The following is a 115,343-nucleotide window of genomic DNA, read 5'->3' on the forward strand; positions in this document are numbered from 1 at the left end:
CGAGAGAGGATACTTTGAAAAAAGTACCTCTCTCGGGTTTCTTTGCGATGATACCCGCACAATCGGGCTCCTCGGGTTTTCCGCTGATTGATGGCGGACATGGGGAAAGGACCCAAAGAAGATACAACAGCAAATAGGTAAACAATTCGATGAGATTGTATGGCCAAAATTAGAGCCAGGAATTAAAGCTCAATATGAAAGATATGGTTATACTAGAATCAAAGGACCAGAAGCTCCTAGTCAACCGAATGGGAATTAATCAAGGAGAACATGTAATTTCTTTATTTGGACAAGATGGTAGAGAATACTTGAGACTAGATGTTTTCACTTCCCAATCTAGAACTCATACTCGGTGGCATTATCATACAAAAGATAATTGGCCTGACCATAAAGGTAATGTTGATGTATACCATAATTCACTTCCAAAATGGGGTTCAGAGTAAAATTGGATAAACGACGATTTTTGTTAACGTTTGGTCGTAATTTAGACCACAGTAATATCGACTACTTGGTAAGGAGCCGATTATCAAAATATAAGGGCGGGATCCAAGAGGATTATTTTAACCCCATTCTTCAAAAGAGGGCCGAAGTGATTTTGAACTACCAGATCATCGATACGAACTTTGATCGAATATCATCTAAGTATTATTTGGATGATTATCATATTACGGAAGCTCAGAAGAATGGTTTTTTACTTTCTTTAAAAAAGCTAAAGGGACTCACGTCTGGTGCGATCCGAGAATTCAAGGTCATGCCTTTTGTGTAGTGGATGGTATCGAGTACAATTTTTATGTTTATCGATCACTTGAAGGACAAGATTACCGCTTTCCTCAATATTATTCTGCTAACAGTAATGCTGATCCTATCGTGCATAGTCAACTGCATAAAATGCCTGAAGAAGAGCAGTATTTGCAGATACCAACCGATTTGAGTCCAGAAGCAAAAGATGAAATTACTATTAAATGGATACAGAAACTGATTAAAATGTAGTAAAAGGATAATTGAAGGAGTTAAGACCCTGAACATTATGTGGTCAAGCCCCATTTTATAGACACTGAAAAAAGACCCTAGGCTGTAAGCTGCTTCCGATACTCTATTGGAGGCAGCTTATTTAGTCTTCGTTGTGGCTGATGTTGATTGTAGAATCATAGATACTCTTTTGCTGATTCCATGCCTGTTGGAACGATTGGAGCACCTGCTTATTGTCGTCTCGATGACTTGTCTGGTAAGCAATAATATTTCTTGCCACGCGTCCTTCAGTAGAAGAACAATATTACTGACAACGCCTTCCATCTCACGCTCCTTTATCTGCGTAAACAACCCTTCTCCTGCGCTTTCGATGAATGGTACAACTCTGAGTTTGGCGGACGGCGTCTTTTATTTTTCTCATCCAGACCGCAATTTTTTGAAACGTGAAATATACTCCTTTGCTAATAATAAAAAGAGGAAAAAACACCATATATTCGAATATACTCTAGAAACCATAAGAAGAGAGGGATACGCTGATGAATATGCAGACTCTAGCAGAGAAAACGAGTGCCGGCGTGTTTAACGATATCCTGAAACGTGACTTTTCGCAGGACATGATATCTGAATTGAAACAGATGAGCGTAGACCAATTGGAAAATAAATTGAAAGACATATTAGCAGTACCAATAGATATATCCAAGGAGAGGGTATTCGAATATCTTCAATTGTATTATTCGGCATCTTGGCAGAATCTCTTCAAGGAGCTGAACATGCCCCGTGCTTTAAGTCTTTTGGAAGTCGGTGCAGGCGATGTCATTTACATTCCAAAGGCTGTAGACGCCTATTCCCATGAAGCGGGGTCCTATGTGACGGCCAACCTCAACAGGGACCTGACACGAAATTTCCAGGAGAAAACGAAAGGAATGGACGTCAACATAAGGATTGTTGAGGACGATGCCGCCAATATCGGTTTATATTATCCAGAGTCCTCTTTTGACGTTGTCGCTTTTCATCACGCTATTAACGATATCATCCAGACCATTATCGCTGATCGCGAGGGCATTGATACCGTAAATCAAGATTGGTGGACAATAGAGCCTCTAATGCTGCAAGCTGTTATGGATTATCACCGCAAAGGAATGCTAAAAGATGCAGCGTATCAAGCGTTTATCCAACTCATGGACACAAGCTGTAAACAGTTAAAGAGCGGAGGATACGTGGTATTCGATAACATTACTTATGCCGGATATGATGAAATGGGTTATTCCTCCGAATTTCACAACGACTATATCCAACTAGCTAGAGGTTGGATCAGCGAAGCGAATCTAGGTTTGGAAGAGATTGAAGTCGATTCGTATGATAAACAATGGTGGATGATATGGAGAAAAGTGTGATAAACCGCTCCTGATTGAAAAAGGAAATGTTGCCGGCAATAATAGAAAGGGGCTCCAATTCCAAATCTATATAATTGTCAGGAGTTGATACAGTGGTGAGTAAGCCCGTTATGCAGGTCGCTCTGGTCGTCGGACCGGATTGCGACATGGAGAGCCAAGCTGTAAGGGCGGCTCTGGAGTATTTCGGGGTGCGCGTCTTTACATACTGGATCGGGAGACCGAATGATCTGATCTCCGTCTTGTCAGGCGATGATCTATATGAAGGCACCGATATGATTTTGTTGAACTTTCACGGGGATGAGGGCAGCTTGATCATGCCGGAGCTCGGCGAAGAGGTATACGAGGAGGAGGAGCCGAGGGGCGGCTTCGGGGCCGATGAGATTCGGCGTTATGCGAAGCTGGACGGGAAGACGGTGATCGCGAACGGCTGCTCGCTGGGCGCTCCAGCACTGGCTGAAGCTTTCCTGGAGCGGGGCTGCAAGATGTATATCGGGCCGGATGACTATCCGGACGGCAACGATGCGCTGATGTTCGTTCTGCGGCTGTTCTATGAGATCGTTCAGCAGGGCAGGGACGTAAAGGAAGCCTTTGCCCAAGCAGTAGCGATGAGTGATGAACTATCCATGTATCGGTTGTATGAACGACAGGAATCATAGATAAAAATCCTACACCCCTGCTTATGCCTAGCGGGGGTGTATGTGCAATATAAGTACGATAGAGTACCCTTGGTATCTAGATACCCGTTCTATCCATTCTTCTCCTCGAAATACTCCTGATACTGACTTGGCGTGACGTGGGCGTATTTTTTGAAGATGCTTATAAAATACTTGTAGTCACTAAATCCGATATCCTGCGCGATGGTATAAACTTTGTTATCGCCAGACTTCAGTAATTCAATCGATTTCTGGATGCGATAACGATTGAGAAATTCATTAAACGTATAGCTGGTCTCTGCCTTGAATTTCTGGTTCAGGTAATAGGCGCTTAAGCCGATCTCCTCCACGAGATCATGAATGCTGATCTTCTTGGCATAATTCTCCTGTACATAGGCGATCATTTTGGCCACGTATTTTGAGGTTTTGGTTTCCTTCTCCAGAAATTTGCTGTTCAAAATCTCTTCTTTTTCCTGCGGATGATTCGAAATCACTTCATATTTGCGGATTAAATCCACTTTAGCTTTGGCCGATTCGAGTGCCGCGACCAGCTGCTCGTCCTCTAAGGGCTTTACCAGAAACTCGCTCACGCCTAACTGGAGCGCCTGCTGCGCAAGGTGGAATTCATTATAACCGGAGATAATAATGCTGCTGAAGGTATGCTGCTGCAAGCCTTCCCGAATCATCGTGATGCCATCCATGATCGGCATGGTGATGTCCGTTATGACGATATCCGGCTTGAGCTCGCAGATCTTCTCGTAACCATCCTGTCCATTCAGCCCTTCCTCAATAACGATGCAATCGTATTGAACCCAATCGATGCTGAACCGGATGCCCCTGCGAATCATATCCTCATCTTCGACCAGCAGTACTTTAAACATGATATCCACTCCATTCGTAAGGAATTGTTAGTGCTACGCAGGTGCCTTTTCCTTGCGCGCTGTCAATGTGGATGCCGGATTCTTCACCATATAGAAGAACTAAACGACGGTGAACATTATACAGCCCGATATGCTGCGTCGTGTTCGTCTGGCTTTGCAAAATCTGGTTCACTTCCTGCAGTCTCTCTTTACTCATGCCTTGCCCGTTGTCGCGAACCTCGAGAATGAGCTTGCCGGTGGAGGTGTAAATGTTAATCTCGATCAGCACATCACTTTGATTCTCATAACCATATTTGATAGCGTTTTCGATAATCGGCTGCAGCAGAAGCTTGGGGACGTATACATCCAGTGTTTCCTCCGCTACGGTAATCCGGTATTCCAGCCGATCATTGAACCGAATTTGCTGCAGCTTTAGATAATCCCGTACATAATTCATGTCATTCTTCAGTTGAACATTGCGATCATGTCCGATGCTGTACCTTAGCAAGCGGGATAGAATCAGCACGATGTCCTGGGCCTGATTGGCGTCGATCTTAATGGCATAGCGCAGGGTTTCCAGAACATTAAAAATAAAATGCGGATGAAACTGCGATTGCAGCTGCTTCACCTCAATAATGGTGCGAAGCTCCGACAGCTCTTTATTTTTCTCGATCAATTCCTTCAGCCGATCCAGCATCACATTGTACTCATCGCCCAGAATTTGAAACTCGTCATTTGTCTGAATGTCGACATAGCCATTGAAGTTTCCTTCGCGCAGCTGTGCCAAGGCATGAATTAATTTATCGATCGATTCGGAATTGCGCGTCGACATTTTGTTCGCCAGGAACTGGATCAACACCCACAGCAGCAGGCTGGCCGCAAGGACAAAGAAAGACACCGTATAATAGGTGTATTGCTCCGATTTATAGGAGTTTAGCGTAATGACTTGAATCGGCGTATCAGGGATACGTTTGGCATACATATAATACTTGCCTTCGTTCAGCAGAACATGTCCTCTGTTATCGAGCTTGGGGCTGAATTTGTTGAGAACGCCTTTGGTTACATTGCTGGTCGTGGCAATAATGGTGTTATGTTCATCGGTGATCATGGCAATCTCATTATTTTGTTCGAAAATCACCTTCTGAATGTCGGATTCGTACAGCTGATAGATGATATAGCCTATCGTCCGCTTGTCCTTCACGATGGCTTTGCCAAACGTGTAGCTCGTATCGCGGTCATGCGAATAACGAAAGCTGTTCATTTCGGTAAGTATGTCGCCGGGCCGCTGATCGATCCGATGAAGGAGATTGCCGAAGGCAAAATTGGAATACAGTGCATCCGCCGGGGCGGAGCTTGCCAGGAAGACCCCGTCCGTATTGACGATATGAAAAATACTCTTTACCTTCTGCCTGTTGTTGAAATCATAGAAAGCAGAATACACTTGTTCGCTGCCCAGATGCGAGCTTACATAATTGATCACGGTAGGAGAAACGGCCATCCGGTGAATCTCCTCGTAGTACTGCTGATACACGCCGGAAATGGATTGACTGATGGACTGGGCGGCTTCGGTCGTTTTTTGGGTTAGGTTCATTCTGCCATTAATAATCGTGAACGCCAAAAACAATACGATTAAGATGGAGAACGGGATCATCGTATAGATGCGAAATAAATGACGGGTTGATTCCTTGAAATTACGATAATGTGTTGGTTTCATGCTGCCCTCCATCTGCGATAAGGCCCTCGATCCTATTATACTGACTCGCGGTAACCGCAGATAATCCAAATACATCCAAGCCGCCCTTCATGCTGCAGGTGTCGACTTGGATGTAGTCTTTCGTTATGAATTCTTCACATTACATGGAAACTTCCTTCTGTCCGGAGAGCTTCAGGAAGACGAGCAGCGACACGACCGTAATGACGGTAAGAATGGTTGACAGCGCTGCCGCCACGCCGTAGTTCCCGCGGATGACCTCGGTGTAGATGGCAACCGTTACGGTCTTGGTCTTGCCTGTATAAAGAATGATCGAGGTGCTTAGTTCGGTTATGATGGTAATCCAGCTTAAGATCGCGCCGGAGACGACGCCTGCCAGCATCATCGGAAGCGTGATTTTGAAGAACGTCTTCATCTGGGAAGCTCCCAAACTGATCGCCGCTTCCTCGATCCCATCGTTAATCTGATGCAGAATGGCCGCGCTGGATCGAATCGTATAAGGCAGCCGCCGGATGACAAACGAAATGATCATGATGACGGCTGTTCCGCTTAGCGCCAGCGGCTTATTGTTGAACGTGATCAATAGAGCAATCCCGAGTATGGAGCCCGGAACGATATACGGGAACATTGTGAAGATATCCAGCGTATTTGTTAATGCATTCTTTCTTCGAACGGTTACGTAAGCAATCAGTATCGCTAGCAGAATGATGGCGACCAGCGACACGATGGCCAGAAAGAACGTGTTCAGAATGACGCCGCCAATATTACTGAAAGCATCTTGATAGCTTTGGAGCGAAAATCCCTTTACAAAAATTCTACCATTGGATTTCAGGAACGATGTATAGATGACATAGAGCTGCGGCAGCAGTGCGATTAACGTATACAGATAGATAACGGCATGAGCCGCGATGTTGCCGATGCCCTTTTTCTTTTTGGCTTCGATCGGATGAAGTGCACTCATCGTAAAGGATTTACGATTAGCTACGAATTTTTGCAGCAGGAATATCGTAGTTGCGAACAGAACGACGATGACACTGATCGCCGCCGCAAAACCGTCATCGCCGCCGACCTCACTGATGAACTCGTTAAAGATCAGCACAGGCACGGTCTTGTATCCCTCACCGATCAGCATCGGCGTACCAAAATCGGCAAGCGCGCGCATGAAGACGAGCAGGCCGCCTGCCAGCAAGGTTGGCGTAATGAGCGGGAGGAGCACTTTGCGCATTTTGCCTAAGCCTGTATAACCCATGCTCTCGGCTGCTTCCATCAACGATTGATCCATATTCTTCAGTGCGCCGGACACATACATGAAGATCAGAGGGACCATCTGCAAGGTTAAGACCACTAAGATCCCCGTAAATCCGTAGATATCCGGCATCGTAATGCCGAATGTGCTGCTAACGAATTTCGTAATGACGCCGCTTCTGCCCAGCAGCAGGATCCAGGAGTAAGCGCCAATGAAAGGAGCCGACATCGAGGAGATCAGAATCATGACCCGAATGGCCGAACTGCCTTTAATCTTCACCGTTGCCATGATGTAGGCCAGCGGCGTTGCGATAATGGCGGCAAGCAAGGTTACGCTGACGGTGACTTTCACGCTGTTGAACAGCGCGTTTAAATAATAGGGCTTACTGAAAAACTTCGTGAAATAGGCGAGGGAAAAATCGCCTGTCGTACCGTTGTACACACTCTTGAACAGCATCGTAAACAAAGGCAGAGCGAGAAAAAGAATGTAGAATACAAAGATCAGTAACGAAATGTTGGTCCAGACGTCAAATCGTTTGCGCGTCTCTCTCATAGCCGAGCGCCCCTAGTATAGTTCAGTTCGCCTGCCGCATCATAGACATTGATCTTCTCTTTTTTCACTATGAGATAGATGACTTGGCCAGGCTCGAGGATCTGTGACGTTTTCGATTCCTGCGTGATCTCCATGCGTTGACCGGACGACAAGTCCACAAAATAATGGGTGTTCTGCCCCAAAAATACGCTGTGCACAATCGTTGCTTTCATGCCGGTTTGGTCCTCGGTTAGAATGAACTCTTCCGGCCGAACCGAGATTTGAACGTTAAGTGTATCAGCCTTGGCATCGGATTTCGGAACCTCGATGTTAGACAGCTCTTCCATATAACCGGAGCCGAAGTGCAGGACATAGCTGTCTGCCAATTTGGTTAATGTACCCTCGAGAATGTTGGTACGGCCGATAAAGGTTGCAACGAATACGTTTGCAGGACGCTGGTAAATCTCCTGTGGCGTTCCGAGATGCTGAATCACGCCGGATTTCATGACGGCGATGCGGTCGGATACCGCCATGGCTTCCTCCTGATCGTGCGTAACGTAGACGGTGGTAATCCCGACTTCTCGCTGAATGTCTTTAATGGCGTTACGCATGTCGACCCGAAGCTTGGCATCCAGGTTGGATAGAGGTTCATCCATCAGCAGGACATCCGGGCGGATAACGATCGCTCTGGCTAGCGCAACGCGCTGCTGCTGGCCGCCGGACAGATTCTTCGGCATACGATCTTTATAGGGCTCGATCTGAACGACCTTTAAGATCTCATCCACCTTGGCGTTAATCTCCGCTTTGGATAATTTTCGATTCTCCAGTCCGAACGCGATGTTTCCTTTGACAGTTAAGTGAGGGAAGATCGCATAGCTCTGAAAGACCATCCCGATATTCCGCTTGCCCGGTTCCACCTGGTTAATAACGCGCTCGTTAAAATGAATGGTTCCGCCTTCAATGCTGTTGAAGCCGGCGATCATGCGCAGCAGTGTCGTCTTGCCGCACCCGGAAGGCCCGAGAAGGGTGAAGAATTCACCCTTTTTAATCTCCAGGGACAGCTCGGGAATGACGGTTGTGTCGCCGTATTTTTTGATTAAGTCTTGAATGGTTATGGTTACGCTCATGGTTGTCACCTGATTCTATAGTTTATTTAACGCTAGTGAACAAATCGACATAACGCTCAACGATCTCGGATTTATGCTCGCTGACATAGTCTGTGTCTTCATCAATCATGTGGATCTCTTCATAAGGCTTCATGTGGTCGCCAAGCTTCGTATCCTGGCGGATCGGACGGTTCGTTAATTGCGTGCCGAATGCATCCTGCGCTTCTTGAGACAGAATGAAGTCGATGAATTTCTTGGCGTTGTCCATATGCGGCGCATCTTTGATAATGGCAGATCCCGCATCCAGGAATACCGCGCCTTCTTTTGGATATACGATTTCTACTGGAGCGCCGTTCTTTACATAGGTGCTGGAAGGGTCTTCGTAGGTAAGGCCGACCACATATTCACCGTCTGCCACGCTTTTGTGAACAGCACCGGAACCGCTCGCGATTTTGCCGTCCAGGTTCTCAATCAGTTGACCGACGTAGTTCCAGCCTTGTTCATTCTCATAATCGCCGCCCATCGCTTTCAGCATGTTGGTTAACTGGGCGAAAGCGGAGCTTGAGCTTGCCGGGTCAGCGGAAGCAATCTTCCCTTTGAGCTGTGGGTTTAGCAAATCCGCATAACCTTCGATTTTGATGTCGCCGATCAGATTTTTGTTCACGAGCAGCACGCTGCCATCCGAGATATAAGGGGTAGCGAAGCCCGACGTATTGCGGTGACCCTCCATTAAGTTCTTGTCTTCAGGCGATACGTAAGGCTCGTATAAAGCTTCATTTTCACGGAAACCGGCCATAGAACCACCGAACATCACGTCAGCGTAAGGGTTCTGCTTCTCGGACTGTAAGCGCTTAATAATTTCGCCGGTGCCAGCCGTTACAAGCTCAACCGTAATCCCGGTCTGCTTCTCGAACATCGGAATGATGGTCTTGATGATCTCCTCGCTATTCGGACTGTAGATGACGAGTTTATTAGACGAAGCCGAGTCGGACTCGCTGCTTCCGCAACCGCTTAGCGCCCCAATAATCAACACGCAGGTTAACAGTAAAATCGACAGCTTTTTCATGTATAATCCCCCTTGAACAAAGTTCATTTCGTAATTGCATGTTCATTGTAGCAAGCTTGGTACCGTTTACATAATCCCATAATCCGCAAACATCGTCTAAAATACGCAACCTATTTTGGAGTAGAAAGAGATCTGGGTCGATATCCTTTTAAAGAATGCTTTCAGATCTGTTAGGGCAAGATATGGTTTGGAACAACGTCTGGCAAGATGAGCTGTTCCTGTCACAAATTTCGAAGGAGTGAGATGGATGGCTAATAAAAACGATCGTAATCAAAAGGTTGATTCTGACCGCGACACGACCAACATGGATATTGAAGCTGGAGAAGCTTTAGGAACAGCTGGCGGCGGCGTCGTGGGTGCTGCTGTAGGTTCCGTTCTGGGTCCAATCGGCACGATTGCCGGCGGTATCGCAGGCGCAGCATTGGGAAACAAAGCCGGCGACGCTGTAGACAATGACGACAACAATTCAAAATAAACGGCGTTAACACTACCATCTGTACGAGTGAAGATAAGAGGCCCCGCGGAATCCGGTACCTTCCATTATTCGTAGCTGTATGGTTAGATAAAGAACCGCGCTCCCGCGCGGTTCTTTCATTTTTACATATAAGTTCTATGTAGCAGTAAACTTCAACTCCCTTCGCTTGACATATCACTACGTGGTGTAGTAGGTTATAATCACTACAACGTGTAGTAATAAGCTCGTTATGGACGCATAACGACGTAAAGAGGTGTTCACCGTGAACCAGGTTCAAAAATTATCGGATACTGAAATGGAGCTTATGGAGGTGATATGGGAGTGTACGCCGCCCGTCACATCCACCGAACTGCTCGCTCTGTTTGCCCAGAGAGGAAGAGAGTGGAAGGCACAGACCATCTCCACCTTCCTATCGCGTTTGGTGGACAAAGGGGCACTTACGGCTACGAGGGATGGACGGACAAATAAATATACGCCTCGCATTTCGCCTGAAGATTATAAGCTCATGGAAACGCAGCATGTTCTGGACGGATTATATCAAGGCTCGGTTAAAAATCTAATTTCAGCTTTGTATGACGGCGAAAAGCTTTCAGATGAAGATATTGTTGAGCTGAAGCAATGGTTTTCGCAAAAGTAGGGGGGCTTATGAATACGATTCTTGAAATGCTGTTTACCCTTACCGCTGCTGGAAGTGCCGTCGTAGCCAGCATGCTTGTCCTGCGGATCGTATCCGTCAATGCCTTTCCTACAAAGTGGCGTTATGGAATGAACAAAATGGCAATAGGCTTCTATCTTTTACCCGTAGTTCTTGGTATTCAGTGGATCTCGCCGCTTTTTACATTCAATGCAACAGCAACCGTCCCCATCGTGAACGAGCTGCCTTCAACTGTGCAGCATGCGCTGCCCGGTCCATACTTAGGGATTCATCCGGAGCCGCTCATCCGAGATCAGACCATATCAGCAAACATAGCACTTCCCCTAATTGTCCTATGGGCAGTCGGCGCTATAGCTTTTGCTGCATGGCAGATGTATTGTTATCGCAGATTTTTAAAGAAACTAGAACATACACGTACCACCGTTCCGACAAGCAGCGAAGCAGCTAAACAGCTCTCTTTCATCAAGGAAGCCCTTGGTGTGAAAAGCAACGTCAGGCTTGCCTACAGCTCCCTCATTCGGAGTCCTGTTCTTGTCGGCCTATGGAAACCAACCATTTATCTCCCTATAGAGAATACCGTGAACATGGACATGGTGATCCGACATGAGTTGATCCATCTGAAACGGAAAGATTTATGGGTCAAAGCGTTCACGCTCGGAGCAAGCGCCTTACATTGGTTTAACCCTTTGGTGCACATTCTTCGCAAGGACATTCATATATGGAGCGAGCTGTCATGTGATGAAGAAGTCGTAAAAGAGATGTCCTATGCCGAGCGAAAACGCTATGGGGAGACGATCTTAAGCGTCATGGCAGGATCAAGGAATTTACCCGTGCAATTTTGTGCCTCCTTATCCGGTGACGGCAAACAATTAAAGAGGAGATTAATGATGATGCTGAATGTAAAGAAACAAAAAAAGAAAACGATGTATCTCACGATAACAGCGGTGTTTTTGGTTGCTGCAATTAGCACATCCGCAGCGGCATGGGCTTCTAACCATACGCCCAGAGTCATTGGAAATGAGGAGAGTCATGCAGAAGCTCAACCAAAAGAAGCAGCCCCTAGACCGGTACCTTCTGAAACCGTCGTTGAAAGTGAAGGAAACGATGTTGAAACTCAGCTAGAGGAAGCTCGTCCTGTAGCAGTCGTTGAGAATGAAGGAAACCATGTTGTAGATTATCCCCAAGAAGCTCATCCTGCACCTGCAGCTGAGAATGTAGGAAACAACGTTGTAGTTCCTCTTCAAGAAGCTGCCCCTTCGGAGGCGGTCATTGAGATTGAAGGAGACCAAGATGTAGCTCCTCCAACAGCTCGTCCAGTAGACGATGGTGATAAGAAGTCTCATCCAAACGAGACCCCCCGGATACTTCCATTACGATAAGATCCATGACGCTAGAAGAACTTGCCGAGTATAATTTTGATAAATAAGAAACCGTCATTTTTTTACAAAAAGCACTGTCATTAGGGCAGTGCTTTTTTTGTGGTTTGTACACTACTTATCAATAAGATGGGTTGATAAAACTAAAGAAGAAGGCGATTCCTCTTGTTTGGCTTCATACAGAATGGCTCAGATAGCATCTGTAGTTGTAGCTGTATAAGCCCGCCTATGGTACGATATGAAGGATTCGCAAGCGACCTAGCTAGCAAATCATGCGATCATAGACATGGGATTGGGGATAACATCTTGAAGACGTTTAAGAAAGTTTACATAGAAATCACGAGCATCTGTAATCTGGCCTGCACGTTCTGCCCGCCGACAGAGCGTAAGGCCAACTTCATTAAGGTGGAAGACTTTGCGAGAAGATTGGATGAGATCAAGCCGCATACGAGTTACATTTATCTGCATGTTAAGGGAGAACCGCTGCTTCATCCGAAGATCGATGAGCTGCTGGATATCAGCCATGACAAAGGGTTCAAGGTCAACATTACGACCAACGGCACGTTGATCGCGAAGAACCGGCAGAAGCTGCTGGGCAAGCCGGCTTTGAGACAGATGAACTTCTCGCTTCATAGCTTTGACGGTCACGAGGGCTCCACGAACCGGGAGGGATATTTGCGGGAGATTCTTTCCTTTGTTCGTGCTGCCGAGGAGCATAAGGTCATCTTTTCGTTCCGATTGTGGAATCTGACCCAGGATAACCAAACGAACCTAGAGAAAAGCCGGAACCGCCAGACGCTCGAAATTCTGGAGCAGGAATTCAATCTGGACTACCGGATCGAGGAAAAGGTTGAACCCGGTGGTGGTGTGAAGGTGGCCGACCGTGTTTATCTCAATCAGGATTATGAGTTCCAGTGGCCAAGTCTGACAGCCCCGGAGGATGAAGGCAAAGGCTTCTGCCATGCGCTGCGCAGCCAGGCGGCCATTCTGGTAGACGGGACGGTCGTGCCGTGCTGTCTGGATGGGGAAGGGGTCATCAATTTGGGCAATATCCATCAGAAGTCCTTCTCGGATATTGTTGACGGGGAGCGGGCGAACAATCTTGTGGATGGATTTTCACGGCGGGAAGCTGTTGAGGAGTTATGCAGAAAATGCGGGTATCGGCAGCGGTTTGGAGCATAAACAAGAGGCGGAGAAAAATTCCGCTTCTTTTTTTATACTAATGTATGGTATCGTTATATGTTATGACGTAAAGGAACGGCTTGTGGAGACTCTATATGAGATGCCCCATGTTACGTGATGAGACAATATAGGTATTCACCTTAAAGGAGACCCCATGACATTTCAAGATTTAAATATATCCCCCGTGATTCTCAAGGCTTTAGCGAAGGAGAATTACAAGACGCCAACGCCTATTCAGGCTCAGGCGATCCCGGCTGTGTTGGCCGGCAGAGATTTGCTGGGCTGCGCGCAGACCGGAACAGGGAAGACCGCCGCTTTTTCGGTACCGATGATTCAGCTGTTGAACGAACAACCCCCTAAACCGGGCATGTCGCGCCGTATTCGCGCGTTGGTGTTGTCGCCGACCCGGGAGCTCGCCCTGCAAATTTCGGATAACGTGAAAGCCTACAGTCAGTTCACAAAGCTGCGGTCGACGGCCATTGTTGGCGGCGTTTCGCAAAAAACACAGGAGCGGGCGCTTCAGCAAGGAGCGGACATCCTCATTGCTACGCCAGGCAGACTTCTGGATCTCATGAATCAGAAGCGTGTCGATCTGCAGCATGTGGAGATTCTGGTGCTGGACGAGGCTGACCGGATGCTTGATATGGGCTTTATTCATGACGTAAAACGAATTATCGCCAAAATGCCGAGCAAAAAACAAACGCTGTTCTTCTCGGCCACGATGCCTGCGGAGATCACCCAGCTTGTCAAAACATTATTGCAAAACCCTGTAAAAGTAGAGATTACGCCGGTTTCATCAACGGCCGAACGGATCAAGCAATCGGTGTACCTGCTGGAAACAGGAAATAAGCAGAAGCAATTGAATGAGCTGATGAAGGACCCGGCCATCGTGTCGGCCTTGGTCTTCACACGTACTAAGCGCGGGGCTGACCGGGTTGTGCGCGATCTGACGAAGGTGAACATCTCGGCTCAAGCCATTCACGGGAATAAATCGCAGGTCAGCCGCCAGACGGCACTTAAAAATTTCAAAAGCGGGGAGACCCGGGTACTGGTAGCTACGGATATTGCCGCGCGAGGCATTGATATCGACGATCTGTCGCATGTCATTAACTTTAACCTTCCGAACATTCCGGAAACGTACGTTCACCGGATTGGCCGGACGGGGCGTGCGGGACTGAGCGGAACGGCGATATCGTTCTGCGAAGTGGACGAGGTGCCTTTTCTCCGAGATATCGAGAAGTTAATCGGCAAGTCCATTCCCGAAGTGAAGGATCATGCCTTCCCGATGTCGGGATCATTAAGAGCCGCCAAGGTAGACCGATCGCCTAAATCGGGCTCGGCTAAGCCCGGCAAAGCCCAATCAGCAGCAGTTAGACCTGCTAAACCGAAGGCCGATGCCACCCGCAAGCCGAAGACAGACACGGCTCGTAAACCGAAATCAGACGCGGCTCGCCATTCGAGCACGAATTCGGCACGTAACCCGAAGACGGAAGCTGTTCTTAATCCGTATTCAGAGATGGCACGCAAGTTCAAAGCGGAAGCTGTTCAGAACCCTAAGGACGGTCAAGCCCGTAAACGCAAGTCCGGTGGATTCAATAAGGGAAGCAAGGCCGGCAGACCCCAGTAAGAGGAAATGACGATTGCTGGTGATTTCGCGTAGGCGTTCCCGGCATTTCTGACAATCATCCTAAACTTAAGAAGCACCCTGTTCCACTTGTGATGTGGAAGGGTGCTTTTTTTCGGAATGGAATGGGAGTTACGCGCTCTTTCTCCCCGCCAGAAACAGGAACAGTGGAATTCTGCGCCTGCGCTCATAGGTTTCCTCGTTTATGAAATGTTCTCGCACAGGACTGGATTCCCTAAGCTGCTCCACGATAAAGCCGGCTTCCTGCACCGCTCTGAAATAATCCTCGACGGTTCGATGGTACTTATGAACGGTACCGCCGAGCCATTGCTGCTCCCGGTAGCCTTCGATGAAGTAGTTGTCCACCACCCAATTCGTTCTGATACCGGAAGGCTGAAGCGTGGAGGTAATAACGGGATGCTCAACGGAGAAGACAAACCTGCCGTTCGGCTTCAAGCTCTGATAAATGAATCGAAAGACGCGCTCGATATCCTGCAGATAATGAATGGCGAGCCTGGAGAGTACCAGATCATAGGAATCGCGGGGATATGCAAAGTCCTCGAGCCTCGTGTGCACAACGGTTCCGTTGCAGCCGGCGAGATTGTTCGTAGCGGCTTCAACCATATTACGGGAACCCTCGATCCCTACATACGATGCACATCCTTTTTCCAACAATTCCACGCCAAAGCCGGCATCGCCGCAACCCAGGTCTAATACGAACTGGTCTGAGACATCTCCCAGCAGCTGCCAGATGACGGGCTTCTCCAATGTATCGTTGGCGTTCTCCTGCCCTTGCCGCCGCTGCATGTAGTTCTCGAAATTCGTGTTGTTGTCATAAAAATCGGATCCGTTATAGCTCATAGGCACCTCCTGCTTGGAATCATTCTTACACTCGATACTTCAGAAGATCAGCTAGCCGTGCTAATCCACCTAACACAGCCGTCTGCAAAATCCGGGGCGGTCCCGCGAGGTACCCATCCATTACTCTCCAAGCGGCACCAAGCCATAAAGGGTTCGACGGAATCCCCTTGTTGTTAAGCTTGCCTTCACATTCCAATTTGTGAATAAGCTCAAACATGTTCCAATGTTGTCCTGGAGGGCGAATCTCATGCAGGGCAACCAGACGGTCTGTGCTCACATTCCAGAATTGGTGAATCTGAGTCGGACGGATGCTGGCCATCCCCCCTTGTTCCACGATCGTCTCTTCTCCGTCAATCACAAATCGCATTTGCCCTTCCTGTACAGTGAATTTCCTGGAGAATGGGATGCCAATGCGGGCCGTTCATCGGACCTTGCTTAACAATCGTATTTTGTACCAAGAGATAGTCCCCTTGATCGTCTGTGCCGCTTTCGAGTAAGGTTACGGTTCGACCATCAGGATAAACAAGGGTCTTTCCTGTCATACAACTCACCTCGATCCGTTATTTTGGAAAAGATAGGAGATTTTCGCCTTATGATCTATTATAACGGATCGTTCCTCTTGGAATAATACCCAAGCCATGATTTAAGATATAAAATACCGTTCCGATATGAACCGGGCTATTCCTCCCAAAGGGAATACGCTTTGAGCGAATCTGCGACTCGCTGGTCGCCCTACTCGAAGCGATGTATAATTGGGTACGATTCATAATCAAAAAAATTACAGTTGGCGGGTGTAGAATTGCAAATTCAAAAGATAAAGAATAGAAGCTTCTTGTTTACCAACCATATCCCTGCGGGATGGGATTTAAATGTTCAACTGATTATGGGAGACCGGAATAATTACATTATCGATACGGGTCTGGGCTCATTGAACATCGAGCCTGTCAAAGAATACATAAAGCATGACAGCAAGCCAACCATTGTAATCAATACGCATCATCATTGGGACCATATCTGGGGAAATGGCTCGTTCCGAGACTGTATCATCATATCTCACAAGCTATGCAGGGAAATGATGGAGTCAGGCTGGGAAGGCATGATACAGAAAAACAAGAGGTTTGTTGAGGGCGAGGCAGAATTGGTTCTTCCCAATCTGACATTTGATAACGAATTATATTTTCCGGAAGACAACATACGGCTCATTTATACTCCTGGCCATACCGTGGATTCCATAAGTGTATTGGACGAGTTAGAGCAGGTGATCCATGTAGGCGATAATGTAGGTGACTCCATGGATGAAATTATTCCAAGCATTTATGTTGAACAAGATCTTTATATACAAACGCTTTTGAAATATAAAGAAATGGATTTTGACACGTGTATATCGGGTCATAATGTTACGTTGGATAAGCAGGTCATAGAGCAGATATTGAGCAAGCTTTAGGATCTGGGTAGAGCTATATTGTCGAAAAGCAGATATCCGAGTGCAACGGGAATACCCCCGTTTTCACTCGGTTTTTATTTATCAGCGGATGCATTTACACCTCGGTTATTTCGCCACGCGCGGTCATCCCTCTATTTTCATATGGAGGAGGGGATGATCATCAAGAATCCAACGAGAAAACATGCGCCAGCCAAAGCGTATACGGAAGTTAGTGACGTGGCCTGCTTCAATAGACCGGAGCATCCCATTGTGATCAGCATGGCTCCGGTCATGAGCGGCGTGCGCACGCCGGTAACCCGACCGATATAGGCTTGTTCCGTTTGCTGCATGACCAAGGCGTGGTTCCCGATAAATATAGCCGGCTGCAGCAGCGCAATCAGGAATTGCGAGAGCATGGTCAGCCAGAGGAGCGTCGACAGACCCAGCAGGAGAATGCCTGCGGCGTTTACGATTAACCCCATCATCAGTAACCGTCCGGGAGCGATTTGGGATGCGAGCATAAACGTCATGATTCCACCCAGGATTTCGCCGACACCGTAAGGGATGGTAATCCACTGCAAGTCCTGAGCGGACAAGCCTAAGCGTTCGGTCACCAGAAATACGCTGAGGGGGGAGATCAATCCCACCCCCAGGCCCACAACCATGAAGCAGAGGCTTAGCCGCAAGAGGTCTCTTTTGAATAGGACATAACGAATACCATCAGCCATATCACGAAGAATGGAGGGAGCTGCTGTTGCTGTGTCCATAGATGCCTCTTGGTCGTTAGGTACAAACAGCATGGCTAGGGCAGATAACATGAATAATCCGCTCGTTAACACGAGGGCAGCTGATATGCCCCATTGCTGAAACACCCATGTGCCCAGAATCGGACCGATGATCATGAAGAGAGAGAACAGCGTTTGCAGCAGCGACATGCCAATGGAAGCATCCTCGTCCGGTACATGGATTTTGAACAGCTTCATGCCGGAGGGCTGGGCGAACTGCGACAGAATGGAAGAGCATAAGGTCGCGAAGAATACGGCGCCCCACGAGCCGGATTCCAGCATCAGAAACACGATAAAGACGGAGCAGGCACTGAGTATCTCGCACCAGACGATGGTTGCTTTGGGACGCCAACGGTCGGCGAATACACCCCCTATGAACGCAAACAGAAAGATCGGTCCATATTCGGCTACGGAAATCATGGAAATGGCGAAGGCATCCCCGCCTGTCATCTCCATGACATACAGCAGAACCGCAAAATTTCGGATCCATATTCCGAGCTGGGAGCATACATTGGAAATCAGGATCGCTCGGACGAAGCCGTTGCGTAGTAAACGGATGGAGCTTGGCATGGTGATATTCCTCCTTACAGAATCAATGCTGGAACCTATTTTGCGGTCTCCTGTAAGGTGAGAGTCAACAGGTTAGAAACAATTAAAGTTGCTTAGTTACATTCAGTTTGAACAATGTTGGAATATCTGTGTGAATGGAAGCAGGTTCATCTTGGAAACATCGTACCCCCTTATCAACAACGGTCCGTATCGTGTAAAGTAAGGAAATAGGTTGTTAGAGGAGGGATTTCATGTTTATCGTCAACGTGGAAGGGGCCGTCAGCAAAGACGGGCAGTGGCTGATGATTACGCGCAGCCTGAAGGAAGAGCATGCGGGCGGAACACTCTCGTTACCGGGAGGCAAAGTAGACAGGGAAGGGCATACGCTGGATATTCTGGAGCGCACGGTCAAGCGGGAGCTTTACGAAGAAGTTGGCGTCGAGGTGAAGGAGAAGGTCACGTACGTCTACAGCTCTTCTTTTGTAACGGACGATGACCGTCCTGTCATCAACATGGTGTTTTTGTGCGAGTACGATAAGGGGACGCCTTACAGCAAGAGCCCGGACGAGGTCGAGTGGGTACAGTGGATGACGCTGTCCGAAATCATGAATCATCCGAAGGCACCGCCGTGGACGAAGCAGAGTGTGCAAAGAGCGGAGGAGGCACGGCCCAAGCTAACGTAAGTATTTTTCTATGGAAAGAAGAATCCAACGAATGGTGGTGTGGTAATGAGCAACCTGTTGCAGGTCAGAGTCACTGGAATTTTGATTGAAGACGAATCTATTTTGCTGGTCAAACAGAGCGTTTCGTCAGAACGTGGCTGGTCGCTTCCCGGAGGAAGGGTAGAGCAGGGGGAAACCCTGGAAGAAGCCATGGTTCGGGAAATGGTAGAGGAAACCGGACTGACCACAAAAGTGAAGAAACTCTTATACCTATGTGATAAACCAGATTCATCGCCCTCACTGTTACATATTACTTTTTTGCTGGAACGCATAGAGGGTGAGATCCGACTCCCATCGAACGAGTTCGATTCCAATCCCATAGGTGATGTGGTCTTGGTCCCTATCGCAGATTTAACAAGCTATGGGTTCTCCGAGAAGTTTATGACGATCGTTAAGCGAGGATTTCCGGAGTCCGGAAGCTATCAAGGGCTCAAGAGTAATATTGGATTGTAAAGGAGGGGCTGGTTTCATGAAAAACGTATTTATTGTGCGGCATTGCAAAGCTGAGGGACAAGCTGCCGACGCTCCGTTAACCAGGCAGGGCATTCAGCAGGCGCTTGAACTTGCGGAGTTTCTCTCGGATAAAGGGATTGATCATATTGTTTCGAGCCCTTACCGTAGAGCCTGCGATACAATAAAACCCTTGGCGAATCTCATTGGCGTGGAAGTTGTGATGGATGAGAGATTGACGGAGAGAATTCTATCGGGTCGCAATGAGCCTGCTTGGCGGGAGATGCTTCGCCGAACTTATGATGATTTGGATTTGTGTTATGAAGGCGAGGAATCAAGTCGTACAGCCATGCATCGTGTCGTTCGTGTGGTGGAGGAGATCCAGCAGAGCTCCAGCCAGAATGCTGTCATCGTGTCGCATGGCAACCTGATCTCGCTTCTGCTGAAGCATTACGACAACCGGATTGGATTCAGGGAGTGGGAGGGCTTGTCCAATCCTGATGTATACCGTCTTAGCTTTCTGCAAGATGCACCCGGCATACAACGAATATGGATCTCATGAAGGCTTGAAACAACTTATGTAAAAAAGAATTCATAAGCATTTATCCCCTATATTTGACGACAGATCGTCCCCTATAATGGAGTTGCAGTTGCACAGATATCCAGCTTGCTCGTCCTAAGGATTACAATTCGCATAACAAAGGACAAACGCAAATGAAGACAAGCTGTGTGCATGGGTTCGCAACAACATTAGAGAGATTATGAAATAAAGGGGATACGAAACATGGCCAAAACAAAACGGGGCCGCGCACTCTGGAGTATGCCATCACGTGGCCGAGGCACATGCCCGGTATGCAGCACTTCTCGCATCAAGCTCCTCTACATCGCCAACAAGTCGGACGGCAGGGCGCTGAAGGTATGCAAGAGATGCCAGAATGCCGATCAGTCCAGAGTCGACGCTGCTGTTGTGTAAGACGCGGTTCGTCGATTAACTGCATGTGAATACGAAACTTGAGAAACGAGAGTCATGCAGCAGCCCGCTCCTTTATAACAATGGAGCGGGCTATTTCACGTTCTGTGAGGTTCAGATGTTACTGAGGGTTTACTTTGAATTTCGGATGGGATAATATCTGATTTAACAATACGTAAATTAGATGTTCGTCAAAATTGTGTAGGGAGTGAACATATCCATGCAATTGGATAAGGTGGTTAGTTACCATAAGGCGCTTGCAGATCCGACGCGAATCAAAATGCTGATCCTGTTAGCCGAAGGCGAATTGAACGGACAGGTTCTGGCCGAGAAGATCGGCGTCACGCCGGCAACGATTACGCACCATGCAGCGAAGCTGCGGGAGGCGAGCTTGATCAAAGAGCGCAGGGATAAGAACACGATCTATTTTTCGCTGAATGATTATTTTATCGAAAATAGTGCGAGAGCGACGGAGAATTTGATCTATCAGAGAGTAAGGCACGCAGGCGGTCCGGAGCGCTTGGAGGAAGAAGATCAGCGGACGAGGGACACTGTCGTGAAGAATTTTTTCACTTCCGACGGAAAGCTGAAGAGCATTCCTGCCCAGCTGAAGAAGAAACTCATCGTGCTTACGCATATGGTATCCCGACTTGAGAAGGGACGTAAGTACACCGAGAAGGAAATCAACGAGTTTATTCAGGGTTACCATGAGGACTTTGCGACTCTTCGCCGGGAGTTCATCATGCATCATTTTATGTTCAGGGATAATGGGGTATATGAGCTCAATCCGCAAGAGATGTGGGCACGGTGGGAGGATCTATCCTCATGAAAGAGGATTTGCCGCTCTCCCAACAACGGATAGAGGATGCTAAGGCGGGGGATTTTGGAGCTTATCGGATGATTGTCCATCAGTATTCCAACGCCCTGTTATCCGTTGCGTACAGTGTACTGGGGGACTTCCACGAGGCTCAGGATGCCGTGCAGGAGGCGTTTTTGAAGTGTTACCGTAACCTGCATACGCTGAACGATCCTGCCAAGCTTGGCAGTTGGCTATATGCGATTGCGCACCGGACCAGCCTCGATTTTGCCAAAAGAAGCAGGCGAACGCTCCCGCTGCACGAAACGGCTCCATCATCGGACAATATCACGCCATGGCTGGAACAATATGTGATCCATGATTCCGTCTGGGGAGCCCTGCAGGAATTGGAGGAGAAGAGTAAATCCGTTGTCGTGCTGCATTACTTAAGCGAGTGGTCCATGAAAGAGATCGGACAGTTCCTTAACCTGTCGGTATCTGCGGTTGAAAGCCGTATTCGACGTGCCAGAGAAGTTTTGAAACAGCATCTTGCCCGTGACTTCGAGCATTATTTCCAAACCCATCGTCTGGGGAGGGATTTCGAGCAGCAGGTCTCGGAGCAAGTCCTTAAGCGGGCCGGTCATTTCTATATTCCAGTCACGAATAAGGGGCAGGCCACCGCCTGGTTTATCCTGCATTTTCATCTGGGAACCAGCAGGCACGGCAATCCGGTACTGGAATCCGGACAGGAATTGTATTTGCTCGAATGTCAGCATCACTCACCGGCCAGCATGCCTGTACTCACGTTCGAAGTAGCGAGCGTTGGGCAGTTAGGGCACCAGCTGCATCAACAAGGGGTTAGAAGCGAGCCGATTCGGGAAGATGCTTTATTCGGTAAAATGCTGGAATTCTATGATCCCGACGGCAATAAGTATCATGCGATTGAACCTAATTAATAAAAAAATGGCGCTCCGTGACGGAATCGGTCCGGTTCCATCGTCTATATATTGAAACCACATTGAACAAGAGGTGAATCGAATGACGACAGACAACCAATTAAACGAAGTGCCCAAGCTCCAATCCGTGAACAAGCCGCTGTTAAAGAAGGTTCATTGCAATTATCTCCCGGTAAGGAATCTTCCGCTGGCGGTAAAATGGTACTCTGAGCTATTTGGCCTTACTGTGAGAAAATGCGACGATACGGGCGCCATCTTGATCCTTGGGGACGGACAGTGGCTATTCCTGCTGGAAACGCTGGATAACCGAACAGCCAACTTTGTAACCAACCAATGGGATGGGGAGAACTATGAGATGTTCTCGTTAACCTTCGAGGTCGAGAACATTACCGAGCTGCACAAACGGCTGCGGGAGAACGGGGCAGAGGTCGAGCCGCTGGTTGATCACGGTTCCTGCGGATTGCAGTTCAAATTCAAGGATATGGACGGCAACAAGTTTAATGCTTGGCAGGATGCACCCACGAGCTGACTTGATAGAAGTCGGGAATGGATAGGCAAGCGCTGGCTTTCAAAAGGCAGATGGCTTGCCTTTTTATGTTGTTAACGCGCCGAGCGTATCTTTGCTGCCGGGTCAGGGACGCAGCCTAATGTTATTCATAATCACGGGACAAGCATCGTAATGTAGGTGGTAGTCTAATTCTCCGGCAACGTTTACAATAGGGGATATAGGGATTAAATGCCAAGTGAGGTGATTGGATGGAATTCTACCGCTGCATGAACCATCCCGAGAGGGAGGCCGTTGCCCAGTGTACACGCTGCGGGAAGCCAGTGTGTCAGGAATGCCATAATCCGGAAACAGGCCGCTGTCGCTACCGCTGCGGTGAGATGAACCCCGCTCCCGGCATGCCGGGACGGCAAAGGAACGTATGGGTGACCGTGATCATCTCCATACTGGCCATCTTGGGCGGCCTTGCGCTGCTGCTGCTGACGATTTGCGGCGCAATCTTGTTTTCTTATTAAAATAACACGTGCCTATTTCCGGTTAGATCGCTTTTCCAATTCAAGTTTTGATATCAAGGAGTGGACAGATGGAGTTTCCTGTTTATGTGTACCTGGGTTCCTGGCGGATTCATCCGCACGTGCTGTTTGAATCGCTGGCCTACTTTATCGGCTTCCGCGTGTATTTATGGACCCGCAGGCCGAGCGGCATGACGAAGCTGATGAGCCTGCAGATTCTGGCTGGAATCATTGCCGGCGCGGCCATTGGCTCCAAGCTGCTATTCTGGCTGGAGGATCCGGCCGCCACCTGGGAACAGCTGCGCCAATTCCATCTGCTGTGGGGAGGCAAGACGATTGTAGGCGGTCTTCTGGGCGGATTGATCGGCGTTGAGCTGACGAAGCGCTTGGTGGGATGGAAGCATTCCACGGGCGATGATTTTGTTTACCCGCTGATGCTGGGCCTGGGACTCGGCCGGATCGGCTGTTTTCTGACCGGTCTGGATGACCATACCTATGGTACGCCGACGACCTGGTTCACGGGTGTGGATTTTGGCGACGGGGTTTATCGCCACCCGACTCAGCTGTATGAGATTCTGTTCTTGATCGTGCTGGCCTTACTGCTGCTTCCGCTGTACCGCCAAAGCCGCGGCAGATCCACACGCGAGGGCTACGTGTCCGGGCGGATGTTTCAATGGTTTATGGCCGGGTATCTGCTGTTCCGCCTGGTGATCGACTGGATCAAGCCGACGCCGCATCCTTACCTGGGACTGAACAATATCCAATTAGCCTGCATCGCGGGCCTCATCTATTATGCGTGGCTGATCGGCGGCAGAAATAGGCTTCGCCGATCGATGCCGGGTTCCCATCTTCCAAGCTGACCAAAGGAGTCTTGATTATGCCAAAAAACCGGCCTTATCTGTATCATGAACTGACAAATAGCATATGCACGACCTGTTACCGCAAAGTGGAAGCCAAGATCATCGAGGAGAACGGCATGATCTACATGCTCAAAAGATGCCTCGTTCACGGTCCGGAAAAAGTGCTGATCGCAACCGAGGCCGATTATTATCATCAGACGCGAAAGTTCATCAAGCCGTCGGAAATGCCGCTCGTCTGGAATACGCCGATCCGTTACGGCTGTCCTTACGACTGCGGACTCTGTCCGGACCATGAGCAGCACAGCTGCCTCACGTTGCTGGAGATCACGGACCACTGCAATCTGCAGTGCCCGATCTGCTTCGCGGAATCGTCGCCGCATCGCACGTCCTACAGGTCGCTTGCACAGATCGAATTCATGCTCGACCGGATCGTCGAGAACGAGGGGGAGCCCGACATCGTGCAGATCAGCGGCGGCGAGCCGACGACGCATCCGGATTTTTTTGACATTCTGGACATGTGCAAGAGCCGTCCGATCAAGCATATTATGGTGAACACGAACGGTATCCGCATTGCCCAGGACCGCGATTTTGCGCGGAGGCTCGCCGAATATATGCCTGGCTTCGAAATCTACCTGCAGTTCGACAGCTTTGAGGCGCATGTGCTGAAGGAGCTGAGAGGGGCCGACCTGCGGCGCATCCGCCAGCAGGCCATCGACCATCTGAATGAATTCAACATATCCACGACGCTGGTCGTCACGCTGAAGAAAGGCCTCAATGACGGCGAGATCGGAGACATTATTCAGTACGGACTTCAGCAAAAAGCGGTGCGCGGCGTGACTATTCAGCCGATTCAGGCCGCAGGCCGACTGGAGGGGTATGATCCGGCAACGGACCGGCTGACCGTGAGCGAAGTCCGGCGTATGATCATCGATCAGTCCGAGGTGTTTACGGATGCGGACATTCTGCCGGTGCCTTGCCATCCGGATTGCCTGGCGATGGGCTACGCATTGAAGCTGGGCGGGGAAGTGCTGCCGTTGACGCGGATGATCGACCCGGAAATCCTGCTCGAGGGCGACAGCAACACGATTGTGTCTGAGCAGGATCCGGTGATCCGAAGCAAAATGTTTGAGCTGCTGTCAACGGGCCATTCGCCGCAATCCTCTGCGCTTTCCCTGAAGAGCCTGCTTTGCTGTTTGCCGCTGGCCGCCGTACCGGAGCAGATTACCTATGACAACGTCTTCCGGGTCATTATTATGCAGTTCCTGGATGCCCATAACTTCGATGTCCGCTCCGTCAAGAAATCCTGCGTCCACATCATGCATCCCGACGGACGGATGATCCCGTTTGATACCTACAACATGTTCTACCGGGACGATAAGGAAGAGCTGCTGAAGGAGCTGAAGGCAGAGGTTGCCACAGCCTGGGACCGGTAAGCGGTCCTAAGGTAATGTACTCCATGCCTATGAAACGAAAAATCGATCCGAGCTTGCATAGGGAGGCGATACATTGTGCAGAACAATAGCCCTGAACCTGATAAAGTGTCTCCATTTCAGTTGGATCAGAACATGAAGATCGATAACGCCGGGGCGGACGAACGGTTATGGTATTCCCCATTGGAGGAGCCGTTCCGAGTATCCGGCTTTGCCTGGTTCGACACCGAACGTATCTATCGCAGGCTGCCCGCCGTACCTGAGGTCCTCGTCCGGCCGGAGGTGGATACGCTTGCGAACTGCACATCAGGCGGCCAGATCCGCTTCCGCACGAATTCGCGGAGCGTCTCGGTCCGCGTACGGCTGAACGCAGGATCCGGCATGTATCACATGCCGCCAACGGGGGAGTGCGGCGTGGATGCGTATATCGGCGGGCCGGGCGAGTGGAAACATGCAGGAACTGCCCGTTTCCAGCCAGGTCAGGTAGAGTATGAGAGCAGCCTTTTCACTGTCGTGGACCGCAAAGTACGTTCGTTCCTGCTCAACATGCCTTTATACCAGGGCGTCGAGGAGATATGGGTTGGACTTGAACCAGATGCGGAGGTCTGGGCACCGGAATCCTATGATTCTTCCCAAAAAGTGATTGTATACGGAACCTCCATTACGCAAGGCGGATGCGCTTCGCGGCCCGGCATGTCGTACACGAATATCTTAAGCCGCAGGCTCCATCTGGAGTTTGTCAACCTGGGCTTCTCGGGGAACGGCAAGGGAGAGCCGGAGCTTGCCGAACTGGCCGCTCAAATCTCGGAGCCGGCCTGTCTCGTGATTGATTATGAGGCGAATTGCGGGGGGACTGAAGCTTATCGGCAGACCTTGCCGCAGTATATCGAGACTTACCGGAAATTCCATCCCGAGGTTCCCATCATCCTGGTATCCCGCATCCCTCATGGAGCCGAGTCGTTTATGCCGGAGTTTCGCGAAGGACGGCTCGAGCGGAAAAAGTTTCAGATGGAACTCATTCAGGAACTGATTGAAGCCGGAGACCGTAACCTAACGTTTGTGGATGGATCGGATTGGTTAGGTGACGATCCCGGGGAAACGACCGTTGATGGGGTTCATCCGACGGACCTTGGCTTCAAGCTGATGGCGGATGGGCTTGAGCCTGTGCTAAGGCAAGTGATTGGCGATAGAGCCGCTGCAGCAGGACGATCCGACAGTTAACCGTCCATAGGTTAGCGTATCGGTGTATGTAGGTTTTATGTATGGAGATTCATTATCGCAATGAAACGTAAATAAGGTGAATCATTAGGCTACAAGTCCGTTCCTGGTTGGAACGGGCTTTTGTCTGTGCCCTCGCCTAATTCAAAAAGCTTTGATTGTTTGCCTAATAAATGAAATGTTATGATAACAAATAACTAATAACTAACCGATGATGCTAAAGGATGTGTGCAGCTTATGGCAGGAAAAGTCACGATGCAGCAAATTGCCGATCATCTCGGCCTTTCAAAGTTCGCAGTTTCTAAAGCGCTTTCAGGTAAATCCGGCGTCAGTCTGGAGACAAGGGAGAAAATCGTGAACGTCGCGACCCAACTCGGCTATTTTGCCAACAAGTCGCCGAAGGCCGGAGGCAAAAAGAACGAAACTAACGCCAGCGGCACCCTTGCCGCAAGGGAGACCGTTATCGTGCTCGTTCCGAATGTCCGTTATCAGACGCGCGATTCCCTGTATTGGGGACGAATTATCGATGGAATCACAAATGAGCTTGAGCTGAGGGAGACGGGGATGATCATCGTGACCGACCAATTCAAGGACAGCTTTGCGAACCTGATTAATCCGAGCGGGGTGAGAGGCATCATCGGCGTCGGATTCATCTCGTCGCAGCTGCTCCTCGAAATCCGCAGCCTGGATATCCCCTTCGTATTGATCGATCATGAAGATCCGCTGATTCCGTCAGACTCCCTGTTCATGAACAATGTGGAGTGCATGAGACGGGTAACCAATTACTTAACGGGGTGCGGGCATCGAAAGCTTCAGTTCGTGGGCAACGTCCGGTTTTCGCGCAGCTTCACCGATCGTTATCTAGGGTACCGCTCCGTTCTCGGCGAGCAGGGGATCCCGCTGAATCAGAACGAGGAGCTGCTTAGCTTCGAAGGGGACAACCGCTCCGAAATGACGGAGGCGCTGGAGATGATTATAAGTCGGATGGATGAGCTGCCGACCGCCTTTGTATGCGCGAACGACTCCATTGCCATCTGCATTATGACGGTCCTTGGCAAGCTGGGTACCAAAGTGCCTGCCGATTGCTCGGTTACCGGCTTTGACAACATTGAGGATGCGGCTTTTGCGACCCCGTCTCTGAGCACCATCCATGTCAACAAGGAGGCGTTCGGACGCAGGGCGGTGGAGATGTTGATGAGACGGGTGGAGCAGCCGGATAGTCCGCTGGAAAAAATACTGCTTGCCGGCGACTTCATCCTCCGCGAATCCACGGCTTATGCCAAGAAGGTCGATTGAGATGAATATGCGCGGCTGCATTGCCCGTCTATGGAAGGAGCGGCCGGCCGGGCGTCTGGACCGGAAGCTGTTTGTGATCTTTCTGTTTCTGATCATCCTGCCGATCGGGCTCATCACGTATTTTGCGGCAGAACGCTATACGGCCACCATCGAGAACAATACGGTCGCCTACGTGTCCCAGCTGTCGAGCAAAATGATGGGCAAGCTGGACGATTACGTGACCGATATGATGAAAATTTCGATCATTCCCTCGTACCTCAATGAAATTCAGTCAGGGCTTGAGCTGTCGAATCGGCATTACCAGGCGGAGGGGCAGCCGAAGGAATCGGCGAGCTTGAACGAGAGCGAGCTGAAGCTCCAGATCACGCGCAAGGTCGAGCGGAGCATCTATTTCATGAACAACATAAAGGAAGGCACGAGTAACGTGTATCTGTTCGACCTTTTCGGCAACCCGTACTACGTGGTCAAAAGCGGCGGGAACCGCTCGAATCTGCAGCAGTACTATGACAACTGGCGCAAGCTCGCCACGGCGGCCGGCGGCCGGCCCGTGCTGGTCAGCACGCAGGAGATCGCCGTGTCCGCCGGCAGCAAGCAGTATATGTTCACGGTCGTCCGTGACATTATCGATAAATCGTACCATTCCATCGGCACCATCGTGGTGGATGCCAACATCGGCGTGATCGAAAACATCGTCACCGACCTGGAGGAAACGACGCACGGCACCACCTTCATTCTGGATGACAACGGGACCGTGATCTATGACAGTGAGAAGAAATATTTGTCCCGCAGCATGACCGATAATGAGGCACTTACCCAGGCCACCGGTAACGAAGGGAGCTTTCGGCTTGAGGTTGGCGGGGAGCAGCAGCTTGTCGTTTACCGGAAATCCGAGCAGACCGGCTGGCTGATCCTGATTACGGTGCCGGAGCGGCAGCTGATGCAGGATGCGCTTAAGACCCGCAAAATTACGATCGCTGCGGCTGTCGGGGTTACCAGCTTTGCCCTCATCATTTCCCTGATTCTGATTTATGCTCTGACAAGACCGCTGCGGTCCATCGTCCATCTGATGAAGCAGGTACAGACCGGTAAGCTGGATGTGGTGTTCCCGGTCCGAAGGCGTGACGAAGCATCGCTGATCGGGGTTTCGTTCAACCGGATGATGGCACGCATCAAACAGCTTATTGATGATATTTACACGATCGAGAAGCGGAAGAAGGAGGCGGAGCTGGAGCGTCTTCAGCATCAGATCAATCCGCATTTTATCTACAACACACTGGAGACGATCCGGATGACGGCCGTCCTTCATGATGATCATGAGGTGGGGGATATGGTTCAGCTGTTAGGCCAGCAGCTCCGTTACAGCATTCATGCCGGCAGCGAGGTCGTGGAGGTGAAGCACGAGTGGGAGCATGTCAAAGCCTACATCGAGCTGCTCAATTACCGTTACGGCGAGCGATTCATGCTGACATTGCCGGATGATCCGGCAGCTAATTCCATTAAGGTGATGAAGCTGCTGTTTCAACCGATTATCGAGAATGCCGTCAATCATGGCTTTGACGAGAACAAACCCGTGCTCCATCTGACCATTACCTATGCCATGGATGGCACGGACCATGTTTTTACGGTAACGGATGACGGGTTAGGCATGTCGGCAGAAGCGCTTGACAGGCTGCGCCACGTGCTGGATCAGGTGCAGCCTCAAGGTACGGACGGCCGGGGGATTGGGCTGCGCAATGTGCATGAGAGACTTCAGCTCCGATACGGCAGACCTTACGGCCTTGCCGTAGACAGCGAGGAAGGGCAGGGCACTTCCGTTCGGATTACTTTTCCCGCGGACCATACAGAAGAACCGAGAACAGGAGGACTTGCGAATGCTTAACATTGCAGTGGTGGATGATGAGGAACGGATCAGGTTAGGGCTGGGCAAGCTCATACAGGATGCAGGCGAGCAGTACCGCGTCGTGGGGACGTTCGCAAGCGGTCAGGAGCTGCTGGATCAATGGCATGAGCTGCAGCCCGATCTGGTTATTACCGATATCAAAATGCCGCAAATGAACGGGCTTCAGCTGATGGCGAATATCAAGCAGATGGCCTGCCATACCAAATTCGCCGTGCTGAGCGGTTATAACGATTTCGAATATGCCCGGACCGCCATGCGGCAGGGAGCCCTGGAGTATTTGCTCAAGCCGGTCAACATGAAAGAGCTGCTTCGCATGCTGGAGAACGTTGACGAGCAGGTCAAGGGCGAGCAGAACGAGCGCAAGCTGGAGTCGGACGATCTGGTGAGCTTCCTGTTAGGCGCGGATCAGCGAAAAATGCCGGGGCATTTGTTCGAGGAAGTCTGCGACCGACTGGATCAGCAGGCGCTGTTCCACGGATATTATGCGGTCATCCTACTTCGCACATTCCCGGAAATCGTGGAAGAGAGGCTGCTTGAATGGACATCGGCTTGGGGGGCTGAGCGGAAAATTATCGACTGCGAAGGGGAACGGCAGGCGATCCTGGTGTCCATTGCAGAATCCAGCCATGCGAATATCGTAAGGGAATGGGCTGCGATGCTCCTGCAGCAGCTTCCCGCAGGCACATCGGCGAAGGCAGGCATCAGCGGCGTGTTCAGTGGAAGCCGATGGCTGCCGCAGGCCTATAGGGAAGCCGCGAGCGTGCTGGAGCAGGCTTGGTACAGCGACGAGCGGCGCTGCTGTGGGGGGGAAGGCAGACAGCCGGTTCAGAAGGAAGAGCGCTACCGGCTCGTCCGTTCGCTGGATAAGCTGCTGCTTCCGGCACTGCGTGCCGGCGAGTATGCGCGCTTGCCGGCGGCGCTGCGGGCATGGCTGGATGAGACGGCTTCCCTGCAGCCGGGCTGGGCGGAGCTGAGAGAGGTTTGTTTTGCCCTGGAATCACATGTGGCGGAAGAGATGAAGCAGCGGGGCATTCCGGCAGGGGATGTGGATTGGAACCTGGAGCCGGGGAACAGCGAGAATTGGCGCTCCTTCGCGGGCCGACTGAAGAGCGCTGTTGAGCAGGCTACCGGGCTTCTGGATCAAGGGAAGAGCGAGCACCGGGCCGTGGAGACGATCAAAGCCTATATTCAGCAGCATTATACCGAGGAAATGGAGCTGCAGCACCTAGCCGATCTGGTCTATTTGACCCCGAGTTACTTGAGCAAGCTGTTCAAAACCGAAACGGGGGAGACGATTACCGACTATTGTATCGCCGTGCGGATCGAGCATGCCAAGCGGCTGCTGAAGGAGGATCACGGACTCAAAACATATATGGTCGGCGAACGCGTGGGTTACCCGGACCCGGCTTATTTTAATAAAGTATTCAAAAGAATGACGGGGAAAACACCAAAGGAGTACCGCGATTTTGTTAGGTGACTGTTATCTAAACTGAGGACAATAAAAGCAAACAAAGTCTATTATTTTTCGGGGCGCTGTCTTTTATAATGATTGAAAACGGTACCATTTCATCAAGAAAGCGAGGAAGGGAACGTGTTCAATTTCAGTTATAAAACGCAGCGCTATCTTATTCTGTTCGGTTTCCTTGCCATTCCGGTGCTCTTGTCACTGACCTTCTCTTATTATCCGGCACTATCGCTGTTGTATTACAGCTTGACGGACTGGTCGGGTCTCGGCTGGGATATGAACTTTATCGGCTTTGACAACTACGTCGAAATTTTTACGAAGCCTGAAGTGTTCAGTTCACTCAAGAACAATCTGTATTATCTGGTCGGGGGCCTCATCCAGGTCGTGTTTGCCCTCTATTTTGCCGTCATTCTGACAAGCAAGCTGAAGGGGAGAAACGGCTTCCGGGTTGCTTTGTTCCTGCCGTACGTGCTGCACAGCGTGGCCACGGTCATTATGTTCAAGAACGTATATCACATGGAGTACGGTTCTTTGAATACGCTGCTCGGCGCGCTTGGACTCGAATCCTTGCAGCAGAGCTGGCTGGGCGATAAGGGGATCGTGAATTTTGCCCTGGCGTTCATCTCGATGTGGAAGTACATGGGGCTGAACATGGTTATTTTTATCGGGGCGCTCCAATCGATTCCGGGTGACCTGTACGAGGCAGCCTCGATTGACGGGGCTTCGGGCTGGCAGAAGTTCCGTTACATCACGCTGCCTAGCATCCGGGGCGTGCTGGAGCTGATGCTCATCCTTACCTTGACGGGTGCGCTCGAAGCGTTCGATATTCCGTTTGTGATGCTGCTCGGGGCGAACGATACGTCGACCTTCGTCATCAAGACGGTGGACACGGCGTTCAAGTATCAGAACTTTGGACTGGCTTCGGCGATGGCGGTTGTCCTGCTAATTATCGTGCTGCTGTTCATTGTCATCCAGCGGAAGCTGCTGTTCAGGGAGGAGAAGCAATCATGAGAAGGGAACGCTCGCTTGGCTTTATGATGTTCAACTATTTTACGCTGGTTGTTGCTTTGTTCGTGGTGTTTTTCCCGATTTACTCCATCTTTGTGGGGGCGTTCAAGACCCAGGTGGAGTATTATCAATCAGGCCTTAGTCTACCGGATAATTTCTTTAACTTCGAGAACTTTAAGCGGGTAATCGATATCGGGGATTTGGGACTGGGCTTTCGCAATATCCTGATCGTGCTGGTCATTTCGGTTGTCGGCAATATCCTGTTTGGCACGATGGTCGCTTATGCCGTCGGACGGTTTGAGTTCAAGATGAAAAAAGCCATTATGGGCATGTATCTGGTCGCTCAGGTCATCCCGATGGTCACGACACAAGTGGCTACCTTCAGCGTCATCCAGAGCCTGGGGGCCTACAACACGATGTTTGCGCCGATTCTGCTGTACCTGGGGGCCGACGTGCTCCAGATCGTCATCTATCTGCAATTCGTCAACAGCATCCCGCGGGATCTGGATGAGAGCGCCATGCTGGAGGGGGCGTCCCTGTTCAAAATCTACCGTTCCATCATCTTCCCGCTGCTTGCGCCGGCTACGGCCACCTTGGTTATTCTGAAGAGCATCTCGATTTATAACGATTTTTACACGCCGTACCTGTATATGCCGAGTCAAGACCTGAAGGTGGTGTCCACCGCGATTTATTCCTTCATCGGTCCGAACGCGGCACAGCTGAACGTGATCTCGGCAGGGATTCTCATTATTTTCATTCCGACGGTCGTGTTGTTCTTGTTCATGCAGCGGTACATTTTTGCGGGGGTTACGAACGGAGCGGTCAAATAACGAACACTAGACGATGTAGAAGAGGAGACTCGATATATGAACTCGACGAACACGTGGACGGAAAAAGTATGCGGCATGACCTGGGGGTGGACCGGCGTACGGGGCTCCTGGACGGGACCCGAGGCGGAATTCTCCATGGAACGCATGGCGGACATGAACGTGAATTGGGTGGCCATTGCGCTGTCTGCCGTGCAGGCAACGCCGCAGTCGACGGAAATCCCGTTCCGGGAGGAACCGACGGTGACGGATGATGAGGTGCGATGGGCCATCCGTAAGGCCAAGAGCCTGGGCCTCAAGGTGTGCTTGAAGCCGGTCGTGAACGTCGCGAACGGAACATGGCGGGCCCACATTAACTTCTTCGACGAGGAGGTTCCCGGTGAACCGAGCTGGGCCGAATGGTTCCGCTCCTATGGGGAATTCATTCGCCATTATGCCGAAATCGCGGAGGAAGAGCACTGCGAGATGCTGTGCGTGGGCTGCGAGATGGTGCAGGCCGACAAGCGGGATGCGGAGTGGCGGGCCCTGATCGGGGACGTAAGAAGCGTCTACGGTGGGCTGGTGACGTATAACTGCGATAAATATCAGGAGGAGCGCGTGGACTGGTGGGATGCGGTAGATATCATCTCCTCCAGCGGCTATTATCCGATCGACCAGTGGGAGGAGCAGCTGGACCGGATCGAAGGCACGGTCCGCCGATGGAACAAGCCGTTCTTCTTCATGGAAGCCGGCTGTCCGAGCCGCGAGGGCTCTGCTGCCCGACCGAACGATTGGTCGCTGCCCGGCGGCCCGTCGGAGGAGGAGCAGCGGCGGTATTATGAAGCAATGTTCGCGGCCTGCGTCAAGCGGGATTGGATGCAGGGGTACATGCTGTGGGATTGGCCGGCACGGCTGTACGGCCTGGAGGAAGCGGCCCTGAACGATGATTATTGCATGTACGGCAAGCTGGCCGAGGAGACGGTGAAGACATTTTATGCTGCCGGAATCCGGGTTTAAATTGTTATCGGCTGGACTTACCGGAACCTAACAAGAAAATGATATGTTAGCATAATTTATGACAATAAAAACAAAAACACTTCATTTGTTTTGGGCGTGTTAGCGATTATCATTTGAAATGTAAGCGATATCAGTAAGCGCTTCATGAGCATGCAGGAAGCGTAATACATTCATAGTACAGGGGGAAGACGAAATGAAAAAAAGATTCACGATGGCACTGCTTCTGCTCTTAACCGTATCATCCATTTTGGCCGCCTGCGGAGGAAATAAAACGAATAATGCAGGCACCGAGACGCCGCCGAGCAATAACGCAGGCAGCGAGCCGACCGAGGCATCCGGCAAAGCGGAGCTTGGCGGCAAGCTGAAGGTGCTGACGCACCGAACCGACCTGGTGAATGACGGCACGCTGGACAAATACGTGGAAGCCTTCAAAGCAAAATATCCGAAGGCCGAAATTGAATTCGAAGGATTGACGAACTATGCGACGGATATTCAGGTCCGTCTGACCACGGGAGAAGCCGGCGACGTGCTGATGATTCCGACAGGCCTTGCCACCTCGGAGTACAGCAAGTATTTTGAACCGCTGCCGGATGCGATGTTTGAGGATGTCTATTTTGCGGACAATACTCTCTTCGAAGGGAAACGCTATGGGATCTCCACGGGCGTGAATACGCAAGGGATTGTGTATAACAAGAAAGCATTCGAGGCTGCAGGCGTCGACAAAGTGCCAACCACGCTGGATGAGCTCTACGGGGCTGCGGAGAAGCTGAAAGCGGCGGATATTATTCCGCTGTACATGAACTTCGGGGCTCAATGGACGATGGGCAACTGGGCGGATAACTCCGCATGGTACGTGAACGGGGATCCGCAGTTCGCCTCGAAGCAGGTAGCCGAGGAAGCGCCGTTCCAGGTGGATAATGCTTGGGGAATTCTTGCGAATATTGGACGTACCTTCGTGCAGAACGAATGGGTAGAGAAAGACCTGTACACGAACAACTGGGAGATTTCGAAGGGCGAAGTGGCTTCCGGCAAAGCGGCGATGTACTTCCTGGGCAACTGGGTAATCCCGCAGGTGATCGGCGCAGGAGCAGCTTCGGAGGATATCGGCTTCTTCCCGCTCCCGTATGATAATAGCGGCAAGTACAACGCACCGCTCGGTTCGGATTATTTCATCGCCGTCAGCAAAGATAGCAAGAACAAAGAGCTTGCCACGGCTTGGGTCGATTTCTTCGTGAAGGAATCCGGCTATGTGGAAGATTCCGGCTTCATGCCGATCATCAAGTCGGCAGAGTCCTCCATCTCGCAGCTTGCCGAATTCCAATCGTTCAATCCGACGTTGATCGAAAGTGAAGCAACCGATCCGAAGTTTAACGAGATCGCCAATAAAGCGCAAATCGGTATCGGTACTGGCGATTATGTTCAGGAATATATTGTGGCAGAAGATCTGCAGGCTGCGTTCGACAAGCTGAATGCGAAGTGGAAGGAAGCCAAAACCGCACTGGGCTATTAATCTGGAGGAACCAACAGGTTCAGCCGTAGTGCTGCTCGAGCGGTCTTATCCTGAGGTGATCAGGATAAGGCCGTTTCGTTACGAGTATAGATGGATTGAAGAGGAGGCGGATATATGAAGAGGATATTGTTGCTGGGCGATTCCATCCGGGAGGGATATGAGCCTTACGTTAGAGAAGGGCTGGCAGGCCTTGCAGAAGTCGTGGCACCGGCGGAGAACGGGCGCTTCTCGTTTTATACGCTGTGGGGCGTCAATCTCTGGATGAAAGAGCTGGGGACGCCTGATATCGTCCACTGGAACAATGGGCTGTGGGATGTGCACCGCGAGGCTCCGAGGGATGAATTACTGACGCCGATCACCGATTATGTAAGCAATTTGAAGCGGATTGCCCACGAACTGCAGCGGACAGATGCGCATATCGTATTTGCCACGACGACACCGGTGCATCCGCAATCCGAGGGCAGAAGCAATGAAGAGATTGACGCCTACAATCAGGCAGCGATGGAGGCGCTTGTGCCGATGGGCATTACGATTCATGATCTGAACGCCAAGGTCAAAGAGGATCTGAGCGGTTATTTGTCGGATGACCGCCTTCACTTGAACCAGGAAGGATACCAGATGTGCGCCGACTCGGTGGTGGAGATGCTCGGTCGCTATCTGTGACGTTTGGACCAGGCCAATGAGCCTTAAGGCGCGAATCTATGGAATCTTTACCAAAAATGGCATAAGTCTATTATAGGTTCTAACAAATTTGTTACATCCTACTTGCGTTATGACGATATTATAGAATAATATGAAGGGGCGCGGCTTTCATAGAGGGGACCCGCGCTTTTTTGCTATCTAACTTGCCTGGACACCTTCTTATCGGAAGCCCCCCCTGTAAGAGCGTGTTATGACGCGGAAGGCCGGCATGCCTTAAGGGTCTACAGGCTTGGGATGCGCATTTTCGTATTTTCCATGTATAATAGAAGAAATCATTCAAATAGGAGCTAGGAAATGAAAAAGCTAGGAAGAAACGATCTATGTCACTGCGGAAGCGGGAAAAAGTACAAAAGATGTTGTCTTGAAAGAGATGAACGCACGGTATACGGTAAAGTCATCCAGTTCCCTGGTGCGAGAGCAGCAGAGCCTAAGCTACAGGTCGATCAATTGCGGCAGATGATTAACGACAAGCTGGGATGGATGGACTGGAACGCTGATGAGCATCGTGAGCTTGCAGAGTCTGTGTTTCCTCAAATCTGCCGGGATTACGAATTGCAGGATGATCAGCAGCTGTTTCAAGTGTTCAGCCTTCTGATGGTCTGGAACAGCTTCTCCAGAGAAACCAATCCGAAGTACCGGAAACAGGGCGGATATGCAAGTGCGTTAGAATATATAGTAACTTCATCGCTTAACATTTCAACAACGAAGTCTGATATCGCGAAGAAGCATGAGGTTTCCGTTGCTACATTGACCCGCAACAGCGGTCAGATTCAAGATTTCATGGATGGCGTAGCTGCATCCGGCGACGACGCGAACGTCGAGGATGAGGAATCCGATAGCGAAGTGGACAAGGACTTGTCCTTGGGACGCTAGCACTGCCAAAGTGAAGCTCCATAGTATGAGTGCAGCATTTACGCATTCAGGTTCATAGCTGTGACCGCTCCCACTCAAACGGGGCGGTCATTTTGCGTTTAATGACTAGTCGAATTCAAAGTTGTTTATACAAGCTAATCCTATATGGTGGATTAATCAGTTTGTGATATGATTTAAAAGAGAAACGGTATTCAACGACAATAAGTGGAGGTTGTGGTTATGACAAAGGATAAACAATTAACCAAACTTATTAGGCTGACTGGCGAAAGAGCAAGACTTGAGGCCAAAGTAAACGAATCTTATGTTGTATATAAAGATGATTTTGGCAAACTGGTAAGGGAGTATTCTAATGGGGAGAAGGAATATGTCTCGGGAAAAGACAGCTGAACCAACAACGATGTTTGTTTTTGCCGGTAACAACGGGAGTGGGAAGAGTACGATTCGTAATCTTATCATCGACCGCATTGGGGTAAGTGTAAATATTGATCCCGATGCACTGGCTCGGCGTCTGAGCCCGGAGCTACCTGAATCTGCCCGCGTCTCAGCAGGAAAAGAGGCGATAAAATTAGCTCGAGAATGCCTTCAATTTCAACGGGATTTCTCTATAGAACGACGCTCTCGGGTGGATATGCCATTAGGCTTATGAAGGAAGCAAAAGCAAATGGTTTCCAGATCACCATGTTTTATGTAGGCCTTGGTGATCCAAATCTTAATGTTGAACGAGTAGCCGGCAGAGTTCGTAATGGGGGTCACCACATCCCTGCCAAAGATATCATGCATCGGCATCATTCTTCTATGCAAAATCTTCTCCAATATTTGGGCCTGGTTGATCATCTACTTGTGATAGATAATAGCGCACTAAGTGGAGAAATTGTGCTGGAAGCTGAATTCGGGATAATTAAGCATAGGGAAGTTAATTTGCCAAATTGGGTTTTACCTATCGTTAATCAACTGAAAGCGTTGGGAAATTAAATCTAAAAAAATTGTACTAAACAAATACTGTACGCTCAAGCCGCTCCCATTCAACGGGGCGGTCATTTTGCGTTAATCCATAAAACGGCGTTTTCGTAAGGCTGCTATCCGAAACTAGGCTGAAGCTCCGCGTGAACCCGTCAGCAGCCAGCCCAAAGTTATGCCGTATAACAGATGACCGGCCAGCCAGAATAGGAGGGCAGCGAGGTCAGTTAACTCCGGCGTACGGTTAGACAAAACGGTAGTCGGATACAGGAGAAGTCCTACGGCCAGACAGACCAAGGAAACCCAAGACAAGCTTCTCCCCCGAGGCCAGTTCTTTGACTTCAGAAAGATGGCTAGAAGAATGCTCAGCAGGACGGAGATGACGAGGTGCAGCGCAAACTCGATCAGTTCGGGAAGCTTCAGCTCCTTCAGGACAGGCACGTAATCGACGTTCAGGAGCAGCGTGTAGACCTCCAGCGAGGTGATGTGCTGGGTGATCTTCAGGAACAGCCCGAGAAGAATGCCCGCCGCAATGCCTGCCCAGACCGGCCCGTTGAACCTGAATATACTCCACATGAACAACGCCCCCTTTTTTTGTTCATTGTATAATACCTGTCGATCCGATGTGAAACGAATATTCGCTGTACAGCAATGGGATGAATCGAGCGAGTACGACGGCAGGCGGATAAAGGTGAATCCCCCTTTTCACTCTTCCTGAAGCCGCCTGGCGAGGTGAGAAAGTACTGGCTCTTCTACGGCGAAGGCAGCAAGCCGTGAAGTCTGCCGGCAGATCAGCTATGCAGGAGCCATCTGCTTAGGATGTAATCCAGTCTTGTTTAGAAATTGTATAGTTCGGTCCTATACTCTAGTTCTATAGACTTATACAGCTGGAGTGATAGGATGTAATCCAGTCTTGTTTAGAAATTGTATAGTTCGGTCCTATACTCTAGTTCTATAGACTTATACAGCTGGAGTGATAGGATGACGGACGAGTATTTTGACGAGATGCGCAAGTTCGGCCACGAGGATGAGATGAGGTACCGGATGTTGATGCGAGGGGTAAAGAACCTGCTGGAACAACGGAAACGTGAAAAGTCCAAGCTGTTCAAAGTGCTTCAGTATCGTCAAAGAAAAAAAGACCTGCGTGTAGGCAAATGGTCATGATGTATCGATAACGGAGCAGTCGTGAGCGACGGCAGACAAATCCTATGTTTTAGACTTATTCCAAATACAGTGACTGCCCTGATGGTTAGGGTGGTCTTTCTTTGTGTCGGCATGTTTCCAGAACGAACGTTGTCGGTTGTTGTTTCCAAAATAATGGACGGGTGGCTAGTCGATTCGTTTAACAGATGATTTGCTGCCGTTCCGGCTGCCCGCAGTATCTTGATTAGCGAAGCCGGTTCAGAAGACAGCTCCTTCGGCGAGAAAGCTCGGAAAATAAAAGGCCGACCCCTGGCGCTTGAATGCGAAAAGGAGTCGGCTTTATTGCAATCCGTACTATACCGGTGCCAGTTCAGGGGCGGGTGTCGGCGTTGTTGGTTGTTTTGGTTCCGCTAGCTCTTGCTTGACCTCTGAAGGCCTGCGCATGCCCTTCCCGCGCGGGACGCACATCGGGGTCCCGTACAGCGGGTCCGGAATAATCTCGCACGGCAGTTGGAACACGGTTTGCATCAGCTCGGAATTAATGATTTCTCCCGGTGTGCCCTTGGCCTTGATGCTTCCGTCGCGAATGGCGACGATATGATCGGCATAGCGGCAGGCCAGATTGATATCATGCAGCACCATTACAATGGTCCGCTGCTCTTGAACATTTAATTCATACAGCAGATCCAGCACTTCGATCTGGTGCGTCAAATCCAGATAGGTGGTTGGTTCATCAAGCAGAATGAGCGGCGTCTCTTGTGCAAGCGTCATCGCGATCCAAGCCCGCTGGCGTTGGCCGCCGGATAGCGAGTCAACCGTACGGCCAGCCAGTTCAGTCAAACCTGTGGATGCCAGCGCCGCCGTGACGGCTTCCTCATCCTCGCGTGACCATTGACGAAGCCAGCTCTGGTACGGATAGCGTCCTTGCTTTACCAGCTGCATCACCGTCAATCCTTCCGGGGCCGTAGGTCCTTGGGGTAAAATAGCGAGCTTACGCGCCACGTCCTTCGTGGACAAACTTGCGATGTCTGCTCCGTTCAATACAACCGAGCCGCGCTGCGGTTTCAGCAGTCTGGCCATGGAGCGCAGCAAAGTGGACTTGCCGCAGCCGTTGCTGCCGATAAACACGGTGATTTTACCTATAGGCACGGTTAAATCCAGATTTTCGAATATAAAGTCTCCCCCATAGGACAGACCCAATCCCTTTGCTTCCAGCGTATTCATGACGCCAGCTCCTTTCGGTTCTAGAATCGATTGCGGTTACGATACAGCAAGTAGAGGAAGAACGGCGCGCCGATCGCGGCGGTGAATACACCTGCCGGCACGTCGCGCGGCAGAAATGCCGTCCGTGCTACTAGGTCGGCGACAAGCAGTAGAATCGCACCGATCAGGGCGCTGACCGGTAGTACGCTTCCGAAGTTGGGCCCCACCAGCCTACGAGCCATGTGCGGTGCCATTAGACCGATGAAGGCGATGGCGCCGCCGATCGAGATGGCAGCTCCGGCCAGGGCTACGCTGAGTCCGATTAGGATCAGCCGCTGCTTCTGAACCTGGGCGCCCGTGCTGCTGGCAACGTCGTCTCCTAAGGCTTGAATGTTCACATTGCGGGCCTGCAGCCAAGTAAGCGGTAGAAGCACGGCGATCCAAGGCAGCAGAGTCAAAACGTCCTTATCCCAGGACATGCCGTAAATGCTGCCTGCCATGAAGGTAAGAGAGCGGTCGGCCAGTTGCAGCGGTCCGGATATGATCAGCATATAGGAGATCGATTTGATTGCAGCCGATACCCCGATCCCGATCAAGACGAGCCGCAGCGGCGATACGCCATTCTTCCACGCAAGCACATACAGCAGTCCGGTAATGAAAAAAGCACCGAGGATGGCGAATAGCGGCATCCAATGAATCGATACGGTGCCCGTGAATATGAAGATAAAGAGAACCGCTCCAAGCGATGCTCCCTCTGTTATGCCGATGACATCGGGGGAGGCCAGGGGATTGCGGATGACGCCCTGCAGAATAGCCCCCGCTACCGCGAGAGCAGCGCCGATCAGCACGGCGATAATAATTCGAGGCAGCCTCAGCTGCATGACGATGACCTGCTCCATGGGCGGAGCATTGCTGAACAATGCCCTTATGACATGAAGCGGCGAAACAAACTGGCTTCCCGTTCCTGTGCTAATAATCATGGCGGCGATGCAAAGCACGAATAGGATCAGGCATACCCATAGTGTTCTTCTCTCCAGCATAAACGATACTTTAGCGTTCCTGGAGCGGAATATGCGGTGTTTACTCATTGTGCTCGTTTTCCTTTCCTGGCTATGTACACGAAGAACGGCACGCCGATGATTGCGGTCATCACGCCAACCGGGACTTCCTTCGGCATGGCAATATATCGGGAACCGAGATCGGCCGTCACCAGCAGAAGTGCGCCCAGCACCGCGCTGTAAGGCAGAATCCAGCGATAATCATTTCCTATTAAATATCGGACGATATGCGGGATGATGATTCCGACGAATGCGATGGGTCCCGCAGCGGCAACGGAACCTCCAGCCAGCAAAATAACGGCCGCTGCCGCTAACAGCTTAATAAGGGCTGTTTTTTGCCCAAGACTCTGGGCGATGTCGTCTCCCATGGAGAGGGCATTCAAATGACGGCCCAGCAGGAGTGCAGCCAGCATGCCAACGGTCATGTACGGCCACACAGCTGCAAGTTGGTTCAAATCCCGTCCGGCTACCGAGCCGACCAGCCATACCAGCACCTGATCGAACATTTTGCCGTCGGAGAGCATTAATCCCTGCGTTAAGGAATGGAAGAAGGCGGCTATGGAGGCACCCGCGAGGGTGATTTTTACCGGCGTCATGCCGTCCCTGCCGATGCTGCCCAGGAAAAACACGATACCGCCGCTTACCGCGGCTCCGATCAGCGCGACCCAGGTAAGGGATTGGAGTCCGCTTATGCCCAGCCAGCCCGCAGACATAATAATGAAGAAGGCTGCACCGGAGTTCACGCCCAGCGTGCTGGGCGATGCAATCGGATTGCGCGTGATGACTTGCATGAGCGCACCTGCAACAGCCAGGGATGCTCCTACGGCAAGCGCAATGAGCCCCCGGGGCAGTCTTGCCGTGAGAATGATCAGATGCTCGTTGCTTCCGTTGAAGTGAGTGAACGATTCCCATACCTGATGAAGAGGTATGTTTGTAACTCCGAATGCGATGCTGCCCATAACGGCAGCAGCCAGCGCCAATAGCGATATGAATAGTCCGAATACGCGCATATATACTCACTTTCTTAAGTCCATGAATAATTAAGTTCATATGAATTTTAGGTGAAGGGACGTTATCTGTCAATGATCTTGATAATCATTCTCATAAATATCTTGATATTTTTCATAAAACCCTTTATAGTTTTGAATCAGTGATTGATAATGATTTTCAAGTAGAGGGATATGACACGAGGGGGATTTAGATAGGTATGGGAAAAGGAATGGCAAAAAAATCAACGAGAGGTCTCAAGTTTAGCTTGCTGGCTCTCATCATGATCGTGATTCTTGCCGGGTGCGGAGCAAGCCCAGCGAAAGAAAATGCAAACAACGCGGGCGGCGACACAACGAATACCACAGAGGGCAGCAGCGGAGCAGCAGCCGGCGGCGAATCGTATGAAGTTACGCATGCCATGGGGACGGAAACGATCAAGGGAACGCCTCAAAAGGTTGTCGTCCTTACGAACGAAGGAACCGAGGCGCTTCTCGCATTGGGCGTGAAGCCTGTAGGTGCCGTTAGATCCTGGACAGGCGACCCATGGTACCCGCATATTAAAGACCAGATGGAAGGCGTTACCGTTGTCGGGGAAGAGAGCCAGCCGAACATCGAGCTGATCGCCGGCCTGCAGCCGGATCTGATTATCGGCAACAAGATGCGTCAGGAGAAAGTATATGAGCAATTGAAGGCGATCGCGCCAACTGTTTTTGCCGAGGATCTTCGCGGCGAGTGGCAGACCAATTTTGAGCTGTATGCCAAGGCACTGAACAAGGTATCTGAAGGCGAAGAGCTCCTGGCTGCATACGACAAGCGGATTCAGGATTTCAAAGAGAAGGCCGGAAGCAAGCTGGACGAGACTGTCTCCGTGGTCCGTTTCATGGCAGGCAAGACGCGCGTGTACCATACCAATACGTTCTCGGGCGTCATTTTCGATAAAATCGGCATCGCCCGCAACGACATGACCAAGAACGCCAAGGACGATTTCGTTGACGAGATCACGAAGGAGCGTTTACCTGAGGTGGAAGCCGACAGACTGTTCTACTTCACTTATGAAACCGGAGATGGCGGTGCCAACCAAACTGAGCAGGAATGGATCAACGATCCGCTGTGGAAAAACCTGAACGTCGTCAAGAACGGCCAGGCCCACAAAGTGGACGATGCCATCTGGAATACGGCAGGCGGCATCCTGGCTGCGAATCTGATGATTGACCAGCTGCAGGAATTCTACGGCATTCAGTAATGAATGAAGACGAATGCTGCAGGCTAGTATTATCGTAGAGCGGATAATGCTAGGAAAGTCAAAAAAGGAGGCCTCCCAAAAGATCTTAGATCTTGAAGGAGGCCTCCTTTTTTTGCATTGCAGTGTGTCCAGCACCCCGAATCGGTAGCAATACGCGAAGGCAGTACGACTACGTCGGTAATCGCAGCGTAGCCAACATCGCCGCATTGCAGCGTCGACAGTATCGCCGCGTCGGCAGCATCGCGCGGTAGGCAGTACCACCACGTCGGCAGCATCGCAGCGTCGGCAGCATCGCCGCGTCGAAAGTAACGCAGATGTGTCCAGTATCACTGCGTCGCAGCAACGCAGCGTGTCCAGCATCGCAGTGTCGAAAGTATGCCGCTATGCAACTGCATCCCACATTACTCGCCAGCACTGCTTAACCAACTTCGTTCTTCGTGCCGCTGCCCCTGAACTGTTAACGGACACCAGTTCCCTTATTTACCTGATTCGGGTCCAATTCTTAAATCTAACGGACACAGGATCCCTTATTCCTTCCATAAGGTGCATATTTGTCATCATATTCTATGAATAACGTACCTGGTGTCCGTTAGATCTCGAAAATTACGCCTTTTCAGCTAAATAACGTATCCTCAGTCCTCATTGGGCTTGTGCAGTCGCACCAGGATCAACAGACGCACCAAGACCAGAAGTAGCACCAAGATCAGCAGTCGCACCAAGATCAGTAGTAGCACCAAGATCAGCAATAGCACTGAGATCAGTCGCACTGAGATCAGTAACACCAAGACCAGCAGTCGTACCAAGACCAGCAGTCGCACCGAGATCAGTAGCACCAAGATCAGCAATAGCACTGAGATCAGTCGCACTGAGATCAGTAACACCAAGACCAGCAGTCGTACCAAGACCAGCTGTCGCACCGAGATCAGTAGCACCATGATCAGCAGCAGCATTAATACCAGCAGTCGCACCAAAACAGCAGTAGCACCAATATCAGTAAGTAGCAAAGCAGTAGTCACCTATACCAGCATTAGCACCAAGCCCAGAAGCAGCTCCAATACCAGAAGCAGCTCCAATACCAGAAGCAGTTCCAATACCAGAAGCAGTTCCAATACCAGAAGCAGTTCCAATACCAGCAGTAGCTCAGCTATACACTCTGTATTCCCCCCAGTTTCTACCTATAAACCATAGCTACTCTGAGTTACCAGGTCCCTACATCGATCATAATCGACAGCCATCCAAGCATATCGCTGGGGCAACGAATCCACCCATGTTCTCCCTGAAATAACGCTTTTGCTTCACTTCACCTTGTTATGAAATCTTCACCACGATCTCCGATCCTGCAACATAGGTCATTGCCTTCATGTATTCCGGGTCCTGGGCTCGTCGTTCCATCTCCTCGGGGGTCAGGTCCTCCAATCGCGTCTGAATCCACCATAAGTTGCCGAACGGGTCCCGTACCCGTCCCACCCGGTCGCCGAAGAACAAACTCGTTGGTTCCGTCACCGAGACGGCTCCTGCGGCGAGTGCTTGTTGGTAGGCAGCATCGCAATCCTCAACATATAGACGGAGGTACGCCGGGCTATCCGGCCATTCCGGCTTTGCGTCAAACATCATCACGACGGCATCTCCGATTCGCACCTCGGCATGGCCGATGATACCATCGCCAACATAGACGCGGGCTAACTCTTCGGCTTGAAAAGCCTGCTCCAGGAATTCAATCAGCGCTGCGGAGTTTCTTGAGATAATCCATGGTGTTACGGATGTGTAGCCATCCGGAATGGGTTTAACGGCTTTCGGTTGGTTTGTCATAAATCCGCTCGCTCCTTCAAACTTCATATATTTGAACTGCTCTTATGTACTCATTATGCGGGGGCATATATGACAGCCGAGCGTCAGTGTTTCTGAAACAAGTTTGGGGCAGCCGGCGATTTTATCTCGCAAAAAGACTACTGCCACCGTAGAACATCATGATCACCCGGTCATGAAGAGGTTGCGAGCGCGAAGTTCCGTCCACGAACCGTTAACGTTTGACACCACCCATAAACCTATGTACAGTATTAGACAAAAGAATAGGAAGTCCACTAGGGGAGCCGTTAGCGGCTGAGACAAGAGCGTATCTTGGACCCTTTGAACCTGATCTAGTTCGTACTAGCGTAGGAAAGTGGAGCCTTCGTATATGAGGTCTCGGTGCGTTTTTTGGCGCACTCGGGGCTTGTTGACGAAGCCGCTCCAGTTTTCGGGGCGGCTTTTTAGCGTTGCCTGGAAAGTCGTGTCTTATGGACTTCCTGCTCTTCAATATGTTGGAGGTGGGGACAAAAATGAGTTATACGCAAGAGCTCCGTCAGCAGGCGGGAGGCATTTTTCAAGCAATCTTCGATCATCCCTTCGTAAAAGGCATTGCCGAGGGGAAACTGGCGCGGGAACAGCTGATTCACTATGTGAAGCAGGATTTTGAGTATTTGAATGCCTACATGCGGATTTACGGTATCGCCATATCCAAATCGACCAGCAGGGAAGAGATCGCGACCTTTAACGAACAGATTTCATTTATCCTGCACAGCGAGGTGCACCCGCATCAGAATTTTTGCGCAGCCGCCGGGGTGACCTATGAAGAGCTTCAGGGGTATCCGCTGGCTCCGTCCGCGCATCATTATATCCGTCATATGCTGACGGTGGCGCATGAGGGAAGTCTGGGCGAGATTATGGCGGTACTGCTTCCTTGCCCGTGGACGTACCTGGAGATTGGCCGCAAGCTGCTGGATGAAGTGAAGCCGGATGCATCCCATCCGTTCTATGACTGGATTTATTTCTACGGCAATCGTGGGGAAGACGCGACAGCCAAGTTCTGCAACCGTGTCGATGAATGGGCAGAGCGTGCGACGGCAGCCGAGCGGGAACGGATGAAGGAGCATTTCATGCTGAGCTGCCAGCTGGAGTATATGTTTTGGGACATGGCTTATAAGCAGGAGGAATGGCCGGTGCAGCTGCAGGCTGCGGTTCTGTAAGAAGTCGTCACGAGCACATAAATTCCATTATAGATAAGAGAGGCTGATTCATATGCATGCATGGGAAAAAGAAGTTTCGGCGCTTTTAACGAAGGTACAGCAAATGAGCCCCCTCGTTCACAATATGACGAACGTGGTGGTGACGAATTTTACGGCTAACGGCTTGTACGCGCTGGGCGCGTCGCCGGTCATGGCTTACGCGCCGGAGGAAGTGGCGGATATGGCCGCCATCGCGGGCGCGCTCGTATTGAACATCGGCACGCTGAACCGCGAGCTTGTTGATGCGATGATGATCGCCGGACAATCGGCGAACGCACACGGCGTGCCGGTCCTGCTGGACCCGGTCGGTGCAGGAGCGACCCGTTTTCGAACGGAGTCGGCGCTGCGGATCCTAAGCGAGGTGAAGGTATCGCTCGTGCGCGGAAATGCGGCTGAAGTCGCTCACCTTGTCGGGGAGGCCCGCGAGATCAAAGGCGTAGACGCAGGCAATAGCGCAGGCAGTGATCATGCCGAGCTGGCCGTGCGGGCTGCACGCGAATTAGGCACGATCGTGGCCATTACCGGTGAAGAGGACGTGATTACCGATGGAAACGAGGTACGCCTCATTACCGGCGGGGATGCTCTGCTCACGAAGGTGACCGGCGCAGGGTGCCTGCTGACCTCGGTGCTGGGTGCCTTTGCCGCGGTAGAAGCAAACCTGCTGCTTGCAGGTACGGCGGGACTGGCCTTCTACGGGGCCGCGGCGGCAAAAGCCGCAGAGCGAACCGCGGATCTTGGACCAGGAAGCTTCCAGATCGCTTTCCTGGATGAGCTGGCAAAGCTTCATCCAGACTCGCTGGAAGGATATGCAGCTGTCCGGGAAGCGGAAGCGGCCGCTGCAGGTGGCACACGATGAGCAAGACTCATGTTCCCAGGGCACTGACGATTGCCGGGTCTGATAGCGGCGGAGGTGCCGGCATTCAGGCAGATCTAAAAACCTTCCAGGAGCTCGGCGTATACGGCATGTCGGCGATTACGGCAATCACGGTGCAGAATACCTTGGGGGTTCACGGCGTATATCCGCTGCCTCCCGAAGCAGCTGCGGAACAGATTGAAGCGGTAGGCTCGGACCTCGGAGTCGATGCATTGAAGACCGGCATGCTGTTCAACGCGGAGATCATTCGCCTGGTGGCTGACCGGATTCGGGCATTCGGCTGGAAGAGGGTCGTTGTGGATCCCGTGATGATCGCCAAGGGCGGAGCGGAGCTGCTGCAAAGCGAAGCGGTGCAGGCTTTAAGAGAAGATTTGCTGCCGCTGGCGCTGATTGTCACCCCCAACATACCGGAGGCCGAAGTATTGGCGGGGATGCGTATCCGCACGATGGAAGATCGGAAGGAAGCGGCGAGACGCATTCATGGTCTGGGGCCAAAGATGGTTGTGATCAAAGGCGGGCATGACGAGGGCTTGCTTGGCAGCGGTGAAGATGCGGATCACGAGAGGGATAAGGGACCAGCTATAGCAGCGGGTATGCAGCAGGAAGAGTTGCCTCAGTCCGAAAAGGCGTATGGTCAAACGAGAACTGCCAGTGATAACGGGGAGTTTAATGAGGGACGCTCCCCTATTATCAAGAATGACAGCAGCGGCAGTCCTCCGGTCATGGACCTGGTATACGATGGTACGGCCTTCACAGAATTATATGGCAAACGAATTCATACCGTTCATACCCATGGTACCGGCTGCACTTTCTCTGCGGCCATCACCGCAGGCTTGGCCAAAGGCTTGAGCGTAATCGATGCCATTCAGAGCGGACGCTCATTCATCCAAGCGGCTATTGAGGACGGTTTATACCTGGGGCAGGGACATGGTCCAACGAATCATTGGGCATACAATCGCCGCCGTCAGGAGGTGCTGCGATGACGGGTAGAGTGGCACCCGATATGATGAGGCAGCATCTGCGGATGTACCTCGTACTCGGCAGCGTGAACTGTATCGAAGAGCCAAGCCGAATTGTGCAGAAGGCACTAACTGGAGGCGCAACCATGGTCCAGTTCCGCGAGAAGGGACAGGGCGCTCTTATTGGCGAGCAGATGATCCGACTGGCTCGCCGGATCCAGGAGCAGTGCCGCCAAGCAGGCGTACCCTTCATCGTTAATGACGATGTGGGGCTGGCACTGAAGCTGAACGCCGACGGTGTGCACATCGGCCAGGACGACGAATGCGCGGCTTCCGTACGTGAACGGATCGGTAACCGGATTCTGGGAGTTTCCGCCCACACGGTAGAGGAAGCGAGGCGTGCCATCCTCCACGGTGCCGATTATCTTGGCATCGGACCGATCTATCCGACCCGCTCGAAGGAGGATGCCAAGGCTGTGCAAGGCCCAGCGATTCTCCGTGAACTGCGCTTAGCTGAAATCGATCTGCCGATCGTAGGGATCGGCGGGATTACCGTGGAGCGCGTGGAGGAAGTGATTGGAGCGGGAGCGGATGGCGTCGCGGTGATCTCCGCCGTGACGGGAGCGGAGTCGGCGAGGGAGGCTGTGGAGGCTTTTATCGGAAAGATACGCAGTGCAACCGAACGAATTTTTTAAAATGTAAGAGGATCATGATAAGGATCATGAACAAGGGTGTCGAATTTCTTCGGCACTCTTTTTTGTTTGCGTCAGATTGATCAATTACTGTATATGTTCAGCTTTTCCGTCAACATGCCATTCTTTTGATCCAATCTCGTGTATCATCTCAGATCAGATTGCCATAGAGACCCGGATATGATATACGTAGGACAATGTACCTGCTCCATGATCTGTGAGCTCTCCAAATAAGTTGAATAGGGAGATCGGAATGAATAATAGGCAAAAAGAGATTTTTCGCAATTTGTTAATGGAACCGAACCGGCTGTGGCTCGTTCAGGATCTGGCGGATCAGACCGAGTGCTCGGAGAAGACGATCCGAAACGATCTGAAGGTAATTGAAGAATATATAGTTAAGCACTCTAGTGGCCATCTGGTGAAGAGGCCGGGACTTGGCGTCTATCTGGAGATCGGAGAAGCGGATCAGGCTGATTTATTCCACCGCTTGTATTCAAACGAGAGTACCACCGTGGATGAATCCGATGAGGAAAGGGTGCTACACCTTGCATATCGGCTCTTGATGAACTCGAAGCCCGTAACCCTGCAGAATCTGGCTTCACCGTTTTACGTGAACAAAGCGATTATCCGTCGGGATATGGAAAAGATTGAGGGCTGGCTGCGCAGCTTTGATCTGAGCTTAGTGACGAAGCAGCGTGTAGGCTTCATGATCGAGGGCTCGGAGAAGAACAAACGGATGGCGCTGGCGCGGTTGAACCAATTGATCAACCGCCCGGAGTTGACGGGACAGATGATGCGTAACCAGTTTGAACCGCACGAGATTGCAACCGTATCCAATGAGTTGAAGGCTTTACAAAAGCAGCATCAGCTCCGCTTTACCGATGAAACCTTTGAAAGCCTGATGCTGCATATTCTGCTCATGGTCAAACGGACCAAGCTGGGACAGCCGATTTCGCTCTCCGAGCAGGACATGGCCTTTCTGGAGAACAAAGCGGAATTTGCATGGGCGATAGGCTTTTTGAAGCAGCTGCAAAAGCTGTTCGCTGTACCTTTTTCCAAGGAAGAAACCGCTTATCTAACCCTGCACCTGCTTGGCGGGAAGTTCCGATACACGCAGGAAGATGGAGGCGCTCGGCGGAGCGATCTGGCAGACAGCCACCCCCTGTTGCCCCAATTGGTTGAGCAACTGATTCGGCGGATGTCGGAGCTGAATATGATCCCTTTTTCGAAGGACCAGGTATTATTGAACGGGTTAAAAGTGCATTTGTACACGACCATGAACCGTCTTCATTATGGTCTGGCTGTGTCCAATCCGATGCTGGCTGAGATCAAAAAGATGTATCCCTATATGTTCGATCGGGTCATCATGGCACTGGAAGAGGTAGGGGGAGCGCTCCATCTGTACTTTCCCGAAGAGGAAGCAGCATATTTAACGCTGCATTTTCAGGCGTCTGTAGAACGGCTTCACCAGAACGAGAGCCACCCACAGAAGGTCATTATCGTGTGTCATATGGGCGTTGGGATGTCCCAATTGCTTCTCGCGAAAGTGGAACGGAGATTCCCGTCCGTGCATGTAGAGGCAACGATGTCGAGAGCGGAAGTGCAGGATTATCTGGTTGCTCATGAGGTGGATCTTGTCATTACGACCGTTGAACTGCCCGAGCTAAAATCACCTCATATCCTCGTTTCCCCTCTGCTCGAGGCCAGCGACGAGCGGAAGCTGGAGCAAGCGATCCGGCGGATCGATGAGCCGGACAGCAGGACGGCTGAGGAATCGGTCTTTTTGAAATATACGACACCTTTTCTCGTCTTTCCTCAGCAGGAGGTAGAGCGTCCAGAACAGTTAATAACCAAGTTTGCGCAAATGCTGGAGGACAAGGGGTATGTCGAGTCAGGGTACACGGAAAGTGTGCTGGATCGTGAGAATATGTCTGCTACAACGATTGGGGGTGGCATTGCCATCCCACATGGCAGCTCGGAGTGGATTAAACAGTCCTGCATCGTTGTTGTTACATTGAAGCAGCCGATTACCTGGGGAAACGAGAAGGTAGAGCTTGTGTTCTTGCTTGCGGTCAAGCATGATGAGCGGAAAGAGATGCGGCAGCTGTTCAGGGAATTGTCACGGATCAGTGAGCAGCCGGCTTTGGTCAGCGCGTTGTCTAAGGAGACGGACGTGATGCGATTGCTGAATACGTTAAAAGGGTAAAATTAGTAGTAGAAACTGGGATGATGAAGCAGGACGTATACGTCCTGCTTTTTACATTTTTCGGGGTCCCCGCAAAGTATTTGGAATAAGCATTGTCGCATAGGCTCCACTTTGTGGAGTATTTTATTGCGAAATAAACCTGTTTTTCCGGAAGTTCCGGTAAAAAGTTCATCCGATAACAGCGTTTTCAGCGTGTACACTATAAATGTAAGCGGGAACATGACAGCAAAGGAGAATGAGCATCATGAAAATATTAGCGATTACTTCATGTCCTAACGGAATTGCACATACGTATATGGCCGCTGAGAATCTGCAGAAGGCAGGCGCGAAGCTGGGCGTAGAGTTGAAGGTTGAGACCCAAGGCTCCATTGGCGTGGAGAATCAATTCACGGAGCAGGATATCCGTGAAGCGGATGGCATTATTATCGCAGCGGATAAGACGGTGGTGAAGGACCGGTTTGTCGGTAAAAAACTGCTTGTCGTTGGTGTGCAGGATGGTATCCGTCGTCCAGAAGAGCTGATCCAACGGATGATCAAAGGGGATGTGCCCGTCTATCAGGCACAGTCCAAGTCAGCTGAAGATATGACAGGAGAGAACAAACCTAAACAAAATCCGATCTACCGTCACTTGATGAACGGTGTATCCTATATGGTGCCGTTTATCGTGATCGGTGGGCTGCTCATCGCAATCGCACTGACGATGGGCGGCGTGAAAACGCCGGGTGGTCTGGTTATACCGGAAGGTTCGATCTGGAAAACGATTGAGAGTATCGGCGCGGCTGCATTTACCTTCATGGTTCCGATCCTTGCCGGATTTATCGCAATGAGTATTGCGGACAGGCCGGGTCTTGCACCAGGTATGGTCGGCGGGTTCATTGCTGCGAGCGGCAGCTTTTATGGAAGTGAAGCGGGAGCTGGATTTATCGGTGGGATTATTGCTGGTTTCCTGGCGGGTTATGTTGCACTTGCTATTAAAAGGATCAAGGTCCCTCGTTCATTGCAGCCGATTATGCCCATTATCGTTATCCCGGTACTGGCTTCACTAGTTGTAGGGTTAATCTTCGTCTTTGTGATTGGTGCTCCGGTTGCGGATCTGTTTGAAGCGTTAACCGTCTGGCTCGCGGGCATGCAGGGTACAAGTTCGATTTTGTTGGCGCTTATTCTGGGCGCGATGATTTCTTTTGACATGGGTGGTCCCGTGAATAAGGTTGCGTTCCTGTTCGGCTCGGCCATGATCGGTGAAGGAAATTATGAGATTATGGGCCAAATTGCCGTTGCCATCTGTGTTCCTCCGATTGCAATGGGACTGGCAGCAATGTTGAATAAAAAGAAGTTTACACCTGCGGAACGTGAAGCTGGAAAAGCAACATTTACAATGGGACTGTTCGGTATCACCGAAGGAGCGATTCCATTCGCAGCGCAAGATCCTCTACGCGTCATTCCGAGTATCATGGTCGGTTCGATGACGGGTTCAGTGATTGCCATGTTTGGCAGTGTCGGTGACAGCGTTGCCCATGGCGGTCCGATTGTAGCCGTGCTCGGTGCCGTTGATCATGTGCTGATGTTCTTCCTCGCTGTTATTGTCGGTGCAGCCGTATCGGTTATAATGGTGAGCCTGCTCAAGAAAGACGTATCTGCTGTGACTCCGGCAGTTGTAGGAGCAGGAGCGAAAGAGGATCCTGCCGGAGCAGGTGAGGCGTCGGCATTAGATGCAGCTGAACCCTTGGCTGCGGACTCAGCCGAAGTGGCTCCAACCGTAATGAATAACGGTACAGCAACGGAAGCTTCTGCTATCCGCGTTGAGAAACTGACGGATATTGTATCACCGGATCTCATTAACCTGAATCTGGTCGGAACGACACAGGATGCTGTTATCGACGAAATGATCGCTGTATTGGAGCGGAATGGGGCGGTAAGAGCTGACGGAGATTTTAAACAGGCCATATTAGCCCGGGAACAAGAGAGCTCCACAGGCATCGGCATGAATATTGCGATTCCTCACGGTAAATCGGATGCTGTCCTGAAACCAAGCGTGGTCTTTGGTATCCAGCAGGATGGTGTCGACTGGAAGAGTTTGGACGGCAGCGAAGCCAAACTGATCTTTATGATTGCCGTGCCGCGTAATAGTAAACAAAATGCGCATTTGAAAGTGTTGCAGATGTTGTCCCGTAAGCTGATGGATGATGATTTCAGAGAAGCGCTCTTGGCGGTGACAACGAAGGAAGAGGCCTATCAATTGCTCGATCAGGTACACTAATTCAAGGAGCTAAAGTGACTTCACCTAGCCATTGGTTGAGTGGGTAACAGTAGCCAAAGAGCTTGGCTTATAGCAGAAGGATAATGGTTGATCTGTTGGAGTTAATCCTGCCATTATCTCATCATATTAGGGTATTATGGAACCATTTCAATGAAGCCAGCCCCGCACAGAAATGTGCGGGGCTGGCTTCAATTTTGCGCATGCTCGAACCGGAGTAGGCGTTTCGCCTTTCCATTATTTATTTGGTGTCCATATCTGTCATCTGATCTGTTATGGGTATGTTTAGCTGTCATATTTTGCATAATGACAATGATATCCAGAATATGATAAAGTTTGTTCATTCCGTGCTCAATGGATTTTGTCCGTTTGGAGTGGACAATGAACGAAAATAACGTCTGTGGGTGATGTCAGCATGAACATGAAAAAACTCGGCTTACTGCCGAAAATCCTTATAGCTATTTTGCTCGGCATTGCGATCGGATCATTCTCACCGGAATGGTTGGTTGCCGGATTAGCTACCTTTAGCGGGTTGTTTGGAAACTTCCTTGGTTTTGCCATACCGTTAATTATCATCGGATTCATTGCTCCCGGGATCGGGGAGCTGGGAAGAGGGGCTGGCCGCCTGCTGGGCGTGACCACGGGCCTTGCCTATCTCTCCACCGTTATCGCGGGGTTGTTGGCGTTCTTGGCAGCGACGCTATTGTATCCGTATATGTTGGAGGTTGGCGGTCTGGTTAATTCCTATGCCAATCCGGAAGAGGCGCTGCTGGAGCCTTTTTTCAAAGTGGAGATGCCGCCTGTATTCGGGGTGATGACTGCTCTGCTGCTTGCCTTTACGCTGGGGCTGGGAGCGGCAGTAATCAAGGGGCAAGCCCTGCAGAAGGTCATGGTTGATTTCCGGGAGATTGTTGAGAAGCTGATTGCCTCGATCATCATTCCGCTGCTGCCGTATCATATCCTCTGCGTGTTTGCCAACTTAACCTATGGCGGGCAAGTGACCATGATCCTGTCGGTCTTTGCCAAAGTATTTATTATGATCATTGTCCTGCATGTGCTTTTCCTGATCATACAATACCAGGTTGCTGGTCAAGTCGCGCATAAGAATCCGTTTGCCATGCTGAAGAACATGTTGCCAGCTTATTTTACGGCGATAGGTACGCAGTCTTCTGCCGCTACCATCCCGGTTACGCTGCGCCAAACCAAGCGGAATGGGGTTAGCGGGAAGGTCGCTGATTTTGTCATTCCTTTGTGCGCAACCATCCATCTATCTGGCAGCACGATTACGCTGGTGAGCTGCTCGATGGCCGTCATGCTGCTGACGGGAATGCCGACTTCCCTCGGTATGATGTTCCCATTTATCCTGATGCTGGGCATTACGATGGTTGCCGCTCCCGGAGTTCCCGGAGGCGCCGTCATGGCGGCACTCGGATTGCTGGAGTCCATGCTGGGTTTCGATACGACGCTGACGTCGCTCATGATCGCCCTCTATATTGCGCAAGACAGCTTCGGAACGGCTTGTAATGTAACCGGAGATGGAGCTATCGCCGTGATCACGGACCGCGTGAGCAAATCTGAGGCTGCGTAAACCATGTAAGCGCGGATTGCTACTTTGTATCGCGGACGGTTAGGATTCAGCAATCTATATGAGTACAGGCAGAAGCCTGCCCATTTCCAAAAAGATGGGCAGGCTTCTTATTGATCTTTTCTGTACGATCGTACTAAAATATGACCATGAATACTAAAAATAAAACGAATGACCAGAAGGAAATGTCGTTTATTGAGAAGGCCCGCCGTGCGCAGATCGTGGCATGTGCGATCGAAACCATTGCCGAGGTCGGTTATGCCCAAGCTTCGATAGGTCAAATCGCCAAGCGTGCCAACGTTAGCAAAGGGGTGATTTCCTATCATTTTGCGGGCAAGGATGAGCTCCTGGAGCAGGTGGTGACGGAGTATTATATCGCCTATGAGTCCTTTATGCAGCCGATTCTGCGTAGCGAAGCTTCTCCGAGAAACAGGCTCAAGAAGTATATTGAAGCGAATTTGGAGTTTATCGTGGATCATCGGAAGATGGTTTTTGCCGTTGTGGAAATCGTGACGGGCATGAGGACGAAGGAGGGGAAACCTCTGTTTTCGGCGGATACGGATGAAGGTGTGTTTCAACCGATTGAGGCGATTCTGCATGCAGGGGCGAAAGAAGGAATCTTTCGAGAATTCACCCCGGTATCCTCCCGAGTTATGGCGCTCGCTATCCGGCATGCCATCGATGGATTCAGCCTGGAATTGATGAGAAACCCCGATCTTCACGTAAAGGCTTATGTGCAGGAGCTGATTACGATCTTTGATCACGCCACGCGCAAATAAGAACGCTCCCAAGGAGGTGAAAGCATATTGATTTATTATGAGGTGGAATGCTTTTGCTGCAAGAAGACATTTCGGCTGTACGAAGGAAGCGCGGGATATAAAAATTTCAAGGAAAACCAGAAAGGGAAATATTCCTGCGAGTCATGCAATCACAGCGTACGGCTGGAGGCGATTTTTAATCTCCTTAGGAAATAAGAAGGAAGAAAAACAATAAAAAGATTAAACTCGTGAACTGTTTGGAGGGGGAGAGTTAAACGGTGGCCTACAGTTTGACGTACAGTGCGCAAGACTACCGAGTGTCGGCTGAACCGGCACTCTTTTTTGCATGCTTTTGCAGATCTATGCATCGCTAGGGAATTTTCGACTGAGTCGTTACTCCACATAAAGAGGACCTTGGAACCTTTTCCAGTTATTTGAAATCAAGTAGAATGACTATCTAACAAAATGACGAAGAGGTTGACCTATGTCCAAGATACTTGTACCTCCTGAGGTGCTGCTGGCAGTGTCGGATCAATTCGACAGGGCCTCTGATCAGCTGGAAGCGAACAAAAACACGCTGAATCAACAGATTCAGATGCTGGCGTCGTGTTGGGATGGTACTACATGTTCGAGATTTTATTATGATTTTCAGCAGGCCTATCGCGACATGAAATTGACGATCGAGCACATGCTGGTCACCAGTCAGGAATTGAAGAGAATTGCCTATAAATTCATGCAGGTGGACAATGAGCAGGGCCAGTTAGATCCCAGATGTGCGGCTCCTCAGATCTTAAACCCTGCAGGGACGAGCAATGTCCACTATGGTAAGGCCATTGAGGTAAAGTCGTTTAGTGACCAACTCAAAGATCTGGGTGATGAAGCCAAAGACTTCGCGATAGGTGCGAAATCGGGGGCCGCCGAGATGTGGGGAGCGGTTGAAGATAAGGCAAACGCCTTGGTCGAAGATCCGATCGGAACCGGTAAACAGATGGCTTACGATGTTACAATAGGGACTGCCGAGGAGGTCTTGAATACGACCATATGGGGTGCCAAAATGGCATTTGATGTTGGCGATACCCGCGAGAAATTCGGTGAAAGGATACAGGCCGAGCAAGAGCGAATGAATGAGATGGGGAAATCGGCCTATCTGGGGCAGCAGGGAGCTATGGCTTTAGGCGTTTTTGCTCTTAACTGGATTGGGATAAAGAACATGCCCAATCTCATGAATGATTCGGGGGGGATGGGGGTAAGAGGTCGGGGGATGAGGGGACAGTTAAAGGTGGTACCAAATTAACAGAACCCTCTTTACCTAATGGAGGTAAGCCTAAAGGGAACTATGGAGTGGGAGATTCCCATGGAATAAAGAAACAAAATGAAACCGCTGATCTCTTGGCTGATCAAGGCTATGACATTAAGATGCTGGATGAAATTGATGGTGGAAACGGTTATGGGAAAATAGAAGGATCGAATCCAGATTTTCTAGTTGAAGGGAACGTGTTTGACTGCTATGCACCAAAGCCAGATGGAAAGGTGCAGAGTATAGTAAAAGAAATAGCAGGAAAAACAAAAAAGCAGTCTGGACGAATCGTTCTTAACCTAGATGATTTTCCCGATGAAAAAGTTGCTGAAATCACCGAAACATTTTTAAGAAAAGCAAACCCGAATGGTGATTTGAAAAGACTTGAAGAATTAATTCTAGTTAAGGATGGAAGGATTACAAGAGTATTTGGAGGGTAGAAGCGAGATGGACTGTACATTATTTTTAGTCACAAAATTGGACCAAGAAACACTAAAAAGAACGATCTTTAATATAGTGAGTGAAGCAGTTGAAGATAAAATAACTGACTACGAGGACTTTTCTCGCCTTAGCTGTAAATACTTCACACTTGATATTGAAACAGAAGATATTATTAGTCTAGATTTTTTAAGAGAAGAATATAGGATGGAAATTAATGCAGAGATTGGAATTCAATTATTTGGGAAATCATTCGATAAAGGTTTAGAAGTGTTGTTTAATATATTCGGCAATATGTTGATGGCTTTTAATCCTGATATGGTATTTGTGGAAAATGGTACAGATCAATTATTCAGAAAAGAAAATGGCACTGTAATTATAAATACAAAGTTGGATCAATACCAGCAAAAGTATCTATCAAATAAGATAATTAATTTACTGCGATTTCCACATATTTATCAGGAGTTACTATAATATGCGCAAACACATTCACATTCGAATGTGTTTTTATTTTCTAAAAATAGGGTGGCAACTCTGGTTTATTTACATATTTTTGTGCAATATTTACTCTAGGAGAATATTACCTTAATATTTCCGGTTTAGTATAAAATAGAAACTTATATCGTTTTGCGGATGATATTCTGAAAATGATGATAACTAGGAGGAATCATGGTGAAGAAGCTACTAACAAGTATTATGGCAGCATCTATTGTTTTCAATGTAGGTGCTTTTTCAGGATCAGCTCAAGCAAAACTGGATGAACATCTATTCTCCAAAGATCCAGGTCTTACTTTTGATGTCATCAGTGACATTCAAGGGGATCTCAATGACTTTAAGCATGTACTTAACGATATGAAACAGGTAAACCCTGATTCAAAAGCATTAATTGTGAATGGTGATATTACAGACCGAGGATGGGATTTTGAATATCAAGCCGTACAACAGGTGTTAAATCATAATCCTCATCCAGAACATGTTTGGTACAGCATAGGAAATCATGAGTTTTATAAACCGAAATGGGCAACACCGAATAAATTAGCACAAAATACGTGGCCAAATCATACGCCGGAATCCGAAATGTTCCAAAATTTTTATAACTTTACTGGCGAGGAGAAAGTCTACCATAAAAAAGAGTTAGACGGATATCCGTTCCTTTTCTTAGGAACCGAAAAATATATGCACTACCATGATGAGTCTTTGTGGGATGAAGTTTATCTTAGCGATGAGCAGCTTGATTGGTTAAAGCAGAATCTTGAACAATATTCCAAGAACGATCCAAATAAACCGATCTTCCTCTTTAGTCACCATATCCTCAAGGACAGTATCTCAGGTTCCAATCAATCGCCGTATACAGGTGATTACTTGGACCAGGCTAAATTAGAAGCTATCTTAAAGGATTACCCGCAAGTCATTCTTTTTACAAGCCACAGTCACTGGGATCTGAATCTTCCGGATTGGGCAGGTAAAAAGGTAGTAGAAGGTGGAGATCAACGTGGTTTTACTGTTGTGAACACAGCTGGGATTCAAGCGGGCTGGGCATCGGCAGGGCCTAATGGTGGTGAAGTGTCGACAGGCAATGATTTTAAACAGGGACTTCAGGTTGAAGTGAACGGAAATGATGTGAAAATAAAAGCGTATGATTATAAAACAGATAAAGTCATTAAAGAGCTGGGCGTGCATCATGGTACGGTTGCTCAATTACCGCCTAATGTTAAAGCTGATGATGAAAAAAATGAACTCATTGGTGCTACCCAATACATGGAATACTCTGTGAATGGGAATGGGAATGGTCGCTGGGTTGACTATGATCCAAAGAACCCTCCAACATTTGAAGGAAACCAAAATGTATTCGTTCGCCATAAAGGTGAAATGAACCTGGAAGATGGATTATCTAAGAAGGTGACTTTTAAAAAATAATGTCTGAATGGAACAGAGCGTTGATTTTATCAGCGCTCTGTTCTTTTGCGTACACCAATTATATTTTAATTCAATTATCAAATCGGTAAAGCAATAAAAAACTCCCGTATAATCAGGAGTTAGTTATCGGATTGAAATGTTGGCTCAAAAAATCGTATAAGGAAGAAAGATATCTTTTGTAATGTTCATTCTTTATTTCCGATATAACTCTTTAAGGATGTTTAATCCTTTTAATTGGTTTTCTTCATCTTGCTGTAATAGCAGCGAGTTAATTTCTAATATGATCTCATTATCTTTTTTACCTAATGACATAAAGTCAAAGAAGTCGAGATTAAGCGCTGTTGTAATTTTTTCGAGGGTTTGCACGGTGAAATTGCCTTCTCCTCTTTCCAGCCTGCCGATATAACTAAAGGAGGAACCAATTTTCTCGGCAAGCTCCTCTTGAGTTAGATTTTGACTTTTTCTGATCTCTCGAATGATAATGCCCAATCTCTCTGCAATCGATTTATCCATGTATGATCGACTCCTCTTATATAAGAAGTGTAGACAAAAGGTAGTTAATATTGGAGTCACTAAAAGATTCATTATATATCAATTATTGTCCTTATGAGGTTTTTGTGATAAATTGTAAATATATTCAAATATAGTAGCGGATGATTCCCGAAGGTACTCCCTAAACAAAATGGGGTTTTGTGCGGGAAGCTAGCTTTATGAATTAATTGACAGGCGTTAAATTAATCTATACTATCACTATTATTATATGGATATACTAAATTATGGATGTTCCGAATGCGGATATTCTTATTGGAGGTTGTTGAATTGATACATACAACCACGATACGATCAGAATTGGATTTTCACCTGAAAAAGACGGGATTAACTATAAATCAATTTGCGGAACTATCAAAAATAAACTCAGGGACGTTAAGCACTATTATTAAGGGTGTACGCCCCATTGCTATGCAGCAATTAGATAGAATGGTAGCGGCGATGGGACTTCCCGAAGGCAGCTATTATGAGCTGTATGCGGATGAATGTTTTGCTTATCCGCTGAATTGGAGAAGACTAAAGCCGTTTTTGTATCGCTGTGCTGAACTGGATAAGCTGGACTTAATTCAGAAGGTTGTTCGATACATGACGGATAACCTAGCTTATGTGCCGATGCTTTTTGACACAGCAGAGGATTTGTTTAATCAGGGTAAAAATTCAGCAGCCGCAATTATTTATGAATCAGTAGCTGAAAGTGAGAAGTATCAACATTCTGAACGGCTAGCCCTATGCCATTATCGACTGTTTACAATCTCACTAGGTCATGATCAGGAAAAAAATCTTCGGGAAGCCACTAAATTTGAGGGATTCGTCGAACGTTTAGATGAAGTGGATCAGCTTGATGCGTTGAAGGATTTGGCTAATACATATCTATCACTTCGGCAATGGGGAAAAGTCGACGAAATGGCAGAAGAGATGGGCAGAAAGGCGACGATTCAGTATAAATTTTATCAGACCAGTAGATATGGGATACATAAGAAACCAAAGCAACCGTTGTTTTTGTATATCATATACTCGCATTTACTGCGTTCAGCTGTTTGTGACGAACGAGGTGAATACGAGGAAGCGTTAAAGTATGTTTCATTATATTCCGATTTGAGTTGGGTTGTTGAAGATACAGAAGAGGCTCAGCAGATCAAAGAGCGATTTAAGATGTTGGTAGTTGCAAATAAATATCTATATCAACTCATGATGGGTAATTTCGATATACTTCCAGATTATGTAGCCTATATAGAACAAAGAGAGTCTCAAATCCTCCCTGCCTTGATAAAAATTGTTCAAGCCGCAAATAAACATGATTTCAATGTGGATCATATTTTGCAAAAGTTTGAAAGACATATTTCCTTATACACTGAGAAGAAAGGCAATACCGGATCATATACCAATCAAGTGGTAGCAGTTCAATATACACACTTCATGATCGAGTTAGCTATTTATCATATAGGTTGTCAGCGATATGGTATCAGTATAGACTACATATTAAAGGGTTTGTCATCTGCCGTTGAAATTCATGATGATGACGCTACTCTCAAATGTGTAAGATTATTTGAGCAACTAAGACATATTTCATCTGTTGAAGCACAGCATAGATATAATATTCTAATTAGCGAGGTGCAAAGGGAATGAAAAGTAAAATTATATTGACATTGGCTGCACTAGTTATCATTATGTCGATTAGTATACCGTTACATACCTCTGATTCATTTCCAGTCAAGCAATATACTCATGGTGCTGGCGAATTTTGATTTTAGAATTTATAAGCAAAGACGTTCCTGTTGTCATAGGGGGCGTCTATTTGTTTTAAGAGTTTATAATAGTGCTCTAAGAATTATCATTCCAAAGAACTTAAAATTTGAGGCGATTACTGCATAGGATGGAGAAGCGGCATAACATTCACTAGCTCTAGGGAATGGAGGGAGGTTCTTTGTATCTATATAAAGAGTAAGCCGCCTAAAGAAGGAAAAATAGAGCTCCCCCGTGTGCAGACGATTAAACGGTTTATGATATGTTTCTATTAGAGGTAGTTTCTAGTGCGAATGTAAAGCGAACATAAAATCCTGAGTGGATTCGCACCACATTATAACCTTATTATATGATAATATGAAAAATATGTATCTTTTATTGAGACTTATAAGGATTAATTATCTGTTTTTTCTCTGTAATATTCGTTTTTTTAGTTATTACGACTGAAAATCGGAGTCGCACCCTACATGGGTGCGTGGATTGAAATCAAAAACGGCTGTCTGAACGGATTTTCTACTGGCGTCGCACCCTACATGGGTGCGTGGATTGAAATAGGTGAAGTTGGATGATATCGACAAGATGGATGCGTCGCACCCTACATGGGTGCGTGGATTGAAATCTGCTGAACAACCTGGACACACGGAACATCAACGTCGCACCCTACATGGGTGCGTGGATTGAAATTCCCTCGTTTATAAATTCGCCGGATCTCGCACTGGCGTCGCACCCTACATGGGTGCGTGGATTGAAATAAAACATGCTTGGTCATAAGAACGATAAGACTACAGGTCGCACCCTACATGGGTGCGTGGATTGAAATCCCATCAGCTCGTCCGGGTACAACGGGTAATGCCGTCGCACCCTACATGGGTGCGTGGATTGAAATAGCCATTAGATACCACCCGCCTCAACGTATGTCTTGTCGCACCCTACATGGGTGCGTGGATTGAAATCTCGCTCTGTTCGGAAAGCTTTTTGAACTCTGGAGTCGCACCCTACATGGGTGCGTGGATTGAAATACCTCCCTTCAAGCTATGATATTGTTTGTAACACGTCGCACCCTACATGGGTGCGTGGATTGAAATTTCACGGGATCGCGGAATGCGTATTTGTTCTCCGTGTCGCACCCTACATGGGTGCGTGGATTGAAATATTTCATGAAGATGCCTGAAATATTCAGCACATGGTCGCACCCTACATGGGTGCGTGGATTGAAATCCTTCGGCAGCTAACACCTCATATACAGCGGATGTCGCACCCTACATGGGTGCGTGGATTGAAATTGTTGAAGAACAACATACGCATCAAGCATTGCAGTCGCACCCTTCATGGGTGCGTGGATTGAAATGAGATTGGCGTAGTTTTCGAGCTGCATTGCGGTCCAGTCGCACCCTTCATGGGTGCGTGGATTGAAATCGATATGGCATTTGCAGTTCCTTAAACTTGTCTTGAGTCGCACCCTTCATGGGTGCGTGGATTGAAATGTAATATCGCGCCAATAATGACGCATCGGATTCCGTCGCACCCTTCATGGGTGCGTGGATTGAAATTTAAAAGTGGAGGCACTTCTGGTGAAATCTCTTGCGTCGCACCCTTCATGGGTGCGTGGATTGAAATACTTCACTATCGTGTAGATAAGCTTTAAATAACTCTTGTCGCACCCTTCATGGGTGCGTGGATTGAAATAAAGTGTACAAAAACGGTGTGCTGGTCGATACGGTCGCACCCTTCATGGGTGCGTGGATTGAAATTAACTTAATAGCATTAGGCAGCTAGAAAAAACCTGTCGCACCCTTCATGGGTGCGTGGATTGAAATCAAAAATTGCGGCAGTTATCCGAGCAACAGGTAATGGTCGCACCCTTCATGGGTGCGTGGATTGAAATTGTGAACATCCGAGGCTAAAAGACCCGTGGGAATACGTCGCACCCTTCATGGGTGCGTGGATTGAAATATGTGTAGGGGATATCGATCCGAAATGGAGCTGCGCGTCGCACCCTTCATGGGTGCGTGGATTGAAATGAATGGAAACGAGAAGGCAAGGATAAAAAACAACCGTCGCACCCTTCATGGGTGCGTGGATTGAAATAACTGAGCGACGCAAGTACGTCTATTACGCTGCAGTCGCACCCTTCATGGGTGCGTGGATTGAAATGATATCCTTCGGTATAAGGGCCTGGACCTTCGGGTCGCACCCTTCATGGGTGCGTGGATTGAAATCGCTTGTGTGAATGGCTGTTGGTATACACTCATTGTCGCACCCTTCATGGGTGCGTGGATTGAAATCTCCTTGGGTTTATAGGGTTTCCCTAGCGCGTTTGTCGCACCCTTCATGGGTGTGGGATTGAAATTTTATAGCTGGGGAGGATTATCCGTCCTTATTAAAGAGTAGTATTAAGTCGAAAATGGTTGACTTTTATCAATGGTTACACAGGTTGTTTTTGCGTTTGTAATACCTATAGGAGTGCCTTGCATATCTATGAGTGAAAAAATAACAATGCCCTAACGACTTCCTATTGGGAAGCGAAAGGCAGGTCTAGCCTTCAATTGCATTTTAATATCTAATCATCATTTCAGCGGCTTCTCCAACTGTTCTTGCACCCAAATAGGATAATATTCATTGGTCCAGGTTGTCCCGTCATAGTACTGGACTTCCTTGACACAAGCGAGGAACGTAACCGCCCAGTTGTGTCATATCCCGTGGTAAGTTTCCAACTCCTGTCTGCCCTGAATGTGCTTAAAGGCTGTATGTTTTCTGCTTCTCCTTCGAAGCCCCCTATCTCAACAAAACACAACCCCAACCCAAAAAAAACAAAGAGGCTGCACCAGCGTTACTTCTATAATGGAGGTTATTAGACAGGTGAGCCAATGGCAAGTAAGTGAGGAGGGTGCGCATGAAGCGGGATGAATACATGGATGGGGCCGGATTAGTGCAGGAAAGGTCCAATGTTCTCGCAAGCAATAAGCGGGTAAATGATCATGATCGTAACCGTCGGATAGCCTGGTGGCGCGAAGCTCGCTTTGGGCTCTTCGTGCATTGGGGGCCCTATTCGATGCTGGGCGGGAAGTGGAACGGCGAACGGGTGGATGCAAATTATGCGGAGCATATCCAGTTAAGGGGGAAGATTCCGGTGGCCGAGTATGCGGAGGCCGCTGCGGAGATGAACCCGGAGGCTTTTGATGCGCATGAATGGGTAGCGCTGGCCAAGCAGTCCGGGGCAAAATATCTTATCGTGACAGCCAAGCATCATGATGGGTTTGCGATGTACGATTCCAAGGTCGGCGAGTATTCGATTACTCGCCACGCTCATTTTCCAAGGGATCCGATCAAGGAGCTTGCAGAGGCCTGCGAAGCGGAGGGGATTCGCCTTGGAATCTACTACTCCCATGCCATGGATTGGCATCACCCGCATTCACAGGGGAACACGCTGGATTACCCGGATAACATCGGCGCATGGGATCAACTGGAGGAATGGATCGAAGATGACGATAAGCGGGAACGCTTCGAGCGTTATCTTCACGAGAAAGCTCTTCCTCAAGTAGAGGAGCTGCTTACCGATTACGGTCCGATTGGTTTGATGTGGTTTGATTGCGGTCATAAGATCAGCGACGAGCATGCCGAGTGGTTCTATGATCTGGTACGCAAGCTGCAGCCGGATTGCTTGATTAACAAGCGGCTGCGGGATGATCGGTTTGCGGATTACGGCAATCCGCATGATAACCAGCTCCGGTTCCATCCGGTGCAGCCGGACTGGGAATCGATTCATACGCTGAATGATTCCTGGGGGTTCCGTTATGACGATGACAACTGGAAGAGTCCGGACGAATTGATCGAACAGCTGCTCCGCGTGGCAGCTACGAACGGCAATCTGGTACTGAATATCGGGCCGCTCGGAAACGGGGCGATTGACGATACGTCAAGACGCCTGCTGGAGACGGTGGGCAGCTTCCTGGAGCGGAACGGCGAGGCGATATACGGCACGAGCGGCAGTCCGATCGATACGCCGCAGTGGGGTTATTGCACATGGAAGCCGGATGAGAATCTCTTGTACCTGCTGGTGAGAGAATGGCCGCAGGACGGGTGTTTGATCCTGCCCGGTCTTGCCAGCCGAGTTCGGTATGCGAGGCCTGTCGGAGTGAAGGCGAAGGAGGACGACCTGCCGATCCGACAGCTTGGGCCGTGGGACTTGCAGATTGATGTGCGTTCGGTACCTCAGGACGCCTATGCGACGGTGATCAAGCTTAAGCTGGATGGGGCGCTGGAGACGCATCTCACTCCAAGGTTTATATCCCGGATGCCGAATACGTTCTGGGCATATGATGGTGTTATCGAGGGCGATGGCCTGCGATACGATAACGGAAAACGCGGTCATGATGGCGTTACCGGCTGGACTGCTCCAAATGCGGCTGTTCAATGGACATTTCGTTCCGAGGAAGAGATGCCGATTCACTGTCGAGTAATCGTCACCTTGTCCGCCGCAGCGGATCAGGCAGGGGGACATTTTGAATTGACCATGGATGAACAGAAGCTGACTTGTACGGTTGAAGATACGGGTGGGGACGGAAGCTGGGGAGAATTTGAGATGGGCCGACTGACGATTCGTTCGGCAGGCACACACCGTCTTGAAGTACGGGGGCTATCGCTGGTATCTGATTCTTTAATGAATTTGCGCAAGGTTACGCTACTGCCAATGGAGAGGGAGTGAGGATTCAATGAAAATCGTATTTGATCCTGCACCGGTTGCAGGAGGCTTTCGAATGCCGGGTTATTGGATATGGTGCGGCAGCGTCATCAAAGGTGAGGATGGCCGATACCATATGTTTGCTTCGCGTTGGCCGAAATCCTTGCCCATGCATCCCGGCTGGCTTGCGGCCTCGGAGATCGTCCGTGCGGTCTCCGACCATCCGGCCGGACCGTACGTATACGAGGAGACGGTGCTCGGAGCCAGATCTCCGGCCTATTGGGACGGATGCAGCGTGCACAATCCGCATATCGTGAAGGTGGACGGCACGTACGTGCTTTATTATATGGGCACGACGTTCCCGTTTCCGCTGCCTGACGAAGAGGAGGCGCTGCTGCCGAATGATCCGCTCGTCGTGGTTGCCAGGGCGAACAAACGGATCGGCGTGGCGACTGCCCCTTCCGTAACCGGCCCGTGGACTCGGAGGGATCATCCGGTTCTGCTGCCCCGCCCGAATTATTTTGACAGCTTCTTGGTATCTAATCCGGCCCCCTGTGTTCATGAGAACGGGTCGGTGAAGCTTATCTATAAATCTCGTCCCTATGAAGGGCATTCCTATGGCAACATGCAGCTGGGCTTGGCCTGCGCCGAATCGGTGTACGGGCCATACACCCGTCAGCCTGAACCGCTGTTTCCCCCAGCCATTCATATTGAAGATCCCTTCATTTGGCGCACGGCTCGCGGGTACGAGATGATTGCCAAGGACATGGAAGGCTCCATCTGTGGGGAGCGCTATAGTGGAGTCCATGCGTGGTCAGCGAACGGGGAAGAATGGAAGATGACAACCAAACCAGGGGAACCCGTGTATTCCCGCAGAGTGCTGTGGGATGATGGTGCGGAGCGGCTGATGGGCAACCTGGAACGGCCGTTTTTGCTCATGGAGGACGGTCGTCCGGCCTGGATGTTTGCCGCGACTTCGGACGGGAGCCGCGGGTTTTACGATTGTACGGAGACCTGGAATATGGCGATTCCGATTCGGGAGATTACGGAGAACGACGACGAATAAGAGCGATTCATATCGATTCGAAGCATGATAAACAGCACCTGAAACGGATGGTCGCTCTCCGTCATGCGATGCTGCACAGTGTATTGGGAGTGTGTGCGGTGAGAAATGCCCGATTACTCTCAGCGGCCTATGCTCTCATGTACGGCTGCGTTTAACTTCTCCGTTCATTTCCCCCATAAGTCCTTCTGCTTACCATGGTCGGATAGACCATGCCAGCAGCAGGGCTTTTTTTCTCTATTCCGCCTCAAATCCCCATCTTAAAGTGCGTGTTCAAAAAGGTCGATTTTCAGCACCGAAGCTTATGCTTCCGATGTGCGTTTTCTGCTTCCTGATTCGCTTCGTGTTAGATATAGAATTTATGAGTTATCAGTGGAACTGATGAAATTCTATATCGCAAGAAAACCTACCTATGCATCGCGGTCGCTCATCCTTGAAGTGGCCTCGATAGAGGTTTTCTTATCAAAAGCGGACTTTTTGAACAACCTCTTAAACACAATCGTAAAAAAACACATCGACAAACAAATGCCGCCATTGTTGGTATGGACCTCCGCTTATACGATGAATACGAAGGCAAACTTACAACGGGAGGTCCTTATGGCGAACATCAACCCAAGCACGCGGCTAACACCGTCAAGGAGCCGGGAATGGTTATCCAGCTTTCGCAAGTACAAGGCGATATACCTCATCTCGATTCCGGGCATCCTCTATTTTCTGGTATTTAAATATGTCCCTTTATTCGGCAGCGCCATGGCTTTTCAGGAGTACAACTTATTCAAAGGCATATGGGAAAGCCCCTGGGTTGGGCTTGATCAGTTCTACCGGATGTTTCAGTACGAGGAGTTTCTGCGGATCTTCTGGAACACCCTGCTGATCGGGATGTACAGCATTGTATTTGCGTTTCCGGTACCGATCCTTCTGGCCTTGCTGCTAAACGAGATTCGTCTTGTCCTGTACAAGCGGGTGCTGCAGACGGTCATTTACATGCCTCACTTTCTGTCCTGGGTCATTATCGGGGGGATTGCTGTAGGCATTTTGTCCCCGACCACGGGGATCATTAATCAGATTCTGATGTGGGTGGGACTCGAACCGATATACTTCCTTGGCGAGGAAAGCTATATTCGCAGCATTCTGATCGGCTCCGGCATTTGGAAGGAAGCTGGCTGGGGAACGATTATTTATCTGGCGGCGCTGGCCGGGATCAACCCGGATCTCTATGAAGCTGCACGCGTAGACGGCGCGAACCGGTGGCGCCAGACTCTGGCGATAACGATTCCGTCGATTCTGCCCACGATTATGATTCTGTTCCTGCTGAACATCGGCAATTTCCTCGATTTCGGGTTTGAGCGCGTGTTTGTGTTCCTGAATGCCTTGAACGAGAATAAAGGCGACATTCTGGATACGTACATTTACCGCGTTGGTCTGCTCGGACAGCAGTACAGCTACACCACGGCCATCGGGCTGTTCAAATCTCTCATCGGGCTGCTGCTCATTGTGGGCGGTAACGCCATAAGCCGCAAAACGACCGGAAATTCCTTATACTAGGCAGGTGACTTAAAAACATGATAAAACGATCAAAAGGCGAATCCGTATTCGAAATTTTCAACTATATTTTTCTGGCGGTTGTGTCGGCTGTCATGATCTTCCCGATCCTGCACGTTGCGGCGCAATCGCTCAGCAGTGATGTGGCCATTTCGCGGGGAGACGTCGGCCTGTGGCCGGTTGAGTTCACGCTCTCCAACTATGCGATCGTCTTGAACGATACTTCCGTATGGCGTTCCTTTATGATCAGCGTATTCGTGACCGTCGTGGGGACCGGGATCAACCTGATCGCAACGGCCTCGCTGGCCTATCCGCTGTCGCGCAATGAATATCGGGGACGAAAAGTCATCCTTATGCTCGTGCTGGTCACTTTTATTTTCAGTGCGCCCCTGATTCCGAATTATCTGCTCATTAAATCGCTGAACATGCTGGATACGGTATGGGCCCTTATCATTCCGGGCGCGATCAGCGCGTACAACCTGTTCATCATGCGCTCGTTCTTCATGAATCTGCCGAACGAAATTATTGATTCGGCCCGGATCGACGGGTGCGGGGAGCTGCGGATCATATCGAGCATCGTGCTGCCTTTGTCCAAGCCGGTCATGGCGACGATGGGATTGTTTTACGCCGTTGCGCATTGGAATTCATACTCGTCCGCTCTATACTATATCAATAGCCGTCAGCTGTTTCCGCTCCAGGTTCGTCTGAGAGAGATCGTCATAACCGATCAGATGGGAGAGATGGACACCACGTTTGAGAATCTGGCCAACATGTCCCCGGAGGGCATCAAGATGGCCACGATTGTGATCGCAACGCTGCCGATCATCCTGGTCTACCCGTTCCTGCAGAAATATTTTATTAAGGGCATGCTCATCGGTTCGATCAAATCTTGATCGTAAAAGAACACAATCTCATAATAAGAACGCCAATACTGCATATGAGGGTTATGAGCTACGATGAAATGGATTTAACGAAAGCGCTTACCTCATGAATGAGCCACTTGTCTATTTTTTGTGAAAAAGGGGAGAGGTTGATGAAAAAAAGTTGGACGGTCTTACTGATCAGCGTCATGATGATGTCACTGCTCGCGGGATGCGGGGGGAAACCGGAAGAAGGAACTGTCAGTCCCAAGCCGGAAGAAACGAAGCAAGGTACAGACTCGAGCAAGCTGTCCTTCTCGATTTCTTTCTCCACGGGCGGCAACACCTACATCGAATCGTCACCCGATATCAATAAGGACAAATGGGTGCTGAAGCTGGAGGAGATGACGAACACGGATCTCGATATCCGCTTGATGTCCCACAAGGAATTTGATCAGAAGATGAGTCTGATGTTTGCAGGCAACGAAATCCCGGACGTTGTGGGAAATATGCGGGGAGGTCCAACAACAGGGTCCATGTCGGGCTCGGTGGAAGCCGGGGTGTTCATGCCGCTGGATGACCTCCTCAAGGAGCATGCTCCGAATTTGATGAAAATGGTCACTCCGGCCGCGTGGGAGGAAGTATCCTATAACGGCAAAATTTACGGCATTCCGGCCTGGCTGGAAAATCCGTCCCGCCGTGCCACATTCATTCGCACGGATCTGATGGAGAAGGCCGGCATCAAGGAAGCGCCTAAAACCGTGGAAGAGTATCTGGATATGCTGCGTGCCTTTAAGAAGCTGGGTGTAGAGCACCCCTACCAGTACCGCGAGGGCTTTAAATATGCGGATACCTTTCTTGGGGCATACGATGTGCTGCCGTTCCAGTTCATGGAGCTGAATGGGGAGGTCGTGCCGAAGTTCTTCGATGTCGAGAACATGACCAAGGCGCTCCAGACGTATAAGACGATGTACGATGAGGGCCTGATCCCGAAGGATTTCGCCTCGCTCTCCCAGGAGGATTACGGACGCAATATCAATGCCGGCAAATCCGGGATGTGGGCCTCCAACGGCGAGGGACTGATTGGGTTTCGCACCAAGCTGAAGGAAGTGGATCCTTCGATGAAGGTGGATATTTACCCGTCCCCGACCGGACCGGACGGCAAGGGCGGACTCGGCTTATACAGCTCGGTATCGACCACGTATTATATCAATAACAAGGTTGGTAAAGAGAAAGCCATCGAAATCATTAAATTCCTGGATTGGATGCTGACGGAGGAAGCCGATATGTTCTTCTCCTTCGGGATTGAGGGCGAGAATTACACGATGGAGAACGGGAATGTCAACTATAAGTGGCCTGTGACCAAACAAGAGGTCGATGAGGCGGGCTTCCGGGCCAACCAGCTGTGGTTCGTTCATGAGCTGACCTACAACAAGAAGCAGACGGCCCTTACCGAGGATGGTCAGGACGTGATCAAGGCATTCAGCGATGTACTGAGCAATGAAGGCCGAGGCGGCATTACGTTCATGGCGAACCTGAACAGCTTCTCCAAGTTCCCGGACCTGGCTTCGACCGGAGATACGGGACCGAAATTCATCCTGGACAGCATGGTGAAGATGATCTATGGCAAGCAGCCGATCTCAGATTGGCCGAAGGTGCTGGAGGAATACCGTGCCAAGGGCGGGGATGAGATCATCAAGGAAGCGACGGAGCGCTGGAAGAACAAAGAGAATGTGGTGGACCGTACGAGATAACATCCAAGATAGGAAGCAGGGCATCTCCTGTTTGCCCTTTAAATCGTGTACAATAGATCCAATATGTAAGCGTTTAAAGTAAAAATGAGCGAAGGATGAAAAATCAAGGTATCCGCCGGTCTTACCATCACAGGTATCCGCTGCGGATACCTTCTTGTTCCATTCGATGTTTGCCTCATACCTTATTCTTCTACATACAGGAGGCTAAAATGATATGCGATTGCTTATTGCTGATGACGAACCTGTAATCCGAAGAGGGCTGGTCAAGATGGCGGAGACCTACCGTCTGCAGTTTGATGCCATCGACACGGCCGTGAATGGTGAGCATGCGCTCTCCCTGATCAAGGAATTCGAGCCGGATGTACTGCTGACTGATATCCGGATGCCCCGAATGGGCGGACTGGAGCTGTGTCAGGAGCTTCATGAGCAGTACGGGCATATTCAAATTATCGTCATATCGGGTTATGGCGAATTCCAATATGCGCAGCAATGTCTGGCGTATGGGGTTAAACACTATCTGCTAAAGCCGGTTACCGGCGTGGTGCTGCACCAAACCTTTGACGCGATTGTTAAACACCGCAATAAAGGCATTGTCTCACTGGCTTCCTATGTCGATTGGATTGAAAATATCGGGCAGGAGATCTGGATGCTGCAGACCGAACAGCTCGATCGGCTGTTGGTCGATTGGAGGGCGCATCTGCAAGCGGCGGGACTCAGCGTCCCGCAGCTCCAGCAGCTGCTGGATGACGCGGTGGGCATTATTTTCCGTCGTCTCGTCTCAAAGGGGTATATGGAGGTTTCGGTAATTGAGCCCATCGGTCACCACACGGTGCAGGAGCAGCTGTTGAATGAATTTGTGTTGAGGGTCAAACAGATGACCGCCGATCTGGTGACGCAAAGATGGGGAAATTTCAAGAACCCGCTAGATGAAGTGAAATCGTATATCGACACGCATCTGTCCGAGGAGATCACCCTCGAGGAAGTGGCGGAGATGGCCGGTTATACGCCGACGTATTTTAGTGCGATGTTTAAGAAAATGACGGGCGATACCTTTGTCCGGTATCGGATTCACCGGCGTATGGAGCGGGCGAAGGAGCTGCTGGCCCTCCCGCATATGCGGATCATCGACGTGGCGGCGAACGTCGGTTACGAGGACTATCCCCATTTTACGAAGATGTTCAAGAAGGTAACGGGACACACGCCGACGGAATATCGGACGATGCTGGGCTTTAACGGATGAAAAATAAACTGTACCGCAAGCTGTTTCTGTACTTTGTATCCATCATTGTGCTGACTACCTTGTTGATCGGCATCGTTACCTACACGCGCTCATCGGCTGAGCTGGACCGCCAGCTGGACCGGCATATGTCGCAAATCGTACAGAATGCCTTGAACCATACCGATCTGTATATTAAATCCTACGACCGTACGATGATCTCCTTATTGACCAACCGGGAATTGAAGAAATTCGTGGATTTGCCTAACCCGGCGGACCATTACGAGTACTATCACATCAGCTCCACGATCAAGGATACGGTATTCCGTCCCCTCATGGACCGGGGGCCCGAGCTGCTGACCATGTATCTCCTGTCATACAACGGAAATGCCACGTACAGCTTCGGCTCTGATTTTACCACTCCGGTATTCAGTGCAGAGGAGAAGGCGAAGCAGCTGACGGATCTCCGCAATACGACGAAAGATGAAAGCGGCCTCATGATTCATACGGAGAGTATTATACCAGGACGCAGCGGCAGCGTGGTACGCATGACGAGACTGATCAAGGGTCTATCCTCCACAGCGGAAAAAGGCGTGCTAGCCATGGAAGTGCGTTCCCAGGAGTTATCCTCCCTCTGGAAAGGAATTGATCTGGGCGAACGCGGATACTTCTATATCGCGGATACCAGCGGCCAAGTAGTCTACCAGCCTGAAGGACTGGAGCATAACGCCTCGTCGCCGGCCGAGGATCCGAAGCTGACGGCCGCCATTATGGGAGCAGACGAGGAATCCTTCAAATATACGACGGCCGATGGAGAGCAGAGGGTGTTTATGACGCGGATGTCTCCCTATTCCGGATGGCGTCTGGTGGCTTCGATGCCGCTGGAGGAGTGGCATAAGCCGATTGCCAGTATTCGTTCTACGGTCTGGACGATCGGCTTGATCAGCCTCATTGCTGCTTGTCTCCTTGCTTACCGTTTCACTCGTTCCATTACCCAGCCCATTCAGACGATCATCCGCGGGATGCGCCAGACGGAGCAGGGGCGGTGGATTCCCTTGGAGCTTCCTAAGCGCGAGGACGAGCTGACGGAAATGATGCAGCGGTACAATCTGATGGTGACCCGGCTGTCGGAGCTAATCGAGCGGGTATACGAGACCGAGCTGCAGCAGCAGAAGACGATTATCGAACGGCAGAAGGCCGAATTCCAGGCGCTTCAGCTCCAGATCAATCCGCATTTCATGTATAACACGCTGGAGACCATCGTGTGTTATGCCGAGGTTGAAGGCTCGTCGGAGATTACCGAAATGGTGTCCTCACTAGGCTTTATGATGCGGTACTCCTTGCTGACGTCGCTGGAGGAGATCACGGTCGCCAATGAGCTCAAGCACGTCTTGAACTACATGACGATCATGAAGCATCGGCACGATCTGGAGTTTGATCTTCGGGTTGAGGTTCCCCATGAGCTGCTTCTGTACAAAATGGTGAGGTTGACGCTCCAGCCCTTAATCGAGAATGCATTCCAGCATGCCTTTCCGGACGGCATCGAAGCATCGCAGTACATCATCATCTCTGCCGGGTGCGATGATGATTCCTTCTGGGTCAGCGTGACGGATAACGGCATCGGCATGACGGATGAACAGCTGCGCGAGGTTGCGGCACGGCTGTCCTACGAGTACGACCATGTGAATCATGTGCCTGAATCCTCCCTGAACCTTAGCGGTACCGGAGGCATCGGGCTGCTGAATGTGCATCGGCGGATTCAGCTGGTATTCGGCGAGACTTACGGACTCCGCGTAACCTCGGCAGGCGAGGGTACGGGAACCACCATCCGCATGGTCATGCCGTATCCGCCGCGAGCATAGTGTAAGGCCTGCCTCCGTATTGGAGGTCAGGCCTTGTGCTTTTTGAAGTAATAGGTATAACCTTCAGAGGTTTCCCTTCTTATCCCGCAAGAATGATTGGTTTACTTGCTCCCCGCTTGCGGCGTGAGATGGATGGATACGCCGCCGTGCACCTTGAGACGTATCTTGATGGTATCCTTGGCGCAGCAAGTTTCCGTGTGAACCTCAATGGGAGGAAGAACGGAACGATATCGATATTCGTCCGCTTCCGCCTGTTCCTGATAGATCACGACTTGATAGGCTTGGTGGTCCTCAAGGAAATCCAGCGGAATATGGACGTCTCGTCCTCCGGCGGCACAGATGGAGGCGACAAACCATTCCGTACCTGATCGTCTTGCTATCGTAACGAACCGGCCCGGATAACCTTCCAGCAGCCGAGTCTCATCCCAGACGGCCGGAACGGCGGCCAGCAGCGGCTTGCCCGGATGATCGGCGAAGACAGATATCGCATCCGCATAATGCTGGATGCCGGATTCGAAGAGGATGGCCAGGGCCAGCTGAAGCCCTTGGGTCGTCGTGGTCCGCCTGCTGAACGTGACCGGCGTAAAATCCATGGAGCCGATCACATTCCGCGTAAACGGCAGTGTACAGAGATGAACCGCGTTTGGCCCTTCGCTCTGCGCTCGGTAATATTCCGCACCGTAAACGCCTTCTCTTGTCATCACATGGGGCCATGTCCGGTGCTCCCCGCTCGGCTTGGTAGATCCGTGGAAATTAACCATTAGCCGGTGCCTGGCGGCGGATTCGGCGATGGCGTCGTAGACCTGGAGCGTCTCTTGATTGTCGCTGTCGAAGAAGTCGACCTTGATGCCAACGGCGCCCCAGGATGCCCACAGGCGTAATTTCTCTTCACGGAGCGCCTCCGTGTTCAGCCCTTTATAATGTGTCCACAGCCAGATGCCGACACCGAGCGACTTCGCGTAATGGATGAGCTTAGGCGCATCCAGCACACCCTCCCAGCCGCCGTCTACGACGCTGTATTCCCATCCCATCTCGGCGGCAAAATCCACATGCCGCCGTTGAATGTCCATATTGCCGCAGGAATCACCTTCCGCGTACCAGGACCAGGCTGCTCTGCCGGGAGAGATCCAAGAGGTGTCTTGCAGCACGGGCGGGGGACATAAGTGAGTCGTTAGCGATGAAGACACCAGATCCCCGAGCGATCCGATGATCATGACACGCCAGGGCGTCGAGAGCGGAAGCAAGGCGGCAATCGGCGTTTCCTGATCCGGGGCGTACGAGATGCGGAGCTTCCGGCCGTCTTGCTCATCGGCTGCGAGGTGACTGGCGCCATAACCGCCATCTACAGCTGCTTCAGTCAGCAGCAGCCAATGATCCTCTGCCGATTGGACCAGCAGCGGGAAACCGAAATGCCTTCCCCGAAGATGATCCGGCATGGCATGGTCGTAGGTTCGTTCATAACACCGCATGAATGGCTGAGCCCAGACGTTGAGCATCCGGTCCTCCGGCAGATGGAAGCCGGAGAGCTCGTTCTCGAAACGAATATATCCTTCTCCTTGCAGCTCATACCGGTATGCGACGCCGTCATGAAAAGCACGCAAACGGATCCTCACCTGATGATTCTCTACTGAAGTCGAAAGCACCAACTCGTTTGCTTCGTAAGACTGCGATTTTTGCTTGCCGGTCACAAGCTCGTAACGATCCGTGATTGTGTTGTGCTCAACCCCTTGTATACGTATGCCATGCTGAAATTTGTATTTGTCGGTTATCAGTCCGAGCGGTGACTTTTCGAGAACCCGGAATTGCTTGTTCATAACCGTATAAAAGATGGGGCCGTTATGCTCCTGTTCCAGTGTGATCTGCAGATTCCCGTCAGGTGAATGAAGCTGTGCATGAAACGGCGCTGACAGAGACCGGGATAGCTCATGATCCATAAACGAAACTCCTTCCTTGTCGCTCCAAGAATGACTATCCATTGCAGCCTCATTGTAACGGACAATGCAAAGGCTTAGCATACGGTTCCGTTCGCGCCAGGTTGTGTTTTCTTACGTTGTGTTACTCCATAAAAAAACACGGCCATTCCGCAAGTTACGGCATGGTCCGGCGTGCAGCAGCTGTTTTATCATGGAAGATATCAAAAGGTGTTTGAAAGGAGGGCATCATGTAATCACGGGAGGATCGTAATCACTACTTATGACAAAGGATGGGTGATGATTGATGAGACAGGTACGCAAGCGTAACAGGCAGGTAAGAAGGGGAAGTTTCATACTGCTGCTGGGTATTCTGCTGTTTTCGTTTGACAATCCGCCAATACAGGGGGAAACGGCTGCACCGGATGTAATGGAGCGAGTCAACCTGGCATGGAATAAGCAGGTGACGGCCAGTTCCGAGATCAGCGGGCGTGAAGCCGAGAAAGCCGTTGACGGCAGCCGTGATACCTACTGGCAGCCGGCGAGCACAGACCGTGAGGACATGAGTGTATACATACAGGTGGATCTGGGAAGCGAGCAGTCCTTGAACCAGGTCGTCCTGGATTTAAACCGGGGAGATAATCTGGGAAGTATCGAGGTGGATTACTCCCGTGACGGTGAGTCTTGGAGCAGAGCCTATGCGAAAAATGGGGGCATTCGAGCGGACGGTCAGGAATCGATCACGTTTGATTCCGTAAGCGCTTCCCACATTCGGGTAACGCTGCTGCTAAGCCGAAATCTCAATGTTCAGCTTAAGGAGTTGGAGCTTTATATGCAGGAGGGAGATCAAGGGATTCCGTCCGATGTAACGGAGATGGCCTTCGTGAAGCCGGATGGAACCCCTTATAACAACAATGAGGAACTGACCTTGGACATTGGAGGCACATCTGCCGTGCAGGCGCGCGGCAAACGCGTGAACGGGGAATGGATTTCGCTGCCACAAGGCCAGGTTCAATATCACGCTGTGGGAACCAGCGCTGCGGTTACTTCCGAAGGCTCGGTAACGGGGGTCAAGGTAGGCGCGACCCGGTTATATGCAGAAACCAGCATCAACGGTCAAGCGATTCGTACGCCGGATTTCTGGATTGTGGTGAAGGATGATCAGGAGTTCCAGGATGCGAAATACATTGCCTTCAGTTCGTTTACGCATAAGGCGTTGGTCCAAAAGATTGGCGAGGCGGCGATTTTGGGGGAGGGCGAGGAGCTGCCAGTCGTAACCATCGCTCCGAATAGGGATGGAACCGTATCCGCCAGATGGTTCAAGGACGGTCAAACCAGAGGTTCGCTGGGCACGAAGGCGCTGCAGGCAGGGGTAACGCAATCGATAACGCTTCCGGGTGGGATGAAGGTACCGGGCACGTACGAGGTGCGGATGACTTTCCAAACCACAGACGGGGGAACCTACTTCGACAGCTTGTTTTATACTGTCATGCCCAAGAAGGGAATTCCTGAAGGTCAGAGCCAAATCGCCTATAGCGGAAAAGACGGAAGGATGGTATATGTTCCCGATTATAAAGGAAACCGGATCATCGATTTCTCAAACGTCGGTTATATGGGCGGCGGTGTGAAACTGCCCGACGTTCAGGCGAGGATAGCCGTACAGCCGACCGGCGGGGATGATACAGCGATGCTGCAAGCGGCTATTGATGAAGTGTCCCGGCTGCCGCGTGACGCAGATGGGTTCCGGGGGGCGGTGCAGCTGAAGAAAGGCACGTATCTGGTCGGCGGTTCCCTGAACATTCAGGCCAGCGGGGTCGTCCTCCGGGGTGAAGGAAAGAGTGAGGACGGCACGATCATCCGCGGCACGGGGACAACGGCAAGAAATTTGATTGTCGTGGGTGGAACGAATGGTGCGGCGATTGTTGACGGGACGGAGACGGACATCCAGGATCTGTACGTTCCGGCAGGATCGCGATCATTCCATGTGCAGAATGCCTCCGAATATCAGGTGGGGGATTCTGTCATTGTACGAAGAATCGGTAATGACCGCTGGATTCATGAGATCGGCATGGACCATATCTACATGCGGCCAGGGACCGGGGGAACGCAGCAGTGGTCCCCGTTCAATCTGGATTTTGACCGCGTCATTACGGCCATTGACGGCAACCGGATTACGGTGGATGCTCCATTAGCGAATGCCATTGAACGTCAATGGGGTGGAGGCAAGCTGTTCAAGGCGACGGATGAATCTCGAATCGAACAGGTTGGGATCGAGAACATGCGTGCCATATCCGATTTTAATCCGAGCAAGACCGATACCAAGATGGATAACGATGTTCTGGATACCCCGTATTACTCCGATGAGGCACATGCGGAGCGCTTCATTATGATGAACAGCGTGAAGAACGCCTGGGTGCGCGAGGTGAACGGCTACCATTTCTCCTACGCCTTGGTGCAGGTAGGACGGCAGGCCAAGTGGGTCACCGTGCAGGACAGCGAAATGTACGATATGGTCAGCGTGATTACCGGCGGTCGTCGATACAGCTTTTTCATCCAGGGGCAACTAAATCTGGTGCAGCGCAATTATGCGGAAACTTCACGTCATGCTTATGTTATTGAGAGCCGCGTACAAGGACCGAATGTCATGTACGACAATAAGGCCACTCGCGAATACAATACAAGCGAGCCGCATCATCGCTGGTCCACGGGCGGCCTGTACGACAACGTTAGTGCGCGTATCAGCGTCCGCGACCGCGGCTGGCTGGGCAGCGGACATGGCTGGGCGGGAGCGAATTACGTCATGTGGAATACCGAAGGCGGGCTGGTTGCGCAGAAGCCCCCAACGGCACAAAACTATGTTATCGGCCATATCCCGACCGAAGACGGTCTGAATGTGAAACCGCTCGTTCCGAATGATTATGATTCAAGACCGCGCGAGGACGGCTATTGGGAATACGCTGACCGGCATGTCGCGCTTCAGAGCTTATTCGTCCAGCAGTTGAAGGATCGCCTGGGGCAGCAAGCAGTGGATAATTTGGCACGTACGCCTGTGGGCGGCGGTTCGATAGATATACCAGAGCAGCCATAATTATATAGAGCGAACAGGGGATTATCAGGGGAAACGCTGATCATCCCCTTCTTCGCGAAGAAGGAGACGTGTATGAAGGTGGAGAGGGAGATAACAGGAAGAGATACGGAAGATTCTCACCGGAGACATCATGCGGAGCTTAATCGTGCAGGGCAGTACGGCAAGATCGAAGCGGTAGGTGAAACTGCATGGCGGCAGCCTGATACATCTGCAAATCGGCGCTTGCGGTTATGGTACGCTTCCCCGGCGGCCGAGTGGAACGAAGCATTGCCCTTGGGGAATGGGCGCTTGGGCGGCATGGTTTTTGGCAAGTCCTCGCTTGAGCGGGTGCAGCTCAACGAGGATTCCCTCTGGTATGGTGGTCCGGGAAGGGGAGCCAACCCTGACGCCACCGAATATTTGAGTGAGATCAGGCAGATGCTGCGGGATGGACGGCAGGCCGAGGCCGAGCATCTGGCCCGGATGGGGATGACTTCGTCGCCGAAATACGAGCAGCCCTACCAGCCGCTGGGCGATCTGCTGCTCAAGTTCCTGGATGCCGAGGAAGCGGTGGAGCATTATGAGCGAGAGCTGGATTTGGAGCGGTCCATGGTGACCGTATCCTATTCTTCGGGCGGCATAGCCTATCGCAGGCAGTATTTTGTCAGTGCGCCGGATGGCGTAATGGTGATTCGCCTAACTGCCGATCGGCGGGGGGCGTTGACGTTTGCGGCGAACCTGATGCGACGTCCTTTTGACAGCGGAACACAGTCGTTAGCGCACGATACCTTGCTCATGAAGGGCGAATGCGGTGAGGACGGCATCTCCTTCTGCACGGCACTGCGTGCTGTCGCTGAGGGAGGAAGTGTCCGAACCATTGGTGATTTTCTCTCGATTGAAGGCGCGAATTCGGTTACGCTGCTGCTGTCAGCCCAGACGACCTTTCGGTGTCAGCAGCCGGGCCAGGTATGTCTGGAACAGCTGGATCAAACGGCAGGCATGTCGTTCGAAGAGCTGGAAAGCCGCCATCTGGAGGAATATCGGGAGAAGTTTGAACGATTCTCGCTAACCCTTGGCTCCAGCAAGAAGAGGGGGAATCGGGCGGGCTTTATTGACAAGGATGTTGATATTTCGAATGGTTCGGACTGTATCTCCGGTTCAGATCCAGTTGGAAATTCGGATTGTGTAGAGGATGACTTCTCATCCCTGCCCACCGATCAGCGGTTGAATTTGCTGAAGGAAAGAGTCAAGGCAGAGGGGGCCTCTGCAGAGAATAGCGATCTCGAATTGATCGAGTTGTATGTCCAATACGGGCGTTATTTGCTTATCTCCTGCTCAAGACCAGGATCTCTCGCGGCAAATTTGCAGGGCATATGGAATGACAGCTTTACCCCGCCCTGGGAATCGAAGTATACGATCAACGTGAATATTCAGATGAACTATTGGCCGGCAGAGCTGCTGGGTCTGGCAGAGTGCCACGAGCCGCTGTTCGACCTGATTCACCGTATGCTCCCGAATGGCCGGGACACGGCTCGGGAGATGTATGGCTGCCGTGGTTTCGCAGCGCATCATAACACAAATCTATGGGGAGAGACCCGGCCTGAAGGAATATTGATGACCTGTACTGTATGGCCGATGGGAGCTGCGTGGCTGTGCCTGCATCTATGGGAGCATTACCGGTTTGGCGGGGATACGGATTTCCTGCGGGAGCGAGCGTATCCGGTTATGAAGGAAGCGGCGGTATTCCTGCTGGATTACATGACCGTGGATGAGGAAGGAAGACGGATAACCGGCCCTTCCGTATCGCCGGAGAACCGATTTGTGCTTCCGAACGGAGCCATCGGCAGCCTGTGCATGGGACCCGCCATGGATGCGCAGATTGCGACGGCCTTGTTCCGGGCCTGTCTGGAGGCTTGCCATCTTGTCGGAGATGAGGATACCTTCCTTGAAGAGCTTCAAACCGCACTGCAAGAAATTCCGGCACCGCGGATTGGAAGGCATGGAGGGATCATGGAATGGCTGGATGATTATGAAGAGGCTGATCCCGGACATCGGCATATCTCGCAGCTGTTCGCCCTGTATCCGGGAGAGCAGATTGATCCTGACAAGTCCCAGGAGCTTGCCGATGCGGCTTACAAGACCTTGGAACGGCGGCTTGCGCATGGCGGCGGTCACACGGGCTGGAGCCGGGCCTGGATTATCAATTATTACGCCAGGCTGCAGCGCGGCGCGGAAGCGCACGAGTATCTGGTGCATTTGCTGGCTTCCTCGACTTATCCGAATCTGCTGGACTGCCACCCTCCTTTTCAAATCGACGGTAATTTTGGCGGGATTGCGGGTGTCGCCGAAATGCTGCTGCAATCGCATACGGGAGAGTTACGGCTGCTCCCTGCGCTGCCCCCCCAGTGGAACAGAGGTGAGGTGAAGGGGCTTCGTGCCCGTGGCGGCTTTGTTGTCGACATGCGCTGGGAGGAAGGCGAACTGACCGAGGTGAAGATTCGCGCCGACAAGGCGGGGGAATGCAGGATATGGTCCCGTTCACCGCTGGTCCTGATGGAGGAGATACAGCTTGAAGAGATTACGCTGACAAGTACCACGATATCCGGAGGAGCGTATTGCTACTCGTTCTCGATGCAGCAGGGTGCAAGCTGTAGCTGGGGAAGGTCTGCCTGGGATTCACATAGAAACGTTAAAGAATAAATTGAATTTAAAAGATGAAGAAATCTCTCTGTGAGGGAACAAATATAATGTTATAACAACGAAAGTAACCCACTCCTAAGGTTGTAGCCTAAGTGGGTTATTTTCACATTCCTGACTTGATCTTGGAGGAGAAATCCTGCTCAAGATGTTTGTACAAAGTAGTAGCCATAGGCCAGCTGCTCTTTATTGCTATTCTTATCTTATCGTACCCCTTTCTAGACCTCAATAACGGATCAATTGCACAAAAAACTAGTGTTCTTGCTGCGATTGAGTTCTCAAGACTACACTAGTATCATAATGAAACAGACAAACATCAAAGGAGGGACTGCCTTGAATCATGTAAGTGGAAAGACGCAATTGGCGACATTTGCTGGCGGTTGTTTCTGGTGCATGGTGAAGCCGTTTGACGAGCTTCCTGGTATTCTATCCCTGGTTTCGGGTTACACGGGCGGCCATACGGAGGACCCAACCTATGAAGAAGTGGGAACGGAAACGACAGGTCATTACGAAGCTGTGAAAATCCGGTTTGAACCCGATGTGTTCCCGTATACAAGGCTCTTGGACATTTACTGGCGCCTGATTGATCCAACGGATGCGGAAGGCCAGTTCATGGACCGTGGGGCGTCGTACCGGTCAGCGATTTTCGTGCATAACGAGGCGCAGCGCGAGCAGGCGGAAGCCTCCAAGCACAGCCTGCAGCTTAGCGGCCGGTTCAAGGGGAAGATCGTGACGCCGATCCTGCCTGCAGGGCCCTTTTATCCTGCGGAGGATCTTCACCAGAATTACTATAATACCCACCGTTATGACTATAACCGGTATTATGAGGGCTCCGGCAGAGCTTCTTTTGTTGAGCGGCATTGGGATCGGAAACAGGACAAGGAAGAGCTGCAGAGGCGTCTTACCGCACTCCAGTATGCAGTGACGCAAGAAGGCTTGGATGAGCCTGCTTATGATAATCCGTATTGGAATAACACCAGCCGGGGGATTTACGTGGATGTGGTGAACGGAGACCCTTTATTCAGCTCAACCGATCAATATGATGCCCGCACGGGGTTGCCGGCTTTTATGAAACCTCTGCATGAGGGATATATCAGCAAAAAAGGAGATCTTCGCGGCGGCAAGGTGCGTACCGCGCTCTATGGCAGGTTGTCCGGCTCTTACCTCGGTCACCTGTATCATGACGGGCCTCCGCCTCGCGGCTTGCATTACCAGATAAACTCTGCGGCGCTGCGCTTTGTGCCGGAGGGGGAGATGGTTCGGGAAGGGTACGGTGAGTTCGCGCGTTGAATGATCAACCGTTTCAGTATTGTTGGGACAGTTGTTTCAGTTACTACATAAATCGCTCAATATATCCTATATATTTCCAAACAATAATAGTGTTTAATTAATGGAGAGGTGTTTGAGATCTTTCTCAAGTATAGGATAATTCGGTTTTATTTATAAAAGGAGGATTGTATGACACGATTGTGGATACGGACAGTCTACTTGTGGCTGGTCATTATTATACTTATTGGAGGATGTCAGAACGTGAATAGCCCGAAAGAACAGGAATTATTATCTCAGGCGGAGTCCAAAGTCATTCAATTTTTTAAAGATACGTATCAGTTGGATGTTGAGATGACGGAGTCTAAGAAAATGGACGCGTCCATCATGCCGCATGTTTTGATGAAGGGCCATGTGATTGGACAAGAGGAGCAAAGATTTAACATTTCCTATGACTATGAAGAAGAAAAACTGACGAATTATGTGATGAGTGCTAAGCTGGAGCAGGTGATTCGGGAATTGGGCTATGATCCTTTTGCCGAGACGGGTGCAGAGTGAAAAAATTTAAGACTTGGCAACACACGATATTACCCAAGATAGAATTACGTTTGGTCTCTAAATACTGCACAGGAGGAATTATGTATTGAGTCCACAAAGTAACCGTATTACTGATGAAACTTATCATAAAATGTCTCAATTAGCCTATGACGACTTGTATAAAGGTGACAAGCCCTCAAGTCTTCAGGGCTGGGAGGTGCTTGAGGATTTTGAAAGTAATTCGTTATCCGGATTTGATGCTGTGACCTTTTATAACCCGGATACTCAACAAGCAGTCATTGCTTACCGGGGAACCGAGGCTACGGCGGGTCTGGATCACTCGGCACCTGATTTTCTTATGGACGTTGATATTGGATTAAATGAAATAGGGCGTAAGAAGGACCAGTTTTTGGACAGCTTCAAGCCTCCAGGTTGGAATGAGGGAGTTCAGAAGTTTCAAGATGCAACAGGCATTACCGGCATGAATGAATGGTTAGGAAACGTAGAAAAAAGCTTGGATAAGACGAGTATGAGTGGTCAGTTCAATCAACTGTATCAGGCTGAGAATTATGCTAAAAGCATGCAAAAAAAGCATCCTGAACTTTCTTTCTCAGCTACAGGACATTCATTGGGTGGTGGTAACGCACAATATGCAGCGGCGTATACCGGGATGACAGCAGTCACATTCAGTGCCCCATCGGTTATGGCGTCATTGACACCTGAAATGAGACGCAAAGCCGAAGAAGGCGTGTACGATTCACAGGTTACCAATTTCGGTCATCCAGGTGATGTCGTTGCTTCCGGTGCGCTGGGTGGTTATGATCGCCATGTTGGTTCTACATACTACATTAATTCTAATTATGAGGATGCGAACCGTGATGTGAGCATTCTCGATAAAGCGAAGAATTCCTTCAGCGGCTCTAATTATCATGGTTTGCAGCAGTATGAATTCCAACAGGGGTATATTTCCAATGAATTATATCATCCGGTTACTGGTGAGAAGATAGCTTTATCACCACGAGTACCCTCATCTTATGCCGCTGATCTCTTCTCTAATATAGCCAATGGTTTAGGATTTCTAGGTGCATTGACTGCGGCTGGAGGTGGAAGAACCATTCAGGTAACACCGGAGGAATTAATGGAGGTGGCGTCTCGTTGGAATCAAAATGCTGAGCGTGTGACAAGCGAAATGCAACAAATACGACATCGGTTGAATGGTTATTTACAGGCAAGCCATAGCCGACGTTTGACACCTATTGTTCAGCAGATCGATACTACGATCACAGGCCTGTCACATTGGTATCCATCTCACACGGGACATATGATTAGCTATATTAAAGCGAAAGCACATCAGTTCCGTGAGGCTGATGAGAGTAGATAGCAGTGTTTGGGCTTAATTCTATTCTCTCCCTTACTTTTCCCCATCTGATCTTCAAGCTTCATCCCGTGCATCATGTTCACTATGCAAAAATTTACTAATCCATAAAACGAGAGGTCATCCATATAATCAAACGGTTATATCTCCTTGTAAATCCGTTCTTCTTGACTGGGATACTGCTCTCCCTGTATAGCCCTGCTTCCAAAGTGATCATGTAATCGTCCAGCCGTTCAGGCCGGAAGGTACCGTTTTCGTCAATATGTCGGTCTCCATGTTCTTAGTAAACTTCCTCTATACCTATTCTCTCCCATCCGCTCCACTTATGGCTCCTGTACAATACCTATTAAGCAAGACTCATACTTGCGTCTATGTGCGGAAAAGGGTGACGTTGTTGAATACGATTCATATTGGTAAAGGCCTGAATGGTAGTAAAGGACAGTCGCTTTAGGATAATCGAGACAGGTAACCACATGGCTTACGCAGGTCATTGACTGCAAGGCTGCTAGTCATTGAGGTCCAGTTGCTGCTGTTATATAACAAAAGGGGTTAGGCAGAGGGCATGAGTGCCCGAACTGCCTAACCCTTTTTTCACAACCCTCAACAACCATATAAATACGACTTTACGTTCCGCCCGATGTAGGCCCTCCATACAATCAGATTGTAAGGATCGTCCCAGTCGATGTTCTGCGGCTCCTCGAACATGCGGTGCAGGCGGTTGTTGGTGAAGATGATCGAGCCGCGCTGATCAAAAGCTACCCCGTCTACCCACAGCATTCTGTCGTCGGACAGCAGCTTGTTGAACGAGCATGTGTACGGTGAATAGTAACCGATTCCCTTGCCTTCGAGCATGGTGTAGAATACATGGCCTTGATTGTCGGCATGCATGCCGTCGGTTGTCGTTCCTTTGCTGCCCAGGGTCTGCACGGAATCCCGGATGATCGAATCGGGAATATTGAAATTCCGCAGAAGCCGCGTATCGACAGCGTACAGATTGCGCCCCGTTACCTGGCAGTAGAATAGCGTTCCGCGATCCGCAGATAGAGCTATGCCATCGGCGCCGACCCGAATCGGCTTGCTGCGGTATACCGGCTCGGTATCGATCTCAAACCGGAAACGGGGCACGTCCTGCGTACTGTAATGACTGTCGAGGACGCGCCGAAATTTCTTCGTCCTCATATTGTAGACGATAATTCCGCCATACAGCGGATGGTCCGGCCAGCCGGAGCCCGAATCGGTAATATAGGCATAACCGTTGCGATTATCCACCACGATGTCGTTCAGGAACGATGTTCGGGGCGGGGCAATATCGTCCTGAATGACAATAGAGTCGAGCAGACGGTTAGCGCTCAGATCCCAGATGAGCAGCTTTTGCGAGCCTACGGGCGAGGTATCGAATGCGATTTTTCCTTGATCCAGAATCCACATCCGATGATGTTCATCAATCTCGTAGCCAAGGACGGATTGCAGCACCCGAACATCCCCCGGCGTATTCCACTCCCAGCTTGGAAAAGGCTCCAGTACGGGCTTGCCGCCCACCATCACAATGGTGTTCAGCGTAGCGGGAACCCCTTCAGCCCAGCGCGGAACCGATACATAGAAACGTCCCTGCCGGTCTACTTTGACGCCTGCGGGCATGCAGTGCTTCCAATCCTGACGCTCCTCGAATCGCTGCTTCATCGCGAGAGTCGGGAAGTTCCAGTCCAGGCGGTTCCAGTGGAAGAGCATCTGGTACGGACTTGTATAGCTAAGGCTTTGTTTATAATGAGGGACAGCAGGCTGCTGCCACTGGCCCTCCATTGAATGATGCGGTATAACCATTTCAAGACCTCCGATAGGCAGTGCAGATAATCCTTTGCGCTTATTCCTCTAAGTTAGTTATATGCCCAGAGGGATGGATTGGCGCCGATTAAATCAGAGGGAGGTCTTTTTGGAAACTAAAAAGTTACACTTGCAGAATCTTAATCAGATTCGTGTTACCGGATTGACCGATCGGCACGCCGGCAGACAATACGATAATGTCGCCTTTTTCGATGTAACCAGTCTTGATGGCATTGCGGGTCGCGGATTCGAACATTTCGTCCGTCGTTGTGACTTTGTCGCCTTTTACCGGAATGACACCGGAGAGCAAGCAGATCTTGGCCAGCACTTCTTCATGCTGCGTAACCGCGATAATCGGTGCTTTCGGCCGATATTTCGAAATCATTCGCGCCGTAAATCCGCTCTCCGTTGCCGTAATGATAGCTTTGGCATTCAGCACGAGGGAGGAGCTAACCGCACCCTGGCTAATAACCTCGGTAATATCGGCTACCTGCTGTCTGGATTTGAAAGCGAATTGGTCTTTATAATCAATCATCGTTTCGGCGCGGCGGGCGACTGCCGCCATCGTACGCACGGATTCTACCGGATATTTGCCGGCAGCGGATTCGCCCGAGAGCATGACAACGTCAGCGCCCTGGATCACCGCGTTAGCCACGTCGCTCACTTCGGAGCGGGTTGGACGGGGATTGACCTGCATCGACTCCAGCATGTGCGTTGCCACGATGACCGGTTTGCCTGCCAGGTTGCATTTATCGATCATTTCTTTTTGCATCATAGGTACTTCTTCAATTGGCACTTCGACGCCAAGGTCTCCGCGGGCAACCATGATTCCGTCCGATGCTTCAATGATGTCGTCCAGGTTCGCCATGCCCTCTCCGTTTTCAATCTTGGAGATGATCTGTACATGATCCGCGCCGCGTTCTTTCAGGATGCTGCGGATTTCGCGGATGTTGTCGCCATGACGCACGAAGGAAGAAGCAATGATCTCAATGTCGTTCTCCAGGCCGAAGCCGATATGCATGACGTCACGCTCGGTGACGCCGGGAAGCGTCGTTTTGATCCCGGGGAGGTTGACGCCTTTACGTGGTTTGAGCACGCCGCCGCTGATGATTTTGCAAAGAATGTCCGGCCCGTCGATGCGGAGAACGTTCAGGTCCACGAGGCCGTCATCAATCAGGATGCGGTCTCCCGGTTTAACCACTAGATTCAGCTCGGCATAATTGACCGAGATGCGCTGGGCATCGCCCAGAATTTCTTCGGTAGTCAGAATGAGCTCCTCACCTGGTTTCAGAAGGCAGGACGCCTCCTTCAGCTTGCCGATCCGTACTTCGGGTCCTTTAATGTCCATCATGATTGGAACATACGTGTTTAATTCGGATGCGGCCCGGCGAACATTCCGGATACGGATGACGTGATCCTCCAGCTCCCCATGTGCCATATTCAAACGGGCAACGGTCATTCCCTCCTGAATCATGTTCTTCAACAGATCGATGGAATCGCACGCGGGTCCCATCGTACAAATGATTTTTGTTTTTAGCATGGCTGTTAGTTCCTCCTTTGTATTTGCACTCTTCATTTTTTTACAGCATTCGAGCTTAATTCAAACTTCCCTAATGATCACATTGTAGCCTGTCTTGTCGAATCATGATATGAACTATAGTACAATGAATGGATTATAGTATCGCAATTGAGGTGGGTTATGATCACTCCGGTTGAAGTAAAGCAAATTAGCGGTGTCGATTGGTATGCAGAAGCTGACAATGAGCAAAGAGCATGGCGCTTAAGCCTTGTGACATATGGAAAATGCGTATATTGGGTGAATGGCGATAAGCAGATTATGGAGAAAGGGGAATTGCTGTTTATTCCAGCCGGTGTTCCGTATTATGGCAAAAGCATCCCTACCATGACGCACACGCAGATCGTCATTCAATGGACGGAAGGCGCATCGACGGGATTATCCGTACTGGATCGGAAAGAAGCCTTGAAGGTTAAACCGGGTGGTTATGAATTGATCCGCGAACGGTTGAAGGTGATCCATCAGCAGTGGCAGGAGCGCCCATCTTATTATGCCTTGATGATAGAAGCATTATTGACAGAAGTGTTGATTTATATCAGTCGTGAGCTGGACAAGGGGGTCATCACGCCGGAGAAGCACTTGCATGTGGAACGGATGAAGTCCTATATTGAGCGGCATTATCGTGAGAAAATAACGAAAGAGGAGCTGGGCGATGCCATCGGCAAAACCCCAAATTACGCAGCGGTACTCTTTAAAGGCGTGACGGGGCAGACCATCAGCCAGTACGTGCACGCCCAGCGGATGAAACGGGCAGTATATTTGTTAACGGAATCGCAGCTGACGGTCCAGGAGATTGCCGTATTTCTCGGATATCAGGACCTCTCCTATTTCTATAGAATTTATAAACGAGTCACGGGCAGTGCTCCATCGGATTTATTGCATGAGCGTCCACGAACCGTATAGGATATATCAACGTAAAAAAGAGGGCTTTCGCCCTCTTTTGGTGATTGCTATTTTATTGAGCCGCGTCATTTTCGAACAACTGCTTCACATACTGCCGTAGTTTGTTTTTATCTACCCCGAGCACCTGCGCCCGACCGGCTTTCTCGTTGGTCAGCAGCGAGAATGGGGGGAGCTGCTGCTGATCAATTTTATCCAGGTTCACATCAAAACCCAGAGCCATCAGCTTCAGCATTTCTTTGGGAGTTAGATCGGTTTCGATGTATGGAGCGATGGAATCCAGGATGCTGGGCAGCTTGATGAATGAGCCCGTGGTCTGCATCTTCTTGGCGACTTCCGTCATGAGAATCCGTTGTCGTTCCGTACGGCCGAAATCGGACTTCGCATCGTGCCGGAATCGGACGTACTGCAGCGCCATCTTGCCGTCGAGATGCTGCAGGCCTTGTTTTAAATCGATGTCGTACATATGCTTGTCCGCTTTGCTTGTGTAATACATGTCTTTCTCCACCTCAATGTCGACTCCGCCAATGGCATCGACCAGGGCTATGAATCCGACAAAATCGGTGTAAACGTATTTATGTATGGGCAGGTCCAGCAGATCGCTAATGGTTTGTCTGGTCAGCTCGATTCCGCCGTAAGCAAATGCCGAATTCAGTCGTCCTTTGCCATGGCCGGGGATGTTCACATAGGTGTCTCGCAAAATCGAGAACAAATGGGCTCTTTTCGTGACAGGATCGATGGAGGCCACCAGCATGGTGTCGGATCTGCCGGCATCGTCTCCACGGGAGTCGCCTCCAATCAAGAGAATATTAATGCGTTCTTTCCCCTCCCACTTCGGTATTTCGATGATTTCCTCTGATGCGGCACCTGACGTTTCCGTTGGCTCCGCCGGATTTGATACGGTCGAAATTTGGTTTGAGAACTGAATGATAGCGTAGGTATAGTACGAGATAATCCCCAAGATTCCAACGGATAATAAGAGCATGGTGTATTTTAGCCATTTCCTTTTCATAGTTTTTACAACTTCCTTTCTGTTTTACTAACTGCATAATGGACCATTCTAGCAAAATAATGAACAAAAATCATATTTTCCCGTAAGAAGCGATTCTCAATAGGCAACAAACCTCAGATAAATAACGCATTTGACTCTCCTCCAAGGGGAGGCCTTAGACTGGAAATCGAAGGAGGGAACAGCATGATGTTATACACGGTAAAAGAGGTTTCGGAGCTATCCGGGGTGACCATTAAAACGCTGCATCATTATCATAAAATCGGTTTGCTTCAGCCGGCCGAGATTAGCGAAGCGGGTTATCGCTTGTACGGTGCAGCCGAGTTGGAGCGATTGCAGCACATTCTGTTTTACAGGGAAATGGATTTTCCGTTGGAACAAATCAAGGTCCTTATGGAGGAGACCCCTGAACGGCGGCAGATGCTGTTACAACAGGAGAAGCAACTGATGGACCGCGCGGATCGATTGAATGCGATTCTGAAAACTTTAAGAATATCCTTGACCAGTACGGAGGAGGGCAAGCGCATGGAGCCTCAGGAATTGTTCAAAGGTTTTGAGAGCGAAGAAGAATGGGAGGAAGCCTTAACGGAGCAGAATGAACACCTGAAAGAGCAGTATGATGTGGATTTGCTCGAGGGTGAACTCGTCGATGTTCCAAGCATGAACGAGCAGGCAAGGGGAGCGGCTGCCTTTATGGCAGGCATGGCAAACGCGTTGAAAACGGGGATCAAGCACGATGATGCCCGAGTAAAAGATTCGATTCGCGATCATCTGCAGTTTATGAATGAGAAGGGCCACGCCTTTACGGCTGCGGATTTTGCGGGTCAAACGAAGTTTTTCCTGGATGACGACTTTCATCTCCGGATGCTGGAGGAGCAGCAGACGGGGCTGGCCTATTATCTGCATGCGGCTGCGGAGGCGTACGCACAACAGACATAATACAGGCCGTTCTCCATCGATCAAGACCGCCTAAATCGCGGTCTTTTTTTGCTATGTCTATTATTTATTGTCCAAACCTCGCGAGATGGCATTCCATATGATGTCTGGGAGACAAGTTTATGGGGGGCTGGACATGATAACGATTAGTTTGTGCTTGATTGTAAAAAACGAGGAGCAAGTGTTGGATCGGTGCTTAAACTCCGTTAAGGATGTCGTTGACGAAATTGTCGTCGTAGATACGGGGTCAACGGACCATACGCTCGGAATTGCAGCCAAATATGAGGCTCGAATCTTTCATTTTGATTGGATCGACGATTTTTCCGCTGCAAGGAACTATTCGTTCTCTCATGCGACGATGGAGTATATCTTATGGCTGGATGCGGATGATTGGCTGCAGCCGGCCGATCTGGAAAGGTTCAAGGCGCTCAAACAAAATTTGGACCCGGCGGTGGACTCCGTATGCATGGATTACTACATTGCCTTCGATCCGTTGGGGAAGCCCGCGGCGGTTGTTAAAAGAAACCGGCTGGTGAAGCGTTCAAGGCAGTTTCAATGGCGTGATCCGGTGCATGAGCATTTAGAGGTTGAGGGAAATATCATGTTATCCGACATTGCCGTTAGTCATGGGCGCGTACACACGGATTCCGGGCGGAATTTGCGTATTTATGAGGCCCATCTTGCGAAGGGAGGCACCCTCTCCAAGCGCCAGTTGCTGCACTATGCAATGGAATTGTCTGCGAGCGCCTATTATGACAAGGCCATTGAAATATATGAAATGATTATTCATGATCCGGTCAGCTATTTTGAGGAAAAATTGGATGCGTGTGATCGCATGGCGCATTGTTACCACGAGCTGGGGCAAAAAGAACGAGAACTGCAATCCCTGTTAAAGACGTTTCATTATGACGTTCCGCGGGCCGACTATGTATGCCGGATCGCGTACTATTTCCAAGAACTCAACGATTATGAAAAAGCGGTTCACTGGTACGAATTGGCGCTCAAGCTGGAGATGCCAGGGGATCGATTATACGGTGTTAATCAAGCGGCCTGGACATGGTTTCCCCATTTGCAGCTGACGTATTGTTACGGAAAACTAGGGCAGCTGGAGCAGGCTTATGAACATAATGAAAGAGCTCTTTCTTACGCTCCGGATGATCCAGACATTTTATATAACAAACAATTGCTGGAGGAGAAGCTCCGCTGCAAGTGATCGGCGGCTCTAACCGCCGCCCTGTCGTTCTGTCATGTTGGAGTACTGGATCGAGCCTTTTTTATGTCGTTTGGGCATATACCGTTTCTGCCAAATCTATGAATCGATATACTACTATGAAACTGGTTTCGTAGAGAATATGGATAGAACGACAGGAGGAGAGTGAAATGGCATTCAAACGATCAGGGTCCAGAAAGCTTGTCTACAAGAAAACGCTCAGTAAGCATACCGCATCCAAGAAGAAGCGTGCCGGCAAAAAAATTAGAAAATCGGTGTTTAGAGCAGTCTCTGGCGTCGACCAAATCATCACTGACGGCGTATTCAGCAAAGTCCAATACCAAGTTGAAGAATTAGATCTCAACAATGAATACAATTCATCCACATCGACCTTCACTCCTAAGCAAAGAGGCGTCTACTCCCTTCTGGCCAGTGTTTCTTTTACAACCATCACGCTTACGCCTGTTCGAATGGATTTGGAGATTCGGGTTAATGGCGTCCCGAGAATTTCGGACGAAGAAAACTTCGAGCCGAGAACGGGGCAAATCGATGCCGCGGGGATCATACAATTAATGGCTCGCGATCGAGTGGAGGTATTTGCGAGGGCAACGGGAGAAAACGGCATCATTCTCAGCGGATTCGCTACCCGGTTTGAAGGGGCCCGGATCAATTGAAATAGCAATATAGGTTGGTGATTCAGCCGCGCGGGTCGCGGCTGTTATCATTTTAACGGTACATAGAAGCTGGGAACATCATGAGTTACCGCTGTTAATATCGATCGGACCGGGTAAAGAATAATCGGACTTACCATGACGCATGCGAGGGAGGACGATATGGATGTTTATTCACACGAAAGAACTTCAGTTCCGGGCCAAACCTGAGAAGCCGGATCCGGTATACGCGAGAAAACTTCAAGAGGTGCTGGGTGGCCAATATGGTGAAATGTCCGTCATGATGCAGTATCTCTTCCAAGGATTTAACTGCCGGGCAGACCGAAAGTATCGGGATATGCTGCTGGATATCGGGACCGAGGAGATTGGCCATGTCGAGATGTTGAGCACGATGATAGCCCAGCTTCTCGATGGTGCTCCTGCGGATCAAGTCGATGAAGCGGCGAAGGACCCGATGATTGCCGCCGCACTCGGGGGCATGAATCCTCAACATGCGATCGTATCGGGGCTCGGGGCAACTCCGACGGACAGCAACGGATATCCATGGAACAGTAAGTACATCATAGCGAGCGGGAATCTGCTGGCTGACTTCCGTGCGAATCTGAATGCCGAATCCCAAGGTCTGCTTCAGGTCGTACGCTTGTATGAGCAGACGACGGATCCGGGCGTCCGGGACATGCTGTCCTTCATGATAGCCCGTGATATCATGCACCAGAACCAGTGGCTGGCCGCGATTGAAGAGATCGAGGCCATTGAAGGTCCGATTGCTCCTGCTTCGTTTCCGCGCGAACGCAGCGTAGAAGAAGCTACACGCCAATTCATGAATTTCTCGGTTGGCGAGGAGAGCAGTGCGGGACGCTGGGCGAACGGTCCGCTGCCGGACGGTACCGGCGATTTCGAATATGTGGCTAATCCGACAGCCTACGGTGACGCACCCGTATTAAATCCTCCCGCCAAACACCAGCACTCTACGCTGGGAACGGGTCCATATGTGGTGAACGAAGGAATCGAAAAGTGATGTTTAATTTTTTTCTGAACGGTTAAATACATGTCGTAGCAGCAACAAAAAAACAACTTAGGAGTGATGAACAATGGCTAACAACAACGGTAACAAGATGAGCAGAGAAGAAGCGGGACGCAAAGGCGGCGAAGCTACGGCCAAGAATCACGACAAGGAGTTTTACCAAGAAATCGGCCGTAAGGGCGGAGAGGCCACATCGGATTCCCACGATAAGGAGTTCTACGAGGAAATCGGCCGTAAAGGTGGAGAATCCCGCGGCAATCAAAATAATAACGATTAAATGTAATCTACAATCTAAAAATAGCAAGCTTAAAAAAGCAGCGGCGGTTCCGGTTAAACGGAATCCGCCGCTACTTTATTTTTTGTGCTGATCGCTGGTTCCAAGCACGGTTGCAAAGATACTATCAAGAACTTGAATTCAAGTCCACCGCGCCGCCCACAGCTTCATCTCCTTGCAGATGACATGCAGGTCCATGCCCTTCGGCGTAAGGGTATATTCCACCGTAACCGGAACGGTGGGGAACACTTCGCGTTCCAGCACGCCCTGTTCTTCCAGATGGCGAAGCGTCGTGGTCAGTGCCCGCGGACTGACATTCGGGATTTGCCGCTGCAGCTCGCCAAATCGTTTTGTGCCGCCAAACAGCTCGCGGATGACGAGAAATGCCCATTTTCCGCCTAAGACCAACAGCGTTTTTTCGATATTGCATTCGATATGTTCGGGAGTTTTCGGTATGTAACTGCTCGCTTTATTTCCCATAACCATAGGCTCCTTCCGGTATTCTATTAACTATACTCCAGTATATCAGCTATCCTTCCTATAATATAGTGAAGAACATTTCACTTCTTCCGTGGGAATAGGAACTGCTTTAAAATAGCAAATGTAGCATCCAAGTTAATCTACTAAAGGAGGAATTGCCATGAAATACAGAAGATTAGGACGCACAGGTCTCAAGGTTAGTGAGATTAGTTTGGGAAGCTGGCTTACATACGGTGGTTATGTTGAACGCGAGAACGCGGTAAACGCGATTAAGACGGCTTATGATCTGGGCATTAACTTTTTTGATACGGCGAATGTATATGAAAAAGGTGCAGCCGAAGTGTTGGTTGGCGAAACCCTGAAAGCGTATCCGCGCGAGTCTTACGTGCTGGCGACCAAGGCTTTTTGGCCCATGGGCGATGGCCCGAACGATCGCGGCTTGTCCCGCAAGCATATTATGGAGCAGGCACATGCTAGCTTGAAGCGGCTTAACCATGATTACGTGGATATTTTCTACTGCCATCGTCATGACCCGGAAACGCCGCTGGACGAGACGCTTCGCGCGATCGACGACCTTGTTCGCCAGGGCAAGGTGCTTTATGTCGGCGTCAGCGAGTGGCAGGCATCGCAAATCGCGGAGGCGTTGACGGTAGCGGATCGTTATCTGCTGGACCGCATCGTGGTCAATCAACCCATCTACAATATGTTTGAACGTTATATTGAAAAGGAAATCATTCCACTCAGCGAGCGCTCCGGCATTGGGCAGGTTGTATTCTCCCCGCTGGCACAAGGCCTGCTGACGGGGAAATATACCTCCGCCTCCGATATTCCAGAGGGCAGCCGTGCCGCGAAGCTGGAATGGATGCGCAAAGGCATTACCGAGGAGAAAATCGCGAAGGTTCGCGAGCTTGAGAAGATTGCGGCAGAACTCGAAGTATCCGTAGGCAATCTGGCGCTGGCGTGGATTCTGCGTCAGCCGAACGTAGCCAGCGCACTGGTCGGCGCAAGCCGTCCGGAGCAGGTAACCGAGAACGCAAAAGCTTCCGGCATCGAGCTCAGCGGAGAGGTTCAAGCTCGCATTGAAGAGATTTTGAAATAGAGCGGTAGTTCAAGGGTAGTTCAAGCTTCAGTGCCGTCTAAATAATGGTTTCTAAATCTAGATGAAAAAAAAGAGCTGTGCCAAAGGGGCATTCGTCCCTAGCGCAGCTCTTCTATTTTTAATAACGCTGTTTACCCCAGCCGATAAGTCGCGAACGGCTTGGCATGAACAAAGTCGTCGCTGATTTCATCCAGGCTGGAACCCAGTGCCTCATCGACCTCAATCTCCAGGCTCTTCAGGTTATCGTCCAGCTGCTCGGTTTTCGTAGCACCGACAATGACAGTGGAGACAGCAGGACGATTCATCAGCCAAGCCAGGGACAGGGCGCTTGGGGAATGACCATGCTCTGCAGCCAACTGGCTGACCTGCTGCCCAAGCTTCAGATTGCGATCTTCCAGGAAGCGATTGAAGTTCGGGTCCGTTTCGGCACGGGAACCGGAAGGTTTGCTTGCGCCCTGACCGTATTTACCGGTGAGAATGCCCCCGGCCAGCGGGAAATACGGGATGATGCCAACGCCCTGATCGAGGCAGAGGGGAACAAGCTCCAGTTCCGGCGTACGGTCGGCGAGCGAATAACTCGTTTGGGTGGATACATACCGGACATATCCGCGAAGCTCGCTGATCCCGAGCGCCTTCATGATTTCCCAGGCGGCATAGTTGGAAGCGCCGATATATCGGACCTTGCCCGACGATACCATGTCATCCAGCGTGCGTAAGGGTTCCTCAAGGGGAGTATTCGGATCAAACGTATGAATCTGATACAGGTCCACATAATCGGTTTTTAGCCGTTTTAAGCTGTCCTCCAGCTCTTGCTGCAGATGATAGCGGGAGGAACCACGTTCGTTCGGCCCTTGGCCGTTTACGAGCCCGGCTTTCGTGGCTAATACGACGTTATGGCGTTTGCCGGCGAGCGCCTCTCCGATGATGCGCTCGGATTCCGAGCCTGCATAAATATTAGCGGTATCGATGAAATTGATGCCATGGTCCAGTGCATGGTCAATGATGCGGGTGGATGTCCCTTGATCAGCCCTTTTGCCAAAAGCATTCGTGCCCAGACCGAGCTGCGAAACCTTCAGTCCGCTGTTGCCAAGACGGCGGTAGTTCATCTTGATCCACTCCTTTATGTATAGATTTCCTATAGTATAAACATGATCCCGGAATCGGTTCAAATCGATCGAGCACGAAAGTTGGAAAAGGGTTATCGTCCTGCTACCGAGGAAGCAAGAGCAGTGCTTGAGAATAACCAAATTATTGCGAGAGTAGCATAGTTCGATTTCATGCGCAAAACCTGGAACCTGAGTGAAGCTTTCATTCAAGCTCCGGGCTTTTCTATTTCATTTGCTGACACGGTCAGCGGTTTGTGTCGAAATTCTAAAGGTTACGCGAATGACCCGAAAGCTCCTTGCGATAAGCAAAATATTACGATAGGATTGTTACGTACGAATTGGAAGGGGGATTATGACATGAATGAAGCGATTTTTAACCAATTGGATTTTGCCAGAGGCGGGACCTTAAAGTCGGTAGAAAATGTAACGGAGCAAGAGGCTGATATCATCCCGGAAGGCTTTGCGAACAGCATTCGCTGGAACCTGGGACATATCTACACCGTGCATGAGCAGTTCGCATTTGCGACTGCGGGCGAGCAGCCCCGTCTTCCAGAAGGATTCGAGGCGTGGTTTGCAACCGGAACTAAACCTGCCGATTGGACGTCGAAGCCGCCTGCGATTTCCGAACTGGTAGAGCTTTTGCAGGAGCAAACGACCCGAATTCGTGAAACCTTCTCGAACCGCCTCGACCAGGCTTCAGCTCATCCGTTGACCATCGGTCCCGTGACGTTCCAAACCGTCGGAGAATTTCTTGTGTTCAGCTTGTATCATGAAGGAATGCACACGCAGACGATAAAGGCTTACAGAAAATTGATAAAATAATAAGATGAACACGAAACGATAGAAGGGTGCCTTGCGCATCCCTCCTATCGTTTTTGTTTGTCGCTGCGGTGATCGATCCTTATAATGGAATCAGCACAGATGGGATCATCGATTGGAGGATATGACGATTATGGCGATTGAAATCGAACGCAAGTACCTTTTGGAGGCTTACCCGGAAGACTTGATATCGGAAGGAACCATCGTGGTCGAAAAGGAGCAGTTCATCGAGCAGACATATTTGGCGCTGGATGGGGATCAGGAGCTTCGGGTCCGCAAAATAACGGATCTGAAAACAGGTCAGTTTGAATTCACCCATACGTTCAAAAAAGGGTGGGGGATTGCCAGGGAGGAAGTGGAGTACGCGATTTCCGAAGGACTCTATGACCAAGTGGTGAAGGCACATGGCGCGATTCCGCTGACCAAGAGACGGGTAACCGCCCGATGGGGCAGCACGATCATCGAAATCGACGATTATGCGCAGATAAGCTTGCTGGTGCTGGAAGTAGAGTTTCCTTCCCTGGAAGCTGCAGACGGCTTTGTCCCGCCGGCATGGTTCGGACAAGATATCAGCACGGATAAACAATACAGCAACAAGAAGGTATGGCGGGATCTGCAGCTGCAAGCAGGCAGGGAAGCCTAACGGAAATAGTCACGAAAGGAAGCGGCCGACATAGGAAACGCATGCAGCTAGGATGTGGATACTGCGCTTTCTCATATGGTTGTAAGAAAGGCTCTTGCGAGCGGTTATGTTTGACCGCTCGCAAGAGCCTTTTTTATGGCATTCAACCAAAATCCAGTAGTATAGCAAACCATATTTGACGATTGCAGGGTGTTTTGAGTAGCTATCGACTTATTTTGACAAAGAGTATTGTAAACGGTTTATTATTATAATATAATATTATCATGATAATTAATTATTATATTGTAAGTGATGACACTCATAAAAAATGACGGTTTATCAGAGAAGGGAGAGGCTCTTCATGAATGGAAACCAGCAGCTGCTTGAAAGCTATTTTCCGATTGCTTCTTTTATCGCGGCGATCATCGGACCTCAATGCGAGGTGGTCGTTCACGATATCAGCGATCCGGAACGCTCCATCATCTTTATCGAGAACGGGCATATTAGCGGACGCAGGGTCGGTGATGCCTCGACAGACCTCGTATTGAAGATTTTGAAGGCGGAGGCCTACCGCGAAGAGCAGTTCATCGCGAACTACAAAGCTTCCAGCGCACGGGGGCAGACCTTCCGATCGTCTACGTATTTTATTAAGAACGGGAGCGGCGAGCTGGTCGGCCTTATGTGCCTTAACATCGACATCACGCATATGGAGGTTGCGGCCGACTGGATTAACAGCATTATGCGGGGAGGATCGCTTACGCCGCCGTCAGCCCTGGATGCACCCAAGGAGGACAAGCCGTCCACCGAATACCTGCAGGGGAACGTGGACGATTTGCTTCAGCACATCATCCAGACCGTCCTTGGCAAAATCAGCATTCCGGCGGACCGTTTATCTTCGAACGAGAAGATCGAGATTGTGAAGGAATTGAACGAGCAGGGTGTATTTCTGCTGAAGGGCGGAGTTTCTAAGGTTGCCGCGGCTTTATCCATATCGGAGCCTACCGTGTATCGCTATTTGCAGAAGCTGAAATAAGCTTCTTGTACCCAATATTCAAGTAGTGCATCTTGAAACAATGGAAGGTGACATCATGACATTTAATTTCGATAAGGTCGTCAGCCGCTTTGGCACAAACTGCGCGAAATGGGACGGGATGGCGCAGAGCATGGGGAGTGACATGATCGCTCTCTCCGTGGCCGATATGGACCTGCCAGCACCGCCCATGGTGGTGGATAAGGTCGCGGAGGCTGCGCGTCACGGCATTTACGGATATACCGATCCGTTCCCGCCTTACTTCGAAGCTGTCCGCACTTGGCTTGATAAAGCCTATGACTGGCAGGTCGAGCCCGATTGGATCGTATTTTGTCCGCGAATTATTCAAGCCGTTTCGGTCATTATACAGAAGTTCACGGAGATCGGAGATCAGGTTCTTATCCACACGCCTGTTTATCAGCCTGTTGCGAAAGCGGTTACGTTAAATGATCGGATATTGGTTGAAAGTCCGCTTATCCTTACGGACGGGCGGTATGAGATCGATTTCGAGGATATGGAGCGGCGGATGCGGGAAGGGGTCAAGATGATTCTGCTCATATCCCCGCACAATCCGGCTGGCCGGGTATGGACGAGGGATGAGCTTGAACGCATGGCGAAGCTGTGCATCCGGTATGACGCACTGATCGTGTCCGATGATATTCATGCTGATTTCATTCATGAGGGACACGAGCATACCGTCATCGCCAAGCTGTCCGAAGAGGTTGCGAATCGTTCCATTATCTGCACATCACCGGGCAAAACCTTTAACCTGGCAAGCCTCGAAATCGCTAACATTATCATTCCCAATGCTGCGCTTCGGGAGCGGTTTAAGCATGGTCTGCTGCAGGCGGGGATTCATAATCCCACATTCTTCTCCGTGCCTGCGCTGGAAGTCGCATACACATCATGTGATGAATGGTTAACGGAACTTCGCGCTTATATCAAAGACAACATCGCTTATGCCCGAACTTTCATAACGGATCATATGCCTGAGCTGGCCGTGATCGAACCTGAGGGGACGTATCTGTTGTGGGTCGACTGTACGGCCGTGAGCAGCCATGAAAAGGATTTGATGGAGTGGATCCAGGAAAAAGCGCGCGTCAGCGTCAGTTTCGGTTCATCCTTCGGTCCCGGCGGTGAAGGCTACATCAGGGTCAACGTGGCTGCGCCGCGCCCTGTATTGAAGGAAGGCCTGGAGCGGCTTGCCGCGGCTTATCCGCTGCATCGTTAACAACCAAAGTTTAAGAGATCAGAAGGAATAAACTTCACTTCAAAGGCTTACCATCCTTATCTCGCAAGAAAAACTTCCGCTATATGCGGTCTGTCTTCTGAGAAGGTACGTCGATAGAGTTTTCTTATTTACATCCAGGGGGAATCCATAATGGTTAAGCCAAAAGAGGAACGAACGATAAAGCAGCCGACCATGTTTCTGGCGTTGCTTCCGATTTTCACGATGGTGATTTTGCTGTGCCTTGGTTACGTATTATTTGAGCTGCCGCCCGAACCGCTGATTATTGCTTCCGCCATTGTCGCAGGCCTGATCGCGATTAAGCTGGGCTACAGCTACAATGACATTCTGGAATCCATCTCGCAAAAAATTGCGAAAACCATGCCGGCGATCTTAATCCTGATTGTGGTCGGATTTATGATTGGCGCGTGGATGGTCGGCGGGACCATCCCCATGATGATCTACTACGGCCTCAAAATCATCGATCCGCAGTTTTTACTGATTACCGCTTTTCTCGTTACGGCCGTGGTCTCCGTATGTACAGGCACCTCCTGGGGTTCCGCAGGGACGATCGGGGTCGCCTTCATGGGGGTTGGCGCCGGAATGGACGCCAATCTTGCGGCTGTGGCCGGCGCGGTTGTAGCGGGTGCTTACTTCGGGGACAAGCTTTCTCCGCTTTCGGATACAACCAACATCGCTGCCTTGTCCACCGGCGTTAACCTGTATGAGCATATCGGTCATTTGCTGTACACGACGCTGCCGTCCTTCTTCGTGGCGGGGATCGTCTACGTGGTTACGGGATTAAGCACGCATGTGTCCAGCACAGGAGTTCCCGAGAAGGTAACCGACATCATGAACACCTTGGCAACGATATACGACTGGAACCTGCTCCTGATCCTGCCTGTGCTGATTGTTCTGTACGGCTCGATCACCAAGAAGCCTACAATTCCCGTCATGCTGCTGTCGTCGATCGTGGCGATGGCGAACGGCATGATATTTCATGGCTTCACGCTGCATGACGTGGTGACTTCGGTTGTCAGCGGATTCGATATCGCGATGGTTCATGTTAGCAACTTTGACCCGAGTGCCGTCATTGCGGATGTTCCGCGTCTCATTAACCGGGGCGGGATGAGTTCCATGATGGGGACATTGCTTATCTGTTTCAGTGCAATCACATTTGCCGGCACCATATCGCTGACCAAATCGCTGGAGCTGATCGTGGATAAACTCTTGAAGCGTGTGCGCTCCACGGGATCGTTGATCCTGGCCACGATCGCAACAGGGTTGACCATGATCGGTGTGACCAGCAACGGGCAGGTCTCTATTCTGATGCCAGGCGAAATGCTCCGCGAGGCTTACATCCGCCGCGGTTTGCATCCGAAGAATCTGGGGCGGACGGTGGAGGATTCCGCCGCCATTACCGAGCCGATTCTGCCATGGACGGCAGCGGGTGCCTATATGGCCGGTACGCTGGGCGTAGCGACCCTAGCCTATTTGCCTTGGGCGGTGTTGTGCTGGACGGGGATTATTTTTGCAACGATCTGGGGCTTTACCGGGTTCGGCATCGCGAAGCTTACGCCAGAGCAGCAGAAGGAAATGGTTAAGGAATACGACAATCCGCATAATGGTAGCCACAACAAGCCTTATGCGGATGATGCAGGAGCTGCATCTGTCCATTAATGCAGGATGAATATTTCTTGGATCAAGGCAAGAAATCATCAATATAAATGCGTGATCTTATACGCTAAAGAGGAGAGAACACCATGACACAACAAGAGAGAAAAACCATCTCAACCCAGCAGGCTCCAGGAGCAATTGGCCCTTATTCCCAAGCAGTGCAATACGGAAATCTTCTGTTTACTTCCGGTCAGCTTGGCATGGATGCGTCGGGGCAATTTGCCCCGACGGTAGAAGAGCAGGCGAACCGCTCGCTGCTTAACGTGAAGGCAATTCTGGAAGCTGCCGGTTTTGGTATGGAGAATATCGTCAAGACGACGGTCTTCTTAAAGGACATGAATGATTTCCAAGCCGTCAACGAGGTATATGCTTCCTTCTTTTCAGAGCCGTATCCGGCACGGAGCGCCGTGGAGGTTGCCCGTTTGCCTAAGGATGGGCTGGTTGAGATTGAAGTGGTAGCTAGCAAGTCATAACACCATCGCTGTTCTATGTGCTGCAAATAGGAATATGAACATCATTAGGTTTCAAAAAAACTGCCGGGCACTAGGCCCGGCAGTTTTGTTCGTGCGAAAAGGATCTATCCTTATTATTTCGTGCGCCCATAATGCTTTCCGTAAGAGAGAACCTTATGGTACAGACTCCGATCCTTTAACGTTTTGAGCGGATAAATTTGCGGTCTGGTATTCACCTCGAGAATCCATGGTCTGCCATTGGAATCCACAGCTACATCGAGTCCCAGCTCTTTGAAACCGCGATAATGGCGGTCAAAGTTTTTGCCAACGGCCACGCCAAGTCCCTTGAGCTCGGACTCCAGCTGCTGGGTGAAGGACGAGTTGAAGTTGGCGCCGCTCATCGTTTTGCGGAACGTTCCAATGGTGCCGCCTTGATTATAATTGGTTGCGACTTTGTTAGGGTTGCCGACTTTGGTGAATAAGGCGGTGCTGACCCAGGCTCCCTGCCTGGTCTTCTGGACCATCACCCGGATATCGAATGGCTTGCCATTGCTTTTGGCCAAACGAATTCCTTTTTGCAGCAGGTAGGGTCTGCTTCCGGCAAAGCGGTTCAGATCACGGTACAATTGAGATGAGCTGGAGTACGACGTTTTCTTGGTATTCAGCTGGCTTTGGTAGCCCCCGTCCGTTTTGCGGATTCGGACGATGTTCACACCGCCTGAACCATCCGTAGGTTTGAAGAAAACCGTGGTGTAGTCCGCAAGCATAGCGTTCAGGTTTTTTTTGCTGAACGGCAATGTGTGCGGTACGTATTGTCTGAAATAAGAATCTTCGTTTAGCCATTTCGTTTTCTTCCATTTGCTTTTGATGGTACTGCTTTTATATTTCATAGTTAAGAGGCTCACCTCTCTCTTTTTTGTTCAGCATATGCCGAAAAAGTAGAGCAAGCCTCCACGTTGGCCTTGAACCAAGCTATGTACTTGAAAAATTTTTTTTATCGAAAATAATAAGATGATAAATAAGACTGCCTGCGGCTAGATTGAACAGGGAAACATCATCTACTATAATCAAATAGATCTGATTTAGAAGGAGACAATTTCCAGTGCGAAGCCCACTCATTGCTTACTGTCTTTCCAAGAAAGCTGCAACCGAAGACTATCCGTTCGGACCGCTTCCGATCGTCATGAAAGTCGGGGGCAAAATGTTTGCCCTGATTACCACAACGGCAGGAGAGAATGTCAGCCATATATCCCTGAAATGCGATCCGGTGATCGCTGAGAATTTGCGTCAGCAGCATGAAGCGGTGCAGCCCGGATATCATCTCAACAAGAAACATTGGAATACGGTTGCCGTGGATGGTTCCTTAACGGAAGCGGATCTGCACGATATGATTGATCATTCCTATGATTTGGTGCTCAAGAGTTTACCGAAAGCTCAGCGCGTTGCAATCGCTCAGCGGCTGGTCTGAGGCCTGTGAAATGAATCATCGCCCTGTGGCAGAGTGGAGGCAGGAAAACATCCATTTGCCAGAGGGCGATGATTAGAAGATACGATTAAACCTGTCCCAACCTGTCCGCAGGTAGGTTTCGTATCAGAATGGTCTCATTCCCAACGTATCTACTTTCTCTCCGGTAATATCAACGCCCACACGGCTTGTAATATCGCGGTAATGGCCGGCGCGCCGCTGCACCGGGCTGCCCTCGGTTTCACCGAGGTTGGCTTCCAGGCCGTTCAAGACCATCACGGTCGTACCGAAGCCGGGATCGCCCAGCCCTCTGAACTTCTCGAGCGGAGAAGGCTTCCATCTGCCAACCATGACGTCGTGGGCGGAAGGCTTCGGGTCCTGCGGCGTCAACCAGAACAGGATGGCGGTCATGTAGCCGATCTCGCCGTCAGCGGCAACGATCTCCGGATGGTCCAGCAGCACGCTTTTGTCTCCATAGATGATGGAACTGAACAGGCCGTAGTTAAAGTTCCAGCTGAGCATGATCGGTCCCCGTCCATAATAGCGTTTGTCTGGTGTTCCGGGATATAGCTCAGCGCTGGCAGGATCGACGAAGGCGTCTTTATTAACGCCAGTCCGGCCGGCGATGTTCTCGTTCCAGAACAAACCCCAACGGAGCGGTCCTCCCGGGGCGGTAGCCCAGCCTCCGCCCGTCTCGTGGGACAGATTGGCGAGGAAGGCTGCCAGTTCGCGCTTACGGTCCTTCTTGTACCCTTCCTTCAGGAAAGTGCCGCCATCAATGATAACGGTTTCAATCGTTTTGTTAAGGTTCTCAGCCGAATGGAAGTCAGTTGAACGCACAACGAGTGTTTCAACGCGGGCGTCCTTGTCTAATCGGTAAATCTCCTGTGCGGAAGGAGTTCCTTGCCGCGTGCTGATCTTGATCTTGAGATTGGAGACCTCCGCGACCGCGTGGATGAGATTATCGTATGAGAAATAGTCCGTCTGATCGGCTTTGTAGTATTCTTTGCCACTCGCGACTTCAAACCATTCCGCCGAACCTAGCCGGTATGGGAACAACGCCTCGAAGTCTTCCTCCGATAGCAGCGCTTTAACGGCTGCGATCGCCTTCTCCGGTGTGTAATCCGGATCGAGGCCGTCCCAGTTCTGGTCGATCTCCTTGCGGCTGATCAGCCTGTGCTCCCCGATCACCAGGGATTCGATTGGATTCTCCGTGATTTGTGCTGGAGCCGAGGTGCCGGATCTAGTGCTGGCTGCCGGATGAGTGGAAGATGCCTCGGCTTGAGGTGCTTCATCGGCTGCAAAGGCATAAAGCGGGGGCATGAGGAGGGCAGCGCCGAGGGCTGCAATCATACTTCGCTGGATCATCTTGCGAGATAACGGATATTTCCACACGGTCATACACATTCTCCTCTGCATCATTGGGATTGGATTACACTGCCATCATATATACGGTATGTTGTTTTGTACATAGTCAGGAAATCCCACGATGTAACGCGCAGTTGACACTGAAGGGAATCTCTGGCGGGACCAAGCCGGGGGAGATATGACGATAGGCGGGGGATTTGCTGTGGAATCGCCAAGGATGCCGTCGAAGTTCGAATACCGGCATTCGCTGCGCCCTCCAACTTGATGACTAGTTTTTTAACGTAAGAACATTATAATGTTATTATGTTTTTATTCTATCAATCTACTAATCTATGGAAAAGGTGCTGTACTTCATGTTTTGCGTAAGGACACTCGTGACTTCAGTTTTGAGAGGCGTTTCTTTCACTAAAAAACAACCATATCACTTTAAATAGGAACAAATGTTTGGTATGATGGTAAATATTACGCTAAGTCCCTTTTCCCTATACTTTTATCCTCTCGGAAAGGATGGGTGAGGCCTTGTTGAAGCTAACGGTCACTGCCAAAATCAAAATAATACCTTCATCAGAACAGAAAGAGTTGTTATGCCAGACGTTCCGTGCATATCAGCTGGCCAGCCAATTTGTATCGAAGCTCGTCTTTGATGAGAAGGTGCTGCATCAACAGAAGCTTCATCTCTTAACGTATCGCAAGCTTCGTGCCGATTTTCAGCTTCGCTCTCAAATGGCGCAATCGGTGATGAAGACGGTCATTGCCCGCTATAAGTCCATTCAAGGAAATGGACATCCTTGGACTCTTGTACGATTCAGGAAGCCGGAACTCGATTTGGTTTGGAACCGCGATTACTCCATGAGTAACCAAATGTTTTCGGTCAATACCTTATCCGGGAGAATCAAAGTACCCTTCAAAAGTAAAGGCATGGAACATTATTTGGATGGAACATGGGCATTTGGCACAGCCAAACTGGTCCATAAGCGCGGGAAGTTCTTTTTGCATATCCCCATGACCCAAGCTGTGAACGAACCGTCCGTGCATGACATCGAAACAATCGTCGGCGTGGATATGGGCATCAACTTTATCGCCGTCAGCTATGATTCGCAAGGAACAACCGCATTCTTTCACGGCAGAAGGGTCAAGAATCAGCGTTCAAAATAAAAGCGGCTTCGCAAGCGGCTACAACAGGTTGGAACAGCTTCTGCCCGCAGAAGGATCCAGCGAATCGGACAACGAGAAAACCGTTATATGACCGATGTCAACCATCGGATATCGAAGGCACTCGTTGACCGGTACGGAGCGAATACCTTATTCGTCGTGGAAGATTTAACAGGCATTCGCCAAGTGACAGAGCGTGTTCGCATCCGGGATCGGTACGAGACCGTATCATGGTCCTTTTACCAACTTCGTCAGATGATTGAATACAAAGCGATTCGTTCAGGCGCCAAAGTGATCGCAACGAACCCGGAATACACGTCTCAGAAATGCCCGAAGTGCGAGCGAACGAACAAAGCGAACCGCGACAGGAAAAAGCACCATTTCTGTTGCAGGGAGTGCGGCTACCGCTCTAATGATGATCGAATTGGAGCCATGAATCTTCAGCGCATTGGAATGAAGTACATCGCTGAAGTGGCTGTGTAGGTATACCTCCTGTACAGCCGGGCAGCGGTCAACCTGCCTATCGTAACGCCATGTTAAGGAAGGAGGCCTAACCGCCGCTCTCACTTCCGGGCAGTTACAAGCTCGTGGCATTAGTCATAAGTTGTTGACATATATTAGAGATCATCATCTTATAGACGAAGAAGGTTAACTGACATGAGTTTATTTGTTCGCGAAAAAGGGTTCTACAAAAGTTTTTTCTGGCTGACGCTTGTCATCGGGATGCAGAACCTGATATCGGTCGGCGTGAATTTGTCGGACAACGTCATGCTGGGAGGATACAGTGAATCGGCGCTATCGGGCGTTGCCCTCGCGAACCAGATCCAATTCCTGCTGCACATGCTGGTTTTGGGCGTATGCGAAGGATTGGTCATCATGTCATCCAGATTCTGGGGAGCGAAGGATTTAGGCTCCATCAAAAAAGCGGCAAGCATCGGCATGCGCATGGCCATCTTCCTCAGTATTGTGTTATGGGTAATCGTGTTCTTTTTCCCGCATGAGGTATTGTCTTTGTTTACGAAGGAAGAGAATGTCATAGCCGCCGGCGTGGACTATTTACGAATCATCTGTTTCTCTTATATCTTCTTTGCCGTCACCAATTCCTTGCTGGCTTCACTGCGAAGCGTGGAAACGGTAAAAATCGGCTTTGTGGTATCGTTATCGACCTTGATAATCAACATCTGCCTGAACTATATTCTCATCTACGGGTATTTGGGCTTTCCTGAACTGGGCGTGGCCGGATCGGCAATCGCTACCCTGACGGCAAGAATCATTGAATGCGTGATCGTCATCGTTTATATTAAGCGGTTCGACCGTAAAATCTTGTTAAAACTGCAGGATTTCCTGCAGTTCGATATGGAGCTCTTCAAACAGTACATTCGCGTAGGCTCCCCGATTCTGATGTCCAACACGATATGGGGGCTTGCCATGGCGGCACAAACCGCCATCCTGGGGCATATGGGAGAATCGGCGATCGCCGCCAACAGCATTGCCACAACGATTTTCCAGATGGTGACAGTCATCGTATACGCTTCGGCCAGTGCAACGGCTGTGCTGATTGGGAAGACCATCGGAGAAGGTTTGATGGACAAAATCATATCCTATGCCAAAACGCTGCAGATTCTGTATATCCTTCTCGGCTTGCTTACGGGCGCCGTGCTGTTTGTGATTAAGGATTTCGTGCTGGGCTTCTACTCCATCTCCGATGAGGCGAAGACACTCGCGCTGCATTTCATGACGGTGTTGTCGATCACCGTAGTCGGAACGGCTTATCAAATGCCGGCATTGACGGGCATTGTGCGAAGCGGCGGAGACACCCGCTTTGTGCTCTACAATGATTTGATTTTTATGTGGCTGATCGTGCTGCCCTCATCGGCATTATGCGCGTTTGTGTTCCATTTATCACCGCTCGCCATATTCATTTGCTTGAAGTCCGATCAGATTCTGAAGTGTTTTGTGGCGATCGTGAAGGTCAACCGATTCAAGTGGATACGATCCTTCAGCTCATGATGGAGTCTTAAGGAAGATCGTACTGCTAAATAGAAATCAAGTTTTAAAAGGATGCCATCAGGCATCCTTTTTTTGCAGGTATGTTTGTAGGATACCGAGAATTTGAAAATAATGCGTTTTCATCCTGATCCTTGTTGAATACGTTTGATCAAATGTTGGCAAATTCCGAACATTATCGACATTTGGATAAGGTAATGTTCTGTGATATCCGCAGTTTTCCACCAAATTTTTGCTAAAAAACACATTAAACTACATAAAACGCTAAAATTTTTGTTTTGACATCTGCTTGTCTATACCATAGGATAATAGTATAAAAAGTGCTCACTTAGGAGGATAAGGTCAGGAAATGAAAAAGACATGGTCAATTCTATTAACACTCGTATTATCCGTTGGATTGCTTGCAGGTTGCGGCAATAATGATAAGTCTACTGACAGTGGTGCAGCTAATGGCGGTTCAGATGGATCTCAAGATAAGAAACGCATTGCACTTGTTCTCCCTGAGAAGATCGGCGTGAATCCTTTCTTTGCATTGATGGACGAAGGATTGCAGAAGGCTGCTGCCGATTTCAATGTCGAAGTGAAGACGATTGAATCGACAGACCCGGCTTCGATTGAGCAAAACCTGCGTACGGCGGTTGCCGAAAAATATGATTTGATTATTACATCCACCTTCCAGATGGAAGATGCACTGAAGAAGGTTGCACCGGAGAATCCGGACGTGCCTTTTGCCATCATCGATACGGTAGTGGATTTGCCGAATGTCCGCAGCGTCGGATTCCGCGAGCATGAAGCTGCTTACCTTCTTGGGGCGGCTGCCGGATTGGCAACCAAGACGAACAAGGTCGGTAACGTTGTGGCTAACGACATTCCGATTATGCACAAATACATGACCGGCTTTGAGGAAGGTGCGAAATCGGTCAATTCGAATATTGAAATTTTCGTTAACTTCGTTGGCGGATTCGATGACCCGGCTAAGGCGAAGGAGCTAGCGCTTCTGCAGAACTCCCAAGGTGCGGATTTCGTAGCGGGTATGTCCGCTGTAGGCGATCTGGGCGTGTTCGAAGCAGCGAAAGAGAAAGGCTTCTTCACTTCCGGGCAGGATACGGACAACACGGAGCCTGAGCATGTGGTGCTTGCGCAATTGAAAGGTACAGACGCTGTTGTGTACGAAACGGTTAAAGATTTTGCAGAGGGTAAATATACTTTCGATATTCGTGACTACGGCCTGAAAGAAGGCGCTGTAGGTCTCACTTACGTTACGCATGAGAGCAAAACACCGCTTAACCCATTCATTGGACAAGACATCGTGGATCAGCTTAAGGTGATTTCCGACGATATTATCGCCGGAAAGATTAAAGTAACCAACGCATTGGAACAAAATTAGTTCTCACCTGGACCGGCTGCACATGAGCAGTCGGTCTTTCATTCAGAAGCGAAAGGAAGGCATGACTCGATGCTACTCCAGATGGACAATATTACGAAAAAGTATGGCGAGTTCAGCGCAAACCGCGGCATTGATTTTTCGCTGCGCGCGGGTGAGGTTCATGCGATTGTCGGGGAGAATGGTGCAGGCAAAACAACGCTGATGCGGATATTGTACGGGATGGAGCAGCCAACCTCGGGTACGATTCGGCTGAATGGCAAGGAAGTTTCGTTTGCAAGCCCGGTGGACGCAATTCAGGGCGGCATCGGTATGGTGCATCAGCACTTCATGCTGTTTCCTACGTTTACAATCGCTGAGAATATCGTGATCGGCAATGAGCCGGGATCAGGTGCCAGGTTCGACCGCAAGCAAGCCGTGAAGATTGTTGAGGGTCTCTGTGATCAATACGGCATGAAGGTGGATCCTCGCGCAATCGTAAGCAGCAGCGCGCCTGGCGTGCAGCAGCGGGTTGAAATATTGAAGGTGCTGTATCAGGGCGCCGAGATCATTATATTGGATGAGCCGACGGGCGTGTTGACGCCGCTTGAGGTGCAAGAGCTCCTGGATGCCATTAAACAGCTCTCCAAACAGGGAAAGAGCTTTATTCTGATCAGTCATAAGCTGAACGAGGTCCTTGATGTGGCTGATCGCATCACGGTGCTCCGTGACGGCGCCGTCACAGGCGTAGTAGAGAAGGGGAATACCGATGCCCATGAGCTTTCCCGTCTCATGGTCGGCCGCGAGCTCATGGAACTGGACCGCAAGCCAATCACCCCGGGCGAGAAGGTGCTGGAAGTATCGGACGTTTCGATCCGCGGAACGAAAGGAAAGCCGGTTCTGGACGGCATCAATATGAACGTCCGTGCGGGTGAAGTTGTCGGGATTGCCGGTATTTCCGGCAACGGGCAATCCGAACTGCTGCAGGTAATCTCCGGTCTGGCTCAGCCGGACAGCGGGCGGATTGCCGTTTCGGGTAAGGACGTAACCGGCATGTCGACAAGAGAAATACGAGAGCATGGATTAGCCCATATTCCGGAGGATCGCTATGTATGGGGTGCTAATCGAACGGCAAGCGTGATGGATACCGGGCTTATGGGGCACCACCGCCGCTTGCAGAAGGGCGGCTTCCTTAATCTGAAGGACATTCGTTCGCTGGTCTCCGGATGGGTTCAGAAGTTCTCGATCAAGACGGGCTCCCTGGAGACCAGCACGCAGTATTTATCCGGCGGCAATCTGCAGAAGCTGATCGTTGCACGGGAATTGGAGCAGGGAACCCCGTTCCTGATCGCTGCCGAACCGACGCGCGGCGTTGACATCGGAGCCATGGAGACGATCCATGGCGAGCTGCTCAAGCGGCGTGAAGAGGGGACGGGAATTCTGCTCGTATCGTCGGAATTAACGGAAATCTTGAAGCTGTCCGACCGGGTTCTGGTTATGTTTGAAGGCCGGATCGCGGGCGAGCTGTCGGCGAAGGAAGCGACAGAAGAGAAATTGGGACTGCTGATGGCGGGAGGAACCTTGTAATGAATAAATGGACAAAATTTACGCTTCCGCTGCTCCAGCCGATCGCCGCCATCATTGTGGGGCTGCTCGCCGGAGCCATCGCCATCATGATTGCCGGCGGCGATATCCTGCAGACTTACGCGGAGATGTGGAAGGGTGCTTTCGGCGGCATGTATTTCTTCACGAATACGCTGTCCCGGGCGACCCCGATCATTCTGATCGGTCTGGGCGCGGCGTTTGCTTTTCGTGCAGGTTTCTTCAACCTTGGCGCGGAAGGTCAGATGGTGTTTGGCGCACTCGCTGCCGCATTGGTCGGATTGTACATGCCGGGTCCCGGCTGGCTGGTGTGCATCGTTGCGATCCTTGCCGGTGTTATCGCAGGCGGATTATGGTCGGTAATGGCCGGATATTTTGATGCCCGGTTCCGGGTGAACCTGCTGATCTCCACGCTGCTGCTGAACTATGTGGCTGTATTGTTCGCAGGCTATCTGGTTGCCTATCCGCTGAAAGACCGTTCGGGCTCGGCTGCGATGGCACAATCCGAAATGCTGGATAACAGCGTGTGGCTGCCAAAGCTGATTTCCGGCATGCCGCTGCATGTAGGCTTTGTGCTCGCGGTGCTGGCTGCGTTGATTATATTCGTTCTGCTGAAGCGCTCCGTGATTGGTTACGAGGTGCGTATGCTTGGCGGCAACCCGCTGTTTGCCCTGTTTGGGGGCGTTAAACGCGGTCCCATGATGCTTGGGGCCATGTTCTTCAGCGGCGGCTTGGCCGGACTTGGCGGCGCCGTTGAAATTCTGGGCTCCCAGTATCGCTATATCGATGGTGCATTATCTACGGCCGACTATGCCTGGACGGGCATTATGGCTGCATTGTTGGCAGGATCGCATCCGATCGGCACGCTGATTGCATCGATCTTCTTGGCCGCGCTGCAGACAGGCGGTATGGGCGTGGAACGGAATACGGAAGTGCCGCTTGAGGTAGGAGCGATTATCCAAGCCGTGCTGATTCTGTTTATCTCCGCCCGATTCACATACAGCTTCCTGAAGCGCAGAAAGGGGAACAAATCCGATGGAACAGCTGTTTGATCTTGCTTTAATCAACTCGGCCCTCCGCGTGCTCACTCCGATCTTGCTTGCGGCCCTCGGCGGTGCCCTGTGTTCGCGCGTCGGATTGTTCAATGTCGGTCTGGAAGGCTTTATGCTGCTGGGGGCTTTCTCTGCTGTGGTGGGGAACCACTTCTTTGGTAACGTCTTTTATGCGATATTGTTCGCGATTGCAATCGTTTCGATTTTCTCTTTTATATTTGCTTATCTCAGCATCAATCTGCAGGCGAACGTCATTGTGGTCGGTATTGCGATGAATGCGTTGGCGGCGGGATTGACCACGTTTAGTTTACGGGCTATTTTTGATGTAAAAGGTGCATTTTATGATAATACGATGGTCGGGCTGCCGAAATGGAACATTCTGATTATCGAGGATATTCCGGTGCTCGGTCCCATTCTGGCCGGCCTGACGCCGCTTGTTTATCTGTCGTTTTTGATTGCGGGCCTCATGTGGTATTATTTCTATCGCACGAAGAACGGCTTCCGTTTTCTGGCTGCCGGTGAGAATCCGCTCGCTGCCAAAAGTGTGGGCATCCGTGTAAGACGGTATCAATATGGAGCCGTGCTGGCGAGCGGCGTGTTATGTGCACTTGCCGGCGCGCAGCTGTCGCTTGGACAAGTGACGATGTTTACGGAAGGCATGACGGCCGGACGCGGCTTTATCGCGCTCGTCGCCACGATGCTGGGCCAATCGGGTCCGCTTGGGGTAACGGCGGCAAGCCTGTTGTTTGGCTTTATGGATGCACTCAGCATCCGGTTCCAGGGGCTGGCGCTGCCAACGCATTTTACGCAGATGCTGCCTTATGTCGTGACGATTCTGGCGATGTTCTTCTTTAAGGACAAAAGCTTCCAGCAGGATGCGCTGAAACAGGGATCCAGCTCCAGATAGGCGCGTATGCCGCGCCGCGACGACCTGTGATTGAAGTCATCCAGACGATAAGCGGATGCGACAGCGATCAAGCGTAAAGGAGATGAACTTGGTGCACAAAAAGGCAGAACGATTGAAAAAAATGAAGCCGGTGGCGGTGAGCAACCTGACCGAGGAGCAGCGTGCCAAGCTGCCGCCGGGGCAGACGCTGACCGAGAAGTTCCCCATTTTGCACGAGGGGGAGGTTCCTCATTACGACATGTCGGAGTGGACGCTCAAGGTGTTCGGGGAAGTCGAAGAGGAACGGACGTT

The 115,343-nt window shown here is 50.3% G+C and carries 100 protein-coding genes, 3 pseudogenes, 1 CRISPR repeat array and 1 riboswitch (1 of these 105 only partly in view); of the genes and pseudogenes, 79 read left to right on the forward strand and 24 right to left on the reverse strand.

Annotation, left to right across the window (positions count from 1 at the left end; translation table 11 throughout):
• Nucleotides 1–1,505: 1,505 nt before the first annotated feature.
• Both ACQKPA_RS16065 and ACQKPA_RS16070 read left to right on the forward strand, forming a co-directional pair.
• The gene (locus ACQKPA_RS16065) at nt 1,506–2,363 is read left to right on the forward strand and encodes a hypothetical protein (RefSeq protein ID WP_427493612.1); all 858 of its coding nucleotides are present in this window, start codon (nt 1,506–1,508) and stop codon (nt 2,361–2,363) included.
• A gap of 95 nt (nt 2,364–2,458) precedes the next feature.
• A complete protein-coding gene (locus tag ACQKPA_RS16070; protein WP_427493613.1) occupies nt 2,459–3,019 on the forward strand; it encodes a delta-aminolevulinic acid dehydratase in 561 nt (186 codons plus the stop codon).
• An 89-nt stretch (nt 3,020–3,108) separates the two neighbouring features.
• On the opposite strand, the gene ACQKPA_RS16075 is transcribed toward ACQKPA_RS16070, so the two are convergent.
• From ACQKPA_RS16075 to ACQKPA_RS16095, 5 genes are all read right to left on the reverse strand, one after another.
• Nucleotides 3,109–3,897, reverse strand: a complete 789-nt coding sequence (locus tag ACQKPA_RS16075) for a response regulator transcription factor (protein WP_427493614.1) — start codon at nt 3,895–3,897, stop codon at nt 3,109–3,111.
• Nucleotides 3,890–5,590 (reverse strand): sensor histidine kinase, encoded by a 1,701-nt coding sequence (locus tag ACQKPA_RS16080; RefSeq protein WP_427493615.1) that lies wholly within the window; start codon nt 5,588–5,590, stop codon nt 3,890–3,892. The genes ACQKPA_RS16075 and ACQKPA_RS16080 overlap by 8 nt, the downstream gene beginning before the upstream one ends.
• A 139-nt stretch (nt 5,591–5,729) precedes the next feature.
• Nucleotides 5,730–7,385, reverse strand: a complete 1,656-nt coding sequence (locus tag ACQKPA_RS16085) for an ABC transporter permease (RefSeq protein ID WP_216533079.1) — start codon at nt 7,383–7,385, stop codon at nt 5,730–5,732.
• Nucleotides 7,382–8,491, reverse strand: coding sequence for an ABC transporter ATP-binding protein (locus ACQKPA_RS16090; RefSeq protein WP_427493616.1), 1,110 nt, complete (start codon nt 8,489–8,491; stop codon nt 7,382–7,384). Before ACQKPA_RS16090 ends, ACQKPA_RS16085 begins: the two co-directional genes overlap by 4 nt.
• A 22-nt stretch (nt 8,492–8,513) precedes the next feature.
• Entirely contained in the window at nt 8,514–9,536 is a 1,023-nt protein-coding gene (locus ACQKPA_RS16095) for an ABC transporter substrate-binding protein (protein ID WP_427493617.1), read from the reverse strand.
• A 247-nt stretch (nt 9,537–9,783) separates the two neighbouring features.
• Here ACQKPA_RS16095 and ACQKPA_RS16100 point away from each other — a divergent pair, with 247 nt between their 5' ends.
• From ACQKPA_RS16100 to ACQKPA_RS16120, 5 genes are all read left to right on the forward strand, one after another.
• Entirely contained in the window at nt 9,784–10,011 is a 228-nt protein-coding gene (locus tag ACQKPA_RS16100) for a glycine zipper domain-containing protein (protein ID WP_427493618.1), read from the forward strand.
• A 262-nt stretch (nt 10,012–10,273) separates the two neighbouring features.
• Nucleotides 10,274–10,648, forward strand: a complete 375-nt coding sequence (locus ACQKPA_RS16105; RefSeq protein ID WP_427493619.1) for a BlaI/MecI/CopY family transcriptional regulator — start codon at nt 10,274–10,276, stop codon at nt 10,646–10,648.
• Between the two features lie 8 nt (nt 10,649–10,656).
• Nucleotides 10,657–12,045 carry a M56 family metallopeptidase gene (locus tag ACQKPA_RS16110; protein WP_427493620.1) on the forward strand — a complete coding sequence of 463 codons (1,389 nt, stop codon included), beginning with the start codon at nt 10,657–10,659 and terminating at the stop codon, nt 12,043–12,045.
• A gap of 303 nt (nt 12,046–12,348) precedes the next feature.
• Nucleotides 12,349–13,224 carry a radical SAM/SPASM domain-containing protein gene (locus ACQKPA_RS16115; protein WP_427493621.1) on the forward strand — a complete coding sequence of 292 codons (876 nt, stop codon included), beginning with the start codon at nt 12,349–12,351 and terminating at the stop codon, nt 13,222–13,224.
• A 154-nt stretch (nt 13,225–13,378) separates the two neighbouring features.
• Nucleotides 13,379–14,851: a DEAD/DEAH box helicase gene (locus ACQKPA_RS16120; RefSeq protein ID WP_427493622.1), complete on the forward strand. Its 1,473-nt coding sequence runs from the start codon at nt 13,379–13,381 to the stop codon at nt 14,849–14,851.
• A 129-nt stretch (nt 14,852–14,980) separates the two neighbouring features.
• On the opposite strand, the gene ACQKPA_RS16125 is transcribed toward ACQKPA_RS16120, so the two are convergent.
• Both ACQKPA_RS16125 and ACQKPA_RS16130 read right to left on the reverse strand, forming a co-directional pair.
• Nucleotides 14,981–15,709: a class I SAM-dependent methyltransferase gene (locus tag ACQKPA_RS16125; RefSeq protein ID WP_427493623.1), complete on the reverse strand. Its 729-nt coding sequence runs from the start codon at nt 15,707–15,709 to the stop codon at nt 14,981–14,983.
• Nucleotides 15,710–15,734: 25 nt separating this feature from the next.
• Nucleotides 15,735–16,076: a hypothetical protein gene (locus ACQKPA_RS16130; RefSeq protein WP_427493624.1), complete on the reverse strand. Its 342-nt coding sequence runs from the start codon at nt 16,074–16,076 to the stop codon at nt 15,735–15,737.
• A 417-nt stretch (nt 16,077–16,493) separates the two neighbouring features.
• Here ACQKPA_RS16130 and ACQKPA_RS16135 point away from each other — a divergent pair, with 417 nt between their 5' ends.
• Nucleotides 16,494–17,153 carry an MBL fold metallo-hydrolase gene (locus tag ACQKPA_RS16135; RefSeq protein ID WP_246059276.1) on the forward strand — a complete coding sequence of 220 codons (660 nt, stop codon included), beginning with the start codon at nt 16,494–16,496 and terminating at the stop codon, nt 17,151–17,153.
• A gap of 137 nt (nt 17,154–17,290) precedes the next feature.
• On the opposite strand, the gene ACQKPA_RS16140 is transcribed toward ACQKPA_RS16135, so the two are convergent.
• On the reverse strand, nt 17,291–18,487 hold the full coding sequence (locus tag ACQKPA_RS16140) for an MFS transporter (RefSeq protein WP_427493625.1): 1,197 nt from the start codon (nt 18,485–18,487) through the stop codon (nt 17,291–17,293).
• A gap of 230 nt (nt 18,488–18,717) precedes the next feature.
• Between ACQKPA_RS16140 and ACQKPA_RS16145 the strand changes: the two genes are divergently transcribed.
• The 23 genes from ACQKPA_RS16145 (at nt 18,718) to ACQKPA_RS16255 (ending at nt 38,434) form a co-directional block, all read left to right on the forward strand.
• A complete protein-coding gene (locus ACQKPA_RS16145; protein ID WP_427493626.1) occupies nt 18,718–19,149 on the forward strand; it encodes an NUDIX hydrolase in 432 nt (143 codons plus the stop codon).
• A 45-nt stretch (nt 19,150–19,194) separates the two neighbouring features.
• Nucleotides 19,195–19,641, forward strand: coding sequence for an NUDIX hydrolase (locus ACQKPA_RS16150; RefSeq protein WP_427493627.1), 447 nt, complete (start codon nt 19,195–19,197; stop codon nt 19,639–19,641).
• Nucleotides 19,642–19,657: 16 nt separating this feature from the next.
• Nucleotides 19,658–20,200 carry a histidine phosphatase family protein gene (locus ACQKPA_RS16155; RefSeq protein WP_427493628.1) on the forward strand — a complete coding sequence of 181 codons (543 nt, stop codon included), beginning with the start codon at nt 19,658–19,660 and terminating at the stop codon, nt 20,198–20,200.
• 222 nt (nt 20,201–20,422) lie between these two features.
• Entirely contained in the window at nt 20,423–20,611 is a 189-nt protein-coding gene (locus tag ACQKPA_RS16160; RefSeq protein ID WP_427493629.1) for a hypothetical protein, read from the forward strand.
• Between the two features lie 217 nt (nt 20,612–20,828).
• A complete protein-coding gene (locus ACQKPA_RS16165) occupies nt 20,829–21,437 on the forward strand; it encodes a metalloregulator ArsR/SmtB family transcription factor (protein WP_427493630.1) in 609 nt (202 codons plus the stop codon).
• A complete protein-coding gene (locus ACQKPA_RS16170; RefSeq protein WP_427493631.1) occupies nt 21,434–22,360 on the forward strand; it encodes a sigma-70 family RNA polymerase sigma factor in 927 nt (308 codons plus the stop codon). Before ACQKPA_RS16165 ends, ACQKPA_RS16170 begins: the two co-directional genes overlap by 4 nt.
• An 82-nt stretch (nt 22,361–22,442) precedes the next feature.
• Nucleotides 22,443–22,889 (forward strand): VOC family protein, encoded by a 447-nt coding sequence (locus tag ACQKPA_RS16175; RefSeq protein WP_427493632.1) that lies wholly within the window; start codon nt 22,443–22,445, stop codon nt 22,887–22,889.
• A gap of 227 nt (nt 22,890–23,116) precedes the next feature.
• Nucleotides 23,117–23,380, forward strand: a complete 264-nt coding sequence (locus ACQKPA_RS16180) for a B-box zinc finger protein (protein WP_194541141.1) — start codon at nt 23,117–23,119, stop codon at nt 23,378–23,380.
• A gap of 68 nt (nt 23,381–23,448) precedes the next feature.
• Nucleotides 23,449–24,237, forward strand: coding sequence for a prolipoprotein diacylglyceryl transferase family protein (locus ACQKPA_RS16185; RefSeq protein ID WP_216533097.1), 789 nt, complete (start codon nt 23,449–23,451; stop codon nt 24,235–24,237).
• Nucleotides 24,238–24,254: 17 nt separating this feature from the next.
• Nucleotides 24,255–25,670, forward strand: coding sequence for a radical SAM protein (locus ACQKPA_RS16190; RefSeq protein ID WP_427493633.1), 1,416 nt, complete (start codon nt 24,255–24,257; stop codon nt 25,668–25,670).
• Nucleotides 25,671–25,745: 75 nt separating this feature from the next.
• Entirely contained in the window at nt 25,746–26,888 is a 1,143-nt protein-coding gene (locus ACQKPA_RS16195) for an SGNH/GDSL hydrolase family protein (protein WP_427493634.1), read from the forward strand.
• 234 nt (nt 26,889–27,122) lie between these two features.
• A complete protein-coding gene (locus ACQKPA_RS16200) occupies nt 27,123–28,181 on the forward strand; it encodes a LacI family DNA-binding transcriptional regulator (protein WP_427493635.1) in 1,059 nt (352 codons plus the stop codon).
• 1 nt (nt 28,182) lies between these two features.
• Entirely contained in the window at nt 28,183–30,060 is a 1,878-nt protein-coding gene (locus ACQKPA_RS16205; protein WP_427493636.1) for a sensor histidine kinase, read from the forward strand.
• Nucleotides 30,053–31,558 carry a response regulator transcription factor gene (locus ACQKPA_RS16210; protein WP_427493637.1) on the forward strand — a complete coding sequence of 502 codons (1,506 nt, stop codon included), beginning with the start codon at nt 30,053–30,055 and terminating at the stop codon, nt 31,556–31,558. The genes ACQKPA_RS16205 and ACQKPA_RS16210 overlap by 8 nt, the downstream gene beginning before the upstream one ends.
• Nucleotides 31,559–31,672: 114 nt before the next feature.
• Nucleotides 31,673–32,557 (forward strand): carbohydrate ABC transporter permease, encoded by an 885-nt coding sequence (locus ACQKPA_RS16215; RefSeq protein ID WP_071221331.1) that lies wholly within the window; start codon nt 31,673–31,675, stop codon nt 32,555–32,557.
• The gene (locus ACQKPA_RS16220; RefSeq protein WP_427493638.1) at nt 32,554–33,384 is read left to right on the forward strand and encodes a carbohydrate ABC transporter permease; all 831 of its coding nucleotides are present in this window, start codon (nt 32,554–32,556) and stop codon (nt 33,382–33,384) included. Before ACQKPA_RS16215 ends, ACQKPA_RS16220 begins: the two co-directional genes overlap by 4 nt.
• Before the next feature lie 36 nt (nt 33,385–33,420).
• Nucleotides 33,421–34,377 carry a glycoside hydrolase family 113 gene (locus ACQKPA_RS16225; protein WP_427493639.1) on the forward strand — a complete coding sequence of 319 codons (957 nt, stop codon included), beginning with the start codon at nt 33,421–33,423 and terminating at the stop codon, nt 34,375–34,377.
• Nucleotides 34,378–34,570: 193 nt separating this feature from the next.
• A complete protein-coding gene (locus ACQKPA_RS16230) occupies nt 34,571–35,887 on the forward strand; it encodes an ABC transporter substrate-binding protein (RefSeq protein WP_427493640.1) in 1,317 nt (438 codons plus the stop codon).
• 114 nt (nt 35,888–36,001) lie between these two features.
• Nucleotides 36,002–36,550 (forward strand): SGNH/GDSL hydrolase family protein, encoded by a 549-nt coding sequence (locus ACQKPA_RS16235; RefSeq protein ID WP_427493641.1) that lies wholly within the window; start codon nt 36,002–36,004, stop codon nt 36,548–36,550.
• A gap of 333 nt (nt 36,551–36,883) precedes the next feature.
• A complete protein-coding gene (locus tag ACQKPA_RS16240) occupies nt 36,884–37,462 on the forward strand; it encodes a YecA family protein (RefSeq protein ID WP_427493642.1) in 579 nt (192 codons plus the stop codon).
• A gap of 219 nt (nt 37,463–37,681) precedes the next feature.
• Complete coding sequence (locus ACQKPA_RS16245; RefSeq protein ID WP_194541151.1) at nt 37,682–37,849, forward strand: hypothetical protein; 168 nt, start codon at nt 37,682–37,684, stop codon at nt 37,847–37,849.
• Entirely contained in the window at nt 37,827–38,108 is a 282-nt protein-coding gene (locus ACQKPA_RS16250; RefSeq protein ID WP_427493643.1) for a hypothetical protein, read from the forward strand. Before ACQKPA_RS16245 ends, ACQKPA_RS16250 begins: the two co-directional genes overlap by 23 nt.
• Nucleotides 38,105–38,434, forward strand: coding sequence for a hypothetical protein (locus ACQKPA_RS16255; protein ID WP_427493644.1), 330 nt, complete (start codon nt 38,105–38,107; stop codon nt 38,432–38,434). Before ACQKPA_RS16250 ends, ACQKPA_RS16255 begins: the two co-directional genes overlap by 4 nt.
• A gap of 114 nt (nt 38,435–38,548) precedes the next feature.
• On the opposite strand, the gene ACQKPA_RS16260 is transcribed toward ACQKPA_RS16255, so the two are convergent.
• Nucleotides 38,549–38,995: a hypothetical protein gene (locus tag ACQKPA_RS16260; RefSeq protein ID WP_427493645.1), complete on the reverse strand. Its 447-nt coding sequence runs from the start codon at nt 38,993–38,995 to the stop codon at nt 38,549–38,551.
• 405 nt (nt 38,996–39,400) lie between these two features.
• Here ACQKPA_RS16260 and ACQKPA_RS16265 point away from each other — a divergent pair, with 405 nt between their 5' ends.
• Nucleotides 39,401–39,583 (forward strand): hypothetical protein, encoded by a 183-nt coding sequence (locus ACQKPA_RS16265; protein ID WP_427493646.1) that lies wholly within the window; start codon nt 39,401–39,403, stop codon nt 39,581–39,583.
• 333 nt (nt 39,584–39,916) lie between these two features.
• Here ACQKPA_RS16265 and ACQKPA_RS16270 read toward each other — a convergent pair whose 3' ends face one another.
• From ACQKPA_RS16270 to ACQKPA_RS16280, 3 genes are read right to left on the reverse strand one after another with little or no spacing between them, the layout of a single operon-like run.
• Nucleotides 39,917–40,786 (reverse strand): ABC transporter ATP-binding protein, encoded by an 870-nt coding sequence (locus ACQKPA_RS16270; RefSeq protein ID WP_427493647.1) that lies wholly within the window; start codon nt 40,784–40,786, stop codon nt 39,917–39,919.
• A gap of 20 nt (nt 40,787–40,806) precedes the next feature.
• Nucleotides 40,807–41,853, reverse strand: coding sequence for a FecCD family ABC transporter permease (locus ACQKPA_RS16275; RefSeq protein WP_427493648.1), 1,047 nt, complete (start codon nt 41,851–41,853; stop codon nt 40,807–40,809).
• Entirely contained in the window at nt 41,850–42,833 is a 984-nt protein-coding gene (locus ACQKPA_RS16280) for a FecCD family ABC transporter permease (protein WP_427493649.1), read from the reverse strand. The genes ACQKPA_RS16275 and ACQKPA_RS16280 overlap by 4 nt, the downstream gene beginning before the upstream one ends.
• Nucleotides 42,834–43,030: 197 nt before the next feature.
• Between ACQKPA_RS16280 and ACQKPA_RS16285 the strand changes: the two genes are divergently transcribed.
• Nucleotides 43,031–44,056, forward strand: coding sequence for an ABC transporter substrate-binding protein (locus tag ACQKPA_RS16285; RefSeq protein ID WP_427493650.1), 1,026 nt, complete (start codon nt 43,031–43,033; stop codon nt 44,054–44,056).
• A gap of 632 nt (nt 44,057–44,688) precedes the next feature.
• Here the strand turns inward: ACQKPA_RS16285 and ACQKPA_RS16290 are convergent.
• Both ACQKPA_RS16290 and ACQKPA_RS16295 read right to left on the reverse strand, forming a co-directional pair.
• Nucleotides 44,689–45,060 (reverse strand): hypothetical protein, encoded by a 372-nt coding sequence (locus ACQKPA_RS16290; protein WP_427493651.1) that lies wholly within the window; start codon nt 45,058–45,060, stop codon nt 44,689–44,691.
• A gap of 304 nt (nt 45,061–45,364) precedes the next feature.
• Nucleotides 45,365–45,865 carry a VOC family protein gene (locus ACQKPA_RS16295; RefSeq protein WP_427493652.1) on the reverse strand — a complete coding sequence of 167 codons (501 nt, stop codon included), beginning with the start codon at nt 45,863–45,865 and terminating at the stop codon, nt 45,365–45,367.
• A 264-nt stretch (nt 45,866–46,129) separates the two neighbouring features.
• A riboswitch (TPP riboswitch) is annotated at nt 46,130–46,233 on the forward strand.
• A 141-nt stretch (nt 46,234–46,374) separates the two neighbouring features.
• Between ACQKPA_RS16295 and tenA the strand changes: the two genes are divergently transcribed.
• The 12 genes from tenA (at nt 46,375) to ACQKPA_RS16355 (ending at nt 60,080) form a co-directional block, all read left to right on the forward strand.
• Nucleotides 46,375–47,061, forward strand: a complete 687-nt coding sequence (tenA, locus tag ACQKPA_RS16300; protein WP_427493653.1) for a thiaminase II — start codon at nt 46,375–46,377, stop codon at nt 47,059–47,061.
• 52 nt (nt 47,062–47,113) lie between these two features.
• Nucleotides 47,114–47,956 (forward strand): hydroxyethylthiazole kinase, encoded by an 843-nt coding sequence (gene thiM, locus ACQKPA_RS16305; RefSeq protein ID WP_427493654.1) that lies wholly within the window; start codon nt 47,114–47,116, stop codon nt 47,954–47,956.
• On the forward strand, nt 47,953–48,957 hold the full coding sequence (thiD, locus tag ACQKPA_RS16310; RefSeq protein WP_427493655.1) for a bifunctional hydroxymethylpyrimidine kinase/phosphomethylpyrimidine kinase: 1,005 nt from the start codon (nt 47,953–47,955) through the stop codon (nt 48,955–48,957). Before thiM ends, thiD begins: the two co-directional genes overlap by 4 nt.
• Complete coding sequence (thiE, locus tag ACQKPA_RS16315) at nt 48,954–49,628, forward strand: thiamine phosphate synthase (protein WP_427493656.1); 675 nt, start codon at nt 48,954–48,956, stop codon at nt 49,626–49,628. Before thiD ends, thiE begins: the two co-directional genes overlap by 4 nt.
• Before the next feature lie 250 nt (nt 49,629–49,878).
• Entirely contained in the window at nt 49,879–51,831 is a 1,953-nt protein-coding gene (locus tag ACQKPA_RS16320) for a BglG family transcription antiterminator (RefSeq protein WP_427493657.1), read from the forward strand.
• Nucleotides 51,832–52,075: 244 nt separating this feature from the next.
• Complete coding sequence (locus tag ACQKPA_RS16325; RefSeq protein ID WP_427493658.1) at nt 52,076–54,088, forward strand: fructose-specific PTS transporter subunit EIIC; 2,013 nt, start codon at nt 52,076–52,078, stop codon at nt 54,086–54,088.
• 418 nt (nt 54,089–54,506) lie between these two features.
• Complete coding sequence (locus ACQKPA_RS16330) at nt 54,507–55,673, forward strand: dicarboxylate/amino acid:cation symporter (RefSeq protein WP_427493980.1); 1,167 nt, start codon at nt 54,507–54,509, stop codon at nt 55,671–55,673.
• A gap of 146 nt (nt 55,674–55,819) precedes the next feature.
• Nucleotides 55,820–56,449 carry a TetR/AcrR family transcriptional regulator gene (locus ACQKPA_RS16335; RefSeq protein WP_427493981.1) on the forward strand — a complete coding sequence of 210 codons (630 nt, stop codon included), beginning with the start codon at nt 55,820–55,822 and terminating at the stop codon, nt 56,447–56,449.
• A 463-nt stretch (nt 56,450–56,912) separates the two neighbouring features.
• Nucleotides 56,913–57,722: a WXG100 family type VII secretion target gene (locus tag ACQKPA_RS16340; protein ID WP_427493659.1), complete on the forward strand. Its 810-nt coding sequence runs from the start codon at nt 56,913–56,915 to the stop codon at nt 57,720–57,722.
• Between the two features lie 47 nt (nt 57,723–57,769).
• Nucleotides 57,770–58,165 (forward strand): hypothetical protein, encoded by a 396-nt coding sequence (locus ACQKPA_RS16345; protein WP_427493660.1) that lies wholly within the window; start codon nt 57,770–57,772, stop codon nt 58,163–58,165.
• A 7-nt stretch (nt 58,166–58,172) separates the two neighbouring features.
• Nucleotides 58,173–58,637: a hypothetical protein gene (locus tag ACQKPA_RS16350; RefSeq protein ID WP_427493661.1), complete on the forward strand. Its 465-nt coding sequence runs from the start codon at nt 58,173–58,175 to the stop codon at nt 58,635–58,637.
• 198 nt (nt 58,638–58,835) lie between these two features.
• Entirely contained in the window at nt 58,836–60,080 is a 1,245-nt protein-coding gene (locus ACQKPA_RS16355; protein WP_427493982.1) for a DUF4073 domain-containing protein, read from the forward strand.
• Between the two features lie 192 nt (nt 60,081–60,272).
• On the opposite strand, the gene ACQKPA_RS16360 is transcribed toward ACQKPA_RS16355, so the two are convergent.
• Nucleotides 60,273–60,593 (reverse strand): helix-turn-helix domain-containing protein, encoded by a 321-nt coding sequence (locus ACQKPA_RS16360; protein ID WP_427493662.1) that lies wholly within the window; start codon nt 60,591–60,593, stop codon nt 60,273–60,275.
• A gap of 306 nt (nt 60,594–60,899) precedes the next feature.
• Here ACQKPA_RS16360 and ACQKPA_RS16365 point away from each other — a divergent pair, with 306 nt between their 5' ends.
• Complete coding sequence (locus ACQKPA_RS16365) at nt 60,900–62,255, forward strand: helix-turn-helix domain-containing protein (protein ID WP_427493663.1); 1,356 nt, start codon at nt 60,900–60,902, stop codon at nt 62,253–62,255.
• A 572-nt stretch (nt 62,256–62,827) separates the two neighbouring features.
• A CRISPR array of direct repeats spans nt 62,828–64,657; the repeat unit is 32 nt; unit sequence GTCGCACCCTACATGGGTGCGTGGATTGAAAT.
• Between the two features lie 282 nt (nt 64,658–64,939).
• Here the strand turns inward: ACQKPA_RS16365 and ACQKPA_RS16370 are convergent.
• Nucleotides 64,940–65,035, reverse strand: a pseudogene (locus tag ACQKPA_RS16370) (DUF5780 domain-containing protein); the annotation flags it as partial.
• 230 nt (nt 65,036–65,265) lie between these two features.
• Here ACQKPA_RS16370 and ACQKPA_RS16375 point away from each other — a divergent pair.
• The 7 genes from ACQKPA_RS16375 to ACQKPA_RS16405 all read left to right on the forward strand — a co-directional run bounded on the left by ACQKPA_RS16375 (nt 65,266) and on the right by ACQKPA_RS16405 (nt 75,350).
• Nucleotides 65,266–67,077, forward strand: a complete 1,812-nt coding sequence (locus ACQKPA_RS16375) for an alpha-L-fucosidase (RefSeq protein ID WP_427493664.1) — start codon at nt 65,266–65,268, stop codon at nt 67,075–67,077.
• A gap of 7 nt (nt 67,078–67,084) precedes the next feature.
• Nucleotides 67,085–68,119 (forward strand): glycoside hydrolase family protein, encoded by a 1,035-nt coding sequence (locus ACQKPA_RS16380; protein WP_427493665.1) that lies wholly within the window; start codon nt 67,085–67,087, stop codon nt 68,117–68,119.
• 594 nt (nt 68,120–68,713) lie between these two features.
• A complete protein-coding gene (locus ACQKPA_RS16385; RefSeq protein ID WP_427493666.1) occupies nt 68,714–69,661 on the forward strand; it encodes an ABC transporter permease in 948 nt (315 codons plus the stop codon).
• A gap of 17 nt (nt 69,662–69,678) precedes the next feature.
• The gene (locus ACQKPA_RS16390; protein WP_427493667.1) at nt 69,679–70,551 is read left to right on the forward strand and encodes a carbohydrate ABC transporter permease; all 873 of its coding nucleotides are present in this window, start codon (nt 69,679–69,681) and stop codon (nt 70,549–70,551) included.
• 140 nt (nt 70,552–70,691) lie between these two features.
• Entirely contained in the window at nt 70,692–72,272 is a 1,581-nt protein-coding gene (locus ACQKPA_RS16395) for an extracellular solute-binding protein (RefSeq protein ID WP_427493668.1), read from the forward strand.
• 214 nt (nt 72,273–72,486) lie between these two features.
• Complete coding sequence (locus tag ACQKPA_RS16400) at nt 72,487–73,512, forward strand: response regulator transcription factor (RefSeq protein WP_427493669.1); 1,026 nt, start codon at nt 72,487–72,489, stop codon at nt 73,510–73,512.
• Nucleotides 73,509–75,350 carry a cache domain-containing sensor histidine kinase gene (locus ACQKPA_RS16405; protein ID WP_427493670.1) on the forward strand — a complete coding sequence of 614 codons (1,842 nt, stop codon included), beginning with the start codon at nt 73,509–73,511 and terminating at the stop codon, nt 75,348–75,350. The genes ACQKPA_RS16400 and ACQKPA_RS16405 overlap by 4 nt, the downstream gene beginning before the upstream one ends.
• Nucleotides 75,351–75,451: 101 nt before the next feature.
• Here ACQKPA_RS16405 and ACQKPA_RS16410 read toward each other — a convergent pair whose 3' ends face one another.
• Nucleotides 75,452–77,284: a glycoside hydrolase family 97 catalytic domain-containing protein gene (locus ACQKPA_RS16410; protein WP_427493671.1), complete on the reverse strand. Its 1,833-nt coding sequence runs from the start codon at nt 77,282–77,284 to the stop codon at nt 75,452–75,454.
• A 283-nt stretch (nt 77,285–77,567) separates the two neighbouring features.
• Between ACQKPA_RS16410 and ACQKPA_RS16415 the strand changes: the two genes are divergently transcribed.
• The 5 genes from ACQKPA_RS16415 to ACQKPA_RS16435 all read left to right on the forward strand — a co-directional run bounded on the left by ACQKPA_RS16415 (nt 77,568) and on the right by ACQKPA_RS16435 (nt 86,208).
• A complete protein-coding gene (locus ACQKPA_RS16415; RefSeq protein ID WP_427493983.1) occupies nt 77,568–80,348 on the forward strand; it encodes a discoidin domain-containing protein in 2,781 nt (926 codons plus the stop codon).
• A 72-nt stretch (nt 80,349–80,420) separates the two neighbouring features.
• Nucleotides 80,421–83,027 carry a glycoside hydrolase family 95 protein gene (locus tag ACQKPA_RS16420; protein ID WP_427493672.1) on the forward strand — a complete coding sequence of 869 codons (2,607 nt, stop codon included), beginning with the start codon at nt 80,421–80,423 and terminating at the stop codon, nt 83,025–83,027.
• Between the two features lie 330 nt (nt 83,028–83,357).
• The gene (gene msrA, locus ACQKPA_RS16425; protein ID WP_427493673.1) at nt 83,358–84,314 is read left to right on the forward strand and encodes a peptide-methionine (S)-S-oxide reductase MsrA; all 957 of its coding nucleotides are present in this window, start codon (nt 83,358–83,360) and stop codon (nt 84,312–84,314) included.
• A gap of 168 nt (nt 84,315–84,482) precedes the next feature.
• On the forward strand, nt 84,483–84,848 hold the full coding sequence (locus ACQKPA_RS16430) for a hypothetical protein (protein ID WP_427493674.1): 366 nt from the start codon (nt 84,483–84,485) through the stop codon (nt 84,846–84,848).
• 130 nt (nt 84,849–84,978) lie between these two features.
• The gene (locus ACQKPA_RS16435) at nt 84,979–86,208 is read left to right on the forward strand and encodes a lipase family protein (protein ID WP_427493984.1); all 1,230 of its coding nucleotides are present in this window, start codon (nt 84,979–84,981) and stop codon (nt 86,206–86,208) included.
• A gap of 594 nt (nt 86,209–86,802) precedes the next feature.
• Here the strand turns inward: ACQKPA_RS16435 and ACQKPA_RS16440 are convergent.
• Together ACQKPA_RS16440 and pyk are read right to left on the reverse strand one after the other, a co-directional pair.
• Nucleotides 86,803–88,023 carry an L-dopachrome tautomerase-related protein gene (locus ACQKPA_RS16440; protein ID WP_427493675.1) on the reverse strand — a complete coding sequence of 407 codons (1,221 nt, stop codon included), beginning with the start codon at nt 88,021–88,023 and terminating at the stop codon, nt 86,803–86,805.
• Between the two features lie 124 nt (nt 88,024–88,147).
• Entirely contained in the window at nt 88,148–89,563 is a 1,416-nt protein-coding gene (gene pyk / locus ACQKPA_RS16445) for a pyruvate kinase (protein ID WP_427493676.1), read from the reverse strand.
• A 159-nt stretch (nt 89,564–89,722) separates the two neighbouring features.
• On the opposite strand from pyk, the gene ACQKPA_RS16450 reads away from it, so the two are divergent.
• Nucleotides 89,723–90,502, forward strand: coding sequence for a helix-turn-helix domain-containing protein (locus ACQKPA_RS16450; RefSeq protein WP_427493677.1), 780 nt, complete (start codon nt 89,723–89,725; stop codon nt 90,500–90,502).
• Nucleotides 90,503–90,554: 52 nt separating this feature from the next.
• Here ACQKPA_RS16450 and ACQKPA_RS16455 read toward each other — a convergent pair whose 3' ends face one another.
• The gene (locus ACQKPA_RS16455; RefSeq protein WP_427493678.1) at nt 90,555–91,511 is read right to left on the reverse strand and encodes an LCP family protein; all 957 of its coding nucleotides are present in this window, start codon (nt 91,509–91,511) and stop codon (nt 90,555–90,557) included.
• A gap of 186 nt (nt 91,512–91,697) precedes the next feature.
• On the opposite strand from ACQKPA_RS16455, the gene ACQKPA_RS16460 reads away from it, so the two are divergent.
• The 5 genes and pseudogenes from ACQKPA_RS16460 to ACQKPA_RS16480 all read left to right on the forward strand — a co-directional run.
• Entirely contained in the window at nt 91,698–92,447 is a 750-nt protein-coding gene (locus ACQKPA_RS16460; protein ID WP_427493985.1) for a MerR family transcriptional regulator, read from the forward strand.
• 133 nt (nt 92,448–92,580) lie between these two features.
• The gene (locus ACQKPA_RS16465; RefSeq protein ID WP_427493679.1) at nt 92,581–93,657 is read left to right on the forward strand and encodes a glycosyltransferase; all 1,077 of its coding nucleotides are present in this window, start codon (nt 92,581–92,583) and stop codon (nt 93,655–93,657) included.
• A 167-nt stretch (nt 93,658–93,824) separates the two neighbouring features.
• The gene (locus ACQKPA_RS16470; RefSeq protein ID WP_427493680.1) at nt 93,825–94,328 is read left to right on the forward strand and encodes an ABC transporter permease; all 504 of its coding nucleotides are present in this window, start codon (nt 93,825–93,827) and stop codon (nt 94,326–94,328) included.
• A 163-nt stretch (nt 94,329–94,491) separates the two neighbouring features.
• The gene (locus ACQKPA_RS16475) at nt 94,492–95,343 is read left to right on the forward strand and encodes a manganese catalase family protein (RefSeq protein WP_427493681.1); all 852 of its coding nucleotides are present in this window, start codon (nt 94,492–94,494) and stop codon (nt 95,341–95,343) included.
• Nucleotides 95,344–95,416: 73 nt separating this feature from the next.
• Nucleotides 95,417–95,623: pseudogene (locus ACQKPA_RS16480) on the forward strand (KGG domain-containing protein); the annotation flags it as partial.
• Between the two features lie 141 nt (nt 95,624–95,764).
• Here the strand turns inward: ACQKPA_RS16480 and ACQKPA_RS16485 are convergent.
• Complete coding sequence (locus ACQKPA_RS16485; RefSeq protein WP_009594357.1) at nt 95,765–96,103, reverse strand: winged helix-turn-helix transcriptional regulator; 339 nt, start codon at nt 96,101–96,103, stop codon at nt 95,765–95,767.
• A gap of 160 nt (nt 96,104–96,263) precedes the next feature.
• Between ACQKPA_RS16485 and ACQKPA_RS16490 the strand changes: the two genes are divergently transcribed.
• Nucleotides 96,264–97,202 (forward strand): aldo/keto reductase family protein, encoded by a 939-nt coding sequence (locus ACQKPA_RS16490; protein ID WP_427493682.1) that lies wholly within the window; start codon nt 96,264–96,266, stop codon nt 97,200–97,202.
• A gap of 131 nt (nt 97,203–97,333) precedes the next feature.
• On the opposite strand, the gene ACQKPA_RS16495 is transcribed toward ACQKPA_RS16490, so the two are convergent.
• On the reverse strand, nt 97,334–98,308 hold the full coding sequence (locus ACQKPA_RS16495) for an aldo/keto reductase (protein WP_427493683.1): 975 nt from the start codon (nt 98,306–98,308) through the stop codon (nt 97,334–97,336).
• A gap of 357 nt (nt 98,309–98,665) precedes the next feature.
• Here ACQKPA_RS16495 and ACQKPA_RS16500 point away from each other — a divergent pair, with 357 nt between their 5' ends.
• From ACQKPA_RS16500 to ACQKPA_RS16525, 6 genes are all read left to right on the forward strand, one after another.
• The gene (locus ACQKPA_RS16500) at nt 98,666–99,130 is read left to right on the forward strand and encodes a DinB family protein (protein ID WP_427493684.1); all 465 of its coding nucleotides are present in this window, start codon (nt 98,666–98,668) and stop codon (nt 99,128–99,130) included.
• 130 nt (nt 99,131–99,260) lie between these two features.
• Nucleotides 99,261–99,770, forward strand: coding sequence for a CYTH domain-containing protein (locus tag ACQKPA_RS16505; protein ID WP_427493685.1), 510 nt, complete (start codon nt 99,261–99,263; stop codon nt 99,768–99,770).
• A 340-nt stretch (nt 99,771–100,110) separates the two neighbouring features.
• Nucleotides 100,111–100,782: a helix-turn-helix transcriptional regulator gene (locus ACQKPA_RS16510; protein WP_427493686.1), complete on the forward strand. Its 672-nt coding sequence runs from the start codon at nt 100,111–100,113 to the stop codon at nt 100,780–100,782.
• A gap of 55 nt (nt 100,783–100,837) precedes the next feature.
• Nucleotides 100,838–102,010, forward strand: a complete 1,173-nt coding sequence (locus ACQKPA_RS16515) for a MalY/PatB family protein (protein WP_427493687.1) — start codon at nt 100,838–100,840, stop codon at nt 102,008–102,010.
• Between the two features lie 150 nt (nt 102,011–102,160).
• On the forward strand, nt 102,161–103,687 hold the full coding sequence (nhaC, locus tag ACQKPA_RS16520; protein ID WP_427493688.1) for a Na+/H+ antiporter NhaC: 1,527 nt from the start codon (nt 102,161–102,163) through the stop codon (nt 103,685–103,687).
• Between the two features lie 83 nt (nt 103,688–103,770).
• Nucleotides 103,771–104,157: a RidA family protein gene (locus tag ACQKPA_RS16525; RefSeq protein ID WP_427493689.1), complete on the forward strand. Its 387-nt coding sequence runs from the start codon at nt 103,771–103,773 to the stop codon at nt 104,155–104,157.
• Nucleotides 104,158–104,270: 113 nt separating this feature from the next.
• On the opposite strand, the gene ACQKPA_RS16530 is transcribed toward ACQKPA_RS16525, so the two are convergent.
• The gene (locus ACQKPA_RS16530; protein WP_427493690.1) at nt 104,271–105,026 is read right to left on the reverse strand and encodes a YheC/YheD family protein; all 756 of its coding nucleotides are present in this window, start codon (nt 105,024–105,026) and stop codon (nt 104,271–104,273) included.
• Nucleotides 105,027–105,238: 212 nt separating this feature from the next.
• On the opposite strand from ACQKPA_RS16530, the gene ACQKPA_RS16535 reads away from it, so the two are divergent.
• On the forward strand, nt 105,239–105,604 hold the full coding sequence (locus ACQKPA_RS16535) for an MmcQ/YjbR family DNA-binding protein (protein WP_427493691.1): 366 nt from the start codon (nt 105,239–105,241) through the stop codon (nt 105,602–105,604).
• Between the two features lie 123 nt (nt 105,605–105,727).
• Here ACQKPA_RS16535 and ACQKPA_RS16540 read toward each other — a convergent pair whose 3' ends face one another.
• Entirely contained in the window at nt 105,728–107,002 is a 1,275-nt protein-coding gene (locus tag ACQKPA_RS16540; protein WP_427493692.1) for a chitinase, read from the reverse strand.
• Nucleotides 107,003–107,491: 489 nt separating this feature from the next.
• On the opposite strand from ACQKPA_RS16540, the pseudogene ACQKPA_RS16545 reads away from it, so the two are divergent.
• The 7 genes and pseudogenes from ACQKPA_RS16545 to ACQKPA_RS16575 all read left to right on the forward strand — a co-directional run.
• A pseudogene (locus ACQKPA_RS16545) lies at nt 107,492–108,604 on the forward strand (RNA-guided endonuclease TnpB family protein).
• 174 nt (nt 108,605–108,778) lie between these two features.
• Entirely contained in the window at nt 108,779–110,131 is a 1,353-nt protein-coding gene (locus ACQKPA_RS16550; protein ID WP_427493693.1) for an MATE family efflux transporter, read from the forward strand.
• A 346-nt stretch (nt 110,132–110,477) separates the two neighbouring features.
• The gene (locus ACQKPA_RS16555; protein WP_427493694.1) at nt 110,478–111,515 is read left to right on the forward strand and encodes a BMP family protein; all 1,038 of its coding nucleotides are present in this window, start codon (nt 110,478–110,480) and stop codon (nt 111,513–111,515) included.
• 69 nt (nt 111,516–111,584) lie between these two features.
• Nucleotides 111,585–113,078, forward strand: a complete 1,494-nt coding sequence (locus ACQKPA_RS16560; RefSeq protein WP_427493695.1) for an ABC transporter ATP-binding protein — start codon at nt 111,585–111,587, stop codon at nt 113,076–113,078.
• Complete coding sequence (locus ACQKPA_RS16565; protein ID WP_071221266.1) at nt 113,078–114,145, forward strand: ABC transporter permease; 1,068 nt, start codon at nt 113,078–113,080, stop codon at nt 114,143–114,145. Before ACQKPA_RS16560 ends, ACQKPA_RS16565 begins: the two co-directional genes overlap by 1 nt.
• Entirely contained in the window at nt 114,129–115,052 is a 924-nt protein-coding gene (locus tag ACQKPA_RS16570) for an ABC transporter permease (RefSeq protein ID WP_427493696.1), read from the forward strand. The genes ACQKPA_RS16565 and ACQKPA_RS16570 overlap by 17 nt, the downstream gene beginning before the upstream one ends.
• A gap of 91 nt (nt 115,053–115,143) precedes the next feature.
• Nucleotides 115,144–115,343, forward strand: the beginning of a protein-coding gene (locus ACQKPA_RS16575) for a sulfite oxidase-like oxidoreductase (RefSeq protein ID WP_427493697.1). Its footprint extends 475 nt past the window's final position; only the first 200 of its 675 coding nucleotides appear in the window; it begins with the start codon at nt 115,144–115,146; the stop codon falls past the right edge of the window.

It is taken from the genome of Paenibacillus sp. NPDC093718 (assembly GCF_050279985.1).
GTDB lineage: Bacteria > Bacillota > Bacilli > Paenibacillales > Paenibacillaceae > Paenibacillus_AQ.

Coding starts and splice junctions, on each gene's coding strand:
- ACQKPA_RS16065 (WP_427493612.1), top strand. CDS start 1,506: ATGAATATGCAGACTCTAGCAGAGAAAACGAGTGCCGGCGTGTTTAAC.
- ACQKPA_RS16075 (WP_427493614.1), bottom strand. CDS start 3,897: ATGTTTAAAGTACTGCTGGTCGAAGATGAGGATATGATTCGCAGGGGC.
- ACQKPA_RS16080 (WP_427493615.1), bottom strand. CDS start 5,590: ATGAAACCAACACATTATCGTAATTTCAAGGAATCAACCCGTCATTTA.
- ACQKPA_RS16085 (WP_216533079.1), bottom strand. CDS start 7,385: ATGAGAGAGACGCGCAAACGATTTGACGTCTGGACCAACATTTCGTTA.
- ACQKPA_RS16090 (WP_427493616.1), bottom strand. CDS start 8,491: ATGAGCGTAACCATAACCATTCAAGACTTAATCAAAAAATACGGCGAC.
- ACQKPA_RS16095 (WP_427493617.1), bottom strand. CDS start 9,536: ATGAAAAAGCTGTCGATTTTACTGTTAACCTGCGTGTTGATTATTGGG.
- ACQKPA_RS16100 (WP_427493618.1), top strand. CDS start 9,784: ATGGCTAATAAAAACGATCGTAATCAAAAGGTTGATTCTGACCGCGAC.
- ACQKPA_RS16110 (WP_427493620.1), top strand. CDS start 10,657: ATGAATACGATTCTTGAAATGCTGTTTACCCTTACCGCTGCTGGAAGT.
- ACQKPA_RS16120 (WP_427493622.1), top strand. CDS start 13,379: ATGACATTTCAAGATTTAAATATATCCCCCGTGATTCTCAAGGCTTTA.
- ACQKPA_RS16125 (WP_427493623.1), bottom strand. CDS start 15,709: ATGAGCTATAACGGATCCGATTTTTATGACAACAACACGAATTTCGAG.
- ACQKPA_RS16130 (WP_427493624.1), bottom strand. CDS start 16,076: ATGCGATTTGTGATTGACGGAGAAGAGACGATCGTGGAACAAGGGGGG.
- ACQKPA_RS16140 (WP_427493625.1), bottom strand. CDS start 18,487: ATGCCAAGCTCCATCCGTTTACTACGCAACGGCTTCGTCCGAGCGATC.
- ACQKPA_RS16145 (WP_427493626.1), top strand. CDS start 18,718: ATGTTTATCGTCAACGTGGAAGGGGCCGTCAGCAAAGACGGGCAGTGG.
- ACQKPA_RS16150 (WP_427493627.1), top strand. CDS start 19,195: ATGAGCAACCTGTTGCAGGTCAGAGTCACTGGAATTTTGATTGAAGAC.
- ACQKPA_RS16155 (WP_427493628.1), top strand. CDS start 19,658: ATGAAAAACGTATTTATTGTGCGGCATTGCAAAGCTGAGGGACAAGCT.
- ACQKPA_RS16160 (WP_427493629.1), top strand. CDS start 20,423: ATGGCCAAAACAAAACGGGGCCGCGCACTCTGGAGTATGCCATCACGT.
- ACQKPA_RS16165 (WP_427493630.1), top strand. CDS start 20,829: ATGCAATTGGATAAGGTGGTTAGTTACCATAAGGCGCTTGCAGATCCG.
- ACQKPA_RS16170 (WP_427493631.1), top strand. CDS start 21,434: ATGAAAGAGGATTTGCCGCTCTCCCAACAACGGATAGAGGATGCTAAG.
- ACQKPA_RS16175 (WP_427493632.1), top strand. CDS start 22,443: ATGACGACAGACAACCAATTAAACGAAGTGCCCAAGCTCCAATCCGTG.
- ACQKPA_RS16180 (WP_194541141.1), top strand. CDS start 23,117: ATGGAATTCTACCGCTGCATGAACCATCCCGAGAGGGAGGCCGTTGCC.
- ACQKPA_RS16185 (WP_216533097.1), top strand. CDS start 23,449: ATGGAGTTTCCTGTTTATGTGTACCTGGGTTCCTGGCGGATTCATCCG.
- ACQKPA_RS16190 (WP_427493633.1), top strand. CDS start 24,255: ATGCCAAAAAACCGGCCTTATCTGTATCATGAACTGACAAATAGCATA.
- ACQKPA_RS16200 (WP_427493635.1), top strand. CDS start 27,123: ATGGCAGGAAAAGTCACGATGCAGCAAATTGCCGATCATCTCGGCCTT.
- ACQKPA_RS16205 (WP_427493636.1), top strand. CDS start 28,183: ATGAATATGCGCGGCTGCATTGCCCGTCTATGGAAGGAGCGGCCGGCC.
- ACQKPA_RS16210 (WP_427493637.1), top strand. CDS start 30,053: ATGCTTAACATTGCAGTGGTGGATGATGAGGAACGGATCAGGTTAGGG.
- ACQKPA_RS16220 (WP_427493638.1), top strand. CDS start 32,554: ATGAGAAGGGAACGCTCGCTTGGCTTTATGATGTTCAACTATTTTACG.
- ACQKPA_RS16225 (WP_427493639.1), top strand. CDS start 33,421: ATGAACTCGACGAACACGTGGACGGAAAAAGTATGCGGCATGACCTGG.
- ACQKPA_RS16230 (WP_427493640.1), top strand. CDS start 34,571: ATGAAAAAAAGATTCACGATGGCACTGCTTCTGCTCTTAACCGTATCA.
- ACQKPA_RS16235 (WP_427493641.1), top strand. CDS start 36,002: ATGAAGAGGATATTGTTGCTGGGCGATTCCATCCGGGAGGGATATGAG.
- ACQKPA_RS16240 (WP_427493642.1), top strand. CDS start 36,884: ATGAAAAAGCTAGGAAGAAACGATCTATGTCACTGCGGAAGCGGGAAA.
- ACQKPA_RS16245 (WP_194541151.1), top strand. CDS start 37,682: ATGACAAAGGATAAACAATTAACCAAACTTATTAGGCTGACTGGCGAA.
- ACQKPA_RS16250 (WP_427493643.1), top strand. CDS start 37,827: ATGTCTCGGGAAAAGACAGCTGAACCAACAACGATGTTTGTTTTTGCC.
- ACQKPA_RS16255 (WP_427493644.1), top strand. CDS start 38,105: ATGAAGGAAGCAAAAGCAAATGGTTTCCAGATCACCATGTTTTATGTA.
- ACQKPA_RS16260 (WP_427493645.1), bottom strand. CDS start 38,995: ATGTGGAGTATATTCAGGTTCAACGGGCCGGTCTGGGCAGGCATTGCG.
- ACQKPA_RS16265 (WP_427493646.1), top strand. CDS start 39,401: ATGACGGACGAGTATTTTGACGAGATGCGCAAGTTCGGCCACGAGGAT.
- ACQKPA_RS16270 (WP_427493647.1), bottom strand. CDS start 40,786: ATGAATACGCTGGAAGCAAAGGGATTGGGTCTGTCCTATGGGGGAGAC.
- ACQKPA_RS16275 (WP_427493648.1), bottom strand. CDS start 41,853: ATGAGTAAACACCGCATATTCCGCTCCAGGAACGCTAAAGTATCGTTT.
- ACQKPA_RS16280 (WP_427493649.1), bottom strand. CDS start 42,833: ATGCGCGTATTCGGACTATTCATATCGCTATTGGCGCTGGCTGCTGCC.
- ACQKPA_RS16285 (WP_427493650.1), top strand. CDS start 43,031: ATGGGAAAAGGAATGGCAAAAAAATCAACGAGAGGTCTCAAGTTTAGC.
- ACQKPA_RS16295 (WP_427493652.1), bottom strand. CDS start 45,865: ATGACAAACCAACCGAAAGCCGTTAAACCCATTCCGGATGGCTACACA.
- tenA (WP_427493653.1), top strand. CDS start 46,375: ATGAGTTATACGCAAGAGCTCCGTCAGCAGGCGGGAGGCATTTTTCAA.
- thiM (WP_427493654.1), top strand. CDS start 47,114: ATGCATGCATGGGAAAAAGAAGTTTCGGCGCTTTTAACGAAGGTACAG.
- thiD (WP_427493655.1), top strand. CDS start 47,953: ATGAGCAAGACTCATGTTCCCAGGGCACTGACGATTGCCGGGTCTGAT.
- thiE (WP_427493656.1), top strand. CDS start 48,954: ATGACGGGTAGAGTGGCACCCGATATGATGAGGCAGCATCTGCGGATG.
- ACQKPA_RS16320 (WP_427493657.1), top strand. CDS start 49,879: ATGAATAATAGGCAAAAAGAGATTTTTCGCAATTTGTTAATGGAACCG.
- ACQKPA_RS16325 (WP_427493658.1), top strand. CDS start 52,076: ATGAAAATATTAGCGATTACTTCATGTCCTAACGGAATTGCACATACG.
- ACQKPA_RS16330 (WP_427493980.1), top strand. CDS start 54,507: ATGAAAAAACTCGGCTTACTGCCGAAAATCCTTATAGCTATTTTGCTC.
- ACQKPA_RS16335 (WP_427493981.1), top strand. CDS start 55,820: ATGAATACTAAAAATAAAACGAATGACCAGAAGGAAATGTCGTTTATT.
- ACQKPA_RS16340 (WP_427493659.1), top strand. CDS start 56,913: ATGTCCAAGATACTTGTACCTCCTGAGGTGCTGCTGGCAGTGTCGGAT.
- ACQKPA_RS16350 (WP_427493661.1), top strand. CDS start 58,173: ATGGACTGTACATTATTTTTAGTCACAAAATTGGACCAAGAAACACTA.
- ACQKPA_RS16360 (WP_427493662.1), bottom strand. CDS start 60,593: ATGGATAAATCGATTGCAGAGAGATTGGGCATTATCATTCGAGAGATC.
- ACQKPA_RS16375 (WP_427493664.1), top strand. CDS start 65,266: ATGAAGCGGGATGAATACATGGATGGGGCCGGATTAGTGCAGGAAAGG.
- ACQKPA_RS16380 (WP_427493665.1), top strand. CDS start 67,085: ATGAAAATCGTATTTGATCCTGCACCGGTTGCAGGAGGCTTTCGAATG.
- ACQKPA_RS16385 (WP_427493666.1), top strand. CDS start 68,714: ATGGCGAACATCAACCCAAGCACGCGGCTAACACCGTCAAGGAGCCGG.
- ACQKPA_RS16390 (WP_427493667.1), top strand. CDS start 69,679: ATGATAAAACGATCAAAAGGCGAATCCGTATTCGAAATTTTCAACTAT.
- ACQKPA_RS16395 (WP_427493668.1), top strand. CDS start 70,692: ATGAAAAAAAGTTGGACGGTCTTACTGATCAGCGTCATGATGATGTCA.
- ACQKPA_RS16400 (WP_427493669.1), top strand. CDS start 72,487: ATGCGATTGCTTATTGCTGATGACGAACCTGTAATCCGAAGAGGGCTG.
- ACQKPA_RS16405 (WP_427493670.1), top strand. CDS start 73,509: ATGAAAAATAAACTGTACCGCAAGCTGTTTCTGTACTTTGTATCCATC.
- ACQKPA_RS16410 (WP_427493671.1), bottom strand. CDS start 77,284: ATGGATCATGAGCTATCCCGGTCTCTGTCAGCGCCGTTTCATGCACAG.
- ACQKPA_RS16415 (WP_427493983.1), top strand. CDS start 77,568: ATGAGACAGGTACGCAAGCGTAACAGGCAGGTAAGAAGGGGAAGTTTC.
- ACQKPA_RS16420 (WP_427493672.1), top strand. CDS start 80,421: ATGAAGGTGGAGAGGGAGATAACAGGAAGAGATACGGAAGATTCTCAC.
- ACQKPA_RS16430 (WP_427493674.1), top strand. CDS start 84,483: ATGACACGATTGTGGATACGGACAGTCTACTTGTGGCTGGTCATTATT.
- ACQKPA_RS16435 (WP_427493984.1), top strand. CDS start 84,979: ATGTCTCAATTAGCCTATGACGACTTGTATAAAGGTGACAAGCCCTCA.
- ACQKPA_RS16440 (WP_427493675.1), bottom strand. CDS start 88,023: ATGGTTATACCGCATCATTCAATGGAGGGCCAGTGGCAGCAGCCTGCT.
- pyk (WP_427493676.1), bottom strand. CDS start 89,563: ATGCTAAAAACAAAAATCATTTGTACGATGGGACCCGCGTGCGATTCC.
- ACQKPA_RS16450 (WP_427493677.1), top strand. CDS start 89,723: ATGATCACTCCGGTTGAAGTAAAGCAAATTAGCGGTGTCGATTGGTAT.
- ACQKPA_RS16455 (WP_427493678.1), bottom strand. CDS start 91,511: ATGAAAAGGAAATGGCTAAAATACACCATGCTCTTATTATCCGTTGGA.
- ACQKPA_RS16460 (WP_427493985.1), top strand. CDS start 91,698: ATGTTATACACGGTAAAAGAGGTTTCGGAGCTATCCGGGGTGACCATT.
- ACQKPA_RS16465 (WP_427493679.1), top strand. CDS start 92,581: ATGATAACGATTAGTTTGTGCTTGATTGTAAAAAACGAGGAGCAAGTG.
- ACQKPA_RS16470 (WP_427493680.1), top strand. CDS start 93,825: ATGGCATTCAAACGATCAGGGTCCAGAAAGCTTGTCTACAAGAAAACG.
- ACQKPA_RS16475 (WP_427493681.1), top strand. CDS start 94,492: ATGTTTATTCACACGAAAGAACTTCAGTTCCGGGCCAAACCTGAGAAG.
- ACQKPA_RS16485 (WP_009594357.1), bottom strand. CDS start 96,103: ATGGGAAATAAAGCGAGCAGTTACATACCGAAAACTCCCGAACATATC.
- ACQKPA_RS16490 (WP_427493682.1), top strand. CDS start 96,264: ATGAAATACAGAAGATTAGGACGCACAGGTCTCAAGGTTAGTGAGATT.
- ACQKPA_RS16495 (WP_427493683.1), bottom strand. CDS start 98,308: ATGAACTACCGCCGTCTTGGCAACAGCGGACTGAAGGTTTCGCAGCTC.
- ACQKPA_RS16500 (WP_427493684.1), top strand. CDS start 98,666: ATGAATGAAGCGATTTTTAACCAATTGGATTTTGCCAGAGGCGGGACC.
- ACQKPA_RS16505 (WP_427493685.1), top strand. CDS start 99,261: ATGGCGATTGAAATCGAACGCAAGTACCTTTTGGAGGCTTACCCGGAA.
- ACQKPA_RS16510 (WP_427493686.1), top strand. CDS start 100,111: ATGAATGGAAACCAGCAGCTGCTTGAAAGCTATTTTCCGATTGCTTCT.
- ACQKPA_RS16515 (WP_427493687.1), top strand. CDS start 100,838: ATGACATTTAATTTCGATAAGGTCGTCAGCCGCTTTGGCACAAACTGC.
- nhaC (WP_427493688.1), top strand. CDS start 102,161: ATGGTTAAGCCAAAAGAGGAACGAACGATAAAGCAGCCGACCATGTTT.
- ACQKPA_RS16525 (WP_427493689.1), top strand. CDS start 103,771: ATGACACAACAAGAGAGAAAAACCATCTCAACCCAGCAGGCTCCAGGA.
- ACQKPA_RS16530 (WP_427493690.1), bottom strand. CDS start 105,026: ATGAAATATAAAAGCAGTACCATCAAAAGCAAATGGAAGAAAACGAAA.
- ACQKPA_RS16540 (WP_427493692.1), bottom strand. CDS start 107,002: ATGACCGTGTGGAAATATCCGTTATCTCGCAAGATGATCCAGCGAAGT.
- ACQKPA_RS16550 (WP_427493693.1), top strand. CDS start 108,779: ATGAGTTTATTTGTTCGCGAAAAAGGGTTCTACAAAAGTTTTTTCTGG.
- ACQKPA_RS16555 (WP_427493694.1), top strand. CDS start 110,478: ATGAAAAAGACATGGTCAATTCTATTAACACTCGTATTATCCGTTGGA.
- ACQKPA_RS16560 (WP_427493695.1), top strand. CDS start 111,585: ATGCTACTCCAGATGGACAATATTACGAAAAAGTATGGCGAGTTCAGC.
- ACQKPA_RS16565 (WP_071221266.1), top strand. CDS start 113,078: ATGAATAAATGGACAAAATTTACGCTTCCGCTGCTCCAGCCGATCGCC.
- ACQKPA_RS16570 (WP_427493696.1), top strand. CDS start 114,129: ATGGAACAGCTGTTTGATCTTGCTTTAATCAACTCGGCCCTCCGCGTG.